At 65.7% G+C, this 103,352-nt stretch carries 98 protein-coding genes and 1 pseudogene; 46 read left to right on the plus strand and 53 right to left on the minus strand.

The window, feature by feature from the left end; genetic code table 11:
* Positions 1-311: 311 nt before the first annotated feature.
* The 5 genes from Q0L89_RS13595 (at position 312) to Q0L89_RS13615 (ending at position 6,040) form a co-directional block, all read left to right on the plus strand.
* On the plus strand, positions 312-494 hold the full coding sequence (locus Q0L89_RS13595; RefSeq protein ID WP_296766129.1) for a hypothetical protein: 183 nt from the start codon (positions 312-314) through the stop codon (positions 492-494).
* Positions 495-739: 245 nt separating this feature from the next.
* The gene (gene pheT, locus Q0L89_RS13600) at positions 740-3,139 is read left to right on the plus strand and encodes a phenylalanine--tRNA ligase subunit beta (RefSeq protein ID WP_296766132.1); all 2,400 of its coding nucleotides are present in this window, start codon (positions 740-742) and stop codon (positions 3,137-3,139) included.
* Positions 3,140-3,166: 27 nt separating this feature from the next.
* Positions 3,167-3,619, plus strand: coding sequence for a YtoQ family protein (locus Q0L89_RS13605; RefSeq protein WP_296766134.1), 453 nt, complete (start codon positions 3,167-3,169; stop codon positions 3,617-3,619).
* A 160-nt stretch (positions 3,620-3,779) separates the two neighbouring features.
* A complete protein-coding gene (locus Q0L89_RS13610) occupies positions 3,780-4,577 on the plus strand; it encodes a mechanosensitive ion channel domain-containing protein (protein ID WP_296766136.1) in 798 nt (265 codons plus the stop codon).
* A 479-nt stretch (positions 4,578-5,056) separates the two neighbouring features.
* Positions 5,057-6,040, plus strand: coding sequence for an NAD(P)H-quinone oxidoreductase (locus tag Q0L89_RS13615; RefSeq protein ID WP_296766138.1), 984 nt, complete (start codon positions 5,057-5,059; stop codon positions 6,038-6,040).
* Between the two features lie 19 nt (positions 6,041-6,059).
* On the opposite strand, the gene Q0L89_RS13620 is transcribed toward Q0L89_RS13615, so the two are convergent.
* The gene (locus Q0L89_RS13620; protein WP_296766140.1) at positions 6,060-6,518 is read right to left on the minus strand and encodes an Lrp/AsnC family transcriptional regulator; all 459 of its coding nucleotides are present in this window, start codon (positions 6,516-6,518) and stop codon (positions 6,060-6,062) included.
* Positions 6,519-6,666: 148 nt separating this feature from the next.
* Here Q0L89_RS13620 and ald point away from each other — a divergent pair, with 148 nt between their 5' ends.
* Positions 6,667-7,785, plus strand: coding sequence for an alanine dehydrogenase (ald, locus tag Q0L89_RS13625; RefSeq protein ID WP_296766142.1), 1,119 nt, complete (start codon positions 6,667-6,669; stop codon positions 7,783-7,785).
* Positions 7,786-7,849: 64 nt separating this feature from the next.
* On the opposite strand, the gene Q0L89_RS13630 is transcribed toward ald, so the two are convergent.
* Positions 7,850-11,254 carry an indolepyruvate ferredoxin oxidoreductase family protein gene (locus Q0L89_RS13630; protein WP_296766145.1) on the minus strand — a complete coding sequence of 1,135 codons (3,405 nt, stop codon included), beginning with the start codon at positions 11,252-11,254 and terminating at the stop codon, positions 7,850-7,852.
* A gap of 132 nt (positions 11,255-11,386) precedes the next feature.
* Between Q0L89_RS13630 and Q0L89_RS13635 the strand changes: the two genes are divergently transcribed.
* Positions 11,387-11,830, plus strand: coding sequence for an Lrp/AsnC family transcriptional regulator (locus tag Q0L89_RS13635; RefSeq protein ID WP_296766148.1), 444 nt, complete (start codon positions 11,387-11,389; stop codon positions 11,828-11,830).
* Positions 11,831-11,869: 39 nt separating this feature from the next.
* Here Q0L89_RS13635 and katG read toward each other — a convergent pair whose 3' ends face one another.
* Positions 11,870-14,044, minus strand: coding sequence for a catalase/peroxidase HPI (gene katG, locus Q0L89_RS13640; protein ID WP_296766150.1), 2,175 nt, complete (start codon positions 14,042-14,044; stop codon positions 11,870-11,872).
* 160 nt (positions 14,045-14,204) lie between these two features.
* Here katG and Q0L89_RS13645 point away from each other — a divergent pair, with 160 nt between their 5' ends.
* Positions 14,205-15,125 (plus strand): hydrogen peroxide-inducible genes activator, encoded by a 921-nt coding sequence (locus Q0L89_RS13645; protein WP_296766153.1) that lies wholly within the window; start codon positions 14,205-14,207, stop codon positions 15,123-15,125.
* Between the two features lie 181 nt (positions 15,126-15,306).
* Positions 15,307-19,215, plus strand: coding sequence for a PAS domain S-box protein (locus tag Q0L89_RS13650; RefSeq protein ID WP_296766155.1), 3,909 nt, complete (start codon positions 15,307-15,309; stop codon positions 19,213-19,215).
* Positions 19,216-19,236: 21 nt separating this feature from the next.
* Here Q0L89_RS13650 and Q0L89_RS13655 read toward each other — a convergent pair whose 3' ends face one another.
* The 9 genes from Q0L89_RS13655 to ilvD form a co-directional block, all read right to left on the minus strand.
* A complete protein-coding gene (locus Q0L89_RS13655) occupies positions 19,237-19,584 on the minus strand; it encodes an Hpt domain-containing protein (protein ID WP_296766158.1) in 348 nt (115 codons plus the stop codon).
* 22 nt (positions 19,585-19,606) lie between these two features.
* Positions 19,607-20,560 (minus strand): response regulator, encoded by a 954-nt coding sequence (locus tag Q0L89_RS13660; protein ID WP_296766159.1) that lies wholly within the window; start codon positions 20,558-20,560, stop codon positions 19,607-19,609.
* 108 nt (positions 20,561-20,668) lie between these two features.
* A complete protein-coding gene (locus tag Q0L89_RS13665) occupies positions 20,669-21,073 on the minus strand; it encodes a response regulator (RefSeq protein WP_296766162.1) in 405 nt (134 codons plus the stop codon).
* 182 nt (positions 21,074-21,255) lie between these two features.
* Positions 21,256-22,161 carry a LysR family transcriptional regulator gene (locus Q0L89_RS13670; protein WP_296766164.1) on the minus strand — a complete coding sequence of 302 codons (906 nt, stop codon included), beginning with the start codon at positions 22,159-22,161 and terminating at the stop codon, positions 21,256-21,258.
* A 145-nt stretch (positions 22,162-22,306) separates the two neighbouring features.
* On the minus strand, positions 22,307-24,334 hold the full coding sequence (locus Q0L89_RS13675; RefSeq protein WP_296766166.1) for an FAD-dependent oxidoreductase: 2,028 nt from the start codon (positions 24,332-24,334) through the stop codon (positions 22,307-22,309).
* 83 nt (positions 24,335-24,417) lie between these two features.
* Positions 24,418-24,795: a hypothetical protein gene (locus tag Q0L89_RS13680; protein WP_296766168.1), complete on the minus strand. Its 378-nt coding sequence runs from the start codon at positions 24,793-24,795 to the stop codon at positions 24,418-24,420.
* A gap of 52 nt (positions 24,796-24,847) precedes the next feature.
* Positions 24,848-25,621, minus strand: coding sequence for a DUF6478 family protein (locus tag Q0L89_RS13685; protein ID WP_296766170.1), 774 nt, complete (start codon positions 25,619-25,621; stop codon positions 24,848-24,850).
* A 78-nt stretch (positions 25,622-25,699) separates the two neighbouring features.
* Positions 25,700-26,299, minus strand: a complete 600-nt coding sequence (locus tag Q0L89_RS13690; protein WP_296766173.1) for a hypothetical protein — start codon at positions 26,297-26,299, stop codon at positions 25,700-25,702.
* Between the two features lie 58 nt (positions 26,300-26,357).
* A complete protein-coding gene (ilvD, locus tag Q0L89_RS13695; protein WP_296766175.1) occupies positions 26,358-28,115 on the minus strand; it encodes a dihydroxy-acid dehydratase in 1,758 nt (585 codons plus the stop codon).
* A gap of 166 nt (positions 28,116-28,281) precedes the next feature.
* On the opposite strand from ilvD, the gene Q0L89_RS13700 reads away from it, so the two are divergent.
* From Q0L89_RS13700 to Q0L89_RS13710, 3 genes are all read left to right on the plus strand, one after another.
* Positions 28,282-29,169, plus strand: coding sequence for a type II CAAX endopeptidase family protein (locus tag Q0L89_RS13700; protein ID WP_296766178.1), 888 nt, complete (start codon positions 28,282-28,284; stop codon positions 29,167-29,169).
* Between the two features lie 68 nt (positions 29,170-29,237).
* Complete coding sequence (gene accD, locus Q0L89_RS13705; RefSeq protein ID WP_296766180.1) at positions 29,238-30,218, plus strand: acetyl-CoA carboxylase, carboxyltransferase subunit beta; 981 nt, start codon at positions 29,238-29,240, stop codon at positions 30,216-30,218.
* Entirely contained in the window at positions 30,215-31,489 is a 1,275-nt protein-coding gene (locus tag Q0L89_RS13710) for a folylpolyglutamate synthase/dihydrofolate synthase family protein (protein ID WP_296766183.1), read from the plus strand. The genes accD and Q0L89_RS13710 overlap by 4 nt, the downstream gene beginning before the upstream one ends.
* 129 nt (positions 31,490-31,618) lie before the next feature.
* Here the strand turns inward: Q0L89_RS13710 and Q0L89_RS13715 are convergent, their stop codons facing one another.
* From Q0L89_RS13715 to Q0L89_RS13760, 10 genes are all read right to left on the minus strand, one after another.
* Positions 31,619-32,101, minus strand: coding sequence for a lytic transglycosylase domain-containing protein (locus Q0L89_RS13715; protein ID WP_296766185.1), 483 nt, complete (start codon positions 32,099-32,101; stop codon positions 31,619-31,621).
* An 87-nt stretch (positions 32,102-32,188) separates the two neighbouring features.
* Complete coding sequence (gene zapE, locus Q0L89_RS13720; protein WP_296766188.1) at positions 32,189-33,262, minus strand: cell division protein ZapE; 1,074 nt, start codon at positions 33,260-33,262, stop codon at positions 32,189-32,191.
* Between the two features lie 71 nt (positions 33,263-33,333).
* Entirely contained in the window at positions 33,334-34,278 is a 945-nt protein-coding gene (locus Q0L89_RS13725) for an alpha/beta hydrolase (RefSeq protein ID WP_296766191.1), read from the minus strand.
* Positions 34,275-35,192, minus strand: coding sequence for an ornithine cyclodeaminase (locus Q0L89_RS13730; RefSeq protein WP_296766193.1), 918 nt, complete (start codon positions 35,190-35,192; stop codon positions 34,275-34,277). Before Q0L89_RS13730 ends, Q0L89_RS13725 begins: the two co-directional genes overlap by 4 nt.
* Positions 35,189-35,809 carry an HAD-IA family hydrolase gene (locus Q0L89_RS13735; RefSeq protein WP_296766196.1) on the minus strand — a complete coding sequence of 207 codons (621 nt, stop codon included), beginning with the start codon at positions 35,807-35,809 and terminating at the stop codon, positions 35,189-35,191. Before Q0L89_RS13735 ends, Q0L89_RS13730 begins: the two co-directional genes overlap by 4 nt.
* Complete coding sequence (locus tag Q0L89_RS13740; RefSeq protein WP_296766198.1) at positions 35,806-36,270, minus strand: YaiI/YqxD family protein; 465 nt, start codon at positions 36,268-36,270, stop codon at positions 35,806-35,808. Before Q0L89_RS13740 ends, Q0L89_RS13735 begins: the two co-directional genes overlap by 4 nt.
* Positions 36,267-37,097, minus strand: a complete 831-nt coding sequence (gene fghA / locus Q0L89_RS13745; protein WP_296766201.1) for an S-formylglutathione hydrolase — start codon at positions 37,095-37,097, stop codon at positions 36,267-36,269. The genes Q0L89_RS13740 and fghA overlap by 4 nt, the downstream gene beginning before the upstream one ends.
* Positions 37,098-37,204: 107 nt before the next feature.
* Complete coding sequence (locus Q0L89_RS13750) at positions 37,205-38,134, minus strand: AEC family transporter (protein WP_296766202.1); 930 nt, start codon at positions 38,132-38,134, stop codon at positions 37,205-37,207.
* Between the two features lie 104 nt (positions 38,135-38,238).
* Positions 38,239-39,096 carry a branched-chain amino acid aminotransferase gene (locus Q0L89_RS13755; protein ID WP_296766205.1) on the minus strand — a complete coding sequence of 286 codons (858 nt, stop codon included), beginning with the start codon at positions 39,094-39,096 and terminating at the stop codon, positions 38,239-38,241.
* A gap of 18 nt (positions 39,097-39,114) precedes the next feature.
* Positions 39,115-39,795 carry a COQ9 family protein gene (locus Q0L89_RS13760; RefSeq protein ID WP_296766207.1) on the minus strand — a complete coding sequence of 227 codons (681 nt, stop codon included), beginning with the start codon at positions 39,793-39,795 and terminating at the stop codon, positions 39,115-39,117.
* Positions 39,796-39,909: 114 nt separating this feature from the next.
* Here Q0L89_RS13760 and rpsU point away from each other — a divergent pair, with 114 nt between their 5' ends.
* Entirely contained in the window at positions 39,910-40,116 is a 207-nt protein-coding gene (gene rpsU / locus Q0L89_RS13765; protein WP_296766209.1) for a 30S ribosomal protein S21, read from the plus strand.
* Positions 40,117-40,266: 150 nt separating this feature from the next.
* Here rpsU and Q0L89_RS13770 read toward each other — a convergent pair whose 3' ends face one another.
* The gene (locus Q0L89_RS13770; protein WP_296766211.1) at positions 40,267-40,875 is read right to left on the minus strand and encodes a TlpA disulfide reductase family protein; all 609 of its coding nucleotides are present in this window, start codon (positions 40,873-40,875) and stop codon (positions 40,267-40,269) included.
* 21 nt (positions 40,876-40,896) lie between these two features.
* Between Q0L89_RS13770 and argH the strand changes: the two genes are divergently transcribed.
* From argH to Q0L89_RS13795, 5 genes are all read left to right on the plus strand, one after another.
* Complete coding sequence (gene argH / locus Q0L89_RS13775; RefSeq protein ID WP_296766213.1) at positions 40,897-42,288, plus strand: argininosuccinate lyase; 1,392 nt, start codon at positions 40,897-40,899, stop codon at positions 42,286-42,288.
* On the plus strand, positions 42,285-42,461 hold the full coding sequence (locus tag Q0L89_RS13780) for a hypothetical protein (RefSeq protein ID WP_296766215.1): 177 nt from the start codon (positions 42,285-42,287) through the stop codon (positions 42,459-42,461). The genes argH and Q0L89_RS13780 overlap by 4 nt, the downstream gene beginning before the upstream one ends.
* On the plus strand, positions 42,461-42,775 hold the full coding sequence (locus Q0L89_RS13785) for a DUF2834 domain-containing protein (protein ID WP_296766355.1): 315 nt from the start codon (positions 42,461-42,463) through the stop codon (positions 42,773-42,775). The genes Q0L89_RS13780 and Q0L89_RS13785 overlap by 1 nt, the downstream gene beginning before the upstream one ends.
* A gap of 71 nt (positions 42,776-42,846) precedes the next feature.
* Positions 42,847-44,112, plus strand: a complete 1,266-nt coding sequence (gene lysA, locus Q0L89_RS13790) for a diaminopimelate decarboxylase (protein WP_296766218.1) — start codon at positions 42,847-42,849, stop codon at positions 44,110-44,112.
* Between the two features lie 33 nt (positions 44,113-44,145).
* Positions 44,146-46,734 carry a TIGR02302 family protein gene (locus tag Q0L89_RS13795; RefSeq protein WP_296766219.1) on the plus strand — a complete coding sequence of 863 codons (2,589 nt, stop codon included), beginning with the start codon at positions 44,146-44,148 and terminating at the stop codon, positions 46,732-46,734.
* A gap of 27 nt (positions 46,735-46,761) precedes the next feature.
* Here Q0L89_RS13795 and Q0L89_RS13800 read toward each other — a convergent pair whose 3' ends face one another.
* Both Q0L89_RS13800 and Q0L89_RS15180 read right to left on the minus strand, forming a co-directional pair.
* Positions 46,762-47,259 carry a hypothetical protein gene (locus tag Q0L89_RS13800; protein WP_296766365.1) on the minus strand — a complete coding sequence of 166 codons (498 nt, stop codon included), beginning with the start codon at positions 47,257-47,259 and terminating at the stop codon, positions 46,762-46,764.
* A gap of 291 nt (positions 47,260-47,550) precedes the next feature.
* Positions 47,551-47,763: pseudogene (locus Q0L89_RS15180) on the minus strand (hypothetical protein); the annotation flags it as partial.
* A gap of 15 nt (positions 47,764-47,778) precedes the next feature.
* On the opposite strand from Q0L89_RS15180, the gene Q0L89_RS13810 reads away from it, so the two are divergent.
* Genes Q0L89_RS13810 through Q0L89_RS13820 form a run of 3 tightly spaced genes read left to right on the plus strand, consistent with a single transcriptional unit; the run spans position 47,779 to position 50,104 of the window.
* A complete protein-coding gene (locus Q0L89_RS13810) occupies positions 47,779-48,456 on the plus strand; it encodes an ATP-binding cassette domain-containing protein (protein ID WP_296766222.1) in 678 nt (225 codons plus the stop codon).
* A gap of 2 nt (positions 48,457-48,458) precedes the next feature.
* Positions 48,459-49,364, plus strand: coding sequence for an FtsX-like permease family protein (locus Q0L89_RS13815; protein ID WP_296766223.1), 906 nt, complete (start codon positions 48,459-48,461; stop codon positions 49,362-49,364).
* Positions 49,364-50,104: a 1-acyl-sn-glycerol-3-phosphate acyltransferase gene (locus Q0L89_RS13820; RefSeq protein WP_296766226.1), complete on the plus strand. Its 741-nt coding sequence runs from the start codon at positions 49,364-49,366 to the stop codon at positions 50,102-50,104. The genes Q0L89_RS13815 and Q0L89_RS13820 overlap by 1 nt, the downstream gene beginning before the upstream one ends.
* 46 nt (positions 50,105-50,150) lie before the next feature.
* Here Q0L89_RS13820 and lpdA read toward each other — a convergent pair whose 3' ends face one another.
* From lpdA to mdh, 12 genes are all read right to left on the minus strand, one after another.
* Positions 50,151-51,539: a dihydrolipoyl dehydrogenase gene (gene lpdA / locus Q0L89_RS13825; RefSeq protein WP_296766228.1), complete on the minus strand. Its 1,389-nt coding sequence runs from the start codon at positions 51,537-51,539 to the stop codon at positions 50,151-50,153.
* 143 nt (positions 51,540-51,682) lie between these two features.
* Positions 51,683-52,078 carry an MAPEG family protein gene (locus tag Q0L89_RS13830; protein WP_296766231.1) on the minus strand — a complete coding sequence of 132 codons (396 nt, stop codon included), beginning with the start codon at positions 52,076-52,078 and terminating at the stop codon, positions 51,683-51,685.
* Complete coding sequence (locus Q0L89_RS13835) at positions 52,075-52,473, minus strand: hypothetical protein (protein WP_296766233.1); 399 nt, start codon at positions 52,471-52,473, stop codon at positions 52,075-52,077. Before Q0L89_RS13835 ends, Q0L89_RS13830 begins: the two co-directional genes overlap by 4 nt.
* A gap of 80 nt (positions 52,474-52,553) precedes the next feature.
* Complete coding sequence (locus tag Q0L89_RS13840) at positions 52,554-52,760, minus strand: hypothetical protein (RefSeq protein WP_296766236.1); 207 nt, start codon at positions 52,758-52,760, stop codon at positions 52,554-52,556.
* Complete coding sequence (locus Q0L89_RS13845) at positions 52,757-53,017, minus strand: BrnT family toxin (RefSeq protein WP_296766238.1); 261 nt, start codon at positions 53,015-53,017, stop codon at positions 52,757-52,759. Before Q0L89_RS13845 ends, Q0L89_RS13840 begins: the two co-directional genes overlap by 4 nt.
* Positions 53,014-54,579 (minus strand): 2-oxoglutarate dehydrogenase complex dihydrolipoyllysine-residue succinyltransferase, encoded by a 1,566-nt coding sequence (odhB, locus tag Q0L89_RS13850; protein ID WP_296766240.1) that lies wholly within the window; start codon positions 54,577-54,579, stop codon positions 53,014-53,016. The genes Q0L89_RS13845 and odhB overlap by 4 nt, the downstream gene beginning before the upstream one ends.
* A gap of 3 nt (positions 54,580-54,582) precedes the next feature.
* A complete protein-coding gene (locus tag Q0L89_RS13855) occupies positions 54,583-57,543 on the minus strand; it encodes a 2-oxoglutarate dehydrogenase E1 component (RefSeq protein ID WP_296766242.1) in 2,961 nt (986 codons plus the stop codon).
* A 5-nt stretch (positions 57,544-57,548) separates the two neighbouring features.
* Positions 57,549-58,049 (minus strand): DUF805 domain-containing protein, encoded by a 501-nt coding sequence (locus tag Q0L89_RS13860; RefSeq protein WP_296766245.1) that lies wholly within the window; start codon positions 58,047-58,049, stop codon positions 57,549-57,551.
* A 58-nt stretch (positions 58,050-58,107) separates the two neighbouring features.
* On the minus strand, positions 58,108-58,989 hold the full coding sequence (sucD, locus tag Q0L89_RS13865; RefSeq protein ID WP_296766247.1) for a succinate--CoA ligase subunit alpha: 882 nt from the start codon (positions 58,987-58,989) through the stop codon (positions 58,108-58,110).
* A gap of 17 nt (positions 58,990-59,006) precedes the next feature.
* Complete coding sequence (locus Q0L89_RS13870) at positions 59,007-59,549, minus strand: hypothetical protein (protein WP_296766250.1); 543 nt, start codon at positions 59,547-59,549, stop codon at positions 59,007-59,009.
* 4 nt (positions 59,550-59,553) lie between these two features.
* A complete protein-coding gene (gene sucC / locus Q0L89_RS13875; RefSeq protein ID WP_296766252.1) occupies positions 59,554-60,747 on the minus strand; it encodes an ADP-forming succinate--CoA ligase subunit beta in 1,194 nt (397 codons plus the stop codon).
* Between the two features lie 309 nt (positions 60,748-61,056).
* Positions 61,057-62,019, minus strand: coding sequence for a malate dehydrogenase (gene mdh / locus Q0L89_RS13880; protein ID WP_296766254.1), 963 nt, complete (start codon positions 62,017-62,019; stop codon positions 61,057-61,059).
* 154 nt (positions 62,020-62,173) lie between these two features.
* Between mdh and Q0L89_RS13885 the strand changes: the two genes are divergently transcribed.
* The 9 genes from Q0L89_RS13885 (at position 62,174) to Q0L89_RS13925 (ending at position 69,321) form a co-directional block, all read left to right on the plus strand.
* A complete protein-coding gene (locus tag Q0L89_RS13885; protein WP_296766257.1) occupies positions 62,174-62,929 on the plus strand; it encodes a sulfite exporter TauE/SafE family protein in 756 nt (251 codons plus the stop codon).
* 167 nt (positions 62,930-63,096) lie between these two features.
* Complete coding sequence (locus tag Q0L89_RS13890) at positions 63,097-63,948, plus strand: CoA ester lyase (protein WP_296766260.1); 852 nt, start codon at positions 63,097-63,099, stop codon at positions 63,946-63,948.
* Between the two features lie 33 nt (positions 63,949-63,981).
* A complete protein-coding gene (locus Q0L89_RS13895) occupies positions 63,982-64,527 on the plus strand; it encodes an NnrU family protein (protein WP_296766262.1) in 546 nt (181 codons plus the stop codon).
* Positions 64,528-64,532: 5 nt separating this feature from the next.
* Positions 64,533-64,736 carry a DUF1737 domain-containing protein gene (locus tag Q0L89_RS13900; RefSeq protein WP_296766357.1) on the plus strand — a complete coding sequence of 68 codons (204 nt, stop codon included), beginning with the start codon at positions 64,533-64,535 and terminating at the stop codon, positions 64,734-64,736.
* Between the two features lie 2 nt (positions 64,737-64,738).
* Positions 64,739-65,770: a MaoC family dehydratase gene (locus Q0L89_RS13905; protein ID WP_296766265.1), complete on the plus strand. Its 1,032-nt coding sequence runs from the start codon at positions 64,739-64,741 to the stop codon at positions 65,768-65,770.
* 175 nt (positions 65,771-65,945) lie between these two features.
* Positions 65,946-66,329 carry a succinate dehydrogenase, cytochrome b556 subunit gene (gene sdhC / locus Q0L89_RS13910; RefSeq protein WP_296766267.1) on the plus strand — a complete coding sequence of 128 codons (384 nt, stop codon included), beginning with the start codon at positions 65,946-65,948 and terminating at the stop codon, positions 66,327-66,329.
* A gap of 11 nt (positions 66,330-66,340) precedes the next feature.
* A complete protein-coding gene (gene sdhD, locus Q0L89_RS13915) occupies positions 66,341-66,712 on the plus strand; it encodes a succinate dehydrogenase, hydrophobic membrane anchor protein (protein WP_296766270.1) in 372 nt (123 codons plus the stop codon).
* Positions 66,713-66,724: 12 nt separating this feature from the next.
* Positions 66,725-68,530: a succinate dehydrogenase flavoprotein subunit gene (gene sdhA / locus Q0L89_RS13920; RefSeq protein ID WP_296766272.1), complete on the plus strand. Its 1,806-nt coding sequence runs from the start codon at positions 66,725-66,727 to the stop codon at positions 68,528-68,530.
* A gap of 11 nt (positions 68,531-68,541) precedes the next feature.
* Positions 68,542-69,321 (plus strand): succinate dehydrogenase iron-sulfur subunit, encoded by a 780-nt coding sequence (locus Q0L89_RS13925; protein ID WP_296766274.1) that lies wholly within the window; start codon positions 68,542-68,544, stop codon positions 69,319-69,321.
* A 72-nt stretch (positions 69,322-69,393) separates the two neighbouring features.
* On the opposite strand, the gene Q0L89_RS13930 is transcribed toward Q0L89_RS13925, so the two are convergent.
* Complete coding sequence (locus Q0L89_RS13930) at positions 69,394-70,329, minus strand: YiiX/YebB-like N1pC/P60 family cysteine hydrolase (RefSeq protein ID WP_296766277.1); 936 nt, start codon at positions 70,327-70,329, stop codon at positions 69,394-69,396.
* A 298-nt stretch (positions 70,330-70,627) separates the two neighbouring features.
* Here Q0L89_RS13930 and Q0L89_RS13935 point away from each other — a divergent pair, with 298 nt between their 5' ends.
* From Q0L89_RS13935 to Q0L89_RS13945, 3 genes are all read left to right on the plus strand, one after another.
* Positions 70,628-70,828: a hypothetical protein gene (locus Q0L89_RS13935; RefSeq protein WP_296766280.1), complete on the plus strand. Its 201-nt coding sequence runs from the start codon at positions 70,628-70,630 to the stop codon at positions 70,826-70,828.
* A gap of 197 nt (positions 70,829-71,025) precedes the next feature.
* Entirely contained in the window at positions 71,026-72,198 is a 1,173-nt protein-coding gene (locus tag Q0L89_RS13940) for a type III PLP-dependent enzyme (RefSeq protein WP_296766360.1), read from the plus strand.
* 74 nt (positions 72,199-72,272) lie between these two features.
* A complete protein-coding gene (locus tag Q0L89_RS13945) occupies positions 72,273-73,127 on the plus strand; it encodes a DUF1989 domain-containing protein (RefSeq protein WP_296766282.1) in 855 nt (284 codons plus the stop codon).
* Positions 73,128-73,194: 67 nt separating this feature from the next.
* Here the strand turns inward: Q0L89_RS13945 and Q0L89_RS13950 are convergent, their stop codons facing one another.
* Complete coding sequence (locus Q0L89_RS13950) at positions 73,195-73,638, minus strand: GNAT family N-acetyltransferase (RefSeq protein ID WP_296766285.1); 444 nt, start codon at positions 73,636-73,638, stop codon at positions 73,195-73,197.
* A gap of 207 nt (positions 73,639-73,845) precedes the next feature.
* Here Q0L89_RS13950 and Q0L89_RS13955 point away from each other — a divergent pair, with 207 nt between their 5' ends.
* Positions 73,846-74,235: a DUF4168 domain-containing protein gene (locus Q0L89_RS13955; RefSeq protein WP_296766287.1), complete on the plus strand. Its 390-nt coding sequence runs from the start codon at positions 73,846-73,848 to the stop codon at positions 74,233-74,235.
* Between the two features lie 50 nt (positions 74,236-74,285).
* On the opposite strand, the gene Q0L89_RS13960 is transcribed toward Q0L89_RS13955, so the two are convergent.
* Positions 74,286-76,253: a protein meaA gene (locus Q0L89_RS13960; RefSeq protein WP_296766290.1), complete on the minus strand. Its 1,968-nt coding sequence runs from the start codon at positions 76,251-76,253 to the stop codon at positions 74,286-74,288.
* 136 nt (positions 76,254-76,389) lie between these two features.
* Between Q0L89_RS13960 and Q0L89_RS13965 the strand changes: the two genes are divergently transcribed.
* The 6 genes from Q0L89_RS13965 (at position 76,390) to Q0L89_RS13990 (ending at position 83,361) form a co-directional block, all read left to right on the plus strand.
* Positions 76,390-77,745, plus strand: coding sequence for a 1-acyl-sn-glycerol-3-phosphate acyltransferase (locus Q0L89_RS13965; protein WP_296766293.1), 1,356 nt, complete (start codon positions 76,390-76,392; stop codon positions 77,743-77,745).
* A 133-nt stretch (positions 77,746-77,878) separates the two neighbouring features.
* A complete protein-coding gene (gene ccrA, locus Q0L89_RS13970) occupies positions 77,879-79,177 on the plus strand; it encodes a crotonyl-CoA carboxylase/reductase (RefSeq protein WP_296766295.1) in 1,299 nt (432 codons plus the stop codon).
* Between the two features lie 367 nt (positions 79,178-79,544).
* Positions 79,545-80,258 carry an autoinducer binding domain-containing protein gene (locus tag Q0L89_RS13975; protein ID WP_296766298.1) on the plus strand — a complete coding sequence of 238 codons (714 nt, stop codon included), beginning with the start codon at positions 79,545-79,547 and terminating at the stop codon, positions 80,256-80,258.
* A gap of 144 nt (positions 80,259-80,402) precedes the next feature.
* On the plus strand, positions 80,403-81,038 hold the full coding sequence (locus tag Q0L89_RS13980; RefSeq protein WP_296766300.1) for an acyl-homoserine-lactone synthase: 636 nt from the start codon (positions 80,403-80,405) through the stop codon (positions 81,036-81,038).
* Between the two features lie 62 nt (positions 81,039-81,100).
* Positions 81,101-82,645 carry an AAA family ATPase gene (locus Q0L89_RS13985; RefSeq protein WP_296766303.1) on the plus strand — a complete coding sequence of 515 codons (1,545 nt, stop codon included), beginning with the start codon at positions 81,101-81,103 and terminating at the stop codon, positions 82,643-82,645.
* Entirely contained in the window at positions 82,642-83,361 is a 720-nt protein-coding gene (locus Q0L89_RS13990) for an SDR family oxidoreductase (protein ID WP_296766305.1), read from the plus strand. Before Q0L89_RS13985 ends, Q0L89_RS13990 begins: the two co-directional genes overlap by 4 nt.
* Positions 83,362-83,370: 9 nt before the next feature.
* Here the strand turns inward: Q0L89_RS13990 and Q0L89_RS13995 are convergent, their stop codons facing one another.
* The 8 genes from Q0L89_RS13995 to trpS form a co-directional block, all read right to left on the minus strand.
* Positions 83,371-84,141, minus strand: a complete 771-nt coding sequence (locus tag Q0L89_RS13995) for a TIGR02186 family protein (RefSeq protein WP_296766308.1) — start codon at positions 84,139-84,141, stop codon at positions 83,371-83,373.
* Positions 84,141-85,061, minus strand: a complete 921-nt coding sequence (locus Q0L89_RS14000) for a sulfite exporter TauE/SafE family protein (RefSeq protein WP_296766311.1) — start codon at positions 85,059-85,061, stop codon at positions 84,141-84,143. Before Q0L89_RS14000 ends, Q0L89_RS13995 begins: the two co-directional genes overlap by 1 nt.
* A gap of 61 nt (positions 85,062-85,122) precedes the next feature.
* Positions 85,123-85,551, minus strand: a complete 429-nt coding sequence (locus Q0L89_RS14005) for a GNAT family N-acetyltransferase (protein ID WP_296766314.1) — start codon at positions 85,549-85,551, stop codon at positions 85,123-85,125.
* Positions 85,541-86,206 (minus strand): tRNA (adenosine(37)-N6)-threonylcarbamoyltransferase complex dimerization subunit type 1 TsaB, encoded by a 666-nt coding sequence (gene tsaB / locus Q0L89_RS14010; RefSeq protein ID WP_296766316.1) that lies wholly within the window; start codon positions 86,204-86,206, stop codon positions 85,541-85,543. The genes Q0L89_RS14005 and tsaB overlap by 11 nt, the downstream gene beginning before the upstream one ends.
* The gene (locus Q0L89_RS14015) at positions 86,196-86,759 is read right to left on the minus strand and encodes a NifU family protein (RefSeq protein ID WP_296766319.1); all 564 of its coding nucleotides are present in this window, start codon (positions 86,757-86,759) and stop codon (positions 86,196-86,198) included. The genes tsaB and Q0L89_RS14015 overlap by 11 nt, the downstream gene beginning before the upstream one ends.
* Positions 86,760-86,855: 96 nt before the next feature.
* Complete coding sequence (locus tag Q0L89_RS14020) at positions 86,856-87,311, minus strand: universal stress protein (protein WP_296766321.1); 456 nt, start codon at positions 87,309-87,311, stop codon at positions 86,856-86,858.
* 63 nt (positions 87,312-87,374) lie between these two features.
* Positions 87,375-88,238 carry a branched-chain amino acid aminotransferase gene (locus tag Q0L89_RS14025; RefSeq protein WP_296766324.1) on the minus strand — a complete coding sequence of 288 codons (864 nt, stop codon included), beginning with the start codon at positions 88,236-88,238 and terminating at the stop codon, positions 87,375-87,377.
* A gap of 266 nt (positions 88,239-88,504) precedes the next feature.
* Positions 88,505-89,554, minus strand: coding sequence for a tryptophan--tRNA ligase (gene trpS / locus Q0L89_RS14030; protein ID WP_296766327.1), 1,050 nt, complete (start codon positions 89,552-89,554; stop codon positions 88,505-88,507).
* Between the two features lie 75 nt (positions 89,555-89,629).
* On the opposite strand from trpS, the gene Q0L89_RS14035 reads away from it, so the two are divergent.
* Entirely contained in the window at positions 89,630-90,319 is a 690-nt protein-coding gene (locus Q0L89_RS14035) for a rhomboid family intramembrane serine protease (protein ID WP_296766329.1), read from the plus strand.
* Between the two features lie 12 nt (positions 90,320-90,331).
* Here Q0L89_RS14035 and murJ read toward each other — a convergent pair whose 3' ends face one another.
* From murJ to Q0L89_RS14050, 3 genes are all read right to left on the minus strand, one after another.
* A complete protein-coding gene (gene murJ, locus Q0L89_RS14040) occupies positions 90,332-91,876 on the minus strand; it encodes a murein biosynthesis integral membrane protein MurJ (protein ID WP_296766332.1) in 1,545 nt (514 codons plus the stop codon).
* A gap of 251 nt (positions 91,877-92,127) precedes the next feature.
* A complete protein-coding gene (locus tag Q0L89_RS14045) occupies positions 92,128-94,914 on the minus strand; it encodes a [protein-PII] uridylyltransferase (protein WP_296766362.1) in 2,787 nt (928 codons plus the stop codon).
* A gap of 19 nt (positions 94,915-94,933) precedes the next feature.
* Positions 94,934-96,133 carry a penicillin-binding protein activator gene (locus tag Q0L89_RS14050; protein ID WP_296766335.1) on the minus strand — a complete coding sequence of 400 codons (1,200 nt, stop codon included), beginning with the start codon at positions 96,131-96,133 and terminating at the stop codon, positions 94,934-94,936.
* An 85-nt stretch (positions 96,134-96,218) separates the two neighbouring features.
* Here Q0L89_RS14050 and rsmI point away from each other — a divergent pair, with 85 nt between their 5' ends.
* From rsmI to Q0L89_RS14070, 4 genes are read left to right on the plus strand one after another with little or no spacing between them, the layout of a single operon-like run.
* Complete coding sequence (gene rsmI, locus Q0L89_RS14055; protein WP_296766337.1) at positions 96,219-97,082, plus strand: 16S rRNA (cytidine(1402)-2'-O)-methyltransferase; 864 nt, start codon at positions 96,219-96,221, stop codon at positions 97,080-97,082.
* 53 nt (positions 97,083-97,135) lie between these two features.
* On the plus strand, positions 97,136-97,549 hold the full coding sequence (locus Q0L89_RS14060) for a YraN family protein (protein ID WP_296766340.1): 414 nt from the start codon (positions 97,136-97,138) through the stop codon (positions 97,547-97,549).
* Between the two features lie 57 nt (positions 97,550-97,606).
* Complete coding sequence (gene gshB / locus Q0L89_RS14065) at positions 97,607-98,542, plus strand: glutathione synthase (RefSeq protein ID WP_296766342.1); 936 nt, start codon at positions 97,607-97,609, stop codon at positions 98,540-98,542.
* The gene (locus tag Q0L89_RS14070; protein WP_296766345.1) at positions 98,539-99,450 is read left to right on the plus strand and encodes an alpha/beta hydrolase; all 912 of its coding nucleotides are present in this window, start codon (positions 98,539-98,541) and stop codon (positions 99,448-99,450) included. The genes gshB and Q0L89_RS14070 overlap by 4 nt, the downstream gene beginning before the upstream one ends.
* Here Q0L89_RS14070 and Q0L89_RS14075 read toward each other — a convergent pair.
* On the minus strand, positions 99,416-100,930 hold the full coding sequence (locus Q0L89_RS14075) for a YifB family Mg chelatase-like AAA ATPase (RefSeq protein ID WP_296766348.1): 1,515 nt from the start codon (positions 100,928-100,930) through the stop codon (positions 99,416-99,418). The two genes, Q0L89_RS14070 and Q0L89_RS14075, sit on opposite strands and share 35 nt — an antisense overlap.
* A gap of 76 nt (positions 100,931-101,006) precedes the next feature.
* Entirely contained in the window at positions 101,007-101,912 is a 906-nt protein-coding gene (locus tag Q0L89_RS14080; RefSeq protein ID WP_296766351.1) for a rhodanese-related sulfurtransferase, read from the minus strand.
* 108 nt (positions 101,913-102,020) lie between these two features.
* Here Q0L89_RS14080 and pncB point away from each other — a divergent pair, with 108 nt between their 5' ends.
* Positions 102,021-103,313, plus strand: a complete 1,293-nt coding sequence (gene pncB, locus Q0L89_RS14085) for a nicotinate phosphoribosyltransferase (RefSeq protein ID WP_296766353.1) — start codon at positions 102,021-102,023, stop codon at positions 103,311-103,313.
* Positions 103,314-103,352: the final 39 nt, after the last annotated feature.

Here is a 103,352-nt window from a genome sequence, read left to right on the forward strand (position 1 = left end):
CGCGCAGCGCCCGACCGCCCCCTCGGGCGGGCGCTTTTGCGGGCGTATCAAGCTGATGACAACGCGGATGTATTTGGCCGGCATAAAGCGCGATCCACATTCGTTGCAGCGCCCACCCGGCGGTCGGGCACCGCGCGGCACATCAGCCGGTCGCCCAAAGCCCGCAACCGGCCACTCGATGCCAATACCGCGCCGGCCTGATCGGGTGTAAAGGGCTCGAACCCGCCATCTGACCGTCTCGCTCACGGATGTCGGACGAGTGTCCGATACCTGGTTCCACGGGGTATCTTGTGTCGGGTGGCGGACACTGGTTGAAAGACCACCTCGACACCGGGGCCACGCTCGACGAGATCACCGACGCCCTGACTGACCTAGGGCTTGAGGTCAAAGGCGTCGAAAACCCCGCCGCGCGGTTGGCGGATTTCACCCTTGGCAACGCCACCCCTACACGTCTCTACCCGATCTCAACGCCTTCCTGCCGAACGCCCTGTTAACCACGCCTCCGGGGCAAGCGGCACCGACGCGATACCGCCAGGATACCGACGCTATACCGACATGGGTTTTTCAGCATTAACAACGGTTTGGGGTGATTCGCCCCAAACCCGCCGATGCCCCCTCTCATCCCCGTTCCGAAACCGCCCCGCACGGGCCGCTCCGCAACGGCCCCGCCGGGCCTTTTCCCCGCCCCCGCGATCGGCTATGCCCTGCCAAGACGCGTTATGCTGCAAGGTAGGCCGACATGAAATTCACCCTCGCCTGGCTCCGCGATCACCTCGACACAGAGGCGACGCTGAACGAGATTGCCGAGACCCTGACCGATCTGGGGCTGGAAGTGGAGGAGATTTCCAACCCGGCCGACAAGCTTCAGGGCTTTACCATCGGCAAGGTCTTGACCGCCGATAAACACCCGGATGCCGATAAACTCAAGGTTTGTCAGGTGCTTACGGATGAGGGTGAGAAACAGATCATCTGCGGCGCGCCCAACGCGCGCGAAGGCATCACCGTGGTGATCGCCAGTCCGGGCACCTACGTGCCCGGCATCGACACCACCATCGGGGTGGGCAAGATACGCGGCGTCGAAAGCTTCGGGATGATGTGCTCCGAGCGCGAGATGGAGCTGAGCGACGAACACGAGGGCATCATCGAGCTGCCTTCGGGCGAGGTGGGCCAGGCGTTCACCGACTGGCTGGCCCAAAACGACCCGGCCAAGGTCGACCCGGTGATCGAGATCGCCATCACCCCCAACCGCCCGGACGCGCTTGGCGTGCGCGGCATCGCGCGCGATCTCGCCGCGCGCGGGCTTGGCACCATGAAACCCACGCAAACGTTTGAAATAAAGGGTGATTCCCCCTGTCCCATCGGTGTGACCATCGACGATGACACGCGCGAAAACGGCTGCGAGCTGTTCGCCGGGCGGCTGATCCGGGGCGTGCAAAACGGCCCCAGCCCGCAATGGTTGCAGGACCGCCTGCGCGCCATCGGCCTGCGCCCGATCAGCGCGCTGGTGGACGTGACCAACTTCTTCACCTTCGACCGCAACCGCCCGCTGCACGTCTTCGATGCCGACAAGGTGCAGGGCAACCTGCGCGTACACCGCGCGCAGGGCGGCGAGGTGATGACGGGCCTCGACGAGAAGGAATATACCTTCGACGCAGGGCAGGTGGTGATCTCTGATGACAACGGCATCGAAAGCGTTGCCGGCATCATGGGCGGGCTCGCCACCGGTTGCACCGGGGAAACCGTGAACGTCTTTCTCGAAGCGGCGGTCTGGGACAGGGTGCAGATCGCCATGACGGGCCGCGCGCTCAAGATCAACTCGGACGCGCGCTATCGCAACGAGCGCGGCATCGACCCGGCCTTCAACATGGAAGCGATCGAGCTGGCCACGCAGATGATACTGGACTTGTGCGGCGGTTCTGCCACCGAGGTGACCACCGCCGGCGCGGTGCCTGACCTCGCGCGCGCCTATCGGCTTGACCCGGCCCGCGTGCAAAGCCTTGTCGGCATGGATATCCCCGCGGACACGCAGCGCGCGACGCTCGAGGCCCTGGGTTTCCGGCTGGAGGGCGACATGGCCTGGGTGCCCTCGTGGCGCCCCGATGTGCAGGGCGAGGCCGACCTGGTGGAAGAGGTGGCGCGCATCGCCTCGCTGACCCGGCTGGAGGGCAAGCCGATGCCGCGGGCCCGGATGGGCGTGCCGCGGCCGATCCTGTCGGACATGCAAAAGCGCGAACAGGCGGCGCGCCGCACTACCGCCGCGTTGGGGTACAACGAATGCGTCAGCTACAGCTTTATCGATCGTGGCGCGGCGCGCCTGTTCGGCGGTGGCGATGAGGCGACCATGCTGGAAAACCCGATCTCGTCGGAAATGAGCCACATGCGGCCCGATCTGCTGCCGGGGCTGTTGCAGGCCGCAGCGCGCAACCAGGCGCGCGGCCACTCCGACATGGCGCTGTTCGAGGTCGGCCCCGCCTTTCACGGCGGCGAGCCGGGCGAGCAGCACCTGCAGGTGGCCGGGCTGCTGGTGGGGCGCACCGGGCCGCGCGACGTACACGGCGCCGACCGGGTGGTCGATCTGTTCGACGCCAAGGCCGATGCCGAGGCGGTGCTGTCCGCGCTTGGTGCACCCTCCAAGACGCAGATCATGCGCGACGGGCCCGACTGGTGGCATCCGGGGCGGCACGGGGTGGTGCGCCTTGGCCCCAAGAAGCAACTGGCGGTCTTCGGGGAACTACACCCGCGGGTTCTGGCGGCACTTGACGTGAAAGGGCCCGCCGTGGCCTTTACCGTGTGGCCGACCGAGATACCGCAGGCGCGGCGCAAGGCCACGACACGCCCGGCGCTCGAATTGCGCGATCTTCAGGCGGTGGAGCGCGACTTCGCCTTCGTGGTCGACCGCGATGTCGAGGCGCTCGCCCTGGTCAACGCCGCGGCTGGCGCCGACAAGGGGTTGATCGACTCGGTGCATGTCTTCGACGAGTTCGTCGGCGACAGCCTTGGCGAGGGCAAGAAATCCATCGCGCTGACGGTGCGCTTGCAGCCCACCGAGAAGACGCTGAAGGAAGCCGATATCGAAGCGGTCGGCGCCAAGGTGATCGAGAAGGTGCAAAACGCCACCGGCGGCGTGCTGCGCGGCTGAGGTGGCATCGGCAACAAGGAGAACGGCATGCTGAGGGTCTATCTGGCGGGCGAGATCCATACCGACTGGCGCGCGCGTATCGTGGACGGCGCAAAGGGGCTGGACGTGACGTTCGACGCCCCGGTCACCGATCACGCGGCAAGCGACGATTGCGGTGTGGCAATCCTCGGGGCAGAGGACAGCAAGTACTGGCACGATCACAAGGGCGCGATGATCAACGCGATCCGCACCCGCAAGGGTATCTCCGAGGCCGATGTCGTGGTCGTGCGCTTCGGCGACAAGTACAAGCAGTGGAACGCGGCCTTCGACGCGGGGCAGGCGGCTGCGCTTGGCAAGTCGCTGATCGTGTTGCAACCTCCCGAGCACGACCATGCGCTCAAGGAGGTGGATGCCGCTGCGCTGGCCGTGGCGCGCGAGCCCGAACAGGTGGTCGAGATCCTGCGCTACGTGTCGACCGGGATGTTGCCCGAGCGGGGGTAACAAGGGGGCGCTGCCCCCGTCGCGCGTGCCGCGCGCGACCCCCGGAGATATTCGTGGAGAAAGAAAAAGGCGCTTTCCGGTCGGTGTGCTGGTGTAGGTTTGCCAGTTGGCAATGCCGCGCTACGCTTGTGCGTGGATTCGGAAATGAAGGAGCACCCGCATGATGGAGCAACTGGGCGTTTTTGGCCCTTTCGCGGCAAATGTTATCAAGGCGATCGTCGTGTTGGTCGTCGGCTGGGGCGCTGCCGACGTGATCAGTGGCATCGTGCGCCGCCGGATCAACGCGGCGCCGCGCATCGACAAGACGCTGGGGATTTTCGCTGCCTCCGTCGTCAAGTGGGCGATCCTTCTTATGGTTCTGATCGCGGTCCTGGGCCTGTTCGGGATTGCGGCAACCAGCCTCGTGGCGATTCTGGGGGCGTCGGCCCTGGCCATCGGCCTGGCGTTGCAGGGCACGCTGAGCGACCTGGCCGCCGGGGTGATGCTGGTGGTGTTCCGGCCCTACAGGCTGGACCAATACGTCGATATCGGCGGCACGGCCGGGACGGTGGTGGACCTGAACCTGTTCTTCACCGAACTGGTCACGCCCGACAATGTGCAGATCATCGTTCCCAATGGTCAGGCATGGGGCTCTGTCATCATCAACTATTCGGCCCATGACACGCGGCGCTGCGATCTGAGCTTTGGTATCGACTACAGCGATGACGCGGACGAGGCGATAAGGATCATCGAGGCGCTCGCGGCCGATGATCCGCGCGTGCACGACGACCCGCCGCCCTGGGTTCGGGTGACCAGCCTGGGCGACAGCAGCGTCGATCTGACCGCGCGGCTGTGGTGTGACGCCGCTGACTACTGGGCGCTGAAATTCGACATGACCAAGGCGGTGAAGGAAGCCTTCGACAAGGGCGACATCACCATCCCTTACCCGCACAGCGTGGAAATCCAGCGGCAGGGCTGACCGTTGCGACGGGGCGCGGGCCAAGGGCCCGGCGCGCAAGCGCCGCGCCCGGCACGGTAGCAGCCGGCGTCGGCGGCATGCGCGTCGCCTTTCAGATACATCGTGAAAGTGAAGTGGGCTTTTGCGCACCTGTTGAGGCGACATTCGGTCGCCCATGGCGACGGGGCACCCCGAAGTGGTGGGCACGGATTGGCGCGATATCTGGCGCGCGCGGCAAGAGGCATAACCGTTGCTGGTCGAGCCGTGGCTTGGTCAGCCGCAATGGCCGTCGCCTCGGATACCCCCTGGATCAGCCGCCGAGTTGTCCGGAAAACCGGGATCACTTCAGCTGCGGGTGGCCGGGCGGCTCAAGCTCGACCGCACGCCGATGAAGCCGGCCCAGATCTGGTAGGGGCCAGGGGACGAGAACGGGTCACTGGACGCCGCCCGTGGTAAGGCGCTAAGGATGAGGTGGATCGCCAGAGCAAGGGATTGCACCAATGACCGACACGATGCGCGCAATCGAGATTTCCGAACCCGGCGGGCCGGACGTGTTGCGCCCGACCGAGCGCCCGGTGCCCGAGCCCGGACCCGGGCAGGTGCGGCTGCGGCTCGCCTATGCCGGGGTCAATCGCCCCGATGCCCTGCAACGCGCGGGCGCTTACGCGCCGCCGCCCTCGGCCAGCGACCTGCCCGGGCTGGAGGGCGCGGGAGAAGTGGTTGCCATCGGACCCGGTGTCGAGGGGCTCAGCCCGGGCGACAAGGTCTGTGCGTTGCTTCCGGGCGGAGGCTATGCCGAACAGGTCGTCACGCCGGCGGCGCATTGCCTGCCAGTGCCCGAGGGAATGGACCTCAAACAGGCCGCTTGCCTTCCGGAGACATACTTTACTGTATGGTCAAACGTGTTCATGCGCGGCGGGTTGATCGCGGGCGAGCGGTTTCTGGTGCATGGCGGTTCGTCCGGGATCGGCACCACGGCGATCCAGCTCGGCCGCGAGTTCGGCGCGCGGGTCTTCACAACCGCCGGAACCGACGAAAAATGCGCCACCTGCACCGACCTGGGGGCCGAGCGCGCGATAAACTACCGGCGCGAGGATTTCGTCGAGGTGCTCAAGGGCGAGGGCGGCGCGAACCTGATCCTCGACATGGTGGGTGGCGACTACATCCCGCGCAACGTGCGGGCGCTGGCCGACGACGGGCGGCTGGTGCAGATCGCGTTCCTTTCGGGGCCCAAGGTCGAGCTGAACTTCGCGCAGGTGATGGCGCGGCGGCTGACGATCACCGGCTCGACCTTGCGGCCGCAATCGGACCTCGCCAAGGCGCGGATCGCGGAGGCATTGCGCCGCGACGTGTGGCCGCTTCTGTCGGCGGGGCGGATCGGCCCGGTCATGGATAGCGAGTTCCCGCTGGAGCAGGCCGCACGTGCCCACGCCCGCCTGGAAAGCAGCGACCATATCGGCAAGATCGTCCTTGCCATCGGCTGAGGAACCGCCGCCGCCGCCGTCATACCGGCAGCGCCGTTGTCTTGAACACGGTCCTCAGGGCAAAGCTCGATTGCATCTGGACGACGCCGGGCAGGCGCGACAGGTGTTGGCGGTGGATTCGCGCGAAATCCTCGGTGCTTTCGGCCACCACCTTGAGGATGTAATCCGCCGTGCCAGCCATCAGGTGGCATTCCAGTACATCCGGTATCCGTGCGACCGCACGCTCGAACGCGTCAAGCACCTCGTCCGCCTGGCCCGACAGGGTGATCTCGACGAAAACGGTCGTGGCCACGCCCAGCTTGCGCGCGTTGAGCAGAGCCACGTAGTCGTTGATATATCCATCGGCCTCCAGCCGCTGCACGCGCCTGTGACAGGCACTCGGCGACAGGTTGATCGCTTCGGACAGGTTGGCGTTGGATATACGACCGCGGCGCTGCAATTCGCTTAGGATGCGCCGGTCTGTCGCGTCGATGGACATATGTGCACGAACCTTCTGTGTTTCTGATCTTTTTGCGAAGATTATTCACGTAATGTGCCGTTTGGCGAGGCACATGGCAAAGCATTTTCATGCCAAATCCGGTAAGATGCACAAAAATAAGGCAATTTCTACGCAAGGAGGAAACGCGATGAAGATCGGATGCCCGAAAGAGATCAAACCCCAGGAATTTCGCGTCGGCGTGACACCGAACGCCGCGCAGGAGGCCGCCGCTCACGGCCACGAGGTGCTGATCGAGACCGGCGCCGGAATCGGCTCGGGCTTCGACGACGATGCCTACCGCACCGCCGGCGCCCGCATCGTTGATACCGCCGAAGAGGTCTTTGCCACTGCCGACATGATCGTCAAGGTCAAGGAGCCGCAGGCCGTCGAACGCAAGATGCTGCGCGAGGGGCAGCTTCTTTTCACCTATCTGCATCTGGCCCCTGACGCCGCGCAAACCCGCGACTTGCTGGAGTCGGGCTGCACCGCGATCGCCTATGAAACCGTGACCGATGCGAATGGCGGTCTGCCGCTGTTGGCCCCTATGTCCGAGGTCGCGGGCCGTCTGGCGCCGCAGGTCGGTGCGTGGACCCTGCAAAAGGCCAATGGTGGGCGCGGCGTTCTCATGGGCGGCGTGCCCGGCGTCGGCCCTGCGCGGGCGATCGTCATCGGCGGCGGCGTCGTGGGCACCCACGCTGCGCGCATCGCCGCCGGGATGGGGGCGGATGTCACGGTTCTGGACCGGTCGCTGCCGCGGCTGCGCTATCTTGACGATGTGTTCGGCGGCGCCTTCAAGACCGGCTATTCCTCGAAGGGACTGTTGGCCGAGTTGCTGCCGGAAGCCGACTTGGTGATTGGCGCGGTCCTGATCCCCGGTGCCGCTGCGCCCAAGCTGGTTACCCGCGCGCAGCTCTCGCTGATGAAACCGGGCGCGGCGCTGGTGGATGTGGCCATCGACCAGGGCGGCTGTTTCGAGACATCGCACGCCACCACCCACCAGAACCCGATTTACGAAGTGGATGGCGTGATGCATTACTGCGTCGCCAACATGCCCGGCGCGGTGGCGCGCACCTCGACCATCGCCCTGGGCAACGCCACGATGCCCTTCATGCTGGCGCTGGCGGACAAGGGCTGGAAGCAGGCTTGTACAGACGACCCGTACCTTTTGGACGGGCTGAACGTACATGCCGGGCAGTTGACCTATTACGCGGTCGGCAAGGCGCTCGGGATCGACGTCGTCTCGCCGCAGAAGATCATCAAGGGCTGAGCCGGGCGCAGGGGACAGGCCGGCGCGGTGCCGCCGGCCTGTCCGCGTTTGCGCGTCCAGTCCGTTACGCTGTCTCGGCCAGTACCTTTTCGGCCGCGTCATGGCGCACCGGGCCGTAGCCACGAATCTCCATCGGGGCTTCCAGAAGCGCCATCGAGGGCGCCGGGTCGTCGGCGTCGTAGGTGCGCTCGACATGGGCAAGCACGCCCTCGTACCAATCCAGCAAACGCCGGTCCAGCTTGCGATCGGCGGTGCGGGCGAACGGGTCGAGCGCGCTACCGCGCAGCCACTTGAGCCGCGCCAACCCTGACAGAACGGGGCGCATCCACGGTCCGAAGGCGTGCTTTTTCGGGCGCCCGCGGGCATCGCGCCCCAGTGGCAGGACGGGTGGCGCCATGTGGTACTTGACGCGGTAGTCGCCCTCGAACACCTGCGCCAACTCGTCCTCGAACCCGGCTTGGGTGAATAGGCGCGCAACCTCGTATTCGTCCTTGTAGGCCATCAGCTTGAACAACGATTTCGCGGCTGCCGTGACCGGCGCTTCGCCGGCGCCCTCGGGCAGGGCGGCGCGGAAGGCGCTGATGCGGTCCTCGAACCGGCTTGCATAGGCGCGATTCTGGTAGTTGGCCAAAAAATCGGCACGACGTGCGATCATCTGGTCGAGCGTCTCTTCTGCGTCATCGCTGGTGTCGAGGTAGTCGGCCAGTGCTTCGGGCCGCGCGGCCATCACGCGACCCAGATCGAAGGCCATCGCGTTCTTCTCGACCGCCACACCGTTGAGGGTGATCGCCTGCTTGAGCGCCGTTTCGCTGACTGGCACCAGCCCATGCTGGAACGCCGCACCCATCAGGATGATGTTGGCAAAAACCGCGTCGCCCATCAGTTGCTCGGACACCGCGCCGGCATCGAAGGCATGAACGTTGTCGGCGCCCACGGTTTGGCGGATCAGGTCTTCGCGCGCGTCGATGCGCAGATCGGCATCGCGGTTCAGAACCACGTCGCCGGTGGGCATCTCGGCGCGGTTCAGCACCACGCGGCTGCCCTTGCGGAAATGCGTCGAGGCCTTGGGCGACGAACACACCACCGCGTCGCAGCCGATTACCGTGTCGGCCGATCCACGCACGATCCGGACCTGATGGATGTCCTCGGGGCGCCGGCCGATGCGCACATGGCCCAGTACGGTGCCGAACTTCTGCGCGAAGCCGGTGAAATCCAGCACGCTCGATCCCTTGCCTTCCAAGTGTGCGGCCATGGTGATGAGCGCGCCCACCGTCACCACCCCGGTGCCGCCGACCCCGGCGACCAGCAGGTCGAACGGGCGCGCGAGATCGGGCAGGTCGGGCACCGGCAGATCGGCGCGCAGCGCGTCGATGTCGAGCCCCACCGGCGCGGGCTTGCGCCGCGCGCCGCCCTCGACGGTGACGAAGCTGGGGCAGAACCCGTCGAGACACGAGAAATCCTTGTTGCAACTCGACAGGTTGATCTTGCGCTTGCGGCCCAGGGGCGTGTCTTTCGGCTCGACGCTCAGGCAGTTGGACGCGACCGAGCAATCGCCGCAGCCCTCGCAGACCAGGTCGTTGATATAGGCAAAGCGCGGTGGGTCTTCCATCGTGCCGCGCTTGCGGCGGCGGCGCTTTTCGGTGGCGCAGGTCTGCTCATAGATCAGCACCGAGACGCCCTCGACGTCGCGCAGCTCGCGCTGCACCGCGTCCATTTCGTCGCGGTGGTGAATGGTGATGCCCTTTGGGAAGTCGGCTTTGTCGAAGTTTTCCGGCGTGTCCGAGACCAGCGCGATGCGCTCAACCCCTTCGGCGCGGGAAGATTGCGCGATGGCGGCGGGGCTGACGGGGCCATCGACGGGTTGGCCACCGGTCATCGCCACCGCGTCGTTGTAGAGGATCTTGTAGGTGATGTTGACGCCCGCCGCGATCGCTTGCCGGATCGCCAGCGAGCCCGAGTGATACCAGGTGCCCTCGCCCAGGTTCTGGAACATGTGCGGGTTGCCCCGGTAGCGCGCGCCGCCGGCCCATGGCACGCCTTCGCCGCCCATCTGGGCAAAGCCGTAGGTCTCGCGGTTCATCCAGCTTGCCATGACGTGGCAGCCGATGCCGCTGGCGGCAAAGCTGCCTTCGGGCAGCTTGGTCGAGGTGTTGTGCGGACACCCGGAGCAGAAATAGGGCGTGCGGGTGGCACCCGGCAGGCTGAGCGATGGCGCGGGCGTCCGGGTCAGCGCGCGGGCCTTTTCCGGCAGCCGTTCGTCGGGAAAGAAGGCATCCAGCCGCTCGGCGATCACCGGCACCAGCTCCAGCGGGCTCAGCTCGCCCGTCCAGGGGATCAGCGGGTCGCCCGCGGCGCGGTGCTTGCCGACCATCTTGCGTGGTTTGTCGCCGGGCCAGTCGTAGAAGTATTCCTTGAACTGGCTTTCGATGATGCCGCGCTTTTCCTCGACGACAAGCACCTCTTCCTTGCCCTTGACGAAGGCCAGCGCGTCGCGCCGTGCCAGCGGCCAGACCATGCCGACCTTGTAGATGTCGATGCCGAGGCGGCGGCAGGCGGCTTCGTCCAGCCCCAGAAGGCGCAGTGCCTCCATGGTGTCCTCGTGGCCCTTGCCGGTGGTGACGAGGCCGAAGCGCGCGTCGGGAATGTCGTAGATGCGCCGGTCGATGGGGTTGGCCTCGACGAACGCCTCGACCGCGGCCAGCTTGTGGGCGATGCGGGTTTCGATCTCGGTGCTGGGCGGGTCCGAGCGGCGCACATGCAGCCCGCCCTCGGGCGCAGTGAAATCGGGCTGCACGAAATCGCGTTCGGGCGGGATGTCGATGGACTGGCCCGCCTCGACGGTTTCCGAGATCGCCTTGAACCCGACCCATGTTCCCGAAAACCGCGACAGCGCAAAGCCGTAGGCACCGAACTCAAGATATTCCGCGATGGTGGCGGGGTTCAGCGTCGGCATGAACCAGGCCATGAAGGCGACGTCCGACTGATGCGGCATCGACGACGACACGCAGCCGTGGTCATCCCCGGCCACCACCAGCACGCCGCCCTTGGGCGACGATCCGTAGGCGTTGCCGTGCTTGAGCGCATCGCCCGAGCGGTCCACCCCCGGCCCCTTACCATACCACATGGAAAACACGCCATCGACCTCGCATTCGGGGTCCAGCGCTGCCTGTTGCGTGCCCAGGATCGCGGTGGCAGCAAGGTCTTCGTTCACCGCGGGCAGGAAATCGACCCGCGCCTCGCGCAGGCGTTCTTCGTTGCGCCACAGCTCCTGATCGAGCCCTCCCAGGGGCGAGCCGCGGTAGCCCGACACGAAACCGGCGGTGTCGCGCCCCGCCGCGCGGTCGCGCCGCGCCTGGTCGAGCATCACGCGCACCAGCGCCTGGGTGCCGGTGAGAAACACGCGCCCGTCCTGACGGGCATAGCGATCAGAGAGTTGATAGGTGTCGAAACTGCGGTCGTGCCGTGCCATTTCCGCGCCTTCCATTATTCCGGGTTTGGCAATAGATTACCATGTTAACGGTGAAAATTCCGGCCAGAATTGTTGCTATTACCGCCACTATGTGAATTGATCATTCGTGAAACATGAGAAAAGTGCAAAATCATGCCGGAATTGGAAGACACGGATCAACGGATTCTTGAGCTATTGCGCCGCGACAGCCGCATTTCCAACGCCGACCTCGCCGAGCAGGTGGGTCTGTCGCCCTCGTCCTGTTGGCGCCGGGTGCGGGCGCTGGAAGAGCGTGGCGTCATCCGCGGCTACACGGTGCGGCTGAACGACGAAGCGATGGGTCTGGGCTTCAAGGCGATCGTGCATGTGCAACTGACACGCCACGACCCGGACAAGGCGATGGAGTTCGTGACTGCGGTGCGTGACAAGGCCGAGGTGCGGGCCTGTTATGCCACCACGGGACAGTCGGACTACCACCTGCATGTGGTTTGCCCGGATCTTACCGCCTACAACCGATTCCTTGAGGAATTCCTGTTTCGCATCCCGGCGGTAGCCAGCGCGCAGACCAACCTGATCCTGCGCCCGATCAAGGAATAGGCCGCCCCCGCGTTCGGACGGGGGCGGCCGGGTTTCGCATCACGCCAGGTCGAAGCGGTCGGCGTTCATCACCTTGGTCCATGCGGCAATGAAGTCGCGCACGAACTTTTCGCGGCTGTCGTCCTGCGCGTAAAGTTCGGCATAGGCGCGCAGGATCGAGTTGGAGCCGAAGACGAGATCGACGCGCGTTGCCGTCCACTTGACCGTGTCGGTCTTGCGGTCGCGCACCTCGTAGAGGTTGTTGCCCGTCGGCTCCCAGCGGTTGGTCATGTCGGTGAGGTTGACGAAGAAATCCGTCGTCAGCGCCCCCGCCCGCTCGGTAAACACGCCGTGCCTGGTGCCGCCGTGGTTGGCCCCGATGGCGCGCATCCCACCAATCAAGGCGGTCATTTCGGGCGCGGTGAGGCCCATGAGTTGCGCCCGGTCAAGCAGCAGTTCCTCGGGCTGGACCACGTACTCCTTCTTGAGCCAGTTGCGAAAGCCGTCGGCGACGGGTTCCAGCACCTCGAAGGATGCCGCATCGGTCATCTCGTCGGTAGCGTCTCCGCGGCCCGGTGCGAAGGGCACGTCGATATCGAACCCCGCGGCCTTGGTGGCCTGCTCGACGCCAACATTGCCGGCCAGCACGATCACGTCAGCGATGCTTGCGCCCACCTCACCGGCGATCGGTTCGAGCACCGAAAGCACCCGCGCGAGGCGCTCGGGCTCGTTGCCTTCCCAATCCTTCTGCGGGGCCAGGCGGATGCGCGCGCCGTTGGCGCCGCCGCGCATGTCCGACTGGCGGAAGGTTCGGGCGCTGTCCCAGGCGCTGGCGACCATGTCGGAAATAGACAACCCGGAGGTCTTGATCAGCCGCTTGGCCTTGCCGATGTCGTAATCGGTCGCGCCGGCGGGCACCGGATCTTGCCAAACCAGGTCTTCCTGGGGAATCTCAGGGCCGACATAGCGCGATTTCGGCCCCATGTCGCGGTGGGTCAGCTTGAACCACGCGCGCGCGAAAGCGTCGTCGAATTCAGCGGGATTATTATAGAAGTGGTCCGAAATCTTGCGGTATTCGGGGTCCATCTTCATGGCCATGTCGGCGTCGGTCATGATCGGGTTGCGCCGCACCTTCGGGTCCTCGGCGTCGACGGGCTTGTCTTCCTCCTTCATGTCCACCGGTTCCCACTGCCAGGCGCCGGCGGGGGATTTCTTCAACTCCCACTCGTGGTTCAGCAGCAGGTGGAAATAGCCATTGTCCCACTGCGTCGGGTTGGTCGTCCAGGCGCCTTCAAGACCGCTGGTTACCGCGTCGCGGCCCACCCCGCGGGTGGTGTGGTTCATCCAGCCTAGCCCTTGCTCCTCGATGGGGGCCGCTTCGGGCTCGGGGCCGACATTGGCGGCGTCGCCGTTGCCGTGGCACTTACCCACGGTGTGGCCGCCGGCGGTTAGTGCAACCGTCTCGTAGTCGTCCATCGCCATGCGCGCGAAGGTTTCGCGCACCTGCTCGGCGGTCTTGAGCGGATCGGGCTGGCCGTTCACGCCTTCGGGGTTCACGTAGATCAGCCCCATCTGGACCGCCGCCAGCGGGTTTTCCATGGTGGCGGGGTTCTCGACGCTTTCATAGCGGCTGTCCGACGGCGCCAGCCATTCCTTTTCGGCGCCCCAGTAGGTGTCTTTGTCGGGGTGCCAGATGTCCTCGCGCCCGAAGCCGAAACCGAAGGTCTTGAAACCCATGGATTCATAGGCGACGTTGCCGGCGAGGATGAACAGGTCGGCCCAGCTTATCTTGTTGCCGTATTTCTTCTTGATCGGCCACAGCAGCCGGCGCGCCTTGTCGAGGTTGCCGTTGTCGGGCCACGAGTTGACCGGTGCGAAGCGTTGGTTGCCGGTGCCTGCGCCGCCGCGGCCATCGGCCAGCCGGTAAGTGCCGGCCACGTGCCAGGCCAAGCGGATCATCAGCCCTCCGTAATGCCCCCAGTCAGCCGGCCACCAGTCCTGGCTGTCGGTCATCAACTCGGTGAGGTCCCTTTTCAGCGCCTCGACGTCGAGCTTTTTCAACTCCTCGCGATAGTCGAAATCCGGCCCCAGCGGATTGGTCTTGCGGTCGTGCTGGTGCAGGATGTCGAGGTTCAACGCATTGGGCCACCATTCCATGTTGTCGGTGCCCGTGGCGGTGTTTCCGCCATGCATCACCGGGCATTTCCCGGCCGTGTCGATATCGTTCCCGTCCATAGCTGGTCTCCTGTGGCTGTCATCTTGGCTGGGGCAGCGCCCCCTGGATGCCGCGTGGGCCTGACGATTGCTGCGGGCGGCACCTGAACTGCAATCTTGGTATCAGAGTCGCACCATAATAGAAAATTGAATTTTCTAAACTATATGATAGGTAAAAGTTATGACTGCGATCTCGATGAAACACCTCCGCTATTTCGATGCGTTGGCGCGCACGGGCCATTTCGGGCGCGCCGCCAATTCCTGTTCGATCTCGCAACCGGCGCTTTCCGTGCAGGTCAAGGAACTGGAGGAAATCCTTGGCGCGCCGCTGGTCGAGCGCGGCGCTCGGCAAATCCGGCTGACCAGCCTGGGCGAGGCCTTTGCCCTGCGTGTGCGTGACATCCTGCTCTCCGTCGACGAGTTGGGCGATCTGGCGCGCGCCTCGCATAGCCCGCTGGCCGGGCGGTTGCGCATCGGCGTGATCCCGACCGTGGCGCCATATCTGCTGCCGGCGTTCGTCAAGACGCTGGCGCAGCGTTTCCCGGATATCGACCCGCGCCCGCGCGAGGCGGTGACGCAGCGCCTCATCGACGACCTGATGGAGGGCCGGCTGGATGCAGCGATCGTTGCGTTGCCGGTCTCGGAACCCGCGCTTGAAGAAGTGGCGCTTTTCGATGAGGAATTCATCCTGGTGCGTCCGCCCGAAGACGCCGACAAGCCGGTGCCAAGCGCCGAAAGCCTGCGCGAGATGCGGCTTCTGCTGCTGGAAGAGGGTCACTGTTTCCGCGATCAGGCGCTGTCGTTTTGCAACATGTCCTCGACGCTGCCGCGCGACCTGATGGAGGGCAGTTCGCTTGCCACGTTGGTGCAGATGGTCAGCGCCGGCATCGGGGTGACCCTGATCCCGGAAATGGCTGCCCCGGTCGAGACGCGCTCGGCCAGCGTGTCGGTGGCGCGCCTGCCGGTGCCGCGCCCCGCCCGCACGATCGGCATGGTCTGGCGCAAGACCACGCCGCTGACCGAACAGCTGGAACATATCGCCGATGTCGTGCGCGATGCGGGGCAGCAGGGCGCGGCGCGTGCCGAGGGTGTTATCGTGTGAGCGGGGTGGAGGCTCTTGTTGAGTGGTCGGCGCGCTGGAATTGCATTCGGGGTGGAAAGCAGGTCATAGTGCATTCTAAATAAGTCGACAAAAGTCGAAATAGCCGGCGAGCAGGCCGGATCGAGCGGACCGAGGCACCTGAGCGATGGCATATTTCCCGGATTCCCTGACCCCCCACCGCGTGGGTGCTCTGCTGGGTGCATGCCCGGCCGAGGCGCGCGCGGCGTTGACCGATGCGCTTTCGGACCTGGGTGCGGCGCTTGGTGGCACGGCGCTTGTCGTCTTGGCTGATGGTTCGGCCATTGCCGCCGGCGAGGCGCCCGATGCCGGCGCGGCGCAGGCGCGTTTCATCACGCCATGGCGCGCGCGGCTCGCGCAGGGCGAAATGATCGACGCGGCGAACGGCGACGATGCGCAAGCCGCCGGCGGGCTATTAGTCATTCCGGCGCTCGAGGGCGGGCGGCTTGTTGGCGTTTTCGCCGCCGAACGCCAAGGGGCGCCAGGGGGCGATGCGGCCGAGGTTGCCCCGATGGCGCAGGGGCTGGTTCATGCATGGGCACGGATCGCTCGGCAGGATATGGGTGCAGACACGCCGGCAATGGCGCCGGATGCAGACGCGGCACCGCAGGCCGACCTGATGCTGGCGATCGAGACGATCGACGACGCCTTTGCCCTTTTCGGTGCCGATGACCGCCTGGTGATCTGCAACGAGCGCTACCGCGAGATATATGCCCTCACGGCGCCGGTCCTGAAACCCGGCGTCAGCTTCGATGAAATCGAGCGATTTGCCCTGAAACAGGGCCAGTTGGCCGATGGGATAGGGCGCGAAGAAGAATGGATGCGTGACCGTATGGCCGGTCGCAAGAGCCCCCAGCGTGACATGCTGCAAAGGCTGTCGAACGGGCGCGTCATCCGGGTGCGTGAACGGCGAACCGCCGATGGCGGGCTGATCGCGATTCACACCGACATCACTGAAATGGTCGAGACCGAGGAACGCCTTGCCAACGTGATCGAAGGCGCGCGCGTCGGGACATGGGAATTCGATTTGAAGACGGGCACCAACACCGTCAATGACCGCTGGTGGGAAATGCTGGGTTACTCGCCGCAGGAGTCGGCGGCGCATTTGCTCGAAAGGTTCTGGGAGCTTTGTCACGAAGACGATCACGCCAAGATCGAGGCAGCGCTGGAGGACTGCGTCGACGGTGAAAAAGATGGGTACACTGTCGAGTTCCGCATGCGCCACAAGACCGACGGCTGGGTCTGGGTGCAATCTCGCGGTCAAGTGCTCAGGCGAGACGGGCAAGGCAAGGCTTCGCTGCTGGCCGGTATCCACCTGGATGTTTCCGACGATCGGGCGTCGCGTGACAGGATGGAGCGGCGCGAGGCCCTGTTTCGCCACATCTACGACATCGCGCCCAACGGAATCATGCAACTTGATTTCAAGACCGGGGAAGTCCTGCATTCGAACGCGACGATGGGGCAAATTACCGGCCATACGCGCGAAGAACTGCGCAACATGAGCTTTCCCGATCTGATGGCCGAAAGCGACGACATGCCGCCGATCCACCATTTCATCAAGGAGATGAACGAAACCGGGGGGTTCGCCCCGATCGAAGTACAGTACCGCCACAAGTCGGGCAGGACCATCCCGGTCGAGGTGCGCGGTGCTATCGCCGAAGACCCCAGGGGCCGCAAGACGGTCTGGTGTTTCGTGATCGACCTGACGGACCGTGTCGCGCGCGAGAACGAGCGCATCGCCGCGGCCGAGGCCGCGCGCACCGCCCACGAGACGCTGACCACCGCGATCGAGGCCTTGCCGGACGGGTTCGTCCTGCTCGATTCCGAGGACCGGCTGGTTCTGTTCAACAGCACCTACCGTGATCTATACCCCGAGATACGCGATGAGGTCGCGATCGGGCGCAAGATATCGGACATTCAAAAGGCCGGGGCCAAGGCCGGCATTTACGCCGGTGCCCAAGGCGATGCGCGGAAGTGGCTGGACGAGCTGCGCGAGGAGGCGCTGCCAGCGGATCGCGACATTCTGCTGGACTTGGCGGATGGGCGTACCATCCGCCTGATCGAGCGGGTTACGCCCACGGGCGGGCGCGTTGGCCTGCGCATCGACGTCACCGACATCGTCGAGGCCGAACGCCGCCTCGCCGATATCATCAGCGGCGCGCAGGTCGGCACCTTTCATACCTACCTGCGCGAGGGGGCCGGCACGGTCAACGATCTGTGGGCCACGATGCTGGGTTACACGCCCGAGGAACTGTCAGGCTTGACCCTGTCGCAGTTGCGCGATCTGGCCCATCCCGACGACATCGCCACGCTGGAGGCCGAGACAGACTGCATCGCACAAGGGCAGGAGGAGTTCGCCGACGAGTTGCGCTTGCGCCACAAGGAAGGCCACTACGTCTGGGTGCTGCGTCGGGGCCGGGTGACCCACCGGGCATCGAACGGGCAGGCGCTGGCGATTTCCGGTGTGCACATCAACATCAACGAGCAGAAAGCGCGTGAAGAGGCCCTTGCCGAGGCCAAGGCCGAACTGGAAGCGACGATCACCGAGCGCGACCTCGCCGAGCAGCGTTTCTACGACATTTCCAGCGTGTCGGACAACTGGTATTGGGAACAGGGGCCGGACCTGCGGTTCACGTTCATTTCGGAAAGCGTCACCCGCGCGACCGGGGCGGCGTCGGACGTATTCTACGGCAAGACCCGCGAGGAGATGATGGCCGGCAACCCGGTCGCACAGGCCGCGGCTGATTGGGGCAGCCTGGCGAAAAAGCTCGAGGCGCGCGAGTCGTTCCGCGATTTCACCTACCTGATGCCGCGGCAGGGGTCGGGCGGCGACCGCTGGTTCCGCATATCGGGGGCGCCGGTTTATGACGAGGCGGGCGAGTTTACAGGCTATCGCGGCGTCGGCGCGGACGTGACCGAACTGGTCGAGGCGACCGAGCATGCGGAGGCGGCCAACAAGGCCAAGTCGCAATTCCTGGCCAACATGAGCCACGAAATCCGCACGCCGCTCAACGGTGTGCTGGGGATGGCGGAGTTGCTGGAAACACAGCTCACCGACCCCGAACAGCACCGCATGATCGCGCTGATCCGGCAGTCGGGCGAGGCGCTTCTCAACATTCTCAACGACCTGCTCGACATGTCCAAGATCGAGGCCGGGCGCCTTGACCTCGAAAAGGCGCCGTTCAGGAGCGACGCGCTGGCCAAGCGGCTGGAGGGCATTCATACCCTCAAGGCCGAGGAAAAGGGCCTGGCGCTGGATGTGATGATCGGTTCGGGCGCCGACCTGCCGCGCATGGGCGATGCGCATCGGGTGCAGCAGATCCTGCACAACCTGCTGAGCAACGCCATAAAGTTCACCGAATCCGGCGGCGTCACGTTGACGGTATCGGGCCGTGCCGGGTACCCGTTGAAAATTTCCGTCGAGGATAGCGGCATCGGCATGACAGAGGATCAGGCCGCACGCCTGTTCGAGGATTTCACCCAGGCCGACAGCTCGATCTCGCGACGGTTCGGCGGCACCGGGTTGGGCATGTCCATCGTGCGGCAACTGGTGGTGCTCATGGGTGGCGACATCGCGGTGCAGAGCATGCCGGACGAGGGCACCACTGTTACCGTGACCCTGCCTCTGGAGATGGCCGCGCCGCAAGCCGATGTGCCGGCAGCCGCCGCGCCGGAACAGGAGGTGTCGTTCGAGGGGCGGCGTGTTCTGGCGGCCGACGACAACGCCGCCAATCGCGAGATACTTGCGGCGATGCTGAAACGCCTCGGGGTGAGCGCGACACTCGTGAATGACGGGCAACAAGCGGTGGATGCCGTGCGCGAGGGAGACTTCGACCTGATCCTTCTGGACATATCCATGCCGGTCAAGGACGGGATGACGGCGCTCGGAGAAATTCGCGCGCTGGAAAGCGAAGCAGGCAGGGCACCGACCCCGATTGTCGCCGTGACCGCGAATGCGATGGCCCACCAGGTGGCCGAATACGTGATCGCAGGGTTTGATTCGCACGTGCCCAAACCCTTTGGCCTTCGGGATTTGCAGCAGGCCCTGTCCGCCCTTCTGGCGCCGCGGTAGAGGCGGCGCCGCGCGCCGGCATCAATCGTCGAGGCGACTTTCCAGAAGGTCGAGAAGCGGTTCCAGCTCTGCCGTGACAGACGCCAGTTTTCGGGCACTTGGCGCGGTTTCGGTGCGGCTGGTGATCACGCTGCGTTCGACCCTGCCGGCTAGTTCCCCGATCTCGTCAAAGCCCACCGACCCGGCGAGACCGGAAATCCTGTGGGCCAGCTTGCCGATTTCGTCGAGGGCCGGCTGCGCGTTCTCGTCTCGCGCGGCCTGCTTTTTCAGCGCTTCGAAAGACAGAATGTGCCCTTCCAGCGCGTCGATGAACCGGGCCCTGACCGGGGCCAGCGCCCGTTCGAGCATCGCGTCGTCCTGAACCGTCATATCCTGTGCCCTGTCTTCGATGTTATGGCAGCGCGCGTTTCCACGCTGGTTCGGGCAGCGTGTCACCGGCCTTTTGGGCAAGGGCGATGGCGCGTGTCAGCAACTGGTCGGCGCGGGTCAGCGAAAAGATGTTGCTGCGAACGGGCGTGCCCACGCGCAGTCGCGGCATGGGCAGGCCGTCGGCCTCGTACAGCCCGGTGAAGTCGGCCAGCGCGAGGCGCGCCTCGTCTTCGATCTCCTCGTGGTCGACTTCGCTCACCCGGGGCAGAAGGCAGATGAAATCCCCACCGCCAGCATGCGCGAACATCAGGTTGTGCGCCTTCATGACTTCGAAGATCACGGTCGCCACGTCGCCCAGCATGTATTCGAATTGCGGCCCTTGGGCGCGCCGGTAGATCGCCGCTGCATTCTCGATATGAAACCCCAGTGCCGCGGTCGAGAAGATTTGCTTGCGCCCCAGGGTCAGCACGTAGTTTTCCAGCGCCAGATATTCGACCAGTCCGCCGATGCCTTCCAGGAACAAGGGGGTCTCGAAGGCGGGCGCCTGGTGCTGTTCGGCGCCTTGTGCCACGGCATTGGCCGCTTTGACGCGCTGTCGTTCGGCAACGAGCCGTTCGACCATCCCCATGCGCGCCTTCATGTCGATCCTGTCGAGCGGCTTGTTGATGTAGTCGGTCGCCCCGGCGGCAAAGGCGGCGTCGATGGATTCACGCTCGGATACGCGAGTCAGCATCAGGATCGGCGTGCGGCGGTAGGCCGCCTTTTCGCGCGTTGCCGCGACAAGCGCGATACCGTCCATTTCGGGCATCTGGATGTCGAACACGAAGCAATCGAAAGGCGGATCGGCGCTGTCCATCGCGGCGAGTGCCTCGGCACCGGAGTGGGCGAGGGTAACGTCGACATAACCGAGCTGCCGCAAAGATGTCTGAACGACTTCCAGCAGGAGCGGTTCGTCATCTACGGCGAGAATTCTCATTTTGACCTCATTTTCGACTGCACGTCGGCGGCGCACTGCTCTACCAAAGGTTGATATTAAATGCCGAATAAGTCAATTTTTTGGCAATTTCATCAAACCCGGTAGGGCTTATTCAAGAAACGGCGTCACCGCTTCGAGAAATGTCCTCGGCTGAACGGGCTTGGACATATAGCATTCCCGCGGAATATGCACGCCTTGGCTTTCGAGTTCATCCAGGCTCGAGGCCGAGAGCAGCATCACCCGTGTATCGGAATTGATGTTGCGGGACGCGCGCAGATGCCGGAACAGTTTGTCGCCCGCCAGTTCCGGCAGGTTCTGATCGGTGAGGATCAGGTCGAAATGCTCGGTGAGCGCCTGCATCAAGGCTTCGCGGCCATCCGCGACCGAAACGATTTCAACGCCGTCGAAGCCACCGAGAAGGTTCGAAAACAACTCGCATGTGATCGGGTCATCCTCCGCGATCAGTACGCGTCGGCGCGCTTGACGATTTTCAGCCGCTGCACTCATATCCATTAACAAGTCTCATGCTCGGGTGGAGGCAAAGCGCTCCGCTATCGCACGCGAACAATACAAAGGGGCGTCTCGCAAATGCACAATTTCTGGTATGCTAGGCAAAAGTTAACGAAACTAATGTCAGGCAAATGTGACTCAGTCAATGTTTTTAACGTTTCGCAACACCTGGGCGGGGCGAGACCCTACCAGCTGTTCGGCCCCTTGCCGGCGAAGGCATGCGCCAGAAAATCGATGAACGCGCGCACTTTCGGTTGCGTGAACCGTCCCGGCGGGTAGACCGCGTAGATGCCTTGCGTCTCGACCGGGAGATCGGGGATTGCATCCTCGACCAACCCGTCGCGCATCGCGTCCGAGTAGAGAAAGCACGGCAGGTAGGCGATACCCAGCCCCGAGATGCAGGCATTCAGCAAGGACTGCCCGTCATTGACGCTGAGCCAACCCGCGGTGCGAACCTGCCGTTTCTCGCCGGAGGGGGCTGTCAGCTTCCACAAGTTGCCGTTCGACTGGTTGGAATAGTGCAGCAGCTTGTGCTCGTTCAAGTCGTCGATCTTTTTCGGGCGGCCGTATTTCTCGAAATAGTCGGGGCTGGCGATCATCCGCCTGGTCGTTTCGGTCAGCTTGCGCGCGCGCAGGCTGCTGTCCTCCAACTCCCCGATGCGTACAGCCATGTCGAACCCTTCGCTGATCAGTTCGACATAGCGGTTGTTGAGCACCATGTTGACGGTGATGTCGGGGAACTCGGCCAGGAATTCGCCCAGCACCGGCGACAGGTGGTTGACGCCGAAATCCGTCGCGACGCTGATACGCAACTGGCCGCACGGGTCGGATTGCATCGAACTGACAAGCGCGTCGGCCTCGCCGGCATCGGTGAGCACGCGCCGCGCCCGGTCGTAATAGGCCAGCCCGATCTCGGTGGGGCTGACGCGCCGCGTGGTCCGGTTGAGCAGCCGCGCGCCGAGGCGCGCCTCAAGGCTGGAGACATGCTTCGAGACGGCGGACTTGGAAATACCCATTTTTCTTGCCGCATCGGTAAAACCGCCTTGATCAACGACCGTGGCGAATGCCTCCATTTCCGTCAGTCGATCCATCACTCGCTACCCTCTGCTTTTGCGCTTCAGGGCAGTTATCGCCGGAAAATCGGGCAGCACTGCGGCATCAGGTAGACAATATCACGGTACTGACTGGATCGTTGTTGCGCGGGAAACAGGCCGATTGTGCACCCCGACCGGGGCGTCACAGCGTTGCCGCCAGCCGCGTGCCCTGGTCGATGGCGCGTTTCGCGTCCAATTCGGCAGCCACGTCTGCGCCGCCGATGACGTGTACGCACACGCCGCGCGCGGCCAGGGCATCGGCCAGTTCACGTCGACTTTCCTGCCCGGTGCACAGCACCACCGTGTCTGCCGCGATCACGCGCGGGGTTTCCCGCGCTTCACCAAAGCTGACATGCAGGCCGGTATCGTCGATGCGTTCGTAGTTGACGCCGCTGAGCATCTCGACGCCCTTCATCCTCAGCGTCGCGCGGTGGATCCAGCCGGTAGTCTTGCCCAGACGCTTGCCCGGGCGTTCCGCCTTGCGTTGCAACATCGTGACCTGTCGCGCCGGCGGTGCGGGGTGCGGCCCCTCGAGCGCCAACCCGCTGCGGGCGTGTGCCGGGTCGGTCACGCCCCACTCGCGCATCCATTCGGGCAGGTTTTCGGTCGGGCCGGGGTGGTCCTGTGTCAGGTATTCGGCCACGTCGAACCCGATTCCGCCGGCGCCGACAATGGCCACGCGCGGCCCCACCGGCGCCTGCTCCGCCAGCACGTCGACATAGGACAGAACGTTGTCGCGATCCTGGCCCGGGATGCCGGGGTCGCGGGGCGCCACCCCGGTGGCGATCACCACGTCGTCGAACGCATCCAGGTCATCGGCCTTTGCCTCGTGCCCAAGCCGCAGCGCGATATCGCAGTCGGCCAGCATCTGCTCGAACCATGACACGAGACCATGAAATTCTTCCTTGCCGGGGATCACGCGCGCCATGTTGAGTTGCCCGCCGATGCACGGGGCCTTGTCGAACAGAGTCACGCTATGGCCCCGCTCAGTGGCGGTGATCGCGGCGGCCAACCCGGCCGGCCCCGCGCCCACAACCGCCACGCGCCGCTGCAGAGGGGTCTTTTCGATCACCAGTTCGGTTTCGTGGCATGCGCGTGGGTTGACCAGGCAGGACGAAATCCTGCCGCTGAACGTGTGGTCGAGGCAGGCCTGGTTGCAAGCAATGCAGGGCGCGATCCGGTCGGGCCGACCCGCCGCTGCCTTGGCCACGAAATCGGCGTCGGCCAGAAGCGGCCGCGCCATCGACACCATGTCGGCGCAGCCCTCGGCCAGAACCTTTTCGGCCACCCCGGGTGTGTTGATCCGGTTCGAGGTGATCAGCGGGATGCCAACCTTGCCCATCAACTTCTTCGTCACCCAGGCGAAGGCTGCGCGCGGTACCGAGGTGGCGATGGTCGGGATGCGCGCCTCGTGCCAGCCGATGCCGGTATTGATGATGCTGGCGCCGGCCTTTTCGATTTCGCGTGCCAGTTGCACCACCTCGTCGAAGGTGGAGCCATCGGGCACCAGGTCGATCATGCTGAGCCGGTAGATCAGGATGAAATCCGCGCCCGCCTTTTGACGCGCGCGGCGTACCGCCTCGATCGCCACGCGCATCCGGTTTTCATATGATCCGCCCCAGTCGTCGCTGCGCTTGTTGGTGTGACGCACCAGGAACTGGTTGATGAAATAGCCCTCTGACCCCATCACCTCGACCCCGTCATAGCCCGCCTCGCGCGCGCGGGCGGCGGCAGTCGCGACGTCGTCGATCTGCTTGCGAATGCCGGCTTCGCCCAGTTCCTTTGGCGGGAACGGCGAGATCGGCGACTTGATCGGCGAGGCAGACACGCAATCGGGTGAATAGGCGTAGCGCCCGGCATGCAGGATCTGCATGGCGATGCGGCCGCCGGCATCGTGCACGCGGTCGGTGACAATGCGGTGGTTGGCAATGTCGTCGCCGTCGAACAGCCCCGCGGCGCCGGGAAAGACCCCGCCTTCGGCATTGGGGGCCATGCCCCCGGTGACCATCAGGCCGACGCCGCCGCGTGCCCGTGCGGCGTAGAATTCGGCGACGCGATTCCAGTCCTTCGTTTCTTCCAGCCCGGTATGCATCGAGCCCATGAGAACGCGGTTCTTGAGCGTCACATGGCCCAGATCGAGCGGCGCAAGCAGATGGGGATAATCGGTCATGGCGGGCCTCCGGCTGTCGGCGCCACTGTGCCGGCGCCACCAGCGCCTGTCACGCGCGACATCGCGTCAAGTGGTAGTCCGGGCTACATCGTCTCAAGGCAGTGGCGGCGGAAGGCGGCCTTCAGCATGTCGAGTTCCTCGCGCAGCAGGTTGACCTGGGCGCGGATGTCGTCGCCCATGACCTCGCCGGCGATGAAGGCAAAACTGCCCAGCACCGTATCGTCGTCAAGATCGCGGATCACGAAAGTCTGGACGCCGTCGCTGAGCGCCTCGCGCGGGACGGGCACGCGCAGCGCCCAGTAGTCAGCCTGCGGCGGGCGCACGAGTTCAACCCCGTCAACGCGCCGATCCAGGTGCGTGACCGCGATATTGGGCTTGTCGGGATTGGGCCTGGAGGTGGTGATCGCCCCTTCCCATGCCCCTTCGAAAAGGCGCGTCGGCGTCAGTTTCAGATCGCTCATTTCGCTCGTCTCCCTTTCGCGGTCGTCTTGGAACCCGATGCTTTCTGCCGCGCTACATCTCGGCGCGCGGATAGCGGCAGAACGTGAGGTCGCGCAGCACCACCTGGTTCATCTGCGGCCCCTCGAAGATCAGGTCGACCCATGCCTTTTCGACCCGTTTCTCGTTGAGGTCGGTATAGGCAAGGTCGAACTCGACCATGACTTCCTCTTCGTTGAGCGGCAGTTCGCGGACGATCTGTTCGGTGTTGGGCCCATGCTTGACGTTGAGTCGCGCGAAAATCTCCAGCGGGCTTTCCATCTCGACGATGCTGTCGAGCCGCAGCAAGTGCTTTCGCTTCAGCCCGTCCGCCGCCGATTGCGGCAGGTCCACTACCACCGACAGGAACGAGCCATCAAAGCGGAACACGTCCATGTGCAGGCCATATGGGGCGAGATCGGCCTCGCGCCGGTTGCGAATTTGCCGCAGCGTCAATTCCGAGCGTTCGCAATCGTGAAAAACAGTCACCTCGTCGCCCAGCATCGATTTGCTTTGCACGGACGACAGGCCCGGCACGGCAAGCGGGCCGCGCCACAATTCGGGCCGCCACGACCAATCCGTGCCCGGCGGTCGGCGAAAGGCGTTGGAGCCGACCACCGGCAGCGCCAGGCGGCTGTCCGCGACGTGGATCAATTCGTTGAGGTGAAACCGCAGTTGCCGCGCGCGGCCTCGTTGCGCGCGTAGCTGCGGCAGATCGGCTTTCGGGGCGGCGCGGGCGGCGCGCGCCCAGCGTTGCAAGGCCGCGCCATGGACCAGTTTCCTGACGATACCACCGCCCTGCTTTACCATCGACCGATATCCCGCTTGCCTGCCTTGCCCCAGTCATAACCCAACAGTGCCCGCTTGAACAAATGCCCAGTCGGCTTTTTATTCCGCCTTGTCATTTTCTGTATGGTCTGCCTGCGCGGGCGGGGGTTCGGGGCTTGCCTTGCGGATGCGGCGCGCCAAGGCGCGCAGCAGGTACTGGCCGCTTTCGCCGCTGATATTGCTGCCTTCCGCGCCATAGGCGGCCAGGCCGACGGTGTGGCCGTTCACCGCCATCATGGCGCGCCAATGGCGGCTGTCGCCGCTTCGCGTCACCGGTTCGGCGCTGTCGACGCGGAACAGAACCAGCCCGTTGTCCTCGATGCGTTCGAGAATCCGCTCTTCCCCGAGGGCGCGGGCGAGGCTGTCGCCGTCCGCCGGCACGCCGGTTTCCTCTCCAGCGGTCACCGAAATCGTCAGGATAGCGGGAGCGACCGGCACTGGCGCCGTATCCGAGTCGGTCAGCAGATCGCAGCGCCCAAGCAGCGCAAAGCCGCTTTCGGCGGAGGATTTGACGCTGCCGGGCTCCAGGCAGTAGCCGGTCGGCGCGGTCACGATCACCGCCCCGCCCACCAGGGCCGCCTCGCGCACCGCGGGCGCCGGGCGCCGCGATTCCAACCCGAGGCCAAGGCACCCCGCCGCCGTCACGGCGATCAGGACCATGGCCGCAAGGCGGGTCGCGATGCAGCGGATTGGCCACAGACGCCCGGTCCTCGATGGCTCAGAGGTCCATGTAGACATGCTTTTCGGCCTTGCCACCCGGATGGGTGACCGCGCCCTTGTAGGTTTCGCCGACAAGCTGCGCGTATTTCCACAGCGCGCCCGATGCATAGATTGTCTCGCGCGGGCCGGCCCAGTCTTGTTTGCGCGCCGCCAGTTCCTGGTCATCGAGGTCCACGCTGAGTTCGCCGGTCGTGGCGTCGATGGTGATGACATCGCCGGTTTCGATCAGGGCGATGGGGCCGCCGTGGGCTGCCTCCGGGCCGACGTGCCCGACGCAGAAGCCGCGGGTCGCGCCGGAAAACCGGCCATCTGTGATCAGCGCCACCTTCTTGCCCATGCCCTGGCCGCTTAGTGCGGCGGTGGTGGCCAGCATCTCGCGCATGCCGGGGCCGCCGGCGGGGCCTTCGTTGCGGATAACGATCACCTCGCCTTCCTCGTACTGGCGGGCCTTGACGGCCTCAAAGGCGTCTTCCTCGGATTCGAAGACGCGCGCGGGACCGACGAAACGCTGGTGCTGCGCGGGGATGCCGGCCACCTTCACGATGGCCCCGGTGGGGGCGAGGTTGCCCTTGAGGCCGACGACGCCGCCGGTCTTGGTGATCGGGTCGGAAATCGCATGGATCACGCGGCCATCCGCCTCGCGCGCGATCAGTTCAAGCTCCTCGCCGATGCTGCGGCCGCTGGCGGTGACGCAATCCTCGTGGATGAGGCCGGCCTTGCGCAGCTCCTTCATGACCACCGGAATGCCGCCCGCGTCGAAAAGATCCTTGGCCACGAATTGCCCGCCGGGCTTGAGGTCGACGAAATAGGGCGTATCGCGGAAAATCTCGCACACGTCCTCGAGGAAGAAATCGATTCCCGCCTCGTGGGCGATTGCGGGCAGGTGCAGCCCGGCATTGGTGCTGCCCCCGGTACAGGCCACCACGCGCGCGGCGTTCTCAAGGCTTTGCCGGGTGACCACGTCACGGGCGCGGATGTTGCGCTCGATCAGGTTCATCACCGCCTGACCCGACGCCTCGCCATACTGATCGCGGGATTCGTAGGGCGCCGGCATGCCCGAGCTGTTCATCAACGCCAGCCCGATCGCTTCGGACACACAGGCCATAGTGTTGGCGGTGAACTGCCCTCCGCAGGCCCCCGAAGAGGGGCAGGCCACGCGTTCGAGCATGTCGAGTGCCTTGTCGCTGAGTTCGTTGTTCTGGTGGCGGCCAACGGCCTCGAACATGTCCTGCACGGTCAGGTCGCGGGTGCGGAAATCCTCGGGGATTTCGTCGACCTGCGGCGCCTTGCCCGGCAGGATCGAGCCGCCGTAGATGAACACCGACGGCACGTTGAGCCGCACCATCGCCATCATCATTCCCGGCAGGCTCTTGTCGCAGCCCGCAAGCCCCACCAGCGCGTCATAGCCGTGGCCGCGCATGGTCAGTTCCACGGTGTCGGCGATCGCCTCGCGCGAGGCCAGCGAAGAGCGCATCCCTTCGTGCCCCATGGCGATGCCGTCGGTCACGGTGATGGTGGTGAACTCGCGCGGGGTGCCGTGGGCCTCCTTGACGCCCCCCTTGACCGCCTGCGCCTGGCGGCTGAGCGCGATGTTGCACGGCGCCGCCTCGTTCCAGCATGTCGCCACGCCGACAAACGGCTGATGGATCTCGCGCTCGCTGATTCCCATGGCGTAGTAGTAGGACCGATGCGGCGCCCGCTCCGGGCCCTCGGTGACATGCCGGCTGGGCAGTCTGGATTTGTCGAATTTCGTCATCGCGGCCTCCCGGGTAAGATTGTTGCAATCAGGGATAATGAACGCACCTGACAGGCACAAGGGACATTGCAGCGCCGGCGGCGACGCTGTTCAAGGCGGCGCGGCGCCCCTACATGGACAGCGGCGCAATGGTGCGCCGGATCACGACCGGACAAGGAACGGTGCGATGTCCTATCAGGCTCATGATGCGTTCGTCGCACCCGCCCGCCACCGGGCCGAGCTTTGGAGGCTTGGCGCGGGACTGGTAACAGGGGCGGTGATCGTCGTCGGCCTGGGCTGGGCGGTGCAGGCCATTGCGATGGCCGTGCTCAGCGCGCCGGGCTATGCGGATTTCCGCACCGCGGTCGCGTCGCCGCACACGCCGGCCGGGGCGCTTTACCTGCTGCTGTCGCTGGGGCTGCTGATCGTCGCGGCGGCGATGGTCGCCAATCAGATTCACGGTCGCGGGCTGCGCAGCCTGGTAGGGGCGCCGCGCATGGCCGGTCGGCAGTTCGTGCGCGTGCTGGCCTACCTTGTCGTGCTCTATACGGTGGTCTCGGCCTTGCCGCCTTGGGAGCTGCCCGCCCCGCTTGAGCCCGGCTTGCCGTCCGGTCTGTGGCTCGCGCTGTTGCCGCTGTCGCTGCTGGCCGTATTTGTGCAGACCTCGGCCGAGGAAATCGTGTTTCGCGGTTACATCCAGCAACAACTCGCCGCGCGATTTGGGTCTACGGCGATCTGGATGGCCGGCCCCGCGATCCTGTTCGCCGCGCTGCATTATCGGCCCGGGATGGGAAATGCGGGCTGGCTGTTCATGCTCTGGGCCGGTGTGTTCTCGGTCGCGGCGTCGGATATCACCGCGCGGGCGGGCACGCTCGGCCCGGCGATCGCGTTGCATTTCGCCTCGAACGTGGTGGCGATCGTGCTGGTCTCGGGCGACCCGGATCTGACCGGCCTGGCGTTGTGGCGCATGCAGATCGACATGACCGACCCGGCGGTGCTCTGGCCGGTGATGAGCATCGACCTGGCGATGCTGCTGGTCAGTTGGCTGGCCATTCGGCTGGCGTTGCGGCGCTGATTGCAATTCGCGGCCGCCCCGCTTATCTGTCGGGCCAGGTTGCGACTACCGATAAGGGCCCGGCGCCAATGAACTGGATCACCAACTACGTCCGCCCCCGGATCAACTCGATCTTCTCGCGCCGCGAGGTGCCGGAGAACCTTTGGTCGAAATGCGACGACTGCGGCTCCATGTTGTTTCACCGTGAACTCAAGGACAATCTGAACGTCTGCACCAATTGCGGCCATCACATGTCGATTTCGCCGCGTGCACGCTTTGCCGCGCTGTTCGACGGCGGCGCCTTCGCCGAGATCAAGGTGCCCGAGCCGCTGGCCGACCCGCTGCATTTCCGCGATCAGAAGAAATACCCCGACCGCCTGCGCGCGGCGCAAAAGTCCACCGGCGAGAAAGAGGCGATGCTGGTCGCCACCGGCGAAATGGGGCGCACCCCCATCGTGGCCGCCGCGCAGGACTTCAGCTTCATGGGCGGGTCCATGGGCATGTATGTGGGCAACGCCATCATTGCCGCCGCCGAAGAAGCGGTGAAGCTGAAGCGCCCGCTGGTTCTGTTCTCGGCGGCTGGCGGCGCGCGCATGCAGGAGGGTATCCTGAGCCTGATGCAGATGCCGCGCACCACGGTTGCGGTCGAGATGCTCAAGGAGGCCGGACTTCCCTACATCGTGGTGCTGACCCATCCCACCACGGGCGGGGTGACGGCGTCATATGCGATGCTGGGCGACGTACACATTGCCGAGCCGAACGCGCTGATCTGCTTTGCCGGGCCGCGGGTGATCGAGCAGACCATCGGCGAGAAGCTGCCCGAAGGGTTTCAGCGCGCCGAATACCTGCTGGATCACGGCATGCTCGACCGGGTCACCCCGCGTACCAAGATGCGCGACGAACTGATCACCATCATCCGCATGCTGCTGAACGAGCCGCCCGCCGTGCGCGGCGATCTGCCGGCGCCCGAGACGTCCGCCGTCGCCGCCGGCACGGCCCCGGCGCTCACTGGCGGGGCGGCGCAGCCCGACACGGCCAAGGCACCTGCCGACAAGACACCCAGGAAATGAGCGCGGCGACATCGGACGTCATCCTGGAGCGGATGATGGCGTTGCATCCCAAGGTCATTGACCTGACGCTCGACCGCGTCTGGCATCTGCTTGCCGCGCTTGACCACCCCGAGCGACGCTTGCCGCCGGTGATCCATATCGCCGGGACAAACGGCAAGGGCAGCACGCTGGCAATGCTGCGCGCGGGGCTTGAAGGGGCCGGCCTGCGCGCCCATGCCTATACCTCGCCCCACCTTGCGCGGTTTCACGAACGTATCAGGTTGGCCGACGAACTGATCTCGGAAGCCGACCTGGCGGCGGCGCTGGATGAATGCTACGCCGCCAATGGCGATGCGCCGATCACCTATTTCGAGATCACCACCTGTGCCGCGCTTCTGGCCTTCTCGCGCATGCCGGCGGACTATACGCTGCTGGAGGTCGGGCTGGGCGGGCGGCTGGATGCCACCAATGTCGTGGCGCGGCCGGCCCTGACTATCGTCACGCCGGTGTCAATGGATCACGAGGGCTTCCTTGGCGATACGCTGGAGAAAATAGCGGCCGAGAAAGCCGGGATCATCAAGCGCGGCGTGCCTTGCGTGGTCGGCCCGCAGGCGCCCGAGGCGCTGGCGGTGATCGAAAAGACTGCCGCCCGGCTTGGCGCGCCCCTGCTGGCCCATGGCCAGCATTGGTGCGTCTTCGAGGAACGCGGGCGGATGATTTACCATGACGAGTCGGGCCTCATGGACCTGCCGTTGCCCAACCTGCCCGGCGTGCATCAGGTCGAGAATGCCGGCGCGGCGCTGGCTGCCTTGCGCCACCTGGGCTTTGCCGAACCCGCTTGCGAGGCGGCGGTGACGCGCGCCGAGTGGCCCGCGCGGATGCAGCGGTTGCGCCGCGGCCCGCTGGTGCAGGCCGCGCCCCGGGCCGAGTTGTGGCTCGACGGCGGTCACAACCCGGCGGCGGGCCGGGCGCTTGCGTCGCACCTGGCCAGCCTGCCGGCGCGGCCCACGCACCTGGTCTGCGGCATGCTCAACACCAAGGATGTCGGCGGCTACCTGCGCCCGCTGGCGGACGTGGCCGACAGCCTGACTGCGGTGCCGATCCCCGGCGAGGCGAACACCCTGCCGGTTGCGGATACCGCCGCGGTCGCCCGTACCGTCGGGTTTGACGCGGGCACCGCCGACAGCGTCGGCGCGGCGCTGGCGTCGATCGCCGCCCACAGCCCGGATGCGCGGATTCTGATCTGCGGGTCGCTCTACCTTGCCGGGCGCGTGCTGCAGCAAAACGGCTGACTGAAACGAATCGAATCACTTTCTGTTGACTGATTCGATTCGTTGCGGCTATGATTCGAATTGACACTCAAGGCAGGCAGGAAACGATTGAGGGGCCGGTTCAACGGCCCCCTTTCTTTTGGCGACAGTTCAGCCGCGCAGCCCGGTTTCTTGCAGCATGCCCAGCCTTTTCGCCTCGTAGTAGTAGCCGCGCGCATACCACATGATTGCCGCGTCCGGGTCACCACCAGATACCAGCCACGCGCCGCGCAAGTATTTCACGCCATATTTCAAGTTGGTTTCGGCGTCGAGCAAGCCTTCGGGCGGCCCGCGATAGCCCATCGTCCGCGCCGTTTGCGGCAGGATCTGCATAAGCCCGTAGTAGGGGCCGTTGCGCGCACCGGGGCGGTGGGTACTTTCACGTACTACGACACGCTGTACCAGTGAAACCGGCACATCATGAATGCGCGCGTGTTTCTTGATCAGCGCGCGAAGCCGGGGCGTTTCATTGGGAAACAGCGGCTTGGGCGAGATGTTGTTGACCGCTTTTTGCGAGGGCTGGCCGGCACAGGCGGCCGGCACCATCAAGACCGCGATCAGAACTGCACGACGGGAAACGATATTTGCGGGCATCGGGTGACTCCCAAACTCGCACCATTGATACCTGTCGTAGGCAACGACGCAAATGACTTGCTCGAACTGGCGCGAATTGCCGCCTATTCACGAGTCCGCCACAAGGGTCCAGTCCTCTGCCTGCATCTCGCACAGGCGACTGGCGGTGCGTTCGAATTCGAAGCTCCCCTCACCCTCGACATAGAGCATCCCGGGCGCCGCCGCGGCCGAACAGACCAACCGCACACGCGCCTCGTAGAGCGCGTCGATCAGCGTGACGAAACGCTTGGCCTCGTTGAAATTTGACCGGCCCAGGCAGGGGATGTCCTCCAGGATCAGCACCCGCGCCGCCTCGGCCAGCGCGAGGTAATCCGCGGCCCCCAGCATGGCACCGCACAGATCGTGAAACGAGGCCCGTGCGACCCCGTTGCGAAAGGCCGGAATCACGACCTTCCGCCCCTTGACATGCAGGATCAATGGCGCGGCCTCACCGCCGGTCATGTCCTGCCATATACGCTCGATCGCGGTGCGCGCCTCGGAATTCGCCGGGGTGAAATAGACCGGGCTGCCCTGCAACATGCCCTGTCGGTAGTCGCGCGGGCTGGTCAGTTCGTGGATCACCATCCGCTGTTTCAGCAACGCGATGAACGGCAGGAAAATCTGCCGGTTGAGCCCCTCCTTGTACAGATCATCGGGCGGGCGGTTTCCGGTCGTCACCACCGCGACACCGGCACCGAACAGCGCCTCGAACAGCCGCCCGACGATCATCGCGTCGGTGATGTCGGTTATCTGCATCTCGTCGAGGGCGAGCAGGCGCAAGCCCTTCGCCATACGCCGCGCGACAGGCGTGATCGCGTCCGCCTCGCCACGGGCGCGGGCGTCGTGCAGGGCGGTGTGGACCTCCTGCATGAAGGCATGGAAATGCACCCGGCGCACCGGCAGATCGCCGAGGCTTTCCACGAACATGTCCATGAGCATCGACTTGCCGCGTCCGACCCCGCCCCACAGGTACAGCCCCCTGGGAGGCTTTACCTTGCGACGGAGCAACCCCCTGCGCACCGGCTGTTCCAGTTCTTGCCGAAGGCGTTCGAATTCCGGCAGCGCGTCTTCCTGTGCGGGGTCCGCGTGCAGATCGCCACGGTCGACATGGGCCGCGTATATCTCGGGCATGGTGCGCGTCATCCGCTCCGCAATAGCGCGCGCGCGCGAACTTGAAAAGCGGTAGCCATGCCATTGGAATGCCGGGCGGGTGGCTAAGCCTGCCGGGTGACGACGTCCGTTGCCTTGCGGATCGCCGCGCCAACGGCAGTGCTGTGCGTGAACGGCAAGCCGTGGCCGGCGCCCTCGACAACCACATGACGTGCCTGCGGGTTCCACCGGGCCAGCACGTCGCGCGCCGAAAGCGGAATTACCACATCCTCGCGCCCCCAGATCGCCAGCACCGGCAGACCGGCGTCGGCGACGCGCCGGTGTTCGGCCTCGGCATCGCCCTTGAGCATGCCGCGCAGCGACGCGAGGATCGCGGGCACGAACCCGCGGCGATCAAGTTCGGCCTGTTGGATATCGACGATATCGGGGGGCGTGGTGGCGGTGGCGCGTTCGGCCTCGGTGGCCTTGCGGTGCCCACGCGCAAAGGCCATGCGCATCAGCCAGTCGCCAAGGCCCGGCACGTCGCGGGTGATCCGGGCCATTGTGCCCAGGTCGTGGCCCATGCCCGCCGGCGCGACCAGGATCAGCCGGCGCACCCTGTGCGGCGCGGAGGCGGCGAAGGCGGTGGCAATCGCCCCGCCCATCGAATAGCCCAGCAAGGTGATATCGTCCCCGACACCCTGATCGGCAAGCAGGTCGTCGAGCTGGCGCAGGAAAAAGGCGTGGTCCTGCCTGCCGCCGGGGCGGTCGGAATAGCCGCGGCCGTAAAGGTCATAGCTCAGCACGCGAAAACCCGCGTCGGCCAGATGCGCCGCGACACCGCCCCACGCCTGCGCGGGTGTGGTCAGCCCGTGCACGCAGACCGCTACGGGGCCATCGGCCGGGCCGGTCAAGAGGTAATGCGTGGCGCCTTGCGAAAGCCGGGCGATTTCCCCCGGTGCGGCCGCGCGGGCGGCATCGTCCATCGGTGCCTTGCGCCATTCGCGCAGGAAAGGCCACGCCGCCACCGCAAGCGCCAGCAGGCCGGCCGCGGCAATGGCCCAGGTCATTGCGCGGCGCGCCAGGCGTCGAGGATATAGCGGCTTGTCATCAGGTCGAGGTGCGCACCGCCGCCGTTCTTGAACAGCGTGATTTCTTCATCCGAGCGGCGCGCGAACGCATCGGGGGTGTAGTAGTCAGCCACCAGGTCGTCACGGGTAATGGTGCCGGCCTCGATCGGGATCTTGATCTCGCCGATATGGCCGGCGGTGGTGTCGAAGTTGTCCACGAACAGCCGCGCGCGTTTCAGCCCGGTATCGTCGATCTCGCGCATGTCCTTGCGGAAGGCACCGATCAGATCGACATGCTGGCCCGGTTGCAGCCAGTCGCCCTTGATCAGCGGCTCGGTGGACATTGTGGCCGAGGTGACGATATCGGCATCGCGCACGGCGTGTTCCAGGTTGTCGGCCACCGCCACCCCGGGGCAGTCTGCTGCCATCTTCTCGGCGTTCTCGCGGGTGCGGTTCCAGATCCGGAAACGCGCCTTGGGAAAGGCGGCGCTGTAGGCCTCGAACAGCGACCGGCCCACGGTGCCGGCGCCGACGATCAGGATGTTGCGGCTGTCGGGGCGTGCCAGTCGGCGCGCCGCCAGAAGGCTGTCGCCGGCGGTTTTCCACTTGGTCACCAGGTGGAAATCGACGATCGCGTCGAGCGTGCCGTCGCTGTCGGAATAGAGGTTCACGCCGCCGTTGACGGTGGGTTTACCCTTGGCTGGGTTCCCCGGAAAGATGGTCGCCGATTTGACCGCCAGGCCCAGCCCGTCGATCCAGGCCGCGCGCGACAGCAACGTGTCGGGATCGCGGTAAAGGAAGCTGTCGGCGATCTCGGCCCTTGGCAGGGTGTGGCCATGGGCCAGCGCGTCGGTCAGCGCGATCCAGTCCAGCAGCGCCTCGCCCTCGGCAAACGGAATCATCGTGATCGTCATTGTGCTTCCTCCCCCGTCAGCAGTCCGTGGTCGACCAAAGCTTGCGACAGACCGGCGGCGCCGTCAAACAGGTGTACCTGCCAGCCGCGCGCCGCCGCCGCGGCGATGTTGTCGGGGCGGTCGTCGGTGAACAGCAGATCGCCGGGCGCGTGACCGCAATCGCGCTCGACGATGCGGTATATGTCCTCGGCCGGTTTGATCACCCCCAGGTGCCCCGAGATGAACCGCCGGTCGAATTCATCCAGGAACGGATAGCGCGCCTGCGCCATGCGAAAGGTCTCGATCCCGAAATTCGACAGTGCCATCACCGGGATACCGCGCCGACGCAGGGCCCGCAGCAGCCGCACCGAGTGCGTGATCTCTGGGCCGGCGATGTCGATCCAGTGGTCGTGCCACATGCGGATTTCGTCGGCCAGGTGCGGCGTGCGCGCAGCCAGATCGGCGATGGTGTCCGCCAGCGGAGCGCCGGCATCGACCTTGTCGTTGGCGCCGTGCAGGTCGGCCTCGGCGAACAGCTTTCGGCGGCGCTCAAGGCCGATATGGCGGTCGAAGAACCGCTCTGGCCGCCATTCGATCAGCACGTTGCCGATGTCGAAGATCACCGCCCGGACCATCATTTCCGGCCCTCACCGCTGTCGCGGCCCGCGGCGCGCAACGCGCGCTCCAGCGCATCAAGAAAGCGCGAACGATCCGCCTTGGTAAAGCCCTTTCCGCCGCCCTGGCGGAATGGATCGGCGGCGCGCATGTCGGCCATCAGATCGCGCGTGGCCAGCACGTTGCCGATATTGGCCTGCGTCAGCGCCTCGCCGTCGTGGCGCAGAACGCGCGCCCCCGCGGCGACGCATTTCGCCGCCAGCGGTATGTCGCCTGTGACCACCACGTCGCCCGGGCCGGCGCGTTCCGCGATCCACATATCGGCCACGTCCGGGCCATCGGGCACGATGACCGTTTCCACCAGCGGGTTCTGCGACGGGCGCAGCCCCCCGTTCGAGACCACGAACATCGGCACCTTGTGTCGCGTGGCGACGCGCTCGGCCTCGGCCTTGACCGGGCAGGCATCGGCGTCGAGGTAGATCACGCGTAAAGCGCCTCGGCGTGGAAGGTGATGTGGTCTTCCATGAAGGTGGAGACGAAGAAATAGCTGTGGTCGTATCCCGGTTGCAGGCGCAGCGTGGCTGGCACTCGGCGGGTCATCGCGGCCTCGGCCAGCACTTCGGGGCGGAGCATGTCGATGAACGGATCGGCGGTGCCGGTGTCCGTAAGCAGCGGGATGTCGAGCCCCGCCTGGCGCATCATCAGCGTGGCGTCGTGCGGCGCCCAGGCGGCTTCGTCCGCGCCCAGGTAGGCCGCGAGCTGCTTGCGGCCCCATTCGGCCGCCGTTGGGTGGCAGATGGGGGAAAACGCACTGACCGAGCGGAACCGCCCCGGCAGCCCCATGGCCAGGGTCAACGCCCCGTGCCCGCCCATGGAATGGCCGGTGATCGACTGGCGGTCAGCATCCAGGGGAAACTCGCGCGCCAGCAGTGCCGGAAGGTCTTCGGCGACGTAGTCCCACATGCGAAAATGCGGTGCCCATGGTTCTTGCGTGGCGTTGACGTAGAACCCCGCGCCCTGGCCCAGGTCGTAGGCCTCGTCATCGGCCACGCCGTCGCCGCGCGGGCTGGTGTCGGGGAAGACCAGCGCGATGCCCTGTTCGGCAGCCCAGCCCTGTGCCCCGGCCTTGACCATGGCGTTTTCGTGGGTGCAGGTCAGGCCCGACAGATACCACAGAACCGGCACAGGGCCATCCTGCGCTTCGGCCGGCAGGAACAAGCCAAAGGTCATGTCGCATCCGGTGGCGCCTGAGGCATGCTTGTACACGCCCTGAACGCCGCCAAAGCATCGGTTCTCGGACAGGGTTTCCATCGGTGCTCTCCTTGCGGGCGGTGGTGGTGACGTGACCTGTTGCCGGGTCTTTCCGGTGGTGCGCCCATCTGCCCAACCGCTAGCGCAGGTCGCGCCGCCCGGCAAGCTCAGAGCGCCGTGACGAGGCCGATCACGATGGGGACGGTGAGTGTGCTGCAAACGGTGGAAAACAGGATCGACGCCGAGGCGCGGTGCGGCGCGATGCCGTAATGCTGCGCAAGGATATAGACATTGCCAGCCACCGGCAGGCTGGCCGCCGCGATCACCACCCCGGCCGCGAAAGGTTCGACCGGGAACAGCACCAGCGCGGCAAAGGCCACGAACGCCGGGTGCAACACCAGCTTGGCGAATGACAGCCAGCCCGCTATGGCGACCCGTTCGGCCGACTTCGTGGCCAGCGACGCCCCGATGGCAAACAGCGCGCCGGGTGTCGCCGCGCCCCCCAGAAGAACCAGAAAGTCGTTGAGCACGCCCGGAACCGGCACCCCCAGCCCCGCCCAGAGCAGGCCCGCCGCGATGGACATGATCATCGGGTTCCTGACCAGCCCGTGCCCGATGGTGCGCAGGGCGCGCGGCGACACCTGTCCTTCGCGCGAGCCGGTTATCAGGATCACGATCAGGGTGCCGAACACGATCAGGTCGATTGAAAGCACCAGCATCACCGGCCCGATCGCCGCCTCGCCCAGAAGCATCACCAGCATCGGCACACCGAGAAAGCCCACGTTGCCGATCACGCCGCATTGCGCCTCGACAGCGGCCTCGGCCACGCCGAGACCGCGCAGGAAGGCGACGATGGTGACGATCCCGTAGACGAAGGCCGTCGCCCACAGGTAGCCCGCAAAAATGCGGAGGTTGAACACCTCGGCCAGCGAAAGGTTGGCCGCGAAGCGAAACAGCATGGCCGACAAGGCGAAGTAGAATACAAAGCGGGTCAGCCACGCGGTGGCGTCCTGCGTGAACGCCCCGCTGCGCGCGGCCCCGTACCCGAGGCCGATCACCGCGAAGAACGGCACTGTCTTGAGCAGGATTTCGATCATCGCACGGAATTATCGAGGCGCGCGGGCGAGGTCAATCGCGCGGCCTGCCGGGGTCGCGCTGGCTTGCCCGGCCGTGCCTGCGCCGGGGCGCGGGCGGGGTGGCCTCAGGTGCTGTGGGCGTAGTCCCAGTACAGTTCCCGCGCGCGGTTCGCAATCGGGCCGGGGGGAAGCGTGCGATCGTCCAGCCGCGCAACGGGCATGACCTTGGCGATGTTGCCGGTCGCGAATATCTCGTCGGCGCTGCGGAAGTCGTCGACGGTCAGGCTGGCCTCGTGCACTGTCAGGCCATCGGCGCGCAGCAGCTTGATCACGCGCTGGCGCGTCAGGCCGTTGAGGAACGTGCCGTTGGGCACCGGCGTCCAGACTTCGCCATCGCGCACCAGGAACACGTTGGTCGATGCGGTCTCTGCCACGTTGCCGTCGATATCCAGCGACAGCGCATTGTGGAAGCCGCGCGCGCGCGCCTCGGCCATGATGCGCCCGTTGTTGGCATACAGCGATCCGGCCTTCGCCTCGGTCAACGCCATGTCGGGGCGGGGGCGGCAATAGGGCGACACGGTCAGCGAGTAGTCGCCCGGTTCGGGCATCGGCAGGGTCTCGATGCACACGGCAAAGCCGGTGCTGTTGGGGTCGATGTCGATAATGCCGGGGGTGCCTTCGCGCGCCCACATCATCGGGCGCAGGTAAAGCGTCTTGTCGGACGCGAAGTGCTTGCACCCCTCTTCCATCAGGCCATGTACCGTTTCCGCATCTACCGGCGGCACCATCCCCATGGCGCGGGCCGAATTGATGATGCGTTCGCTGTGCAGGTCAAGATCGGGACGGACGCCTTCGAACTGGCGCGCCCCGTCGAAAACCTGGCTGCCCAGCCACGCCGCGTGGTCGGCCGCGCCGATAATGGGGGCGTTGCCTTCGTGCCAGCGGCCTTCATACCAGGTCCAGATTTCCTTTCCGACGGCCATGTCGCTTCTCCTGCCTGATCAGCGCCGGGTCGAGCCCGGCATCGTCCTGCGAAAGGATTGATCCGGTGCGCGCACGCGGTCAAGCAGCGCAAGAGGCCCTTTTCCGATCGTGCGCCCGAAAGCCGAGTCGCGAAACTTTCCTTTGAATTTTTCGATCGACATGACGTTTTCTATCCGCCTGTCGAGGAACGCCCACGTTGCCTCATTCCCGGGCGAATCATCCCCCAACCAGAACAGCAGCGTTGCGGAATACACCCCGCTGAGCGTGGCGCGTTTGGAATACCAGTTGAAATCCTCCGACCCGTCGCCGAGCGTCGTCCAGATCAGGTCGCAGGTGTTCCAGATCGCCCGCGCGCCATCGGGGGCGTATTGCGGCAGCGCGAACAGGGCGCTGGCGCGGCGCACGGCTTCCTTGTCGTCGGTGGCTTCGATCCGGGCGCGCACCGCAAACGCGATCCGGTCGCGGAACCGCATCGCCGACAGGTCTGTCGCAGTCAGCCGCTCGACCATCAACTCGTCGCCGCGCCGGTGGTAGGCCAGCGCCAGGTCGACGCCGCCACGCGGGAAAAGGGCGCGTGCAACGCCCATGTCCAGGCCGGTATCCGCCACCGCGGCGCGAAAGGTGGCCTCGCTCCAGCCATCGAAGGGCACATGCATCAGCGCGGCGTCCAGCAGTTTCTCGACCGTTTGCGTCGTCATGGCGCGCTCCTTCTTCATTCTCGCCCGATCACCCTAGACATCTAGGGCGCGCGTTGCTATATCGCCAACTCCTGCAAATCTTGCAATCCAACTTAGAAAGGTGGTGAAAACCACATGCAGGTTAGTGTTCGTGACAACAACGTCGATCAGGCGTTGCGTGCCCTGAAGAAAAAGCTTCAGCGCGAGGGCGTTTTTCGGGAAATGAAGCTCAAGCAGCATTTCGAGAAACCGTCCGTGAAGAGAGCGCGCGAAAAGGCCGAGGCGATTCGCCGGGCTCGCAAGCTGGCACGCAAGAAGGCACAGCGCGAAGGGCTGCTGTAACGCGCTTTTCGGCCCGTGTTCGCCGGTCTGACGGATCGGATCGAACGCACGCTCCGCAATGAGACGCCGCAGTGCGGCATTCAAAGCGGGGCACGGCAAGCATTTCAGGCGGGCGCCCCGTGCGGGCGGCCGCCTTTTTCTTGCCCGCCGTCAGCCCCCGGTCGGTTCGCCGATCATCGCCGAGAGGATTGCGCGCGCGCTGTCCGAGTTCCAATCCGCCTCGCCCTTGAGCCGCGCCACTTCCCGCCCCGAAGGCGACAGGATGACCGTGATCGGAAGGCCCAGGACATCCATGTCGCGGGCGATCTTCTGTTGCGGATCCCGGTGGAGCGGCAGGTTGTCGACGCCGATCTCGTCGAAGAATGCCCTCATCGCGGGGGGCGGATTGCGACCTGTTGCGATGGTCACGACTTCCAGGGTGTCGCCGCCCATCGCGGCCTGCAACGCGCTGAGTGTGGGCATTTCCTCGCGGCAAGGGCCGCACCATGTCGCCCAGAAATTCAGCACGACGTGTCGCCCCGCGTGATCCGCCAGGTGGCCTTCGCCGCCGTCGTCGGTGGTGTAGGCGGCCTTCGACACGTCGCGCGGCGTGTCGTGGATGACGAGCTTCTTCATGTCGCCGGCCTTGAGTGTTTCCAGCGTGGCGCGGTCGGCGCCGCCCGGTTGCGCGCCCGGATCGCGCAGCAGCACAAATGCGACCGCCGCAATTGCGCCGAGGCCGATCGCCGTATAAACCAGCGTGGACAAAGAAAGTTTCATGTTTCCTCCAGGAATATCTCGATGACCGACACAAGTTCGAACCAGATGTGGGGCGGCCGTTTTGCCTCCGGGCCTGACGCGATCATGGAGGCGATCAACGCCTCGATCGGGTTCGACCGGCGCATGGCGGCGCAGGATATAGCCGGCTCACGGGCCCATGCCGCGATGCTTGCGGCACAGGGTATCCTGACTGATAGCGATGCGCAGGCCATTCGGAAAGGGCTGCTCACGGTGTTGTCAGAAATCGAGGCTGGCCGGTTCGAGTTCTCGGCGGCGCTCGAGGATATCCACATGAACGTCGAGGCCCGCCTGAAAGAACTGGTTGGCGAGGCCGCGGGCCGGCTGCACACCGCGCGCTCGCGCAACGACCAGGTGGCGACCGATTTCCGGCTGTGGGTGCGCGACCGGGTCGACGCGACCGACGAGGCACTGACCGCGCTGATGCATGCGCTGCTGGCCCAGGCCGAGGCCGGTGCCGACTGGGTGATGCCGGGGTTTACCCATTTGCAGACCGCGCAGCCGGTGACATGGGGCCACCACATGTTGGCCTATGTCGAAATGCTGGGCCGCGACAGGGCACGTTTTCGGGACGCACGGGCACGGATGAACGAATGCCCCCTGGGCGCGGCGGCGCTGGCGGGCACGTCGTTTCCCATCGATCGCGACGCCACGGCACGGGATCTCGGGTTCGACCGGCCCTGCGCCAACAGCCTCGACGCGGTGAGCGACCGCGACTTCGCGTTGGAATTTCTTGCCTCGGCCAGCATTTGCGCGATGCACCTCAGCCGCCTGGCCGAGGAACTGGTGATCTGGTCAAGCGCGCAGTTCCGCTTTGTCACCATGTCCGACAGATGGTCGACGGGGTCGTCGATCATGCCACAGAAACGCAACCCGGACGCGGCCGAGTTGCTGCGCGCCAAGATCGGGCGCATTTTCGGGGCCAATGTGGCGTTGATGACAGTCATGAAAGGGCTGCCGCTGGCCTATTCCAAGGACATGCAGGAGGACAAGGAACAGGTTTTCGACGCCGCCGACAACCTGTTGCTGGCGCTGGCGGCGATGGCCGGGATGGTGGCCGACATGCAGGCCAACCGTGACGTCATGGCGGCGGCGGCGGGCGCGGGGTTTTCCACCGTGACCGACCTGGCCGATTGGCTGGTGCGCACGCTCGACCTGCCGTTCCGCGACGCCCATCACGTCACCGGAACGCTGGTGGCCCGGGCCGAGGCGCGCGGATGCGACCTGCCCGACCTGTCGCTGTCGGAGATGCAGGAGGTGCATCCCGGCATCACCGAGGCGGTTTTCGATGTGCTGGGGGTGGATAATTCAGTCGCCTCGCGCACATCCTACGGGGGCACCGCGCCGGCACAGGTGCGGGCCCAGATCGCACGTTGGAAGGAGGCGCTGGCATGAAACCGGCAACCGCATTGCTGATGGCGCTCGTGCTGCTGGCCGGGTGCGGCGTGGATGGCGAGCCGCTGCGCCCGGCGTTCAACGCAGGCTTGTCAGTATCCGGCAGCGGCGTGACACCCGCGGCGTCGGTCGGGGTGCGAAAGGGGCCGTTTTCCCTGGGGGTGGCGCTTTGATCTCTCCGCTGCGCATGGCGTACCTGGCGCTGGCGGCATGGGGTGCGGTTCACCCGATGTGGTGGTTCGTCACCCACATGCGCGAGACCGGGAGCGGTCTGGGCGGGCTGGTCGACGCCTGGTACGTGAACGCGTCGACCACCGGCCTGACATGGGATCTGACCATCGCCGCGCTGGCGCTCACGCTTTGGATCGTGGCCGAGGTCTCGGTGCGGCGCAACTGGCTGGCGCTGGTGGCGGTCCCGGCGACCTTCGGCATCGGGCTGAGCTGCGGATTGCCGCTCTATCTTTTCATGCGCACGCGACCGCTTTGAGCGGCCCGGCGGCCGATTGATCCTTGCGGCGGCTCTGGTAAGAGGCGCGTGCGGGCAGAAGGGACGGGCGAATGGATCACTTCAACTACAAGGACGGCGAGTTGCACGCCGAGGACGTGCCGCTGGCAGAGATCGCGGCGCAGGTGGGCACCCCGTTCTACTGCTATTCCACGGCCACGCTGGAGAGGCATTTCCGTCTGTTCGACGAGGCGCTCGAGGGGTTGGATCACATGGTATGCTTCGCGGTGAAGGCCGCCAGCAACCAGGCGATACTGACGTTTCTGGCCGGCCTGGGTGCGGGGATGGACGTTGTTTCGGGGGGCGAGTATGCCCGTGCCCGCGCGGCCGGTGTGCCCGGCGCGCGGATCGTGTTTTCGGGTGTCGGCAAGACCCGTGCCGAGATGCGCATGGCGCTGGAGGGCGGTGTCCGGCAGGTCAACCTGGAAAGCGAACCCGAGATGGAGGTGCTGAGCGCCGTCGCCACCGAAATGGGTGTCGAGGTGCCCGTCACCGTGCGGGTGAACCCGGACGTTGACGCGCGCACCCACGCCAAGATCGCCACCGGCAAGGCCGAGAACAAGTTCGGCATCCCGATCTCCCGCGCCCGCGAGGTCTATGCCCATGCCGCGCGTCTGCCCGGGTTGCGGGTTATCGGTATCGATGTGCATATCGGCAGCCAGCTAACCGATCTGGAGCCGTTCCGCATGGCCTATCGCAAGGTCGCCGACCTGACGCGCACGCTGCGCGCGGATGGCCACGATATAACGCGCCTGGATCTGGGCGGCGGTCTGGGCATTCCATACGAGCGCGGCAACAACGCCCCGCCCCTTCCGGTGGAATACGGGCGCATGATTCATCAGGAACTGGCCGGCCTTGGCTGCGAGATCGAGATCGAGCCGGGCCGCCTGGTTGCCGGCAATGCCGGGGTCATGGTGGCCAGCGTCATCTACGTGAAATCCGGCGAGGGCCGCGATTTCCTGATCCTGGATGCGGCGATGAATGACCTGGTGCGCCCGGCGATGTACGATGCGCACCATGATATCGTACCACTGCGCGAGCCCGCGCCGGGGGGCGACATGCACGCCTACGATGTGGTCGGCCCGGTTTGCGAAACCGGTGACACCTTTGCCCGCGCCCGGCCGCTGCCGCCGCTCGCGGCGGGCGACATGGTCGCGTTTCGTGGCGCGGGGGCTTACGGCGCGGTCATGGCGAGCGAATACAACTCCCGCCCGCTGGTGCCCGAGGTGCTGGTGAAAGGAGATCAATTCGCCGTCATCCGTGCGCGGCCGTCCTTTGACGAGATGATAAATCGCGATACCATCCCCCCATGGCTGTGATGCCGATCGGGCATCGGCAAGCGGGACGGTATGATGCGTCATTCAACTGACAACCCCCGGCGGCGCGTGCGCCGTGCGCTGGCCCTGACATGGGCCGGGTTGGTCTGCGAACGCCTGGTGCGCGTCTTCTGGCCGCTCGGCGCGCTTGCCGGGGCGGTTTTTGCCCTCTTGGCGCTCGGCGTGCAGGACCGGATTCCGGTGGTTGCGCTTTGGTGGGGCGGCGCGGCGGCAGGCGTGCTTGGCGGTGTGCTGGCGCTTTTCGGTGTTTTGCGTTTCAACTGGCCAAACCGTGATTCGGCGCGCGCGCGGCTTGACGCGACCATGCCCGGCCAGCCATTGCAGGCGCTTGGCGATGCGCAGACGGTGGGTGCGCAGGATGCCGCATCGGCGGCGCTCTGGCGCGCGCACCTGGCCCGGATGGAGCGACTGTCGGCGCGGGCACGACCCGTCGGCCCCGATCTGCGACTCAATGCGCGCGACCCCTTTGCGCTCAGGTATGCGGCGGTACTGTTGGTGATGATAGCGTTGCTTTTCGGCTCGGTCTGGCGGGTCGGCTCGGTGCGGGATCTGACGCCGGGCAGCGGTGCCGCGATGGCCGCCGGCCCGGCCTGGGAAGGGTGGATCGAGCCCCCCGCCTACACCGGCCTGCCGGCGCTCTACCTGCCCGATCTGCCCGCGGGCCCCGTGAGCGTGGCGCAAGGTGCTGTCGTCACGATCCGCGTCTATGGCGATGCCTATCGCTACACCGTGACCGAAGAGGTGTCCGGGCAGGCCCCTGCGGCTGAGGCTGATGGGGCAACCGGGACAGACGGCGATCACAGCCTCACCGTGGCGCAGTCGGGGCGCCTTGCCGTCGAGGGCCCGGGCGGGCGCGCCTGGGACATGCGCATGCGCGGTGACGGCCCGCCGCGCGTCGCGGTCTCCGGCGCGCCGACGACATCCGCGGAAGGCCGGATGAGCCTGCCCTTCGAGGCCGGTGACGATTACGGTGTGGTCGCAGGCCAGGCACGCATCACGCTTGACATGGATGCGGTCGAACGCCGCCACGGCCTGGCCGTCGCGCCCGAGCCGCGCGCGCCGGTCACGCTTGATCTGCCGATGCCGATCACGGGCGACAGGGCAGAGTTCACAGAAACCCTTGTCGAGGATTTCTCGCGCCATCCCTGGGCACATCTTCCGGTGACGGTCGAGCTTTCCGCGCGCGATGCTCTCGATCAGAAGGGAACCGCAGAGCCGGTAAACATGCCCCTGCCGGCGCGGCGGTTTTTCGACCCGCTTGCCGCCGCAGTGATCGAGCAGCGCCGCGATTTGCTGTGGTCGCGCGAAAATGCGCCGCGGGTGGCGCAGGTGCTCAGGGCGCTGTCGCACCGCCCCGAAGAGGAACTGTTCCGGTCTGAAACCGACTATCTGCGCTTGAGGGTGATGTTGCGCCGCCTCGAGACGATGACGACGCACGGCCTGACGGGAGAGCAGCGCGACGACGTCGCCGCCGCTCTGTGGGAACTGGCGGTGTCGCTTGAGGAAGGCGACATCGACGACGCCCGCGACCGGCTGCGCCGCGCACAGGAACGGCTGAGCGAGGCGATGCGCAACGGTGCCTCGGACGAGGAAATCGCCCGCCTGATGCAGGAGTTGCGCGATGCGACCCGAGATTACATGCGCCAACTGGCGCAACAGGCGCAGCGCGACGGCGACGAGACCGCGCAGCAGGCCGACCCCCAGGACACCCTGCAAATGACCCAGGACGATCTTCAGGAGATGATGGATCGCATCCAGGAACTGATGGAGCAGGGCCGCATGGCCGAGGCGCAGCAAGCCCTTCGCGAGTTGCAGCAACTGATGGACAACATGCGGGTTACCCAGGGCCAGGGCGGGCAGAGCCCCGGCGACCAGGCGATGGAAGGGCTGGCCGACACGCTGCGCGAGCAGCAGGGCCTTTCGGATCAGGCGTTTCGCGATTTGCAGGAGCAGTTCAATCCCGGCGCCAACGCGGGGCGCTCGCAGGGTAACGAGGGGCGCAATGGTGGCGATGGCCGAGGCCAGAGCCACGAGGGCGATAACGGTGCCGGCGCGGGGCAGGGCACGCAACCCGGCGAGGGGCAACAAGACGAAGGGCAACAAGGCGAAGGGGCGCTCGCAGACCGCCAGCGTGCGCTGCGCGAGGAACTCGATCGCCAGCGTGGGCGCCTGCCGGGTGCCGGAACGCCCGAGGGCGAGGCCGCCCGCGATGCTCTCGACCGCGCGGGGCGCGCCATGGACGGCGCCGAAGAGGCACTGCGCGGTGACGATCTGGCAGAGGCGATCGACCGGCAATCACAGGCGATGGAGGCCATGCGCGAAGGCATGCGCAACCTCGGCGACGCCATGGCACAGCGTCGTGGCGAGCAACAACCCGGCAGCGAGGGCCAGCGGCGCGGCGATGCGTCAGGTCAACGAAGCGATCCGCTTGGCCGCAACCCGGGCGGGCGCGGCCCCGCGGGCACCCGCGACAGCATGCTGCGGGGCGAGGATGTCTACCGCCGGGCGCAGGAGTTGCTGGATGAACTCCGCCGCCGTTCGGGTGAAGGGCGGCGCGACGAGAAGGAACTGGACTATCTCCGGCGGCTGCTTGAACGGTTCTGACCCCGCGGCGGCGCGCTGGAGCGTGCCTCAGAGAACCTCGTCGGCGGTTTTCTGCAGCCAGTCGAGAAACGTCTGCGCCTGCGTGTCCAGCCACAGCCGGGCCTCGCCCACGGCGGCGACGTATTGTGTCAACGGGCCGCTCACCTGCGGGAGCTGCGCGGCGACCTCATCGGCGAAGACGTATAGCGCGAACAATCCGAGTGCGATCAGCACGCTCAGCGAAAACCCGATGCGAAAGCCACTTCCGCCGCGTTCGGATTCGGGGCGGGGCGAAGATGTGTTGCCGGGGTGGTCGTAATCGTCGGCCTCGGCCGGTCGCCGATCGGTGGTGGCGCGCAGGGACGAGTTGATTTCGTCGATATCCGGCAGCAGCCCCTTGCGCGACGCGGCGGTGGCCGCCTCGTCCCTATCGCCGCCATCGGTTGCCCCCGAAAGCCGCGAGACCCGCTCGCGCGCTTCGCGGGCGCGGCGCGCGGCATCGTTGTCGCCGGACTCCGACAGGCCCAGATCAGGCTGGCTTTCCAATCCGCCCGGCGCCTTTTCGGCGGCGCGCACGCGTGCTTCGTGTTCGGCTTCCTCGCGCAGGAGGTCGGCAACCGCGGGGTCAAGCCGCCGGCGCGGTGCCTCGTCGGTGTCCTCGGGAACCGCGTCATCGCCGTGGTCTCGGCCCGTTTCGGGCGGCGACGACTGCGGCGTGGTGCTTTCGGTCTCCGGAAGCGGCTGCTCAAGCTCGTCGGCGAGATCAACGTCGTGATCGGGATGAACCTGAAACCACGTGTGGCCGCAGTTCGAGCACTGAACATCGCGCCCGGCGCGCGGGACCGCATCATCGGCGACTTCGTACTGGGCGCCGCAATTCGGGCAGATCAATCGCATGTCGCCCCCTCGGGCCTTCTTGTCGATTTCGTTTTTCCCTTGGCAGTCCCTACATCTTGTAAACAATCGGCGCAATTGTGCAAAGCTTTCCGCGCCCCGTGTCACCGGCGATTGCAACGCCGCCATGCCTCGGGCAAAACGGACGCAAAGCATGCGAAGGGGCCTGCGGTGATCGAGCTGGAGAATGTGGCGTACAGCTATGGCGGCGGCGAGTTGCTCAGCGATATCTCGCTCGAGTTGTCACCAGGGTCGTTTCACTTCCTCACCGGGCCGTCGGGGGCAGGCAAGACGACGTTTCTCAAGCTGTGCTACGGTGCGCTGGTTCCGACGGCGGGCGAAGTGCGCCTGTTCGGCGACGAGGTGCGCACCCTTCATCGCGATGATATCGCGCTGGTGCGACGCCGCGTCGGCGTGGTCCACCAGGATTGCCAGTTTCTCGATCACCTGCCGGTCGCCGACAACGTGGCGCTGCCGCTGGCAGTGTCCGGGCAGGACGGCGCAGACCACTTGGAGGACCTGCGCGAGCTTATGGGCTGGGTCGGGCTCAACGCGCGCGCCGATGCTTTCCCGCCCCAGTTGTCGGGGGGCGAACGGCAACGCGCCGCCTTGGCGCGCGCGGTCATCATGTCGCCCGACGTGGTGCTGGCCGACGAACCCACGGGCAATATCGACTGGGAGATGTCGCAACGTCTGTTGACCCTGCTCATCGAACTGAACCGCATGGGCAAGACAATCATGATCGCGACCCATGACCTGAACCTCATTCGCGCTGCCAAAGCCCATGTTCAGGCGCGCGTGTTGCGCATATCGCAACGCCGGGTCCAATTGGCGGGGGCGGACCTGTGATGTTGTCCGGCGGTTTTGGGCGGCTTCTGGTGTTGCTGGTCGGTGATGCGCAGGCCGACCGCATCGTGCCACCGACGGGATATACCGCGCGGCTGACGGTGTTCAGCGCCGCTGCGATGGCATTCCTGGCCGTGTTCACGCTGGCACTGTCGCTGGCGACCGGCCGGCTGGCTGATCGCTGGGGCGCCGAGCTTGCGCGCACCTCGACCCTGCGCATTTCCGCGCCTGCCGAGCAGATGGCGGCACAGACCGAAGCCGCGTTGCGGGTGCTTGAGACGACACCCGGGGTGGAACGTGCCCGCGCGCTCACCGACGAAGAGCAGCGCGCCCTGCTCGAGCCGTGGTTCGGCCCCGATTTGCCGGTCGACACCCTGCCGGTGCCGCGCCTGATCGAGATTGTCGAGGGCGGCGATGGTTTCGACGCCGCGGGCCTGCGCCTGCGACTGTCCGCCGAGGTGCCCGGCGCCGTCCTGGACGACCACACGCGGTGGCGGCGGCCACTGGTATCCGCCGCCCGGGCACTCAGGTCGCTGGGATGGCTGGCGATCCTGCTGATTGCCGGAACCGTCGCCGCCATGATCACGCTGGCCGCGAACGCCGCGCTGGCCGCCAATGCGCAGGTGATTGCCGTGTTGCGGCTGGTGGGCGCGCGCGATTCCTACATCGCCGGCGCCTTCGTGCGCAGGTTTACGCAACGTGCGCTGGCGGGAGCGGCCATAGGCACCGTTCTGGGCGTGGGCGCAATCGCATTCTTGCCATCCGCCGATGCGGCCGGTGGTTTCCTGACCGGGCTGGGTTTCCGCGGCTGGCACTGGGGACTGCCGGTGCTGATCCCGCCGTTGGCTGCGGCAGTTGCCTATGTCGCGACCCGTGCTGCGGCGCGGCGAACCCTGAGGGAGTTGCCGTGATGCGTGATGCCTGGCGTTGGCTGCGGTCATTGGTCTTCGAGGTGCAGATGTACCTTGCCATGGCGGTGATCGGGCTGGTGTTCGCGCCGTGGGCGGCCGTCAGTGCACGCGGCGCGCGCACGGCTTGCAAGCTCTATTGTCGCTGGGTGCTGTGGACCGCGCGCTGGATGATCGGGGTGCGCAGCGAAGTGCGTGGCACGCCGCCGTCGGGTGAGGTGATGATCGCCGCGAAGCATCAGTCTTTCCTGGATGTCCTGATCATCTTCAACGCGGTGCCTGCGGCCAAGTTCATCATGAAGCGCGAGCTTCTGTGGACACCGGTGATTGGCATCTACGCCTATCGGATCGGTTGCGTTCCCGTGGACCGCGGACAGCGCGGGCAGGCCATCCGCAAGATGCTGGCCGATGTCGAGGCCGGGCGCAGCGAGCCGGGGCAACTGGTGATCTACAGCCAGGGCACGCGCGTGGCGCCCGGGGTGCGGGCGCCCTACAAGGGGGGAACCGGTGTCTTGTACGAACAGATGGGTCAGCCTTGCGTGCCGGCGGCGACCAATGTGGGCGTGTTCTGGCCCCGCAAGGGCATCATGCGCAGGCCGGGATTGGCGGTGGTCGAGTTTCTGGACCCGATCCCGCCCGGGAAACCGCGGGGCGAGGTCATGGACATCCTGCAACGCGAGGTCGAGGCGGCTTCGGACCGGCTGATGCGCGAGGCGGGGTTCGAGCCAGACCGGATCGCGTGAGGCGCGCGCGCCGTTTTGAGTGCATCGCCCCTGCCCGCCTCGCCGTTCAGGAGTGGATCGGTCCGTCGCCGCAGGCCAGTGCAGCCTCGCGCACGGCTTCGGAGTAAGTGGGATGGGCGTGACAGGTCAGTGCCAGGTCCTCTGCGCTGGCTCCGAACTCCATCGCGACGCAGACCTCGTGGATCAGGTCGCCGGCCATCGGCCCGATGATGTGCGCGCCCAGGATGCGGTCGGTTTCCTTGTCGGCGAGGATCTTGACGAACCCTTCGGCGGCGAAATTCGCCTTGGCGCGGCCGTTGCCCATGAACATGAACTTGCCTGCCTTGTAGGCGCGCCCCTCTTGCTTGAGCTCTTCCTCGGTCTGGCCGACGCTGGCAACCTCGGGGTGGGTATAGATCACGCCGGGGATAACGCCGTAGTTCACATGGCCATGCTTGCCGGCCAGCACCTCGGCCACGGCCATGCCCTCGTCCTCGGCCTTGTGGGCCAGCATCGGCCCGTCGATGGCGTCGCCGATGGCATAGATGCCCTTGACCGAGGTTTGCCATTGCTTGTCGGTCTGCACCTGGCCGCGCTTGGATATCTCGACACCGAGCGCGTCGAGCCCGAGGCCATCGGTGTATGGCTTGCGCCCGGTGGCCACCAGCACCGTGTCGGCATCCAGCGTCGCCTCGCTGTCATCCTTGCGCAGCTTGTAATGCACCTTGGCCTTGGTCTTGAGCGCCTCGACCGATTGCACCGCGGCCCCCATGACGAAGGTAAGCCCCTGTTTCTTGAGGATTTTCTGTAGGTTCTTCTGCACCTCCCCATCCATGCCCGGCGTCACGGCGTCAAGGTATTCGATCACGGTGACCTCGGCGCCGAGGCGGGCATAGACGCTGCCCAGTTCCAGCCCGATCACGCCGGCGCCGATCACGACCATCTTTTTCGGCACCTTGGCCAGCTCAAGCGCCCCGGTCGATGACACCACGACCTTTTCGTCGATCTCGACGCCGGGTAGGGAGGCGGTTTCCGATCCGGTGGCGATGACGATGTTTTTCGCCTCGTGCGTGTCGTCGCCGACCTTGACGCGGCCGGGCTCGGGGATGCTGCCCCAGCCTTTGAGCCAGTCGATCTTGTTCTTCTTGAACAGGAACTCGATGCCCTTGGTGTTGCCGTCGACGACCTCGTTTTTGTAGGTCAGCATCTGTTTCCAGTCGACCGAGGGGGATTTGCCCTTGAGCCCCATTTTCGCGAAATTGTGTTCAGACTCATGGAGTTGGTGGGTGGCGTGCAGCATGGCCTTGGACGGGATGCAGCCGACGTTGAGGCAGGTGCCGCCGAGGGTTTCGCGCCCCTCGACAACGGCGGTTTTCAGCCCCAGTTGCGCGCAGCGGATGGCACAGACATAGCCGCCGGGGCCGGCGCCGATGATGATCACGTCATAGGAGGCCATGGGGTGTTCCTTTCATTTTTTCGCGTCGGTATCGCGTCGGTATTTCGTCGGTGTCGCGCCGGTGGCGGGGCGGCGGATACGGGGGGCGCTGCCCCCTTGGCCTGCGGCCAATTCCCCCGGAGTATTTCCGGAAAGATGAAGCCTTACAAGAGTGCAGCCAGAAGCATGAGAACGGTGGCGAAAAAGCCCACGGCCCAGATGAGCGAACGCCCCGGGCGCAGGCCGAAATAATAGGCCGGGATGTAGAGGACGCGGGCCCCGAGGTATGTCCAGGCGCAGGCGGCGGTGAAGGCGGTGGATTGGTCGGAGAGCGTGACGGTGACGCAGGCGATGGTGAACAGGATCAGCCCCTCGAAATGGTTATCGAGCGCGCGCCCGAGGCGGGCGGTTTTGGTCGAGAGCTGTTTCGACGGCTCGCGGTCGCGCGGGGACATGGTGTAGCCCGGCCCGAGTTCGAGGTTGGCAGGCACCGCGTAGAGGACGAATTGCACGGCTTGCAGCAGCGCGGCGAGGGTTAGGGTGAGGAGTTCTGGGGTCATTTGTCGAGAAGCCCGGCGGGATCGTGCATTCTCTTTTCCGAGTGCGCGCATTCAGGATTTTGGCACGAGAGGTGCTTTTCTTGGATACCTTGTTTGCCAAATCTAGGGTGAGGCACAACTCGCTCTGTTTTCAAATGACCTTCGCCACAGACGGGACAATTCTCTCCAGAAGTTAGAGCGCGCAGAGCAGCCTCAAGTTCGTTAATTTCCACTTGCTTTTCGGAAAGTTCAGTCCTCGCTTCTGACAATGCGATCTCCGTATCCGCTAAGGCTTTTGTTAATTCAGCAATTTTAAGTTTGAAAGTTGCCTCATCAACGCTTCGGTCAATGTCTCGGAGGTCTTTCGCGATGTTAATCGCAGTAGACGCGGCAGATAATCCCGATGCGATGTCCATTATCTTACTCCTACACGCGCGGCGAGCTTAAGTGCTTTCGTGGGTTTCACGCACCCTATGCGACTGGTTTTCCAACAGATTTAATCCGCACTCGCCAGCGCCTTGCGCGCCTGCGCAATCACGTCGTCCACGGAGCGGCCCTCTTCATGCGCCTTTACGATCCGTTCCAGAACGGCGCGCAGGCGGGCGGCTTCGCCGGGGGCGGCGGGGCGGGCGCGGGCGAAGAACGCCTCGTCGAGGGGCGGGTTTTCGTCGTAGTCCTCGGGTGGCTTGGGGCGGGGTGTCATGGGATTTCCCTCCGGTTGGCCTTGCGCAGCGAGATTACGCGGATGCGCGCGCCGCGCCAAGCGTAGACAAGAACGTGGTATCTCCCGTCGATCTTGCCAAGAGCCTGCATCCTCGTCTCGCCATAGTCATAGCGCGTGTCCTCGGCCTCGATCGCCGTGCGCCAGTCGAATCCCGTGACCACGTCGAACGGGACGCCATGTTTGGCCATGTTCTGCGTGGCCTTGGCGGCGTCCCATTCGTAGTCCGGATCGCTCACAGGTCCATCAGCAGGCGGCGCGGGTCTTCGAGCGCCTCTTTCACGCGCACGAGGAACGTCACCGCGCCCTTGCCGTCGACGATGCGGTGGTCGTAGCTGAGCGCGAGGTACATCATCGGGCGTATCCTGATCTCGCCGTTCACGGCCATCGGGCGGTCCTGGATCTTGTGCATGCCGAGGATGCCCGATTGCGGCGGGTTGAGGATGGGCGAGGACAGCAGGGAGCCGTAGACGCCGCCGTTGGAGATGGTGAAGCTGCCGCCCTGCATCTCGGCCATGGAAAGCTTGCCGTCGCGGGCGCGGGCGCCCAGTTCGTTGATCTTCTTCTCGATCGCGGCGAAGGAGAGCTGATCGGCGTCGCGCACCACCGGCACCACCAGCCCGTTGGGGGTGCCGACGGCCACGCCCATGTGGACGAAGTTCTTGTAGACGACGTCGGTGCCGTCGATCTCGGCGTTGACCTCGGGCACCTCCCTGAGCGCGTGGCAGCACGCCTTGGTGAAGAACGACATGAAGCCCAGCTTGACGCCGTGTTTCTTCTCGAACAGTTCCTTGTATTCGCGGCGCAGGTCCATCGTCGCGGTCATGTCCACCTCGTTATAGGTGGTCAGCATGGCGGCGGTGTTCTGCGCGTCCTTGAGGCGCCGCGCGATGGTCTGGCGCAGGCGGGTCATCTTGACCCGTTCCTCGCGCGCCGCGTCATCGGCGGGAACCGGGGCACGTGATGCCGGCGCGGCGGCGGGCGCCTCCTTGCCGGCAGCGGCGGCGGCGGGCGTGCCGCCGGACTTGGCGGCCTTTTGCACGTCTTCCTTCATCACCCGGCCGTCGCGGCCGGTGCCGGTGACCTGGTCGCGGCTCAGGCCGGCCTCGGCCATCGCCTTCTTGGCGGCCGGGGAGTCCTCGACATCCTTACCGTCGGGTGCGGCGGCGGGGGCTGCGTCGTCGTCGGCGCCTGATGCCTCGACTTCTGCGGGTTTGGCCGCACCGGCCGCGCCCGTGGTGACCACGGCGAGGCGGCCGCCGGCCTCGACGGTGGTGCCCTCGTCGGCCAGGATTTCGGCCAGGGTGCCGGCGGCGGGGCTGGGCACCTCGACCGAGACCTTGTCGGTTTCAAGCTCGCACAGCATCTCGTCCTGCTCGACGCTGTCGCCGACTTTCTTGAACCAGGTTGCGACCGTGGCCTCGGACACCGATTCGCCAAGCGCGGGCACCGGCACGTCGATGCGTTCGCTTTCGCCTTCGCCTTCGTCCTTGTCGGTTTCGGCGGGTTTGGCCTTGGCGGCGCTTTCCTTGCTGGCGGGCCTGGTGTCGCTTGCGGCGCTTTCGCCTTCGCTCAAGGTTGCCAGAAGTGCATCGACGCCGACGGTTTCGCCTTCTTGCGCGACGATCTCGGCTAGGGTTCCGGCGGCGGGGCTGGGCACTTCGACGGTCACCTTGTCGGTTTCCAGTTCACACAGCATTTCATCGACGGCGACCTCGTCACCGGGTTTCTTGAACCATGTGGCGATGGTGGCCTCGGTTACGGACTCGCCAAGCGTGGGAACGCGAACTTCGGTGGTCATGGATTATTTCCCCTCGGTGGTCAGCGCTTCGTCGACGAGCGCCTCTTGTTGTACCTTGTGCTGGCTTGCGAGCCCCGTCGCGGGCGAGGCGCTTGCGGGGCGGCCAATATAACTGGGGCGGCTGTGTTTGGCCTTGATGCGGGAGAGCACCCATTCAAGGTTGGGTTCCATGAAGGACCATGCGCCCTGGTTCTTGGGTTCTTCCTGGCACCAGACCATTTCGGCCTTCTTGAAGCGTTCGAGCTCCTTGACCGACGATTGCGCCGGGAACGGGTAGAACTGCTCGAACCGCATCAGGTAGACGTCGTCGATGCCGCGCGCGTCGCGTTCTTCGAGAAGGTCGTAATACACCTTGCCCGAACACATGACCACGCGCCGAATCTTGTCGTCGGCGACCAGTTTCGTGTCGGAGTGCCCCTTTTGTGCATCGTCCCAAAGCACGCGGTGGAAGCTCGACCCGGTGGTGAAATCGTCGGTATTCGATACGGCCAGCTTGTGCCGCAGAAGCGACTTCGGTGTCATCAGGATGAGCGGCTTGCGGAAGGTGCGGTGCAGTTGCCGCCGCAGGATGTGGAAGTAGTTCGCCGGGGTCGTGCAGTTCGCCACGATCCAGTTGTCGCCGCCGCACATGGTCAGGAACCGTTCCAGCCGTGCCGAGGAGTGCTCGGGGCCCTGGCCCTCGAAGCCGTGGGGCAACAGGCAGACAAGCCCCGACATGCGCAGCCATTTCGATTCGCCCGAGCTTATGAACTGGTCGAACATGATCTGGGCGCCGTTGGCGAAGTCGCCGAACTGGGCCTCCCACAGGGTGAGCGCGTTGGGCTCTGCAAGGCTGTAGCCGTATTCGAACCCCAGGACCGCGTATTCCGACAGCATCGAGTCGATCGCCTCGAATTGCGCCTGGCCGTCGCGGATGTGGTTGAGGGGGAAATACCGCTCTTCGGTGTTCTGGTCGATCAGCCCGGAATGGCGCTGGCTGAAGGTGCCGCGGGTGCTGTCCTGCCCGGCAAGCCGTACCGGGTAGCCCTCGGTCAGCAGCGACCCGAAGGCCAGCGCCTCGCCCGTGGCCCAGTCGAACCCCGTGCCGCTTTCGAACATCTTGCGCTTGGTTTCCAGCAGCCTCTCGACCGTGCGGTGCAGTTTCACGCCATCCGGTGCCGCCGAGAGCGCGCGGCCGATCTGCTCCATCGTTTCGGGCGAGATCGCGGTCTCGCCGCGCTGGTACTGCCCCTTTTCCAGCCGGTCCATGTGCGACCAGCGCCCGTCCAGCCAGTCGGCCTTGTTGGGCTTGTAGTTCTTGCCCGCCTCGAACTCGTCGTTCAGGAACGACTGGAAAGAGGCCTTCAGGTCCTCGACCTCGCCTTCGGGGATCAGGCCGTCGCGGACGAGGCGTTCGGTATAGAGGCTCAGCGTCGTTTTCTGGGTCTTGATCTTCTTGTACATCAGCGGGTTCGTGAACATGGGCTCGTCGCCCTCGTTGTGCCCGAACCGGCGGTAGCAGAAGATGTCGATGACCACGTCCTTGTGGAATTTCTGGCGGAATTCCGTGGCCACCTTGGCGGCGTGGACCACGGCCTCGGGGTCGTCGCCGTTGACGTGGAAAATGGGCGCCTCGACCATCAGGGCGATATCGGTGGGATAGGGCGAGGACCGGCTGGAATGCGGCGCGGTGGTGAACCCGATCTGGTTGTTCACCACCAGGTGCATCGTGCCCCCGGTGCGATGGCCCTTGAGCCCCGACAGGCCGAACCCCTCGGCCACCACGCCCTGACCGGCGAAGGCGGCGTCGCCATGCAGGAGAATCGGCAGAACCGCGGTGCGTTCGCTGTCGTTGTACTGGTCCTGCTTGGCGCGCACCTTGCCCAGGACCACGGGGTTCACGGCCTCCAGGTGCGACGGGTTCGCCGTCAGCGACAGGTGTACCTTGTTGCCATCGAACTCGCGGTCGCTTGATGCCCCGAGGTGGTATTTCACGTCGCCCGAGCCGTCGACGTCCTCGGGCTTGAAGCTGCCGCCCTGGAACTCGTGAAAGATCGCGCGATAGGGCTTGGCCATCACGTTGGCCAGAACGTTGAGCCGCCCGCGGTGGGGCATGCCGATCACGACTTCCTTCAGGCCCAGAGACCCGCCGCGCTTGATGATCTGCTCCATCGCCGGGACAAGGCTTTCGGCGCCGTCGAGGCCGAACCGCTTGGTGCCCATGTACTTGACGTGCAGGAATTTCTCGAAGCCTTCCGACTCGACCAGCTTGTTGAGAATCGCGCGGCGGCCGCGGCGGGTGAACTTGATTTCCTTGCCCAGGCCCTCGATGCGTTCCTTCAGCCACGATGATTGCTCGGGGTCCGAGATGTGCATGTATTGCAGCGCGAAGGTGCCGCAATAGGTGCGGCGCACGATCTCGACGATCTGGCGCATGGTCGCGACCTGCAGGCCCAGAACGTTGTCGATGAAAATCGGGCGATCCATGTCGGCCTCGGTGAAGCCGTAGGATTTCGGGTCGAGTTCCGGGTGCGGGGTCTGGTCGCGCATGCCCAGCGGGTCGAGCTCGGCCACCAGGTGGCCGCGGATCCGGTAGGCGCGGATGATCATCAGGGCGCGCACGCTGTCGAGCACGGCCCGTTTCACCGCATCGTCGCTGAGGCTGATCCCCTTGTCGGCGGCTTTCGCGGCGATCTTGTCGCCCACGCCCTTTGCTTCGACCGCCGGCCATTGACCGTCCAGCGCCGCGGTCAACTCGTCGGTGGGTGCCGGCGGCCAGTCGTCGCGGGCCCAGCTGGGGCCTTGCGCCTCCTGTTTGACGGCCGCTTCGTCGTCGCCCATCGAGCGAAAGAACTCGGCCCAGGCTTCGTCCACTGCGGCCGGGTCTTCGGCATAGCGGGCGTGGAGCTGTTCGAGGTATTCCGCGTTGTGCCCCTGCATGAAGCTGGAGGCGGCAAACTGGTCTTTCGGGGATTGGTCGGTCATGGCGATCACCTGGAGGGTTGTGGGCCGTAATCATTGGGGCCCGGCTGGGTGGGGCGGGTCAGCCACCAGACAACCAGAACGAAGAGCGCGATCTGGATCACCCAGATCACCGCGAAGCCGCCCAGGCCGAACCCGGGCACTGGCGCCGCCCCGTCAGACATCATGCCCAGCATCCCGAAGGCGACGATCAGGCTCAGCGCGAACGTGACGATCAGCGGCAACAGCAGCAGCCAGCCGGGCTTGCCGGTGTCGTGCATCCGTCGCCATCCCACCGCCAGAAACGGCAGCAGCGTGGCAAGCTGGAACAGGGGCGCGAAGACGCGGGTGGCCTGGTGGTCGCCGGGGCCGAAGGAAGAGCCGAATATCACCGCGTCCAGAAGGCCGAAAAGAACTACGCCCAGGAAGACGAAAAGCGCGAACCACCAGTATTCCGGTCGCCGCGCGCGCCCTGAGAAGGTGACGTATTTCTTCGTCAAGCATGTCTTTACTGCGTCGGCGAATCCCATTTTGTGCCCTCCTGTGGCGTGGGTGCGGCAGGGCCGGTGCGTGGGCCCTGCCGATGGTTCATCCGATGGCCTTGAGCACCGCCTCGCCCAAGCCTGCGGGGCTGTCGGCAACGACGATACCGGCTGATTTCATCGCTTCGATCTTGTCGTCGGCGCCGCCCTTGCCGCCGGCCACGATGGCGCCGGCATGGCCCATGCGGCGCCCCGGGGGTGCGGTGCGCCCGGCGATGAAGCCGGCCACGGGTTTCTTGCGGCCGCGCCGCGCCTCGTCTTTCAGGAACTGTGCGGCGTCCTCTTCGGCCTGGCCGCCGATTTCGCCGATCATGATGATGCTTTGCGTCTCGTCATCGGCAAGGAAGCGTTCCAGCACATCGACGTGTTCCAGCCCCTTGATCGGGTCGCCGCCGATACCCACGGCGGTGGACTGGCCCAGGCCGCTGTCCGAGGTCTGCTTGACCGCCTCGTAGGTCAGCGTGCCCGAGCGCGACACCACGCCGACGCTGCCGCGCTTGTGGATGTGGCCGGGCATGATGCCGATCTGGCACGCGTCAGGGGTGATGACGCCGGGGCAGTTGGGGCCGATCAGCGTGGTTTTCGAGCCGTCCAGCGCGCGCTTGACGCGGGTCATGTCCAGCACCGGGATGCCCTCGGTGATGCACACGATCAGTTCGATTTCGGCGTCGATCGCCTCGAGGATCGAATCGGCGGCGAACGGCGGCGGCACGTAGATCACGCTGGCATCGGCCTGCGTTTTCGCCTTGGCCTCGTGCACCGAGTTGAAGACCGGCAGTTCAAGATGGGTGGTACCGCCCTTGCCCGGCGTGACGCCTCCGACCATTTTCGTGCCATAGGCGATGGCCTGTTCGGAATGGAACGTTCCCTGCGAGCCGGTGAAGCCCTGGCAGATAACCTTGGTGTTCTCGTCTACGAGAATGGCCATGTTGGCGTTCTCCTTAGTTAAAATACGAACAGCGCTAGTGCGTATCCGTCTACTTCTGATTGATTGGAGGTGTTGAAGCGAACAACTCTTTTGGTGGCATTGCCATCGAGTTCCCAAAGCATGGTTGTCTGGTCTGGTGTCGTGGAAGCCCTGTCCGGCGAGCTTAAGAACATCTGCGTTACAAGGTCACCTTGAGCAATCTTCGCGTTGCCGCCGAGGACAACGAACGCACATACACGCTTTGTGTCTGGGAATACTTTGGAAGCGGAGCCTATAGAAAAAAAGGCGATTCTTTCAGGGCTTTCAGTAACGTTCCAAAACACAACAGAGTCGCCGGTCAAAGCTTCCAGTTCTTGCTTAACACCCATTGTTACAGATGGATCCACGAAATCGTTTTCCGAGTAACCAAGTGATCTTGCTTCTTGCTTTGCTGCTTCATTCGATTGGAAATGATGCGCGCACACATCTACAAAGTCCGAGATAAGCGTGTCGGCATTAGTCTCCGATGGAAGACCTATGATTTGTACGCTTGAGACTATTGCAAGTAGCGTAGTGCGCACCGGCTTACCCCTTCACCGCTTTCACGATCTTTTCGGCGGCATCGCTGAGGTTGTCAGCCGCGATGACGTTCAGGCCGGAGGAGTTGATGATCTCCTTGCCCTGTTCGACGTTGGTGCCTTCAAGGCGCACCACCAGCGGCACGTCGAGGCCCACATCCTTGACCGCGGCGACAACGCCCTCGGCGATGACGTCGCAGCGCATGATGCCGCCGAAGATGTTGACCAGGATGCCTTTGACGTTGCCGTCGCTGGTGATGATCTTGAACGCCTCGGTCACCTTGTCCTTGGTGGCGCCGCCGCCCACGTCGAGGAAGTTCGCCGGCTCCGCGCCATAGAGCTTGATGATGTCCATCGTCGCCATGGCGAGGCCGGCGCCGTTGACCATGCAGCCGATTTCACCATCCAGCGCGATGTAGTTGAGGTCGTACTTGCTGGCTTCCAGTTCCTTGGGGTCTTCCTCGGACTCGTCGCGCAGGCTGGCGATGTCGTCGTGCCGGTAGAGCGCGTTGGAATCGAAGCCAAGCTTGGCGTCGAGCACCTTCAGCGCGCCCGTGTCGGTCACGATCAGCGGGTTGATTTCCAGCATCTCCATGTCCTTCTCGACGAAGGCGCGGTAGAGGGTGCCCATCAGCCCGACGCATTGCTTGATCTGCTTGCCTTCCAGGCCGAGCGCGAAGGCGATGCGACGCCCGTGGAAGGGCTGGTACCCGGTGGCCGGGTCAACGCTGAACGACAGGATCTTTTCGGGGGTGTTGGCGGCGACGTCCTCGATATCCACGCCGCCCTCGGTCGAGCAGACAAAGGAAACGCGGCTGCTCTGGCGATCGACCAGCAGCGCGAGGTAGAATTCACTTTCGATGCCGCTGCCGTCCTCGATATAGACGCGGCCAACCTGCTTGCCCGTGGGGCCGGTCTGGTGAGTCACGAGCGTGCGGCCGAGCATCTTCTTGGCTTCCTCGGCGGCTTCCTCGACCGATTTGGCCAGTCGCACACCGCCCTTGTCGCCGGCGCCTGCTTCCTTGAAGTGGCCCTTGCCGCGGCCGCCGGCGTGAATCTGCGCCTTCACCACCCACAGCGGACCGTCCAGTTCGCCGGCGGCGGTTTTCGCTTCCTCGGCCCTGAACACAACGCGCCCGTCCGAGACCGGGGCCCCGTAGGAACGCAGCAGCGCCTTCGCCTGATATTCATGGATATTCATGAAACTGTCCCGTATTGCTGACTTTGCCCGATATAGGCACAAGCCGGGCCGGAACATAAACGCTTTTCTGTCCTGAGCGGGGGGAATGGACGCGAAATTCGTGATTTGTGATCACAGCCTTCAAGCGTGTGATCACATGATCCCCGGATGTGGCGTCTTGTCGCGCCGTTTGCCGGGCCTGCGCGGTTTCGCGAATCGTAACAGCGACAATCACTTGCCATTGTGCGCCCGGCATTGTCGCCGCGCGATCGAAAAAGGGCGCCCGTGGCGGGGCGCCCTTTGCCGAGGTCGTGGCCGTTCGCGCCCGGCTCAGGCCAGTGCGGGGTCGATTTCCTTGCAGGCGGCGACCAGCCCTTTGACCGCGTCGACCGACTTGTCGAACATGGCCTGTTCGTCCTTGGTCATCTGGATTTCCACGATACGCTCGATCCCGCCGGCACCGATGACCGACGGAACGCCGACATAGAACCCGTCGAGTCCGAACGCGCCATCGACATGGGCCGCGCAGGGCAGGACGCGCTTCTGGTCCTTCAGATAGGCTTCGGCCATTTCGATGGCCGACGTGGCGGGCGCGTAGAAGGCCGAGCCGGTCTTGAGCAGGCCCACGATTTCGGCGCCGCCGTCGCGGGTGCGTTGCACGATCGCGTCGAGCTTGTCCTGCGTCGTCCAGCCCATTTTCACCAGGTCGGGCAGGGGAATGCCGGCCACGGTCGAATAGCGCACCAGCGGCACCATGGTGTCGCCGTGCCCGCCCAGAACGAAGGCGCTGACGTCCTTCATCGAGACGTTGAATTCCAGGCTCAGGAAGTGGCGGAAACGCGCGCTGTCGAGAACACCGGCCATGCCGCAGACCTTTTCGCGGGGCAGGCCGCTGAATTCGCGCAGCGCCCAGACCATCGCGTCGAGCGGGTTGGTGATGCAGATGACGAAGGCGTCGGGCGCGTTCGCGGCGATGCCTTCGCCGACGGCCTTCATGACCTTGAGGTTGATGCCCAGCAGGTCATCGCGGCTCATCCCCGGCTTGCGGGGCACACCGGCGGTGACGATGCAGACATCGGCGCCGGCGATGTCGGCGTAGTCCTGCGTGCCCTTGAGCGCCGCGTCGAACCCGGCCGAGGGGCCGGATTCGGCGATGTCGAGCGCCTTGCCCTCGGGTGTTCCCTCGGCGATATCGAAAAGGACGACATCGCCGAGTTCCTTCATGGCTGCGAGATGGGCAAGGGTGCCCCCGATCTGTCCTGCGCCGATCAGCGCGATCCTGGGTCTGGCCATTGGAGTATCTCCGGTCGGTTGAATTTGGCCGCAGGGGTAGTCTGTTCCGCCCGCCCGCGCAAGGGTGCTGCGCCGCGGCGCAAATGGCAGGCCCCTGTGCGGAGCGTGCGATTTGCGCTAAGGCGGGGGTCGGACAGGACTCTTCAGGAACCCGATGTTGCAGCCGGATATCGCATTTTTCGCCGTCGCGGCGCCGGCCGTGGTGTTCGCGGGCGTATCGAAAGGCGGTTTCGGGTCGGGGGCGGCCTTTGCCGCGGCGTCGATTCTCGCGCTCGTGGTGCCACCGGGGCAGGCGCTGGGGGTGATGTTGCCATTGCTGATGCTTATCGATCTGGCGACCTTGCGCCCGTACTGGCGACGGTGGAGCTGGCCCGACGCGCGGTTGCTGATCCTCGGCGCGCTGCCGGGCGTGATACTGGGGGCGGCGCTTTACCGGGTGGCGAACGACGATCTGCTTCGGCTGTTGATCGGGGCGATCTCGATCGGGTTCGTGGCCTGGCAACTGGCGCGCCGCGGGGGCTGGCGCGTTGCGCGAACGCGGCCGATACCTGCGTGGGGCGGGGCACTGGCGGGCGCTGTCGCGGGGTTCACCAGTTTCGTCAGTCACGCCGGCGGGCCGCCCGCGGCGGTCTGGCTGCTGTCACGCGGGCTGGACAAGACGCGGTTCCAGGCGACCACCGTGATCGTTTTCTGGGCCGTCAACATCATGAAATTCGTGCCCTACGCGTTCCTGGGGATATTCACCTGGCGCAGCCTCGCGGTTGACCTGGTGTTGGCGCCTTTCGCGCTTCTGGGCGCGTGGCTTGGGGTTCTGGCGCACCGGCGCGTGCCGGAATCGGTATTTTTCACCATCACATATGTTTTGCTGTTGCTGACCGGGGCCAAGCTGATCGTTGACGCGCTGACGTGATCGCCGTGGCAGGGCGCGCGTGCCCGTCGCGGGTGCGACGGGCGGGTGATGCTGATCACATGCGGCACGCCCTCGTCGGGGACGGTTGCTGCGCCGCGGCAGATCGGCCCTTGAATTTTTCTGAGAAAACGTGACAGTCCGGCGCAAGATAATTTCGGGAGAGACTCATGGAAATCGACGCCCGCCCCTATCGTTCGGTGCTCTACATTCCCGCCTCCAAGGAGCGCGCGCTCGACAAGGCGCGCAGCCTGCCAGTCGATGCGATCATTTTCGACCTGGAGGACGCGGTCAGCATTGATGCCAAGGATGACGCGCGCCAGACGCTGGCCGCCGCCCTGGCCGAGGGCGGGTATGGCAACCGCGCGCGGATCGTGCGGATCAACGGGTTAGAGACGCCGTGGGGTGCGGACGACGTGGCCGCGCTGGGCGGCGCGGATGTCGATGCCGTGCTGCTGCCCAAGGCGGGCGCCGCGGCGGACGTGCAGGCGCTGGCCGAAATGCTGCCCCGCAATGTGCCGATCTGGGCGATGATCGAGACGCCGCAGGGCGTGTTGAACGCCGCCGAGATCGCGGCGCATCCGCGCCTTGCGGGGTTCGTCGCGGGCACCAACGACCTGGCGAAGGAGCTGAACTGCCGCCACCGGCCCGACCGCCTGCCGTTGCAGGCGGCGTTGCAGACCATGCTGCTGGCCGCGCGCGCCCATGACGTGGTCGCGGTGGACGGGGTCTACAACCAGTTCAAGGACGAGGAAGGCCTGCGCGCCGAGTGCGCGCAGGGCCGCGACCTGGGCTTTGACGGCAAGACGCTGATTCACCCGGCGCAGGTCGAGATCGCCAACGCCGCCTTTTCGCCGTCGCAAGACGAGGTTGACCTTGCACACCGGCAGATCGCTGCATTCGAAGACGCGCAGAAGACCGGGCAGGGTGTTGCCGTGGTGGACGGGCAGATCGTGGAAAACCTGCATGTCGACACGGCGCGGCGAATCCTTGCCATGGCGTCCAGCGTCGCGTCCTTGTAACCTGTCCTCAGCCAGCCAGAACGGAGCGTCGCCATGACCAATCTCATCCTCGGTGTGATCCTGTGGTCGGGATTTCACCTGTTCAAACGCCTTTTCCCCGAAGCGCGCGCCAAGATGGGCACGCGCGGCAAGGCGTTTGCCGCCATCGGAATTCTTGCCGGCCTGGTGCTTATGGTGATCGGCTATCGCGAGGCCGATGGCGCCTTTTTCTGGGGGCGTCACCCGGCGACGGCGGGGATCAACAACCTGCTGATGCTGCTTTCGGTCTACCTGTTCGCGGTCAGCGGGATGCAGACGCGGCTGGCCCGGCGGATGCGTCACCCGATGCTTGCCGGGGTCAAGGTCTGGGCCCTGGGGCACCTTCTGGTGAACGGCGACGTGCCTTCGTTCGTTCTGTTCGGCGGCTTGCTGGCGTGGGCGGTGGTCGAGATGATCGCGATCAACCGGGCCGAGCCGGAGTGGACCCCGCCGCCGCCGGCGCCGATGTCGCGTGAGGTGATCGCCGTGGTGGCGACGGTCGTGATCTATGGCGCGATCACGTTCATTCATACATGGCTTGGCTATTACCCGTTCGGATGAGGGCGATGAAACTCTACCGCTTTTTGAGTGCCGACGACACGTCCGCGTTTTGCCACAAGGTGACCGAGGCGCTGAACCAGGGCTGGGAGCTCTACGGCAGTCCGACCTACGCTTATGATGGCACCAATGGCGTGATGCGCTGCGGTCAGGCGGTAACGAAAGATGCCGAGGGCGCCTATACCCCCGACCTGAAACTCGGAGACCAGTAACCATGGCCAAGACGAACGCCGGCCGCTTTTTCGAAGACTACCGGTTGGGTGAGGTCATCCGCCATGCCGTGCCGCGGACCGTGGGCAGCGGTGAGCGGGCGCTCTATCACGCGCTCTACCCCGCGCGGCATGCGCTTCATTCATCGGACACGTTCGCCCGCGCCTGTGGTCTGCCGGCAAGCCCGCTGGACGATCTGGCGGCGTTCCATGTCGTGTTCGGCAAGACGGTGCCCGACATCTCGCTCAACGCCGTCGCCAACCTGGGCTATGCCGAGGGCCGCTGGCTGCGCCCGGTATGGCCGGGCGATACGCTCAGGGCCGAATCAGAGGTGATCGGGCTCAAGCAGAACTCGAACGGCAAGTCCGGCGTGGTCTGGGTGCGCACGCGCGGCTTCAACCAGCACGGCGAGGGGGTGCTGAGCTATGTCAGGTGGGTGATGGTGCGCAAGCGCGACCCCGAGGCCCCGGCCCCCGAGGCGAACGTGCCGGAACTCAAGCCCGCGCTCGCCGCTGCCGATCTTGACGTGCCTGAGGGGCTGGATTTCTCGGGCTATGATTTCGACCTTGCCGGCGAGCCGCACCGCGCGTCCGACTACAGGGTCGGCGAGCAGATCGACCATGTCGATGGTGTCACCGTCGAGCAGGCCGAGCACATGATCGCCACGCGCCTTTGGCAGAACACCGCCAAGGTACATTTCGACGCCACCTTCCGCCCCGACGGGCAGCGCCTGATTTACGGCGGGCATGTGATCTCGATGGCGCGCGCGCTGTCCTTCAACGGGCTGGCCAACGCGCAGATGATCGTGGGGCTCAACGGCGGGGCGCATGCCAACCCGTGTTTCGCAGGCCAGACGATAAAGGCGTGGTCCGAGGTGCTCGACATTGCCGACACCGCCGCCCCGAACGTTGCGGCGATGCGGTTGCGGCTGGTCGCGACCTCGGGCGGTGCCCCGTTCCGACTCAGGGACGATGACGGCAAGTACCTGCCCGAGGTTCTGCTTGATCTCGATTACTGGGCGCTGGTGCCATGCTGAGGTTTGTGATCACGTCGCGGCCGCAAGTGATCACAAATCCCGGCGATCCCTGAGCCAAGCCCGATTTTTCCGCCGCGTGGGGCTGTGCTGGCGTGACAATGGCGCTAGAAAATTGCACAACTCTGCCAGGAAAGGCGCGTATGCAATCGCGTGCATAACCGAAAGGGACGAACCCATGGCCGATGCGAAACCCGTCGAGCGCCCGCTCTCGCCGCATCTTCAGATCTACCGCCCGCAGTTGACCTCGATCACGTCGATCCTGACCCGGATCACCGGTAACGCGCTGATCGTCGCTGCATTTCTGGTGGTGTGGTGGCTGCTCGCCGCTGCCACGAGCCCCGAGTATTTCGCGACCGCCGATGCAGTGATCACATCCTGGTTCGGCGATCTGGTGATGACGTTGTCGCTGTGGGCCGTCTGGTACCATTACCTTGCCGGGTTGCGGCACCTGTATTTCGACGCCGGCCACGGGCTCGACATTCCGACCGCGGAAAAGCTGGGCTGGGTGCTGATCATCGGCTCTGTCGTCCTGACCGTCATTACCCTGCTCGTGATCTGAGGAGACCGGCAATGCGTTATCTGACCGCCCGCAAACGTGCCGAGGGCAAGGGCGCCTCGGGCACTGGAACGGAACACCATTGGTACATGCAGCTCAGCGCCGTTGGCCTGGCCCTGATCGTGCCGACTTTCCTTTACGTCATCGGCAACGCCCTGGGGAGCAGCTACGAGGTGGTCGTCGAGACGTTCTCGCGCCCGGTTCCGGTGTTGCTGACCGGCCTTGTCGTCGTGTTCGGGTTGCAGCACTTCCGCAAGGGCGCGAAGATCATGATCGAGGATTACACCCGCGGCGTGACGCGCAAGGCGCTGATCATCTTCCTGGTCGTTTTCACCTACGGGCTGACGGCGACCGCCCTTTATGCCCTGGCCAAGCTCGCGTTGTAAGGAACCGCAAACATGTCAGCATACGAATACGAAACCCACGATTACGATGTGGTCGTCGTCGGCGCCGGTGGCGCGGGCCTGCGCGCGACGCTCGGCATGGCCGAACAGGGGCTGCGTACCGCGTGCGTCACCAAGGTCTTTCCGACGCGCAGCCACACCGTCGCCGCGCAGGGCGGCATCGCGGCAAGCCTGGGCAACATGGGGCCCGACAACTGGCAGTGGCACATGTACGACACGGTCAAGGGCAGCGACTGGCTGGGCGACACCGACGCGATGGAGTATCTCGCGCGCGAGGCGCCCAAGGCGGTTTACGAACTGGAGCACTACGGCGTTCCGTTTTCGCGCACCGAGGAGGGCAATATCTACCAGCGGCCGTTCGGCGGGCATACCACCGAGTTCGGCGAGGGCCCCCCGGTACAGCGGACCTGCGCCGCTGCCGACCGTACCGGCCATGCCATTCTGCACACGCTTTATGGCCAGTCGCTCAAACAGAAGGCCGAGTTCTTTGTCGAGTACTTCGCCATCGACCTGATCATGTCGGATGAAGGCGCCTGCACCGGTGTGGTTTGCTGGAAACTGGACGATGGTTCGATTCACGTCTTCAACGCCAAGTCAGTGGTTCTGGCGACCGGGGGCTATGGCCGCGCCTACTTCAACTGTACGTCCGCCCATACCTGTACCGGTGACGGTGGCGGCATGGTGGCGCGCGCCGGTCTTCCGTTGCAAGACATGGAATTCGTGCAGTTTCACCCCACCGGCGTTTACGGCCCCGGCATGCTGATCACCGAGGGTGCGCGCGGCGAGGGCGGCTATCTGACGAATTCCGAGGGCGAGCGATTCATGGAGCGTTATGCGCCCACCTACAAGGATCTTGCCCCGCGTGACTATGTCAGCCGGTCCATGACTATCGAGATCCGTGAAGGGCGCGGGGTGGGCCCCAACAAGGACCACATCCACCTGAACCTCAGCCACCTGCCGCCAGAGGCCCTGCAACTGCGCCTGCCGGGCATTTCGGAAACGGCGAAGATATTTGCCGACGTGGATGTCACCAAGGAACCGATCCCGGTGCTGCCCACGGTGCACTACAACATGGGGGGCATTCCCACCAACTACTGGGGCGAGGTTCTCAACCCCACCGCGGACGACCCCAATGCGGTGGTGCCCGGGCTGATGGCGGTGGGCGAGGCGGCTTGCGCCTCGGTGCACGGGGCGAACCGCCTCGGTTCCAACTCGCTGATCGACCTGGTGGTGTTCGGGCGCGCCGCTGCCATCCGCGCCGGCAAGGTCGTCGATGCCGAGGCGGCGGTGCCGGAGACGAACAAGGCGCAGGTAGACAAGGCGCTCGATCGGTTCGACACGTTGCGCCATGCCGATGGCGCCGTGCCGACCGCCGAATTGCGGCTGGAAATGCAAAGGACCATGCAGGAAGACGCCGCCGTCTTCCGCACCGACGAGACGCTGGCCGATGGTGTGAAGAAGATGAAGGGCGTTGCGGCCAAGCTGGGCGATCTCAGGGTCACCGACCGGTCGCTTGTCTGGAACTCCGACCTCATGGAGACGCTGGAACTCGCCAACCTGATGCCCAATGCACTGGCCACGATTTTCGGCGCCGAAGCGCGCAAGGAAAGCCGTGGCGCGCACGCCTCGGAGGATCACCCGGACCGCGACGACAAGAACTGGCGTGTGCATACCATCGCCAGGGTAGCCGGCACCGGTGTCGACCTGGGCTATCGTCCCGTGATCGCGGACCCGCTGACATCCGAGGACGCGGGCGGCATCAGCGTCAAAACGATTGCGCCCAAGGCGCGGACCTTCTGAGGAGACAGGACATGGTTCAATTCACCCTCCCGAAGAATTCGAAGATCCGCACCGGCAAGACATGGCCCAAGCCCGCGGGCGGAAAGAACGTGCGCAAGTTCCAGATCTACCGCTGGAACCCGGACGATGGCGAAAATCCGCGCGTCGATACCTATTTCGTCGATATGGACGATTGCGGGCCGATGGTTCTGGATGCGCTTATCTACATCAAGAACAAGATCGACCCGACGCTCACGTTCCGCCGGTCCTGCCGCGAGGGCATCTGCGGGTCGTGCGCGATGAATATCGACGGGATCAACACGCTGGCCTGCATCTACGGCATGGACGAGATCAAGGGCGATGTGAAGATATACCCGCTGCCGCACTTGTCGGTGGTCAAGGATCTGATCCCGGACCTCACGCATTTCTATGCCCAGCATGAAAGCATCATGCCGTGGCTTGAGACCAAGACGCCCGCGCCGCAGAAGGAATGGAAGCAGTCGATTGAGGACCGCGAGAAGCTTGACGGACTCTATGAATGCGTCATGTGCGCCTGCTGCTCGACATCGTGCCCCAGCTATTGGTGGAACTCCGATCGCTATCTCGGGCCGGCGTCGCTGTTGCATGCCTATCGCTGGATCATCGACAGCCGCGACGAGGCCACCGGCGAGCGGCTGGACGACCTTGAAGACCCGTTCAAGCTGTACCGGTGTCACACCATCATGAACTGCACCAAGACTTGCCCCAAGGGGCTCAACCCCGCCAAGGCAATCGCCGAGATCAAGAAAAAGATGGTCGATCGCGTCGTCTGAAAGCGCGGCGACAGGCCAAGCAACGGCCCGGAGCGTGCTTCGGGCCGTTTCCCTTTTCGCGGGCGGGGTGCCTCAGTTCGGGGGGAGGGGGCGCAATCTATCGGGGTCGCGCCGGGTCGTGCGCCAATGCATGTTCATGTCCGCGATCAGGGTCTCGCGGTCGTATCGGTGCCAGCCTGTCCTGGTGCCGCGCAGATAGCCGACGAAATCCATCTTGCCCCGCCCGGTCACGGCCAGCGCGACGACATCGTCGGGCATGATCGTCTGACGGCCGTAGAGGCGCCGGGTGGGCATCTCGGCTTCGGGCATGGTCTTGGCGGCGAGTTCTGCGCAATAGAGCTTGTCATCGGTCGCATTGTCGAAATGAAAATCGAAGTCGCTGCCGATCCGGCGCGCGAAATCGCGAACGGCTTCGCGTTGGCGGGCGCGCGTCTTGATCGGGGGGCGGAGAATCGCCACGGCATCGGTGGCAAGCACGTATTCGACATCCGACAGATGCACCCCCGGCGAACTGGATTCGATATAGGTCTTGCCCGCGCGGATCGCCGCGTGATGCGGCTTCAGCGCAGGGTCGTCCCAGATACCGAGCGCCTTCAACTCGGCCTCGGACCCGAGATAGATCACCGCATGACTGAACAGACCCGGCAGCATCGTCCCCGAAAGCCGCCCGTTGGAGCTGACGAAGAGCACATCGAGAGGGCGCAACCCGTCCTCGGCTGCCGCATAGGCCGCCGGCTGGGCGAGATAGCCCTTGCGCATCACCACCCCGCCAACGATACGCCCGATCACGGGGGCGAGCGGGTTGGCCAGATGCACGAGCGGCGGGGGGTACGACTCGGCGTTCGCGCAGCATCCTTCGAGCGGCGTGTTCATCAATTCGCGTTTCGACACGCCCGGATCGGGTGGCGTGCAGGCGACCAGGGCCGCGCCAAGCACCAGCCACGCAAGCATCCGCAGCACGGGCCCTGCCAGGGTGCGCGACCCGCGGGAAATGAGGTTGTTGGCCATTGCCGTGAACTTGGCACCGCGCGCTGACAAGGGCAAGCGCCGGAAGCGCGCAAAGCCCGGTTCGGCGGGGCTTTTCTTTCGTGCACAGGCCCGGTTTGATGCGTCGTGAAAGGAACGCGCCATGATCCTGTCAAGGATACCGGCCTGCGCCGGGCGCGTCCTCACGGGCGCCACTTGATTTTGACGCCTGTCGCGCGGATACACGCGGGGCTGCCGGATTGCCCGCCCGGCAGGGCCAGAAAATCCGATGGGGCAGACAGGCGGAAGCAGTCAGCATGAAACCGGGGCGAGGCGTGCAATGTTATTGATCGTCGGCATCATCGTGACCTTCGTCCTGATCGTCGTCTTTTCCAACCCGCGCATGCGTGGCTGCCGCTGGCGCGAGGACCGGCGCGCCGCCCCGGGCACCTATCGCTGTGCGGCCTGCGGCGCGCACACCGTGACCGCCGATGGCAAACCGCCGCGCGTCTGCCTTGCCGACCAGCAACCGCCGCGGTGATGTGGTATCAAGGGCACAACCGCTGCGAACGCGAACAAACCGCTTGATCGCAAGGCCGCCATGGCCCATGTGCGCGGCCTAGACGCCAACGCACGCGCCTGTGTCCCGACGGTTTCCAGCCATCAGGCTCACGTAGCGACGGTAACGTCTCTGATCGAAATGAGTTGCCGCAAGGCCCAGGTCTTTTGGAGATGACCATGAACGCTACCGTGACCGAGTTTTCGGCGCGCGATGTCGCGCCTGCACAGACCCGCCTCGACGCTTACCTGCGCCATGCGCGCTTTGACCGCCCGACGCTGGTGGTCGACACTAGGGCGGTTGCCGGGCGCTATCGCGCGCTGGCAAAGGGGCTGGGGCGGGCGCATGTGCACTATGCCGTCAAGGCCAACCCGGCCCCCGAGATCATCGCCACGCTGCTGGCCGAGGGCGCGGGGTTCGATGCCGCCTCGCGCGCCGAGATCGAGCTTTGCCTCGCCCAGGGCGCGCATCCGTGCCGCATCTCTTTCGGCAACACCATAAAGCGCCCCGCGGACATCGCCTTTGCCCACCGGGCCGGGATCACGCTTTTCGCGGCCGATGCCGAGGAAGAGATCGACAAGATCGCCGTGCATGCCCCCGGTGCGCGGGTCTATATCCGCCTGATCGTCGAGGCGAGCACCGCCGATTGGCCGCTCAGTCGCAAGTTCGGCTGCGTGCCGGGCAAGGCGCTGGCGCTGATCGAACGGGCGCGCGCGCTTGGGCTGCGGCCCGAGGGGGTGTCGTTCCATGTCGGCAGCCAGACCCGCCAGGCAGCGATGTGGGCGCCGGTGCTCGACCAGGTGGCGCAGGTCTGGCACGCGGCGCGCGCAGCGGGGTACCCGCTGAGCCTGCTCAACATCGGCGGCGGGTTCCCGGCCTTCTATGGCGACGCGGTCGAAGCGCCCACGCCCTATGCGGCGCAAGTCATGGCGATGGTGCGCGCCCGCTTCGGCGACGTGGCCGAGGTGATGGCCGAGCCGGGCCGCGGGCTTGTGGCCGAAGCGGGCGCCATCGCGGCCGAGGTGCTGCTGGTGGCGCGCAAATCCGACAGCGACCTGCATCGCTGGGTCTACCTGGACATCGGCAAGTTCTCGGGGCTGGCCGAAACCATGGACGAGGCGATTCGCTATCAGTTCGTGACCGAGCGCGATCACGAGCCCACCGGCCCCTGCGTGCTGGCCGGGCCGTCCTGCGACAGTGCAGATGTGCTGTACGAGCGTCAGCCGGTGCAAATGCCGCTGGGCCTGCGGGCGGGCGACCGGGTCGTGATCCGGTCCTGCGGGGCCTACACCTCGACCTATGCCTCGGTCGGGTTCAACGGGTTCCCGCCGCTGGATGTCGTCGTGATTTGAAGGAAAAGGCGTGCGCGGGCTTGCCTGCGCTCGCCTGTGCGCGCACCTTGGCCGCGACAGCCGAGGAGACGCCGATGCCCCACGATGCCCCGCAAGATGCCCAGGCGCGCCGCGCCGTGCGCCCGGTGATCTGCTACCCCAATGACAGCTTGCCGGTGCCCGACATGGCGCTTTACCGGGCGGCGCGCGACAGTGCGCGCAAGATCGACGAGATCACCGCGCCCCCGCGCGAGGCCGCCTGTTTCCGGGTGCCCAAGGGGGGTATCTTTCGCATTTCGTGCGTTGACGGCCCGCAGGTGGGCGATCTGAACCTGTGGAATGCGAGCGACCTGCGCGAGCGGTTCTATTCCGGCAAGACCCGTGCGCTGCATGGCACGCACCTGACGACATCCGAGCGCATGTGGTCTTGTTTTCCCTACCTGCGCCCCATGGCGACGATCATCGACGACACGCTGGATTGGTATGGGATCGACGAATTCGGCGGATCGGTTCACGACGTGATCGGCACCCGGTGTGACCCGTACACCCACACGCTGCTGTCGGGCGGGCAGTATCACCACTGCTGCCACTCGAACCTTACGCGGGCGCTGGCCGATGCGACGGGCTTGCCCCTGCCCGAGGCCGAGGGCCACGTGCATGACGTGCTCAACGTGTTCATGTGCACCGGCTTTACCCGCGACACGGGGCAGTATTTCATGAAGGCCAGCCCGGTGCGCCCGGGTGATTACCTTGAGTTTTTCGCCGAGATCGACCTTCTGGGCGCGCTGAGTGCCTGCCCCGGGGGCGATTGCGGGGCCGAGCATTCCAGCGACAGCGCGTCGTGCTACCCGCTGCGGGTCGAGGTTTTTTCCCCGCCGGCGGAAGCGTTGGCGGGTTGGCAACCGCCCGCCCCCAACGGATATGACCGCAGCCACGGGCGGGGCGCATAAGGGGATATGCGCGGGCCGAACGCATCGGCCGGCGCGATCTGCGCCGCCACGCCGGGTTGCGCCTGCGTCAACCGCGCGCGTATTTGATGAAAGGGGTCAATACCCCGATGCGATCATAAAGCCGGCGCGCGCGGCTGTTGAAATCCTGCGTCAGCCAATAAACGGAGGGCGTGCCGTTGCGGTCTGCGGCATCGTAGACGGCCTCGATCAGGGCCCGCCCGACGCCGGTGCCGCGGATGCCCGGGGCGGCGTAGAGATCCTGAAGATAGCAGACATCCTCGATCTTCCAGTTATGCGGGTGATAAATGTAGTGTACCAGCCCCACGGCCTGACCGTCCTGTCGGGCGATCAAGCCGTTTTGACGCGGGACATCGTCGGCGCAGAGCCGATGGAAGGTGGTGTCGTAAACCTCCGCCGGCACCGATGTTTCGTAAAATGCCAGGTAGTCCGTCCACAGGTCTTGCCAATCGGGGCGGTCACCGGGGGTGACAGGGGATATTTCCAGTCGCATTGCGGGGCCTCGTGGTTCACTTTTTCGGCGCCAGATTGGCGGGTTTCGTGGCCGGACGCCAGCCATTGATGCGCGGCCACGACGGCGCCTGCGGGCCCAGCCGGCATTTTTCCGCCGCGCCGGTTGCGGAACCCGGCATGCCGCGCCACATTGCCGGCATGGCGGCGCCGCGCGCGCTACCACCTTCAAACCAAACGGGAGATGTCATTGACCTTCAAGACACAATTCGCCGCCGCAACGACCGCCTTCGCGCTGGCCTTCGCGCCACCGATGGCCGTGATGGCACAGGATAGCGACCAGGCCGCGCCGCAGATGGAGGCCGGCGACGTGACCGATACCAAGGTCGCGGCGTTTGTCGATGCGCTGATTGCCGTTGATTCCGTGCGCCAGAACTACGTCCCGAAGATCGAGGCGCAGGAAAGCGAGGAAGACAAGCAGACGCTGGTGAACGAGGCCAACGCTGCGATCATGGAAGCGGTAGAAGCCACCGACGGCATGGATGTCGAGGAGTACACCACGATCCTGAAACTGGCCCAGGCCGATGAGAGCCTGAACCAGAAGATCATGGATCGTATCGGTGCCGTTCAGGACCAGTAACGACAGCGACTTTGTCGGCAGGCGCGCGGCGGCGCGCCTGCCGGCGATGCCTATTCGGCGGCAACGGGCGATGGATCGACCAGCGTCACGATATCCATCATGATGGTGTTGAGTTCGAAATCCTTGGGCGTGTAGACCCGCGCCACCCCCATTTCGCGCAGGCGCCGGGCGTCTTCCTCGGGGATGATGCCACCGACGATGACCGGCACGTCGCCCAGCCCGGCCGCCCCCAGGCGCTTGATCAGATCTTCGACGAGCGGCATGTGGCTGCCCGACAGGATCGACAGGCCGATCACGTGCGCGCCATCGTCGCGCGCCGCCGCGACGATCTCTTCCGGGGTCAGCCGGATACCCTCGTAGGCGATGTCCATGCCGCAGTCGCGGGCGCGGCTGGCGATCTGTTCGGCCCCGTTCGAATGGCCGTCCAGCCCGGGTTTGCCGACAAGGAATTTCAAACGCCGGCCAAGACGGTTGCTGACCGCATCCACGGCGGCGCGCAGATCGTCGAGACCCTCGGTCCGGTTCGACGGATTGGGCGACACGCCGGTGGGACCACGGTATTCGCCGTGAACCGCGCGCATCTCGGCGGCCCATTCGCCGGTGGTGACCCCGGCCCGGGCGGCCGCGATCGAGGGCGGCATGATGTTGTCGCCGGCAGCGGCGGCTTTGCGCAGGTCGGACAGGGCGCGCTGCACCGCAACGTCGTCGCGTGATCCGCGCCATTCATCGAGCCGCGCGATCTGGTCGGCCTCGACCTTCGGATCGACGGTCATTATGCCGCCGTCCTCGCTCATCAGCGGGTTGGGTTCGGCTTCGGTCCAGCGGTTGACGCCGACCACCACGGTTTCGCCGCGCTCGACCCGGGCCAGACGCTCGGCATTGCTATCGACCAGCCGCGATTTCATGTACTCGATCGCGCTGACGGCGCCGCCCATGCTGTCGAGATTGGCCAACTCCTGCCGCGCGCCGCTTTTGAGCGCCTCGACCCTGGCATCGACGGCCGGGTTGCCGTCGAATAGGTCGTCATATTCCAGCAGGTCGGTCTCGTAGGCCAATATCTGCTGCATTCTCAGCGACCACTGCTGATCCCACGGCCGGGGCAGGCCGAGCGCCTCGTTCCAGGCGGGCAGTTGCACGGCGCGGGCGCGGGCCTTCTTGCTGAGCGTCACCGCCAGCATTTCCAACAGGATACGGTAGACGTTGTTTTCAGGCTGCTGTTCGGTCAGGCCAAGCGAATTCACCTGCACGCCATAACGGAAGCGGCGAAATTTCGGGTCGTCCACGCCGTATCGTTCGCGGCAGATTTCGTCCCACAGATCGACGAAGGCGCGCATCTTGCACATCTCGGTCACGAACCGGATGCCGGCGTTCACGAAGAAGCTGATCCGCCCCACCATGGCCGGGAAATCGGCGTCGGGCACGCGCGGCTCGAGTTCGTCGAGAACGGCCGTGGCGGTGGCCAGCGCAAAGGCCAGTTCCTGTTCGGGCGTCGCGCCGGCCTCTTGCAGGTGGTAGGAACAGACGTTCATCGGGTTCCATTTCGGGAGGTGCCCGTAGCAGTACTCGGCAACATCGGCGATCATTCGCAGCGATGGCTTGGGCGGGCAGATATAGGTGCCGCGGCTGAGGTATTCCTTGATCAGGTCGTTTTGCACCGTGCCGGTGAGCTTCGAGACGTCCGCGCCTTGTTTCTCGGCCACCGCGACGTAAAGCGAAAGCAGCCACGGCGCGGTGGCGTTGATCGTCATCGAGGTGTTCATCCGGTCCAGCGGGATCTGGTCGAACAGGGCTTCCATATCCCCAAGATGGCAGACGGGTACCCCCACCTTGCCGACCTCGCCCCTGGCGAGGATGTGATCGCTGTCATAGCCGGTCTGCGTCGGCAGGTCGAAAGCCACCGACAGCCCGGTTTGCCCACGCGCCAGGTTGGCGCGGTATAGTGCGTTCGACGCGCCGGCAGTCGAATGACCGGCATAGGTCCGAAAGAGCCACGGCTTGTCTTTTGCGGTATCGGTCATCGGGGCCTCCGGTGAATCGGGGTGGCAATTTTATTGCGTTGCGGCGCAATAGAGCGGAATTTTGTGGCGGCGTCAATTCGCTGCGTTGCGGCATGGGGTGATTTACCTTTGCCCGCCAGCGGGCCATGCTGTGCCGATGGGCGAGACGGTCGAGATACCTCTGTGGGCGTTGATTCTGATCTTGCTGTTCGCGGCGGTCACCTTCGCCTCGCATTTCCTTTTCCCTTCTGTCAGGTGGTTCTTCCGGCGCCGGATGGAACGCGTGGTCGCCCATCTCAACACGCGGCTGGAACGCCCCATCCAGCCATTCAAACTGGCGCGGCGCTTCGACATGATCCAGCGGCTCATCTACGACCCCGAGGTCAGCCAGGCGATCGCGGATCACGCCGCGGCGGAAGGCATCCCCGAGAACGTGGCGTTCCAGCGCGCCCGTGCCTATGCCCGCGAAATCGTGCCTTCGTTCAGTGCCAGCCTGTATTTCGGGGTCGCGATCCGCGCGGCGCGCTGGCTGAGTACCGCACTTTATAACGTTCACCTGGTGTCGCGCGACGACGCGGCGCTTGGCCGGATTGACCGCGACGACACGGTTGTCTTTGTCATGAACCACCGCAGCAACATGGACTATGTCCTGGTCACCTATCTGGCCGCGGAGAATTCTGCGCTCAGCTATGCGGTCGGGGAATGGGCGCGGATCTGGCCGCTGAGCCGTCTGATACGGTCCATGGGGGCGTATTTCATCCGCCGGAGGTTCCGCGATGATCTGTATCGCCGCGTTCTGGCCCGCTATTTGCGAATGGCGACCGATGCCGGGGTGACCCAGGCCGTGTTCCCCGAAGGCGGCCTGAGCCTGACCGGCATGGTCGAGGCGCCGCGCCTGGGCGTCTTGAAATACATCGTCGAAGGGCACGATTCGTCGCGGCGCGACGTGGTGTTCGTGCCGGTTTCGCTCAATTACGACCGGGTTCTGGAGGATCGCCTGCTGGTGCGCGCGCACGAGATCGGCGAGCGCCGTTTCCCGGCGCGCATCTCGGTCGTGGCGCGTTTCGTCGTGCGGTCGCTGTGGCTGCGCGTGCGCGGGCGCTATTCCCGGTTCGGGGCGGCAGCGGTCCGGTTCGGCACGCCGCTGTCGTTGCATGGCTTCACGGGTGATGTCACTGACCTGGCGCGCGAGTTGATGGGCCGGATCAGGCACAACATGCCAGCTTTGTCGGTACCATTGGTCGCGCTGGCGTTCGAGCGGGCGGGAGGCGCGCTGTCGCGCGATGGTCTGGAGGCGGCGGTGGCGCGGTACCAGTCGGCGTTGCCGGCAGGCCAGGTGCCGACAGCGGAAACGGCCGCCGATATCGTCGACCAGGGGCTGAACGGGTTGTTTGCGCGCGGCGTTGTCGTGTCAGACACAAAGGGGTTGCGCCTGGCCGAGGCCGGCATGGCTTTGGTGTCCTTTTATGCCGCTTCGGTGGCTCATCTTGTTCCCGAGGAGGACGTGCCATGAGTTTCTGCAATTGCGCGGTTATAAAGTTTCAAAAATCTATGAATGGTGATTGCATTGTTGCGCAGCCATGAGTATCCCCGGGACAGGTCACCGCGATTCTGCGTCGCGGCAATTTGTGGATATGGAGGCTGATATGGCTCTGGACACCGAAACGGGGATTGCGCCTTACGATGCGCCGGAAAAGGATCTCTACGAGATCGGCGAAATGCCCCCCTTGGGTTACGTGCCCGAGAAGATGTATGCATGGGCCATCCGCCGCGAGCGCCACGGCGAGCCGGACAAGAGCTTTCAGGTCGAAGTTGTCGATACGTGGCAAATAGATAGCCATGAGGTGCTGGTTCTGGTGATGGCTGCCGGCGTCAACTACAACGGCGTCTGGGCGGGCCTGGGCGAACCGATCAGCCCGTTCGACGGCCACGGGGCCGACTACCACATCGCCGGCTCGGATGCCGCGGGTATCGTCTGGAAGGTGGGCGACAAGGTACGCACCTGGAAGGTCGGCGACGAGGTCGTGATCCACTGCAACCAGGATGATGGCGACGACGAGGAATGCAACGGGGGCGACCCGATGCTGTCGCCCACGCAGCGAATCTGGGGGTACGAGACGCCGGACGGGTCGTTCTCGCAATTCACCAAGGTACAGGCGCAGCAGCTGATGCCGCGGCCCAAGCATCTGACATGGGAGGAATCGGCCTGCTACACGCTGACGCTGGCCACGGCCTACCGGATGCTTTTCGGCCATCACCCGCACGAGCTGAAGCCCGGTCAGAACGTGCTTGTCTGGGGGGCATCGGGCGGCCTGGGATCTTACGCGATCCAACTGGCCAATACCGCGGGCGCCAACGCCATCGGCGTCATTTCCGATGAGGACAAGCGCGACTTCGTGCTGTCGATGGGCGCCAAGGGGGTGATCAACCGCAAGGATTTCAACTGCTGGGGGCCTTTGCCCAAGGTCAACAGCCCGGAATACGCCGAGTGGCTGAAAGAGGCGCGCAAGTTCGGCAAGGCGATCTGGGCCGTGACCGGCAAGGGCAACAATGTCGACATGGTGTTCGAGCACCCGGGCGAAGCGACGTTCCCGGTTTCGGCGCTTATCTGCAAGAAGGGCGGCATGGTGGTGATCTGCGCGGGCACCACGGGCTTCAACTGCACGTTCGACGTCCGCTATGTGTGGATGCACCAGAAGCGTTTGCAGGGTAGCCACTTCGCGCATCTCAAGCAGGCGGCATCGGCCAACCGGCTGATGGTGGAACGCCGCCTCGACCCCTGCATGTCGGAGGTCTTCCCGTGGGCCGAGATTCCGCGGGCGCACATGAAGATGCTGCGCAACGAGCACAAGCCGGGGAACATGGCGGTTCTTGTCCAGGCCCCCACAACCGGGCTGCGCACCGTCGAGGAAGTCATCGAGGCGACGCAACCGAAGGACGCGTAACCCGACGCACCGGCATCACAGGGGCCCGCGAATCGTTAACGATGGCGCGGGCCGTTGCTTTTCAAGAGGTGCATGGTTTCGCATCAATGGGTTAGGATTCTTATCCTCGCTATTATTGGGGAGTTGGAATCCGTGAGTATCGTGAGAAACTTTACACATGCTAGGGTTGTGTTAACACTTCGTTAACCATTGAGGGCGAACGTTAACATGCGGAACGAATGGATACTGGACGTTCTCTTGGACTTGCGCGGCTATGCGCAAAAGCACGGAATGGACGCATTGTCGGCCCAGCTGGATACTACACGGCAGGTGGCGGCCGCCGAGATCGCGTTCCACATGGAGGGGGCGCCTGTGAAGGCGGAAGCCGATGACGCCTGCGGTGGAAACGATCCTGGAGGATTTGGAGCGCGCTACAGGAGCTGAAGACCTGCAGTGCCTTATCGAGTCGTTGCGCGATCACTTCGACGTCGATCACATGGTCTATCATTGGGTCAATTCCAATGGCGATCAGTACGGGTGCGGCACCTATTCGGACGCGTGGGTCGCGCGTTACCTTGAAAAGGATTACCTTCGGATCGACCCGGTTGTTTCGGGCTGCTACCAGCGGTTCCATCCCGTCGACTGGAAGCGGCTCGACTGGTCGAGCCGCGCAGTGCGCAGTTTCCAGCTGGATGCCATTCACCATGGTGTCGGCAACCAGGGGTTTTCGATCCCAATCCGCGGCCCCAACGGCCAATTCGCGATGTTCACGGTCAGCCATAATACCGATGACGACAGTTGGGCGGCCTTCATCGAAGCGTACCGGCGCGACCTGATCCTGATTGCATACTATTTCAATCAGAAAGCCCTGGAATTCGAACCGGGCCGCAGCCCCGAGCCGACGCCGGCGCTGTCCCCGCGAGAGGTCGATGCGATGACCCTTCTGGCCATTGGCTACAGCCGGGGACAGGTTGCGCAGACACTCGCGATTTCGGAGCACACCCTGCGCGTCTATATTGAAAGCGCGCGCTTCAAGCTGGGCGCCCACAACACAACGCATGCCGTCGCCCGCGCCATGAGCCGTGGGCTGATCGTCGTCTGATCGGCGTTTTCACCCTGCCAGGGCTTGGCGCGGGGCAAGCGGCGTGCATCGGCGTGCGCGCGGCTAACCGCCCATTAAGGTTGAGATTCCGTTAACCATTTCTGACTAGCCTGATCCGACGATGTCAGGATTGAGGGTAAGGAAATGCTTAGATATCTATATGCCGACCAGCTCAGGGATGCCCCCAAGCTGCGCGACACGATGTTCCGGGATCGTGCGGACCAGTTCCGCGACAGGCTCGGGTGGGATGTCACCGTCGATGAGAATGGGTTCGAACGGGACGAATACGACGCCATGAACCCGCTCTACGTTGTTTGGCAGCGTCCGGACGGGACACATGGCGGCTCGATGCGCTTTCTGCCGACGGTAGGGCCCTGCATGGTCAACGATCACTTCCTTGATCTGACCGATGGCGTGCGGATCGAAAGCCCGCTGATCTGGGAATGCACCCGCTTTTGCCTCGCGCGCGGTTCGTCGCCATCGGTGGCCGCGGCACTGATGCTGGGCGGCGGCGAGATCATGCAGAACTTCGGTGTGCGCCATTTCGTCGGGGTGTTCGACGCGCGCATGGTGCGTATCTACCGCCGGATCGGCTCCAGCCCCGATGTTCTGGGCTGTTCGGGGCGAGGACGCGATGCCATCAGCGTCGGGCTGTGGGAATTTTCCGAGGAAGCGCAGGCAAATGTCGCCGAGCAGGCGGGCCTGTCGCCGGAGCTTTCACAGATGTGGTTCGATCAGGCGTTCGGCCGGTCCCCGCAGCCGCTTGCCATGACGGCCTGAACAGCGCGGCGCGTCCTTTGCGTGCTCTGGCCCTTGGCGCGACCCCGCTGTAGGGTCGCGCCATGACAGCGCCCGCCTTGCAGTTCTCGCACGATCAGGCCGAAGCCTACGACCGCATCGCGGCCGGGCTGAAATCCGTGGGCGTCGATATCGAAGAGGGGGTGCTGACGCCTCCGCACGAGGGCAAGTCCGGCGTGACGGCCGTCCTGGGAAAAGCGGGATCCGGCAAGACGATGCTGTTGTCCACGCTTTGCCGCGCGCTGGCGCAAGCGGGTGTCGAAACTGTTTCGGGCGATTACGAGGGGCGCCGCAGCAAGGAGCGGCGCACAGTTGCGGTGCTGTCGCCGACCAACAAGGCGGCCAGCGTTCTGCGCGCGCACGGCGTGCCCGCAACCACCATTCACCGGATTATCTACACCCCCGTATACGACCCGGAATACGAAAAGATCGCCGAATGGCTGGCCGGCAAGGGCGATCGCCCGGAAATCGCGGAGCTGAGCGAACAGGCGCTCGACCGGGCACTTGCGTTCTACAAGCTGCACGCCTCGGTGCCCGGTGCCCTGGCCGCGGCGGGCCTGCGCGGATCGGATTTCATCACCGGCTGGAAGCGTCGCGACGAGCCGCTGGACATTGGCTTGGTGGACGAGGCGTCGATGCTGGACGCGCGGCAACTGGACGACCTGAAGGAGATATTCCCGACGCTTGTCCTGTTCGGCGACCCCGCGCAGCTTGCACCGGTGGGGCAATCCGGCGAAATGGTATTCGACAAGCTGCCGGCCGAAAACCGGCTGGAGTTGAGCCGGATACACCGGCAGGCGGCGGACAACCCGATCCTGGACCTTGCCCATGCGCTGAGCGACCCGGCCCTGGAATTCGAGGATTTCGAGCGCATGGTCGAAGCCGCCGCGCAGCGTGACGACCGCGTGGTGTGGGCGAATCGCGTCGAGGTCGACCTGATGGCGCGCAGCCCGGTTCTGGTCTGGCGAAACGCGACGCGGATCAGGCTTATCAATGCGTTCCGCAAGGTGCACGATGCGCCCGAAGATGCCCTGTTGCCGGGTGAGCCGCTCATCTGCGACGGGTTGGAGTTACCCCTCAAGCATCGCAAGAAGCGTCTTGACCTGGAAGCGCGCGGCCTGATCAAGGGCGCACAGGTGATCTACCTCGGCCCGGGGCGCAAACCGGGTTTTTCGCGTCTGCACGTTATCGGCGCCGAAGACCCCACGTTCAGTGCCGCCAGTATCGTCAAGATCGAAAAGCCGGATGAAGAGGAACCCTTCATCCCGTTCGCCGCGCGGATGGGGGCAACCTTTCTGCACGGTGCCGCGGTGACGATTCACAAGGCGCAAGGATCGCAATGGGACGAGGTGCAGGTTTTCGCGCCGGATCTCTTTGCCGCCGCGCGCATGGGCCGTGCGGAGGCTGGGCAGCCACTGTGGAAACGGCTGGCATATGTGGCGATAACGCGCGCATCGACGCGGCTCTACTGGGTCGTGCGCAACAGGCTGGCGAAACCGACCGGGCCTCTGCGCGTCGATGACCTGCGCACGCAGACGCCGGCGCCGCTGGTGCTGGAGGCCGAGCAAGAGGGGACGGACACGGAGTGAAAAGCATCATCATCACCGGCGCCAGCGCCGGAATCGGTGCCGCGACCGCGCGGCGGTTCCTTGAGGCCGGGTGGCGCGTCGGGATGATCGCGCGGCAGGCCGGGGCGCTTGAAACGGTGGCCGAGGGCCGTTCCGGGGCGGTGATCCTGCCCTGTGACGTGACCGACCCGGCCGCCGTCGAGGCGGCCTTTTCCGCCTTCGTTGCGCAGGCGGGGCGGCTTGACGTGCTGTTCAACAATGCCGGCAGGTTCGGCCGCGCGGCGCCGATCGACGAGATTGATCTGCACGAGTGGAATGAGATCGTCGACATCAACCTCAACGCGATGTTCCTGTGCGCCCGCGCCGCCTTTGGCCAGATGCGACGGCAGCGCCCGAGCGGCGGGCGGATCATCAATAACGGGTCTGTCAGCGCCCAGTCCCCGCGCGAGGGCTCGGTCTGTTACACCACGACCAAGCATGCAGTCACGGGGTTGACCAAGAGCCTGTCGCTGGACGGGCGGGCCTATGACATCGCCTGCGGTCAGATCGATATCGGCAATGCCAGGACCGAGCTTCTGGACGGGATCATTGCTGCCGACCCGGACCATGCGCCGCCGACCATGGCGGTTGATGACGTGGCGCGTGCGGTGTTCAACATGGCCGATCTTCCCCCCGAGGCGAACGTGCAGTTCATGACCCTGATGGCGACCAGGATGCCCCTGATCGGGCGCGGCTGATCCGCCGTATCACCCCTGCCGCAAGAACCTGAATACCGCCGAGGCGGTCCATCCCGCCACAATGGCGATGGCCAGCGACAGCAACCCGTAGCTCAGCGGCTGGTTGCGCGACAGCTTGTAGAGAAACCGCTCGATCCCGACCTTGTAGACGTCGATCTCGGTTTCGAACGTCGATATCACATGCCCGCCGCGGGTCAGGAACACGCGCGTCCGATAGGGGCCTTCGGTCAGGTTGGCGGGGAGCGCGATGGATGTGCGGAAAAGGGTTTGCTGATCGACCTTCACGGCCCCTTCAAGCGTCTGGTAGAGACCGTTCTTCTGGCGGATGCGGATCAGCGCGCGTGTGAACACCCTGGCATCGCCGATGTCGGCAGGGGCCCCGACCGATCTGATCGCCCGTGTGATGGTAATCTTGTGGCGCAGATCCTCGGTGTCCCTGAGAACCTCTTTCAACGGGCCTGATGTGGCCACGGCGTAATAGGAGGGAGCCGAGTCGATCCGGTTTTCCGCGGTGTTGATCCAGATACCCACCCGCCGGTCCTTGCGGCGCACAATCAGCGGCTCGGACGGGCCGGCGATGGTGACGATCACTTCGAGCGGCTGGCGCGGGATCTGCGTTTCGCGCTTGATCGCCCCGAAGACGAGAACCTCGGAGCCGTCGAAATTCGTGCTGATCGAGACGCGCGTCTGGCTGAGTCCCAGAACCACCTCCTCGCGCCCCTGTTCGGCCTGCGCGGCGAGGGCCAGGAACAGTGCAAGGAGTGATAGCAGATACCGCATCAAAGCCGGTCCAGCGTTGCGACCGAGTAGAGCTCGGCCGGCTTGAGGACCAGGTCGAAACCCAGCTTGGCGCAGACCACCAGCACCAGCGCCGCGAGCAGAACACGCAGTTGTTCGGCCTTCATGCGCGTGCCGACCTGCGTGCCCAGTTGCGCGCCGATCACCCCGCCCACGAGCAGCAGAACCGCCAGCACAATATCGACGGTGTAGTTGGTCGTGGCGTGCAAAAGCGTGGTAAAGGCGGTGACGAACAGGATCTGGAACAGCGATGTTCCGATCACGACCTTGGTGGGCATCCCGAGGATATAGATCATCGCGGGCACCATGATGAAGCCCCCGCCGACCCCCATGATCGCCGCCAGCAGCCCCACTGCAATGCCGACAAGAACCGGCGGAATCGCCGAGATATAGAGGCCGGAAGTGCGGAATCTCATCTTGATGGGCAGGGCGTGAACCCAGTTGCGCTGCCTGCGTTTGTAGGCCGGGGCGCCGACAAGGCGCGTGCGGCGGATCGCGCGCAGGCCTTCGATGAGCATCAGCGCACCGATCACGCCCAGGAAGACCACGTAGCAAAGCCGCACCAGCAGGTCGACCTGTCCCTGTGACTTGAGATGATTGAATATCATCAGCCCGATCGCCGAGCCCACGAGCCCGCCGGCGAGCAGCACCAGCCCCATCTTCAAGTCGACCGTCTTGCGCTTGAGGTGGGCCAGCATCGCCGAGAAGGACGACGCGACGATCTGGTTGGCGGACGTGGCCACGGCAACGGCGGGCGGAATCCCGATGATGAAGAGGAGCGGCGTGATGAGAAAACCGCCACCCACCCCGAACATGCCCGAGAGCACCCCCACCAGCGTGCCCAGTCCCAGCAAGAGGAACAGGTTGACCGAGACCTCGGCAATGGGAAGATATATCATCATACCTATCCCTAGCGTGGGGCCGCGCGTCTTGGCAAGACGGCTGCGCGCCGCCATCTCATCCTCAGGCGGGTGCGCACCGCATCACGATGGCATCCGCCGGTGCCGACTCTGCGCGCCGGTAATAGCGTTCTCGCCGACCGACGCGCCGGAACCCGGCCGCGCGGTAGAGTGCCAGTGCCGGGGCATTGTCCGCGGCCACCTCAAGGAATGCCTCTGCCGCCCCCCGCGCGGCGGCTTCGGCCAGGAACGCCGCCAGGCAGGCGCGCGCCAGCCCCCTGCGCCGTGCCGCCGGCGCCGTGGCGAGCGTGAGGAGTTCCGCTTCCCCGGCGGCAACACGGCCGATTGCGAAACAGCGTCCCGTTTCGGCGTTGCCGGCCTCTACGCAGAAGGTGTCGGGAGTGCGGAGCAGTTCGCGCAGTTCCGCCGCGCCCCAGGGCCGCCCGCGGTCGAAGGCGGCGGCGTGGATGGCGGCCATCTCGTCAATCGTCATCGGCCAGGATCACCGGCGGGGCGTCGCGCGCGGGCGCCGCGTCGGCGCCCCGGATATAAAGCGGGGCGGGCGGGGGCAGATCCTGCCCCAGACGCCGGGCGGCAAGTCGGGCGATGGCCTCAGGCAGGGGAAAGGCCGCCTGCCGGGGCGTTCCGGCACATTGCGCGGCCACGTCCGCGGCGTATGCCCCGATGCAGGCAGGCCCGGCCGATGCCGGGATCGGGGGCAGCGCCACCAGGGATGCCAGAACCGGCGCAGCGGTTTCGCCGCCGCCGATGATTTGCAGGTAAAGCTGATCGCGCGGCGCGGCGACGGTCGAGATCACCACGCCCGGCGTGCCGAAAGCCTGTGCTTCGAGGGTCGAGACACCGATCGCGGGGATCGACAGCGCCAGCGCCAACCCGCGCGCCGCCGACACCGAAATGCGGATGCCGGTGAAGTTGCCCGGCCCGGTACCCACACCGATGGCCGACAGATCCTGCCATGTGGCTCCGGCCTGGGCGAGCACCTCTTCGAGCAGGGGAAACAGACGTTCGGCCTGCCCGGTCTTCATGTCCTCGTGGCGATGCGCCAGCAGCCGTGAGCCCGACAGCAAAGCGGCCGCGCAGTGCGCGGCCGACGTGTCGAACCCCAGGACCAATGGCTCAGACGGCAACCGGCTGCACCTCGGTCACTTCGGGGATGTAGTGGCGCAACAGGTTCTCGATGCCCATCTTCAGCGTCAGCGTCGAGGACGGACAGCCCGCGCAGGCGCCTTGCATGTGCAGGTACACGACACCGCGTTCGAAGCCATGAAAGGTGATGTCGCCACCGTCCTGCGCCACCGCGGGCCGGACGCGGGTGTCAAGCAACTCCTTGATCTGGCCAACGATCTCGGCGTCGGGGCCGTCATGATCAGCGTGGCCCGAGGCCCCCCCGGCACCGCCGGCCATGACCGGCTGCCCCGATTGGAAATGTTCCATGATCGCGCCCAGGATCGCCGGTTTGATGTGATCCCATTCGACGTTCTCGTCTTTGGTCACTGTCACGAAATCCGTGCCCAGAAAGACGGCGTTCACCCCTTGCACACCGAAGATCCGCGCCGCGAGTGGCGATTTCTCGGCGCCTTCAGACGACGGGAAGTCGGCGGTTCCGGTTTCCAGGACATTCTGGCCCGGCAGGAACTTGAGCGTGGCGGGGTTGGGGGTCGATTCGGTCTGGATGAACATTGGCAAAAGCCTTTCCGCGTTTGCTAGGGATATGCGTCGCACTTGCCCGGAAGTCAAGGTTTGGAACGATTCTAACCCATTGCATGGGGTGTGCTCTCAGGTAATCGCCTCAAGCCGTTCCTTGGACATCTCGCCCGGAACGACCGTGATCGGAACCGGCAGCGTGCCGGCGCTGCGCGACAACTGCGTGACCAGCGGCCCCGGCCCCTTCTTGTCGGTGCCGGCGCCCAGAACCAGGACGCCGATTTCGGGGTCGTCCTGTATCTGTTGCAGGATTTCGTCCACCGCTTCGCCTTCGCGGATCACCAATTCGGGGTCGATGTTCTGCCTGTCGCGCATCCACTTTGCGAAGACCTCGAAATGGGCATGGATGCGTTCGCGCGCCTCTTCGCGCAGCAGGTCGCCGACGCCGATCCAGTGGTTGAATTCCTCTGGCGGGATCACAGCGAGGATCGACACGCCGCCGCCCGTTTGCGCCGCACGCATCGCCGCGAAGCGCATCGCGTTGAGGCATTCGCGGCTGTCGTCCAACACTACCAGAAACTTGCGCATGACCGGTCCCCCTTGGGCCAGCATCATGGCGCCAATCGCATCGCTGCGCAATATCGGGGAGCCTCAGCCGACGCTATGGGCCCAGTCCCAGTAAAGTTCGCGCACGCGGCGGGTGACGGGGCCGACCTGGTAGTGGGTGTCGTCGAACTGCGTGACCGGCGTGACCTTCGAGAAGTTGCCCGACAGGAATACCTCGTCGGCACGATGGAAATCATCGAAGGTCAGAACGGTTTCATGCACGTCCATCCCCTCGGCCGCGAGATTCGAGATATGACGCGCCCGCGTGATGCCGGCCAGGAATGTGCCGTTGGCGATCGGCGTGAACAGTTCGCCGTCCTTGACCATGAAGATGTTCGCCGTGGCGCTTTCGGCGACGTTGCCCATGGCATCGGCGACCAGTGCGTTGGCGAAGCCCTTGGCGTGCGCTTCGCTCAGCATCCGCGCGTTGTTGGGATAGAGGCACCCCGCCTTGGCGTTGACGACGGCGTTTTCAAGGATCGGGCGGCGGAACCGGGTACGTGTCAGCGTGACGGTTGCCTCGGCCGGGGCCATGGGTATCTCTTCGAGGCAAACTGCAAAGCCTGTTTCGCCGCTGCGCGGTACGACCGCCGTCGCGTCACCATGGATGCCCCAGTACATCGGTCGGATATAGACCGGCGCATCCTTCGGGTAAGCCGCCAGGCCCTCGCGGATGATCTCGACCATGTCCGTGGTGGTCACCGTCGGGGTCAGCATCAGCGCCTCGGCCGAGCGGTTGACCCGCGCGCAATGAGCGTCGAGGTCCGGCGCAATTCCTTCGAAATAGCGGGCACCGTCGAACACCGTGCTGCCCAGCCAACTGCCATGGTCCGCAGCGCGCATTATCATCGTGTCGCCGTCGTGCCAAGCCCCCTGGAAATAGGTTCGGATGTTCTTGCCTGTCGCCATTGCCCTGCCCTCTGCTTGCCGGTCGATGGCTGCACCTTAGCAGCGCCGGCGCCCGAGTAAAGCAACTGTCGCGGAAATGGGCCCCTGCCGGTCGGGGTTGGCCGGCAGGGGCCTTGATCATGAAAATGCAACGCCGTGCAAGAACTTGTGGCAATCATGGGGCACGCGGCGATGAAAAGATTCGCGTCGGACAGGTCCACGACCTCAAGCAAAAGCATACCAGCGCCGTGCAACGGATTCGTGACAGTGTCGCGTGTCTTGCGGGTTCAGGTGCTGCGGACCATCCCGACGATATCGTAGGTGCGGGCAAGGATCGGCGCGGCCAGCGCGCGCGCGCGCTCGGCGCCGCGGCCCAGAACCCGGTCGATCTCGTCGGGGTGCTGCATCAGCCGCCCCATTTCCTCCGAGATCGGTGCCAACCGGGTTACCGCCAGATCGGCGAGCATCGGTTTGAATTCGGAGAACTGCTTGCCGCCGGCGTCGCGCAGCACCTCTTCGATCGTCGAGTCCGAAAGCGCCGCGTAGATGTTGACGAGGTTGCGCGCCTCCGCGCGCCCCTCCAGCCCCCCGGGTTCGGAGGGCAGGGCATCCGGGTCGGTCTTGGCCTTGCGGATCTTGCGCGCGATGGTGTCGGCATCGTCGGTCATGTTGATCCGGCTGGCATCGGACGGGTCCGATTTCGACATCTTCTTGGTCCCGTCGCGCAGGCTCATCACGCGGGTGGCGGTGCCCTCGATGACGGGCTCTGTCAGGGGGAAGAAATCGACACCGTAGTCGTGGTTGAACTTGGCCGCGGTGTCGCGGGTCAGTTCCAGGTGCTGTTTCTGGTCCTCGCCCACGGGGACGTGCGTGGCATGGTACAGAAGGATGTCGGCGGCCATCAGCGCCGGATACCCGAACAGGCCCAGCGACGCGTTCTCGGCATTCTTGCCGGCCTTGTCCTTGAACTGCGTCATGCGCTTCATCCAGCCCATGCGCACCACGCAGTTGAATATCCATGCCAGTTGCGCGTGCTCGGCCACCTGGCTCTGGTTGAAGAGAATGGATTTCTCGGGGTCCAGCCCCGCCGCAAGGTAGCCGGCCGTCAGTTCACGGGTCTGGCGGCGCAGGGCCTCGGGCTCCTGCCAGACGGTGATCGCGTGCAGATCGACCACACAGTAGATCGTCTGAACGCCGCTTTCCTGCATGTCGACGAAACGCCGGATCGCACCAAGGTAATTCCCCAGCGTCAGCCCGCCCGAGGGTTGGATCCCGGAAAACACCCGCGGGTTGAAAGCCGCGTTCGGGCTGGATTGCGATTGCGCCGCACCCGTCATGGGGTATCTCCGTCTGGATTTATCGGTCGAGGTGGCTTACCCATGCCCCGTAGCGCCGTCAAGGAGAGCCGCGAGATGAGCAGCCCCACCCCGCCGACCCCGGCCGTGAACCCCGTCGCGCCGGTGGTCATCGCGCTGTTTTTCGTGATCATCGGTGTCGAGGCGGCCTTTACCCTTGGCGCACAGGGGTTTGTCGGCGGACCGAATGCCGTGGGCTGGCGCGTGGCGGCGATACAGAACTATGGCTTTTCGGCGGTGATCTTCGACTGGATGTGGACAAACGGGCGCTGGCCGGCGGAGCACCTGATACGGTTCGTAACCTACCCGTTCGTGCACGGCTCGTTCATCCACGCGTTCTTTGCGGGCGGGATGCTGCTGGCGCTCGGCAAGTTCGTGGGGGATGTCTTCAGCCAGTTGGCGACGCTGGCGGTCTTCGTGGGGTCATGCGCGATCGGAGCCCTGGCTTACGGCGTTCTGCTGGATGATCAGATCCCGCTCTTTGGGGCGTTCCCGGGGGTCTACGGCATGATTGGGGCGTTTACCTACCTGCTTTGGCTGCGTCTGGGCGCGGAGGGGGCACAGCAATCCCGCGCCTTCGTGCTGATCGGTGCGCTCATGGCGATCCAGCTCGTGTTCGGGCTTCTCTTCGGTGGCAGCAACGTCTGGGTTGCCGATCTTGCCGGGTTCGCGGCGGGGTTCGGCCTGTCGTTTTTCCTGTCACCGGGGGGATGGGCGAAGCTGCGCGACAAGCTGCGCCACAAGTGACACGCACGCTTGTCAGCCCCGGCGGCCGAGCGCGCGGCGGAACTGTGACAGGCGGAACGCGCCGATCATCTGGCCGATCCCGAAATAGCTGAGCATGCCGATGCCGATCAGCACCCCAAGTGCCAGATAGCGCCAACCGGCAATCGCGAAGAACGGGCTGAGCAATGCCATGGAAACCCATAGCACCCCGCCCATGGCCAAGGCCGCTGCGACGATGCGCCAGATGCGGGCGTGAAACCGGGCGTCGAAGCGCGCCACCTCGCCCATGGGGCGGGCGCCGAATGCCAGTTGCGCCATCATGGCCCAGCCGGCGACGGTGGTACCGATGGCCGCCGCGATCCAGCCGATGAAAGGGGCGAGGCCTATTGCGACGGCCGCGTTCACCACCATTGCCACGAGCGCGTAATGGAACGGGCTGCGCGTATCTTCGCGTGCAAAATACAGTGGTTGCAGGATCTTCTGCATCACGAAGGCGGGCAGCCCGAGCCCGTAGACCATGACCGCCATCGAGATCGCGGCGCTGTCGTCGGCGGTGGTGGCGCCGCGTTCGAACAGCACCGAGACCAGCGGCAGCGGTATGACCACCAGCGCCACTGCGGCCGGAATCGTCAGGCCCAGCGATATTTCGGCCGCGCGCGACAACGCATCGCGGCCTCCGGTGGTGTCGCCGGCCTTGAGGCGGCGCGAGAGGTCGGGCAGCAGCACCACGCCGATGGCGATGCCGACCACCCCGAGGGGCAATTGATACAGCCGGTCGGCGGCAAACAGCCACCCGACCGCGTGGTCGAAATAGCTGGCAACCTGTTGTCCCACCAGCAGGTTTACCTGCACCACGCCACCGGCCAGCGCCGCCGGAACGGCCACCCTTACCAGCCGCGCCATGGCGGGTGTCCAACGTGGTCGGCAAAGGGGCATGGTGAACCCCGCCTTCCGGGCCGCCAGCCAGACAAGCAAAAATTGTGCAACCCCGGCCACCGGGATTGTCCAGACCAGGGCGCGCGCCACGTCGCCGCCGAGCCACGCTGCCCCGGCCATGCCGCCGATGAGCAGCACGTTCAGCAGCACCGGCGCGGCGGCGGCGGCGGCAAAACGGCCCATGGCGTTGAGAACGCCCGACAACAGCGCCGCCAGCGAGATGAACAGGATGTAGGGAAAGGCGATGCGCCCGAATTCGACCGCCAGCGGGAACTGCGCCTGCCCGGCAAACCCCGAGGCCAGCCCCAGCACCAGCCACGGCATCGCCACCTGCGCCAGCAGCGTCAGCGCCAGCAGCACCGTGGCAAGCCCCGCAAACGCCTGCCCGGCGAAACCGGGCGCATCCTCGCCGGCCTCGTAACGCTTGGAAAACATGGGAACAAAGGCCATGTTGAAGGCGCCCTCGGCGAAGAAGCGGCGAAACATGTTGGGCAGGCGGAAGGCCACCACGTAGGCCTCGTAGGCGGGCCCGGTGCCCAGGAACGCCAGGATCATCGCATCGCGCAGGAAGCCGAGGATGCGGCTGAGCATGGTCCACATGCCCACCGTGACGAAGCCCGACAACAGGCGGATGGGTTTCATCGGTGCATCCTTCGCGTTTCGCGTGCCCATCCCGATTAGACGATGCCGCACGCCGCGAAAAGCCCCGCCTGTACCAAACCTGCCTACGGGTTGTACCGGCGGGTGGGGCGAAACGGCGACAATGGCGCTGCAAAAGCGGCCGCGCATGGCAAGGCCGGACCCGCGGTGGTGGCGGGTTCTACGGCCTGTACCGGCGTTGCGTAAGCAAATGCGCGGCGCGGCGGGCGGCCCACGCCTTTATTCCGCGCCCCTCAGGCCCTTGCGCGCTGGGCGCCTTCGGTGATGGCGGCGCGGAGTTTGCGTTCAAGCGTTTTCTGCTTGGCGGCGGAGTGGAATTTCAGCCCGAACATGTCCTTGACGTAGAACGAGTCGACGACTTGTTCGCCATAGGTGGCGATGACGGCGCTGGCGATGTAGACGTTCGCGTCGGCCAGGGTGCGGGTAAGGTCATAGAGCAGGCCGGGCCGGTCGCGGGTGTCGACCTCGATTATGGTGTAGATTTCCGAACCTTCGTTGTCGAAGGTGATCGAGGTGGGCACCCGGAAGGCGCGTTCGCGCTTGCGGATCTTGTCGCGGCTCTGGATTTCCTCGGCCGGCACCACCTCGCCGGCCAGCGTCTTGTCGATCATCCGGCGCAGGCGCGGCAGGCCGGCATCGTCATAGGGGTGGCCGTGGGCGTCCTGGATCCAGAACACCGCTGTCGCGTAGCCGTCCTTTGACGTGTAGGTGCGCGCATCGACCACGTTGGCGCCGACCAGTGCCAGCGCGCCGGCCAGCCGCGAGAAGATGCCGGGGTGGTCGGCCAGCGCGAAACAGGCGCGGGTGGCGTCGCGGTCCTCGTCGGGGTGCAGGTCGATGCGGACCTGTGCGTCGGGCAGGTCGCGCAGCATGTTGGCGAACACCACCTGCGTGGCGGTGTCCAGCCCCTGCCAGTAGGGCGGGTAGTGGCGGGCGGTTTCGCGTTTCAGCTCGGTGGCGGGCCAATCGGCGAGCGCCTTGCGCAGCGCCTTGCGGGCCTGGGTGCCGCGGTTCTCGCGGTTGAGTTCCTCCAGCCCGTGTTCCAGCGCGCGGGCGGTTTCGGCGTGCAACTGGCGCAGCAGCATCGCTTTCCAGTTGTTCCAGGTGCCGGGGCCGACGCCGCGGATGTCGCACACGGTGAGCACCGTCATCAGGTCGAGCCGCTTGCGGGTCTTCACCGCCTTGGCGAAGTCGCGCAGGGTGCGCGGGTCGCTGAGGTCGCGTTTCTGCGCCATGTCCGACATCAGCAGATGATAGCGCACCAGCCATTCCACGGTGTCGCATTCGTTGCGCGTCAGCCCCAGCCGCGGCGCCACCTTGCGGGCGACGCGGGCGCCGAGAACCGAGTGATCCTCGTCGCGGCCCTTGCCGATGTCGTGCAGCAGCAGGGCGACGAAGATCACCTTGCGGTTGACGCCCTCGCGCAGGATGCTGCTGGCGACTGGCAGTTCCTCGACCAGTTCGCCGCGCTCGATCTGGGCCAGGTTGCGGATGCACTGGATGGTGTGTTCGTCCACCGTGTAGTGGTGGTACATGTTGAACTGCATCATTGCCACGATGGGTTCGAATTCGGGGATGAAGGCGGCCAGCATCCCCAGTTCGTTCATCCGGCGCAGGGCGCGTTCGGGGTTGCCGTGTCTCAGCATCAGGTCGAGGAAGATGCGCTGCGCCTCACGGTCGTGGCGCATGTCGTCGTCGATAAGGTGCAGGTTGGCGGCCACCAGGCGCATCGCGTCGGGGTGGATCAGCATGCCGGTGCGCAGCCCTTCCTCGAACAGGCGCAGCAGGTTGAGCTTGTCGGCCAGGAACGCCGCCTCGTCCTCGATCGCCAGGCGGTTGCGGATCACCCGGTAGCCGGGTTTCACCTTGGGGGTACGGCGGAAGATGCGTTCGAGCAGCGGCGCGCCCTTGAGGTGGTCGGCCTCAAGCTTGGTCAGGAAGATGCGCGTCAGGTCGCCCACGGCGGTGGCGTGGCGGAAATAGTCCTGCATGAAATGTTCGACCGCGCGGCGACCGCCGCGATCCTTGTAGCCCATGCGCGCCGCCACATCGACCTGCAGGTCGAAGGCAAGCTGGTCGGCAGCGCGTCGGGTGATCAGGTGCAAATGGCAGCGCACCGCCCAGAGAAACGATTCGGCGCGCGTGAAAGTGTTGAATTCGTCGGCGGTGAACACGCCCAGCCGCACCAGTTCGGCCGCGTCCTGCACGCCGTGGATGTACTTGGCGATCCAGAACAGCGACTGCAGGTCGCGCAGCCCGCCCTTGCCTTCCTTGACGTTGGGTTCGACCATGTAGCGCTGGCCGCCCTGCTTTTCGTGCCGGGCGTCGCGCTCTTCGAGCTTGGCCTCGACGAATTCGCGGGCGCTGCCCCGGAACAGATCCTTGCGCAGGCGGCGGTCGAGATCCGCCGCGAGCCCGGCGTCGCCGGCGAGGAAGCGGTGTTCGAGCAGCGCGGTGCGGATGGTGAAATCGTCGGCCCCGAGGCTGAGACACTCGCGCAGGGTGCGGGTGGCGTGGCCGACCTTGAGCTTGAGATCCCACAGGACGTAGAGCATCGATTCGACCGCCGCGTGGATCGCGCCGGAGGGCGATTTCGGCGTCAGGAACAGCAGGTCGACATCGGAATGCGGCGCCATTTCGCCGCGCCCGTAGCCGCCCACGGCGATCAGCGCGATTGCGTCCGGGTCCAGGTGGTGGCGTCGCGTCGCGTGATCGAGCGCAAGCGTGACGATGCAATCGGTCAGCCAGGCATAGGCGCGGGTGGTCTTGCGCGCCTCGAAAGGGCGCTGCGCGAAGGCGTCGGCGATGGCGCCGCGGCCGCGTGCCATCGCCGCGCCCAGCACCTTGACGGCGGCGGCCTGAGCGGCGGCAGCGGCGTCGGCATCGTCGTCGCCCGCCGCCGTGGGCCCTGTAGCCGCATCGAGCGCGGCATCGAGCGCGCGCGCCGTCGCGGCGTAGTCGAGGATCGCCTCGGGCGCGCAGATCAGATCCTCGGCCGGCGGCGGGCCGTCGCGCGCCAAGGTGGGGGCGTTGGCCGGATCAGAAGCCGGCACGACCGAAGGACCGCGGCGCGGGGGAGATCACGTCGACCCGGGCGTCGTTGATCTGGGCCACGGCCAGCCCGCGTTCGTTGGTACCGTCGCGGCGCAGACGGAAGACGCCGTTCACCCCCTGGAAGCCCGCGGCCTGCGTCAGAGCGCCAATGGTCAGCGCGTCGCGCCGACCGGATTCGACGAGCGCGCCGATGGCGGCGACCCCGTCATAGGCCAACCCGCTGATCGGGTGCGGATCGCCGCTGTAGGCCTCTTGGTAGCGGCCGCGGTAGCGCGCGGTCCGTTGCGGATCGGGCAGCGCGAACCACCCCCCCTGCACGCCGGGAAGATCCAGCGTCTGGGCGGGGATGTCCCAGCGGGTGAGCCCGACATATTGCAGCTCAGGCCCCGGTTGGAGCCCGGCCTCGGGCAGCATCTGGGTAAGCAGCGGCAGCGCGCCGGCGGAGTTGGAGGTCAGGAAGATGGTGTCGGCGTTGCTTTCCTTGACCCGCTCGACGATGCGGTCCACCGCGTCGATCACCCCGTCTTGCGACAGCGGGTAGGACACCGCGCCGGACAGCGGCAGGGCTGATCGCGCCGCGGCGTCGGAGATCGCCTGGAGGCCGAGCCGGCCGGAAGCCTCGTTGGAATGCACCACGACAATGCTGCGCCGCCCCTGCGCGGCGGCGAAGCTGACCAGCCGGTTGGCGGTGTTCCGGTAGGTCTGGCCGAGCACGAACAGGTTGCCGCCGGCGATGGTGGTGTTGTTGGAAAACGACAGCACGTTGATACCACGCGGCGCCACGGCGACGGCGGCGGCGTTGGCAGTTTCGGCGTAGACCGGGCCGAGGATGATCTTCGCGCCTTCGTCGACGGCGCGGGCGGCGGCGGCGCGCGCCTGCTGCGGGGCGGCGGCGGTGTCGTAGACGCGCAAGTCGATGGTCACGCCGCGCAAATCGTCGATTGCCATCCGTGCCGCGTTTTCGAGCGACTGCGCGAGCACCGCGTCGCCGCTTTTGCCCGATCCGCTGGGCACCAGCAGCGCCACCTGCACCGGCGCGTCGGCGTCGACGCTGGGCCCGGCGCCTATTCCGGGTCCGACGCCGATGCCCGGGGCGACCGGCTGGCAGGCGGCCACCCAGGCGACGGCAAGGATCGACACGAGGAGGGCAATCGACTTGCGGGCACGGGTCAAAACGGCAAACATGGGGCCTCCGGATTTCGTCGGGGTGCGGCGGCACTGCGCGCCGGCGGGTTCGGGACGATCATAAACACCATGCGGGGCGGGTCCAGTGTTGAATCGGCAAGCGGAACACCCGGCGCCCGGGCTTTACCTGGTGGCGGTGCCCATCGGGGCGGCGCGCGACATCACGCTCAGGGCACTGGACCTGCTGGCCGGCGCCGACGTGATCGCCGCCGAGGACACCCGCGCCATGCGTCGGCTGATGGATATCCACGGCATCGCACCGGGCGAGCGGCCGCTGCTGTCATACCACGACCATAACGGGGCGCGAATGCGACCGCGGCTGCTGGCTGAACTGGCGGCGGGCAAGTCGGTGGTCTATGCCTCGGAGGCCGGGTCGCCGCTGGTGGCCGACCCGGGGTACGCGCTGGTGCGCGCGGCGCGCGAGGCCGGGCACGCGGTGACCGCGGCGCCGGGGCCCTCGGCGGTGATCGCGGCGCTCAGCGTCGGCGGACTGCCGACCGACCGGTTCCTGTTCGCCGGGTTCCTGCCCGGCAGCGCCGGGCAGCGCAAGTCGGCGCTGGCCGAGCTGGCCGGGGCACCCGCGACGCTGGTGTTCTACGAATCGCCCAAGCGGCTGGCGGCGATGCTGCGCGATGCGGCGGCGACGCTGGGCGAGGCGCGCCGCGCGGCGGTGTGCCGGGAGTTGACCAAGAAATTCGAGGAAGTCGTCCCCGGCACCCTGGCGGAACTGGCCGCCCGCTACGACGGCGCCACCGTGAAAGGCGAAATCGTGGTGCTGGTGGATCGTGGGCATTCGGCGAATATTAACGAAGATGACTTAAACCGTTTGCTTGAAACGGCGCTTGCGGCCCATTCTCTGCGGGATGCCGTCGACAGCGTCACTGCCCGGACGGGGCTGCCGCGCCGCCGCGTTTACCAGGCGGCGCTGCGGCTGGGGCAAGGTGACTGACACTGACCAAGCGGCGCGGTATCGCGCAACGGCCGGGACGAGGAAGGGATGACATGACACTGCATTTCGACGCCGACGCCGGCATCGCCGAACCGGCCGCCCGGCGCCGCGCCGCGGGCCGGCGTGCCCATCTTGCCGGGCAGGCCGGCGAGGCGTGCGTGGAACGGGATTATGTGGCGCGCGGGATGCGCCCGGTGGCGCGGCGCTGGCGCGGTGGCGGCGGCGAGATCGACCTGATCCTGCGCGACGGGGACGGCCTGGTTTTCGTCGAGGTCAAGGCGGCGCGCGATTTCGACCGCGCCGCGGAAAGCCTGTCGGCGGCGCAGATGCGGCGCATCTGCACGGCTGCCAGCGTCTATGCCGCGCAGGACCGGGGCGGGCAGCTTTGCGGAATGCGTTTTGATGTCGCGCTGGTCAACGGGCGCGGCGAGACCCGGATCATCGAGAACGCGTTCGGCGATTTCTGATTTGCCTCCGGCGGTGGGTTGCGCCATTCAATGGACGACACCGCAGGGGGACGCGACATGAAAATCGCCTTTCAGATGGATCCGATCGGCCCGGTCGACATCGATGCCGACAGCACTTTCCGCCTGGCCGAGGAAGCGCAGGCGCGCGGCCACGAGTTGTTCTACTACACGCCCGACATGCTGGCCTATCAGGAGGGGCGGATCACCGCGCGGGGCTGGCCGCTGACGGTGCGGCGGGTGGCGGGCGACCATTTCGGCCTCGGCGCCGAAGCCGAGGTGGACCTGGCCGATTTCGATGTCGTCTGGCTGCGCCAGGATCCGCCCTTCGACATGTTCTACATCACCACGACGCACCTGTTGCAGCGCATCCACCCGGGCACCCTGGTGGTGAACGACCCGTTCTGGGTGCGCAACTACCCGGAAAAGCTGATGGTGCTGGATTTTCCCGAACTGACGCCGCCGACCACCATCGCGCGCGACCTGGCCACCATCCGTGCTTTCAAGGACACGCATGGCGATGTCATCCTCAAGCCGCTTTACGGTAATGGCGGCGCCGGGGTGTTCCGCCTGACCGAAAGCGACCGCAACCTTGCCTCGCTGCACGAGCTGTTCGCCGGGTTCACGCGCGAGCCCTTGATCGTGCAGAAGTTTCTGCCGGCCGTGTCGAAGGGCGACAAGCGGGTGATCCTGGTCGACGGTGTGCCGGCGGGGGCCATCAACCGGGTGCCGGCGGTGGGCGAGACGCGGTCGAACATGCATGTGGGCGGGCGCGCCGAGAGGGCCGAGCTGACCGCGCGCGACCGCGAGATATGCGCCGCCATCGGCCCGCTTCTGCGCGACAAGGGGCAGGTTTTCGTCGGCATCGACGTGATCGGCGACTACCTGACCGAGATCAACGTGACCTCGCCCACCGGCATACAGGAGCTGGAGCGATTCGACGGCAGCAACGTGGCCGGGCTGATCTGGGACGCGATCGAGGCGCGGCGGGCATGAGCCTGTTGCGGCCGCTGCTGAACACCTGGCTGCGGCTGGTCGAAAAACCCCGCCTGGCGCGGGCCCACGAACCACAGGCGCTGCGCCGCACCTTCGAGGCCCATGCGCGGCTGTTCTTTCACGACCCGCGCGGCAGCCGTTTCAGCGCCGGCAGCCTGGGTGGCGTGCCGGTCAAGTGGGCCACGGCGCCGGGTGTGGATGCCGTGGCCGGGCCGCTGGTGCTGCATTTCCACGGCGGCGGTTACGTCTTCGGGTCGCCGCGCACGCATCGGGCGATGCTGGCGCGGCTGTCGGCGCTGGCGGGGGTGCCGGCCTGCCTGCCTGATTACCGCCTGGCGCCCGAGCACCCGTTTCCGGCGGCGGTGGAGGACGCGCTGGCGGTCTGGCGCGCGGTGGCCGACCGGCCGGGCGGCGTGATCGTGGGCGGCGACAGCGCCGGCGGCGGGCTGGCGCTGGCGCTGATGGGCGAGATCCTGCGCCAAGGGTTGCCGGTGCCAAGGGGGCTGTATGCGATGTCGCCGCTGACTGACATGACCTTTTCCGGCGCCAGCGTGCATGAAAACGCGCGCGCCGAGGCCATGCTGCCGGTCAGCCGGGTGGATGACATGGCGGCGATGTACCTGCCGCAGGGTGGCGCCGAGGACCCGCGCGCCTCGCCGCTGTTTGCCGATTTCACCGGCGGGCCGCCGGTGTGGCTGTGCGTCGGCGATACCGAGATCCTGCGCGACGACACGCGGCGCATGGCCGCGCGACTGCGCGACCAGGGTGTGCCGGTCGAGGTGACACTCGCCCACGACCTGCCCCATGTCTGGCCGATCTTCCAGCCATTACTGCCCGAGGCGATGGCGACCCTGCGCGCGCTGGCGGGCTGGATCAGCCGTCGCCCAGCCCCGTCAGACGGTAGCTGAGCGCCTCGGCCAGGTGCGGCAGCGCCACCGCGTCGGCGCCGTCCAGATCGGCGATGGTGCGCGCCACCCTGAGCACCCGGTGATAGCCACGCGCGGTCAGCCCGAAACGGTCGGCGGCGCGGGCGAGCAGCGCGCGCCCCTCGGTATCGGGGGTGGCAATTTCCTCGAGCATCGCGCCCTCGGCATCGGCGTTGAGATGCGCGCTGGGCTGGTCGGCAAAGCGCGCCTGCTGGCACGCGCGGGCGTCGGCGACGCGCGCCGCCACGGTGACCGATGCGTCGCCCGCGGCGGGCAGGCCGAGATCGGAGAACGCGACGGGCGGCACCTCGATGCGCATATCGAAGCGGTCCATCAGCGGGCCCGAGATACGGCCCATGTAATCGGCGCCGCAGCCGGGGGCGCGCGAACAGGCGCGCCCCGCGTCGCCAAGGTGGCCGCATTTGCAGGGGTTGGCGGCGGCGACCAGCAAAAAGCGACACGGGTAGGTCACATGCGCGTTGGCGCGCGCGATCATCACCTCGCCGGTCTCGATCGGCTGGCGCAGGGTTTCCAGCACCGTGCGCGGAAATTCGGGGAATTCGTCCATGAACAGCACCCCGTTATGGGCGAGGCTGATTTCGCCGGGCCGGGCGCTGCGCCCGCCGCCGACGATGGCGGCCATCGAGGCGGTGTGATGCGGCTCGCGGAACGGGCGAGTGCGGGAAATGCCGCCGGCGTCCAGCAGCCCGGCCAGCGAGTGGATCATCGAGGTATCCAGCGCCTCGGCGGCGGTGAGGTCGGGCAGGATGCCGGGCAGGCGGGCGGCCAGCATCGATTTACCCGAGCCGGGGCTGCCGACCATCATCAGGTGGTGGCGTCCGGCGGCGGCGATTTCCAGCGCCCGCTTGGCGCGTTCCTGGCCCTTGACGTCGCGCAGGCAGCGCGCGCTGGCGTCCTGCGTCACCTCGCCCGGTTCGGCCGGGGCGAGCGGGGTCTGGCCGGTGAAGTGGCGCACCACGTCACCCAGCCCGCGCGGCGCAATCACTTGCGTGGCGCCGACCCAGGCGGCCTCGGCCCCGCAGGCGCGCGGGCACAGCAACATGCGGTCTTCGCGGGCGGCGGCCATGGCGGCGGGCAGGGCACCGTTGACCGCGACCAGGTCGCCGTCGAGCGACAGCTCGCCCAGTGCGGTCGTGCCCGCGGCGGCATCGTCGGGGATGATTTCGAGCGCCGCCAGCAACGCCAGCGCGATGGGCAGGTCGAAATGGCTGCCCTCCTTGGGCAGGTCGGCGGGCGACAGGTTGACGGTGATGCGCTTGGCCGGCAGCGCGATCGACAGTGCGTTCAGCGCCGCGCGCACCCGTTCGCGCGCCTCGCTGACCGCCTTGTCGGGCAGTCCGACGATGGCGAATGCCGGCAGACCTGGGGCGACGGCGCACTGCACCTCGACGGTGCGGGCGCTGACGCCTTCGAACGCGACCGTGTAAGCGTGCGAGACCATGCCGACCCCCTGTGGCAAGACATGGTTAACGCTTAAGCGCGGAGGGTTGCGGAAAGGTTAACGGCGGTGCGGCGTTTCACACCCCGCCGAGGTGTTTCTCGCCGCGGGCTTGGGCCAGCGTGATCTGGCGCTGGCGTTCGCGGAAGCGGGTCTTGTCATCCGGCGATGTTTCATCGGCGCAGTGATGGCAGGACACGCCTTGTTCGTATTCGGCGCGCGCGCGGTCGGCGGGCAGGATTGGCCGGCGGCAAGCATGGCACAACTCGTGCGGCCCTTCGCGCAGGCCGTGACCGACCGACACGCGCCGATCGAAGACGAAGCAGTCGCCGCGCCAGGCGCTGTGCTCGGGCGGCACCTCTTCGAGGTACTTCAGGATGCCGCCACGCAGGTGGTAGACATCCTCGACCCCCTGTTCCAGCAGGTAACTGGTGGATTTCTCGCAGCGAATACCGCCGGTGCAGAACATCGCGATGCGCTTGTTGTGAAAGCGGTGCTTGTTCTTTTCCCACCAGGCGGGAAAGTCGCGAAAGCTGTCGGTGCCGGGGTCGACCGCGCCCTGGAACGTGCCGATGGCGACCTCGTAGGCGTTGCGGGTGTCGATCACCGCCACGTCCGGCGCGCGGATCAGATCGTTCCAATCGGCGGGCGCAACGTAGCTCCCGGCCCGCGCGCGCGGGTCCACGCCGGGCTGTCCCATGGTGACAATCTCGCGCTTGAGGCGCACCTTGAGCCGGGGGAAAGGGGGATTGGACGCGGTGCTTTCCTTCCACTCCAGATCGGCGCAGCCGGGCAGGGCGCGGATATGGGCCAGCACCGCGTCGATGCCGGCGCGGTCGCCGGCGACGGTGCCGTTGATGCCCTCTGGCGCCAGCAGCAGCGTGCCGGTGATGCCGTGTGCCGCGCAGACCGCCCGCAGGGGCGCGCGCAGCGCGGCCGGCTCGGCGAACCGGGTGAAGTGGTAAAGCGCGGCAACGGTGTACATGGCGCGCGATTTACGCCAGCCGCGCCGGCCGCACAAGGGGCGCCATTGACGCCCGCGCCCGCCGCGCCGTAAGCCTGTCGCTGGCCGCAAGAGCCGGAGGAGGCAGCCATGATCGACATCGCCACGCGCGTCTGGAACCACCGCTGGAAGATCGACCCGGTGGTGCGGTCGCTGATCGACAACGATTTCTACAAGTTGCTGATGTGCCAGTCGGTGCTGCGCAACATGCCCGACACGGTGGTCACCTTCAGCCTGATCAACCGCTCGGAGCATGTGCCGCTGGCGCGGCTGATCGACGAGGGCGAGCTGCGCGAACAGCTCGACCACATCCGGTCGCTGTCGCTAACGCGCGGCGAATCGACCTACCTGCGCGGCAACACCTTTTACGGCAAGCGGCAGATGTTCCGCCCCGATTTCATGGAGTGGCTCGAAAACCTGCGTTTGCCGCCTTACCACCTGGAACGGGTGGGCGACCAGTACGAGCTGACCTTCGAGGGGACGTGGCCCGAGGTGATGCTGTGGGAGATCCCGGCGCTGGCGGTGCTGATGGAGCTGCGCGGGCGCGCCGTGCTGGGCTGCATGGGGCGGTTCGAATTGCAGGTTCTTTATGCCCGCGCGTTGACCAAGTTGTGGGAAAAGGTCGAGGCGTTGCAGGGCATCGAGGGGCTGCGGCTGGCCGATTTCGGCACCCGGCGGCGCCACAGCTACCTGTGGCAGGATCGTTGCGTTCAGGCATTGATCGAGGGGTTGGGCGAGAAATTCATCGGCACCTCGAATTGCCATATCGCCATGAAGCGCGATATCGAGGCGATCGGCACCAATGCCCACGAATTGCCCATGGTCTACGCCGCGCTGGCGCGCAACGACGCCGAATTGCGCCAGGCGCCCTACCGGGTAATGGCGGATTGGCAGGAGGAACACGATGGCAACCTGCGCATTGTCTTGCCCGACACCTTCGGCACCGAGGCGTTTCTGGACAACGCCCCAGAATGGCTGGCCGGGTGGACGGGAATGCGAATCGACAGCGGCGACCCCGAGGCCGGCGCCGAGGCGGTGATCAACTGGTGGCGGAAGATGGGCGAAGATCCGCGCGAGAAATTGCTTATCTTTTCAGATGGCCTGGATGTTTCGCGCATCAAGCAATTGCACGGCCGATTTCACGGGCGGGTGCGGGTGTCGTTCGGCTGGGGCACCTACCTGACCAACGATTTCCGCGGGCTGGCCCCGAATGACGCGCTGGCGCCGTTCTCACTGGTCTGCAAGGCGGTCGCCGCGGATGGCAAGCCGACGGTGAAATTGTCTGATAACCCCATGAAATCATTGGGACCACAGGGCGAGATCGCGCGTTACCGCCGGGTTTTCGGCAGTGCCGAAGGGGTCGCCCAGGCGGTTTCGGTCTGATCCACGTTGCCGCTGCCCCCCCCCCCCCCCGGCAGGCCC

Origin of the sequence: Sediminimonas sp., from assembly GCF_024637375.1 — a bacterium.
Classification (GTDB): Bacteria; Pseudomonadota; Alphaproteobacteria; order Rhodobacterales; family Rhodobacteraceae; genus Sediminimonas.

Bases quoted from the DNA above. Each gene is read 5' to 3' on its own strand.
- pheT (WP_296766132.1), top strand. From the start codon at position 740: ATGAAATTCACCCTCGCCTGGCTCCGCGATCACCTCGACACAGAGGCG.
- Q0L89_RS13605 (WP_296766134.1), top strand. From the start codon at position 3,167: ATGCTGAGGGTCTATCTGGCGGGCGAGATCCATACCGACTGGCGCGCG.
- Q0L89_RS13610 (WP_296766136.1), top strand. From the start codon at position 3,780: ATGATGGAGCAACTGGGCGTTTTTGGCCCTTTCGCGGCAAATGTTATC.
- Q0L89_RS13615 (WP_296766138.1), top strand. From the start codon at position 5,057: ATGACCGACACGATGCGCGCAATCGAGATTTCCGAACCCGGCGGGCCG.
- Q0L89_RS13620 (WP_296766140.1), bottom strand. From the start codon at position 6,518: ATGTCCATCGACGCGACAGACCGGCGCATCCTAAGCGAATTGCAGCGC.
- ald (WP_296766142.1), top strand. From the start codon at position 6,667: ATGAAGATCGGATGCCCGAAAGAGATCAAACCCCAGGAATTTCGCGTC.
- Q0L89_RS13630 (WP_296766145.1), bottom strand. From the start codon at position 11,254: ATGGCACGGCACGACCGCAGTTTCGACACCTATCAACTCTCTGATCGC.
- Q0L89_RS13635 (WP_296766148.1), top strand. From the start codon at position 11,387: ATGCCGGAATTGGAAGACACGGATCAACGGATTCTTGAGCTATTGCGC.
- katG (WP_296766150.1), bottom strand. From the start codon at position 14,044: ATGGACGGGAACGATATCGACACGGCCGGGAAATGCCCGGTGATGCAT.
- Q0L89_RS13645 (WP_296766153.1), top strand. From the start codon at position 14,205: ATGACTGCGATCTCGATGAAACACCTCCGCTATTTCGATGCGTTGGCG.
- Q0L89_RS13655 (WP_296766158.1), bottom strand. From the start codon at position 19,584: ATGACGGTTCAGGACGACGCGATGCTCGAACGGGCGCTGGCCCCGGTC.
- Q0L89_RS13660 (WP_296766159.1), bottom strand. From the start codon at position 20,560: ATGAGAATTCTCGCCGTAGATGACGAACCGCTCCTGCTGGAAGTCGTT.
- Q0L89_RS13665 (WP_296766162.1), bottom strand. From the start codon at position 21,073: ATGGATATGAGTGCAGCGGCTGAAAATCGTCAAGCGCGCCGACGCGTA.
- Q0L89_RS13670 (WP_296766164.1), bottom strand. From the start codon at position 22,161: ATGGATCGACTGACGGAAATGGAGGCATTCGCCACGGTCGTTGATCAA.
- Q0L89_RS13675 (WP_296766166.1), bottom strand. From the start codon at position 24,334: ATGACCGATTATCCCCATCTGCTTGCGCCGCTCGATCTGGGCCATGTG.
- Q0L89_RS13680 (WP_296766168.1), bottom strand. From the start codon at position 24,795: ATGAGCGATCTGAAACTGACGCCGACGCGCCTTTTCGAAGGGGCATGG.
- Q0L89_RS13685 (WP_296766170.1), bottom strand. From the start codon at position 25,621: ATGGTAAAGCAGGGCGGTGGTATCGTCAGGAAACTGGTCCATGGCGCG.
- Q0L89_RS13690 (WP_296766173.1), bottom strand. From the start codon at position 26,299: ATGGTCCTGATCGCCGTGACGGCGGCGGGGTGCCTTGGCCTCGGGTTG.
- ilvD (WP_296766175.1), bottom strand. From the start codon at position 28,115: ATGACGAAATTCGACAAATCCAGACTGCCCAGCCGGCATGTCACCGAG.
- Q0L89_RS13700 (WP_296766178.1), top strand. From the start codon at position 28,282: ATGTCCTATCAGGCTCATGATGCGTTCGTCGCACCCGCCCGCCACCGG.
- accD (WP_296766180.1), top strand. From the start codon at position 29,238: ATGAACTGGATCACCAACTACGTCCGCCCCCGGATCAACTCGATCTTC.
- Q0L89_RS13710 (WP_296766183.1), top strand. From the start codon at position 30,215: ATGAGCGCGGCGACATCGGACGTCATCCTGGAGCGGATGATGGCGTTG.
- Q0L89_RS13715 (WP_296766185.1), bottom strand. From the start codon at position 32,101: ATGCCCGCAAATATCGTTTCCCGTCGTGCAGTTCTGATCGCGGTCTTG.
- zapE (WP_296766188.1), bottom strand. From the start codon at position 33,262: ATGACGCGCACCATGCCCGAGATATACGCGGCCCATGTCGACCGTGGC.
- Q0L89_RS13725 (WP_296766191.1), bottom strand. From the start codon at position 34,278: ATGACCTGGGCCATTGCCGCGGCCGGCCTGCTGGCGCTTGCGGTGGCG.
- Q0L89_RS13730 (WP_296766193.1), bottom strand. From the start codon at position 35,192: ATGACGATCACGATGATTCCGTTTGCCGAGGGCGAGGCGCTGCTGGAC.
- Q0L89_RS13735 (WP_296766196.1), bottom strand. From the start codon at position 35,809: ATGATGGTCCGGGCGGTGATCTTCGACATCGGCAACGTGCTGATCGAA.
- fghA (WP_296766201.1), bottom strand. From the start codon at position 37,097: ATGGAAACCCTGTCCGAGAACCGATGCTTTGGCGGCGTTCAGGGCGTG.
- Q0L89_RS13750 (WP_296766202.1), bottom strand. From the start codon at position 38,134: ATGATCGAAATCCTGCTCAAGACAGTGCCGTTCTTCGCGGTGATCGGC.
- Q0L89_RS13755 (WP_296766205.1), bottom strand. From the start codon at position 39,096: ATGGCCGTCGGAAAGGAAATCTGGACCTGGTATGAAGGCCGCTGGCAC.
- Q0L89_RS13760 (WP_296766207.1), bottom strand. From the start codon at position 39,795: ATGACGACGCAAACGGTCGAGAAACTGCTGGACGCCGCGCTGATGCAT.
- rpsU (WP_296766209.1), top strand. From the start codon at position 39,910: ATGCAGGTTAGTGTTCGTGACAACAACGTCGATCAGGCGTTGCGTGCC.
- Q0L89_RS13770 (WP_296766211.1), bottom strand. From the start codon at position 40,875: ATGAAACTTTCTTTGTCCACGCTGGTTTATACGGCGATCGGCCTCGGC.
- argH (WP_296766213.1), top strand. From the start codon at position 40,897: ATGACCGACACAAGTTCGAACCAGATGTGGGGCGGCCGTTTTGCCTCC.
- Q0L89_RS13780 (WP_296766215.1), top strand. From the start codon at position 42,285: ATGAAACCGGCAACCGCATTGCTGATGGCGCTCGTGCTGCTGGCCGGG.
- lysA (WP_296766218.1), top strand. From the start codon at position 42,847: ATGGATCACTTCAACTACAAGGACGGCGAGTTGCACGCCGAGGACGTG.
- Q0L89_RS13795 (WP_296766219.1), top strand. From the start codon at position 44,146: ATGCGTCATTCAACTGACAACCCCCGGCGGCGCGTGCGCCGTGCGCTG.
- Q0L89_RS13820 (WP_296766226.1), top strand. From the start codon at position 49,364: ATGCGTGATGCCTGGCGTTGGCTGCGGTCATTGGTCTTCGAGGTGCAG.
- lpdA (WP_296766228.1), bottom strand. From the start codon at position 51,539: ATGGCCTCCTATGACGTGATCATCATCGGCGCCGGCCCCGGCGGCTAT.
- Q0L89_RS13830 (WP_296766231.1), bottom strand. From the start codon at position 52,078: ATGACCCCAGAACTCCTCACCCTAACCCTCGCCGCGCTGCTGCAAGCC.
- Q0L89_RS13835 (WP_296766233.1), bottom strand. From the start codon at position 52,473: ATGGACATCGCATCGGGATTATCTGCCGCGTCTACTGCGATTAACATC.
- Q0L89_RS13840 (WP_296766236.1), bottom strand. From the start codon at position 52,760: ATGACACCCCGCCCCAAGCCACCCGAGGACTACGACGAAAACCCGCCC.
- odhB (WP_296766240.1), bottom strand. From the start codon at position 54,579: ATGACCACCGAAGTTCGCGTTCCCACGCTTGGCGAGTCCGTAACCGAG.
- Q0L89_RS13855 (WP_296766242.1), bottom strand. From the start codon at position 57,543: ATGACCGACCAATCCCCGAAAGACCAGTTTGCCGCCTCCAGCTTCATG.
- Q0L89_RS13860 (WP_296766245.1), bottom strand. From the start codon at position 58,049: ATGGGATTCGCCGACGCAGTAAAGACATGCTTGACGAAGAAATACGTC.
- sucD (WP_296766247.1), bottom strand. From the start codon at position 58,989: ATGGCCATTCTCGTAGACGAGAACACCAAGGTTATCTGCCAGGGCTTC.
- sucC (WP_296766252.1), bottom strand. From the start codon at position 60,747: ATGAATATCCATGAATATCAGGCGAAGGCGCTGCTGCGTTCCTACGGG.
- mdh (WP_296766254.1), bottom strand. From the start codon at position 62,019: ATGGCCAGACCCAGGATCGCGCTGATCGGCGCAGGACAGATCGGGGGC.
- Q0L89_RS13885 (WP_296766257.1), top strand. From the start codon at position 62,174: ATGTTGCAGCCGGATATCGCATTTTTCGCCGTCGCGGCGCCGGCCGTG.
- Q0L89_RS13890 (WP_296766260.1), top strand. From the start codon at position 63,097: ATGGAAATCGACGCCCGCCCCTATCGTTCGGTGCTCTACATTCCCGCC.
- Q0L89_RS13895 (WP_296766262.1), top strand. From the start codon at position 63,982: ATGACCAATCTCATCCTCGGTGTGATCCTGTGGTCGGGATTTCACCTG.
- Q0L89_RS13900 (WP_296766357.1), top strand. From the start codon at position 64,533: ATGAAACTCTACCGCTTTTTGAGTGCCGACGACACGTCCGCGTTTTGC.
- Q0L89_RS13905 (WP_296766265.1), top strand. From the start codon at position 64,739: ATGGCCAAGACGAACGCCGGCCGCTTTTTCGAAGACTACCGGTTGGGT.
- sdhC (WP_296766267.1), top strand. From the start codon at position 65,946: ATGGCCGATGCGAAACCCGTCGAGCGCCCGCTCTCGCCGCATCTTCAG.
- sdhD (WP_296766270.1), top strand. From the start codon at position 66,341: ATGCGTTATCTGACCGCCCGCAAACGTGCCGAGGGCAAGGGCGCCTCG.
- sdhA (WP_296766272.1), top strand. From the start codon at position 66,725: ATGTCAGCATACGAATACGAAACCCACGATTACGATGTGGTCGTCGTC.
- Q0L89_RS13925 (WP_296766274.1), top strand. From the start codon at position 68,542: ATGGTTCAATTCACCCTCCCGAAGAATTCGAAGATCCGCACCGGCAAG.
- Q0L89_RS13930 (WP_296766277.1), bottom strand. From the start codon at position 70,329: ATGGCCAACAACCTCATTTCCCGCGGGTCGCGCACCCTGGCAGGGCCC.
- Q0L89_RS13935 (WP_296766280.1), top strand. From the start codon at position 70,628: ATGTTATTGATCGTCGGCATCATCGTGACCTTCGTCCTGATCGTCGTC.
- Q0L89_RS13940 (WP_296766360.1), top strand. From the start codon at position 71,026: ATGAACGCTACCGTGACCGAGTTTTCGGCGCGCGATGTCGCGCCTGCA.
- Q0L89_RS13945 (WP_296766282.1), top strand. From the start codon at position 72,273: ATGCCCCACGATGCCCCGCAAGATGCCCAGGCGCGCCGCGCCGTGCGC.
- Q0L89_RS13950 (WP_296766285.1), bottom strand. From the start codon at position 73,638: ATGCGACTGGAAATATCCCCTGTCACCCCCGGTGACCGCCCCGATTGG.
- Q0L89_RS13960 (WP_296766290.1), bottom strand. From the start codon at position 76,253: ATGACCGATACCGCAAAAGACAAGCCGTGGCTCTTTCGGACCTATGCC.
- Q0L89_RS13965 (WP_296766293.1), top strand. From the start codon at position 76,390: ATGGGCGAGACGGTCGAGATACCTCTGTGGGCGTTGATTCTGATCTTG.
- ccrA (WP_296766295.1), top strand. From the start codon at position 77,879: ATGGCTCTGGACACCGAAACGGGGATTGCGCCTTACGATGCGCCGGAA.
- Q0L89_RS13975 (WP_296766298.1), top strand. From the start codon at position 79,545: ATGACGCCTGCGGTGGAAACGATCCTGGAGGATTTGGAGCGCGCTACA.
- Q0L89_RS13980 (WP_296766300.1), top strand. From the start codon at position 80,403: ATGCTTAGATATCTATATGCCGACCAGCTCAGGGATGCCCCCAAGCTG.
- Q0L89_RS13985 (WP_296766303.1), top strand. From the start codon at position 81,101: ATGACAGCGCCCGCCTTGCAGTTCTCGCACGATCAGGCCGAAGCCTAC.
- Q0L89_RS13995 (WP_296766308.1), bottom strand. From the start codon at position 84,141: ATGCGGTATCTGCTATCACTCCTTGCACTGTTCCTGGCCCTCGCCGCG.
- Q0L89_RS14000 (WP_296766311.1), bottom strand. From the start codon at position 85,061: ATGATGATATATCTTCCCATTGCCGAGGTCTCGGTCAACCTGTTCCTC.
- Q0L89_RS14005 (WP_296766314.1), bottom strand. From the start codon at position 85,551: ATGACGATTGACGAGATGGCCGCCATCCACGCCGCCGCCTTCGACCGC.
- Q0L89_RS14015 (WP_296766319.1), bottom strand. From the start codon at position 86,759: ATGTTCATCCAGACCGAATCGACCCCCAACCCCGCCACGCTCAAGTTC.
- Q0L89_RS14020 (WP_296766321.1), bottom strand. From the start codon at position 87,311: ATGCGCAAGTTTCTGGTAGTGTTGGACGACAGCCGCGAATGCCTCAAC.
- Q0L89_RS14025 (WP_296766324.1), bottom strand. From the start codon at position 88,238: ATGGCGACAGGCAAGAACATCCGAACCTATTTCCAGGGGGCTTGGCAC.
- trpS (WP_296766327.1), bottom strand. From the start codon at position 89,554: ATGACGGGTGCGGCGCAATCGCAATCCAGCCCGAACGCGGCTTTCAAC.
- Q0L89_RS14035 (WP_296766329.1), top strand. From the start codon at position 89,630: ATGAGCAGCCCCACCCCGCCGACCCCGGCCGTGAACCCCGTCGCGCCG.
- murJ (WP_296766332.1), bottom strand. From the start codon at position 91,876: ATGAAACCCATCCGCCTGTTGTCGGGCTTCGTCACGGTGGGCATGTGG.
- Q0L89_RS14050 (WP_296766335.1), bottom strand. From the start codon at position 96,133: ATGTTTGCCGTTTTGACCCGTGCCCGCAAGTCGATTGCCCTCCTCGTG.
- Q0L89_RS14060 (WP_296766340.1), top strand. From the start codon at position 97,136: ATGACACTGCATTTCGACGCCGACGCCGGCATCGCCGAACCGGCCGCC.
- gshB (WP_296766342.1), top strand. From the start codon at position 97,607: ATGAAAATCGCCTTTCAGATGGATCCGATCGGCCCGGTCGACATCGAT.
- Q0L89_RS14070 (WP_296766345.1), top strand. From the start codon at position 98,539: ATGAGCCTGTTGCGGCCGCTGCTGAACACCTGGCTGCGGCTGGTCGAA.
- Q0L89_RS14075 (WP_296766348.1), bottom strand. From the start codon at position 100,930: ATGGTCTCGCACGCTTACACGGTCGCGTTCGAAGGCGTCAGCGCCCGC.
- Q0L89_RS14080 (WP_296766351.1), bottom strand. From the start codon at position 101,912: ATGTACACCGTTGCCGCGCTTTACCACTTCACCCGGTTCGCCGAGCCG.
- pncB (WP_296766353.1), top strand. From the start codon at position 102,021: ATGATCGACATCGCCACGCGCGTCTGGAACCACCGCTGGAAGATCGAC.